This window comes from Galbibacter orientalis DSM 19592, assembly GCF_000260115.1.
GTDB lineage: Bacteria > Bacteroidota > Bacteroidia > Flavobacteriales > Flavobacteriaceae > Galbibacter > Galbibacter orientalis.
On sequence record NZ_JH651379.1, the window covers coordinates 3,314,495 to 3,429,837 of the forward strand.

The 115,343-nt window shown below is 33.6% G+C and carries 85 protein-coding genes, 1 tRNA gene and 2 pseudogenes (2 of these 88 running past the window's edge); 42 read left to right on the forward strand and 46 right to left on the reverse strand.

Annotated features, from left to right (window positions below):
• Both folE and JOOMADRAFT_RS14600 read left to right on the forward strand, forming a co-directional pair.
• Nucleotides 1-487, forward strand: the 3' portion of a protein-coding gene (folE, locus tag JOOMADRAFT_RS14595; RefSeq protein ID WP_008614680.1) for a GTP cyclohydrolase I FolE. Its footprint begins 110 nt before the window's first position; only the last 487 of its 597 coding nucleotides appear in the window; the start codon falls outside the window, past its left edge; its stop codon occupies nucleotides 485-487.
• Between the two features lie 96 nt (nucleotides 488-583).
• Nucleotides 584-883 carry a hypothetical protein gene (locus JOOMADRAFT_RS14600; RefSeq protein ID WP_008614683.1) on the forward strand — a complete coding sequence of 100 codons (300 nt, stop codon included), beginning with the start codon at nucleotides 584-586 and terminating at the stop codon, nucleotides 881-883.
• A gap of 185 nt (nucleotides 884-1,068) precedes the next feature.
• Here JOOMADRAFT_RS14600 and JOOMADRAFT_RS14605 read toward each other — a convergent pair whose 3' ends face one another.
• Together JOOMADRAFT_RS14605 and JOOMADRAFT_RS14610 are read right to left on the reverse strand one after the other, a co-directional pair.
• Nucleotides 1,069-3,369, reverse strand: coding sequence for a TonB-dependent receptor (locus tag JOOMADRAFT_RS14605; RefSeq protein ID WP_008614685.1), 2,301 nt, complete (start codon nucleotides 3,367-3,369; stop codon nucleotides 1,069-1,071).
• A gap of 607 nt (nucleotides 3,370-3,976) precedes the next feature.
• Nucleotides 3,977-4,270, reverse strand: a complete 294-nt coding sequence (locus tag JOOMADRAFT_RS14610) for a DUF6787 family protein (RefSeq protein WP_008614689.1) — start codon at nucleotides 4,268-4,270, stop codon at nucleotides 3,977-3,979.
• Between the two features lie 126 nt (nucleotides 4,271-4,396).
• Between JOOMADRAFT_RS14610 and JOOMADRAFT_RS14615 the strand changes: the two genes are divergently transcribed.
• Together JOOMADRAFT_RS14615 and JOOMADRAFT_RS14620 are read left to right on the forward strand one after the other, a co-directional pair.
• Complete coding sequence (locus tag JOOMADRAFT_RS14615; protein WP_008614691.1) at nucleotides 4,397-5,617, forward strand: sulfite oxidase; 1,221 nt, start codon at nucleotides 4,397-4,399, stop codon at nucleotides 5,615-5,617.
• Between the two features lies 1 nt (nucleotide 5,618).
• Nucleotides 5,619-6,104, forward strand: coding sequence for a monoheme cytochrome C (locus JOOMADRAFT_RS14620; protein WP_008614693.1), 486 nt, complete (start codon nucleotides 5,619-5,621; stop codon nucleotides 6,102-6,104).
• A 204-nt stretch (nucleotides 6,105-6,308) separates the two neighbouring features.
• Here JOOMADRAFT_RS14620 and JOOMADRAFT_RS14625 read toward each other — a convergent pair whose 3' ends face one another.
• On the reverse strand, nucleotides 6,309-8,690 hold the full coding sequence (locus JOOMADRAFT_RS14625; protein ID WP_008614695.1) for a S9 family peptidase: 2,382 nt from the start codon (nucleotides 8,688-8,690) through the stop codon (nucleotides 6,309-6,311).
• Nucleotides 8,691-8,808: 118 nt separating this feature from the next.
• On the opposite strand from JOOMADRAFT_RS14625, the pseudogene JOOMADRAFT_RS20800 reads away from it, so the two are divergent.
• Nucleotides 8,809-8,976, forward strand: a pseudogene (locus JOOMADRAFT_RS20800) (IS1182 family transposase); the annotation flags it as partial.
• Nucleotides 8,977-9,068: 92 nt separating this feature from the next.
• Here JOOMADRAFT_RS20800 and JOOMADRAFT_RS14630 read toward each other — a convergent pair.
• The 6 genes from JOOMADRAFT_RS14630 to JOOMADRAFT_RS14655 all read right to left on the reverse strand — a co-directional run bounded on the left by JOOMADRAFT_RS14630 (nucleotide 9,069) and on the right by JOOMADRAFT_RS14655 (nucleotide 13,123).
• Nucleotides 9,069-9,386 (reverse strand): type II toxin-antitoxin system RelE/ParE family toxin, encoded by a 318-nt coding sequence (locus JOOMADRAFT_RS14630; protein ID WP_008614696.1) that lies wholly within the window; start codon nucleotides 9,384-9,386, stop codon nucleotides 9,069-9,071.
• Nucleotides 9,386-9,619 (reverse strand): hypothetical protein, encoded by a 234-nt coding sequence (locus tag JOOMADRAFT_RS14635; protein ID WP_008614698.1) that lies wholly within the window; start codon nucleotides 9,617-9,619, stop codon nucleotides 9,386-9,388. Before JOOMADRAFT_RS14635 ends, JOOMADRAFT_RS14630 begins: the two co-directional genes overlap by 1 nt.
• Nucleotides 9,620-9,884: 265 nt before the next feature.
• Complete coding sequence (locus tag JOOMADRAFT_RS14640; protein WP_008614699.1) at nucleotides 9,885-11,366, reverse strand: serine hydrolase; 1,482 nt, start codon at nucleotides 11,364-11,366, stop codon at nucleotides 9,885-9,887.
• Nucleotides 11,367-11,475: 109 nt separating this feature from the next.
• A complete protein-coding gene (locus JOOMADRAFT_RS14645) occupies nucleotides 11,476-12,048 on the reverse strand; it encodes a helix-turn-helix domain-containing protein (RefSeq protein ID WP_040880123.1) in 573 nt (190 codons plus the stop codon).
• A 422-nt stretch (nucleotides 12,049-12,470) separates the two neighbouring features.
• Nucleotides 12,471-12,827, reverse strand: a complete 357-nt coding sequence (locus JOOMADRAFT_RS14650) for a helix-turn-helix domain-containing protein (RefSeq protein WP_008614701.1) — start codon at nucleotides 12,825-12,827, stop codon at nucleotides 12,471-12,473.
• A gap of 2 nt (nucleotides 12,828-12,829) precedes the next feature.
• Nucleotides 12,830-13,123, reverse strand: a complete 294-nt coding sequence (locus JOOMADRAFT_RS14655; RefSeq protein WP_008614702.1) for a type II toxin-antitoxin system HigB family toxin — start codon at nucleotides 13,121-13,123, stop codon at nucleotides 12,830-12,832.
• A gap of 283 nt (nucleotides 13,124-13,406) precedes the next feature.
• Between JOOMADRAFT_RS14655 and JOOMADRAFT_RS20805 the strand changes: the two are divergent.
• Nucleotides 13,407-13,529: pseudogene (locus JOOMADRAFT_RS20805) on the forward strand (transposase); the annotation flags it as partial.
• On the opposite strand, the gene JOOMADRAFT_RS14660 reads toward JOOMADRAFT_RS20805, so the two are convergent.
• The 7 genes from JOOMADRAFT_RS14660 to JOOMADRAFT_RS14690 all read right to left on the reverse strand — a co-directional run bounded on the left by JOOMADRAFT_RS14660 (nucleotide 13,522) and on the right by JOOMADRAFT_RS14690 (nucleotide 18,907).
• Nucleotides 13,522-14,427 (reverse strand): helix-turn-helix domain-containing protein, encoded by a 906-nt coding sequence (locus JOOMADRAFT_RS14660; protein WP_008614703.1) that lies wholly within the window; start codon nucleotides 14,425-14,427, stop codon nucleotides 13,522-13,524. The pseudogene JOOMADRAFT_RS20805 and the gene JOOMADRAFT_RS14660 sit on opposite strands and share 8 nt — an antisense overlap.
• Before the next feature lie 24 nt (nucleotides 14,428-14,451).
• A complete protein-coding gene (locus JOOMADRAFT_RS14665; protein WP_008614704.1) occupies nucleotides 14,452-14,694 on the reverse strand; it encodes an Atu4866 domain-containing protein in 243 nt (80 codons plus the stop codon).
• A 280-nt stretch (nucleotides 14,695-14,974) separates the two neighbouring features.
• The gene (locus tag JOOMADRAFT_RS14670; RefSeq protein ID WP_008614705.1) at nucleotides 14,975-15,814 is read right to left on the reverse strand and encodes an SDR family oxidoreductase; all 840 of its coding nucleotides are present in this window, start codon (nucleotides 15,812-15,814) and stop codon (nucleotides 14,975-14,977) included.
• A gap of 377 nt (nucleotides 15,815-16,191) precedes the next feature.
• The gene (locus JOOMADRAFT_RS14675) at nucleotides 16,192-16,731 is read right to left on the reverse strand and encodes a mechanosensitive ion channel domain-containing protein (RefSeq protein ID WP_008614707.1); all 540 of its coding nucleotides are present in this window, start codon (nucleotides 16,729-16,731) and stop codon (nucleotides 16,192-16,194) included.
• A gap of 183 nt (nucleotides 16,732-16,914) precedes the next feature.
• Entirely contained in the window at nucleotides 16,915-17,505 is a 591-nt protein-coding gene (locus JOOMADRAFT_RS14680) for a Maf-like protein (RefSeq protein WP_008614708.1), read from the reverse strand.
• 123 nt (nucleotides 17,506-17,628) lie between these two features.
• The gene (locus JOOMADRAFT_RS14685) at nucleotides 17,629-18,159 is read right to left on the reverse strand and encodes a KdsC family phosphatase (RefSeq protein ID WP_008614709.1); all 531 of its coding nucleotides are present in this window, start codon (nucleotides 18,157-18,159) and stop codon (nucleotides 17,629-17,631) included.
• The gene (locus JOOMADRAFT_RS14690) at nucleotides 18,140-18,907 is read right to left on the reverse strand and encodes a Rossmann-like and DUF2520 domain-containing protein (protein ID WP_008614710.1); all 768 of its coding nucleotides are present in this window, start codon (nucleotides 18,905-18,907) and stop codon (nucleotides 18,140-18,142) included. The genes JOOMADRAFT_RS14685 and JOOMADRAFT_RS14690 overlap by 20 nt, the downstream gene beginning before the upstream one ends.
• 292 nt (nucleotides 18,908-19,199) lie before the next feature.
• On the opposite strand from JOOMADRAFT_RS14690, the gene ccsA reads away from it, so the two are divergent.
• From ccsA to JOOMADRAFT_RS14730, 9 genes are all read left to right on the forward strand, one after another.
• Entirely contained in the window at nucleotides 19,200-22,397 is a 3,198-nt protein-coding gene (ccsA, locus tag JOOMADRAFT_RS14695; protein ID WP_008614711.1) for a cytochrome c biogenesis protein CcsA, read from the forward strand.
• Nucleotides 22,398-22,493: 96 nt separating this feature from the next.
• A complete protein-coding gene (locus JOOMADRAFT_RS14700; protein WP_008614713.1) occupies nucleotides 22,494-22,874 on the forward strand; it encodes a hypothetical protein in 381 nt (126 codons plus the stop codon).
• Between the two features lie 1,102 nt (nucleotides 22,875-23,976).
• A complete protein-coding gene (locus JOOMADRAFT_RS14705) occupies nucleotides 23,977-25,560 on the forward strand; it encodes a solute:sodium symporter family transporter (RefSeq protein ID WP_008614714.1) in 1,584 nt (527 codons plus the stop codon).
• 95 nt (nucleotides 25,561-25,655) lie between these two features.
• Nucleotides 25,656-27,191, forward strand: coding sequence for a YifB family Mg chelatase-like AAA ATPase (locus JOOMADRAFT_RS14710; RefSeq protein ID WP_008614715.1), 1,536 nt, complete (start codon nucleotides 25,656-25,658; stop codon nucleotides 27,189-27,191).
• 305 nt (nucleotides 27,192-27,496) lie between these two features.
• The gene (locus JOOMADRAFT_RS14715) at nucleotides 27,497-28,363 is read left to right on the forward strand and encodes a hypothetical protein (RefSeq protein ID WP_008614716.1); all 867 of its coding nucleotides are present in this window, start codon (nucleotides 27,497-27,499) and stop codon (nucleotides 28,361-28,363) included.
• 54 nt (nucleotides 28,364-28,417) lie between these two features.
• Nucleotides 28,418-28,525, forward strand: a complete 108-nt coding sequence (locus JOOMADRAFT_RS20200; RefSeq protein ID WP_157136692.1) for an ATP-binding protein — start codon at nucleotides 28,418-28,420, stop codon at nucleotides 28,523-28,525.
• 361 nt (nucleotides 28,526-28,886) lie between these two features.
• Nucleotides 28,887-29,615, forward strand: coding sequence for a 5-oxoprolinase subunit PxpA (gene pxpA / locus JOOMADRAFT_RS14720; RefSeq protein WP_008614717.1), 729 nt, complete (start codon nucleotides 28,887-28,889; stop codon nucleotides 29,613-29,615).
• The gene (gene pxpB / locus JOOMADRAFT_RS14725) at nucleotides 29,608-30,342 is read left to right on the forward strand and encodes a 5-oxoprolinase subunit PxpB (protein ID WP_008614719.1); all 735 of its coding nucleotides are present in this window, start codon (nucleotides 29,608-29,610) and stop codon (nucleotides 30,340-30,342) included. Before pxpA ends, pxpB begins: the two co-directional genes overlap by 8 nt.
• Nucleotides 30,326-31,168: a 5-oxoprolinase subunit C family protein gene (locus tag JOOMADRAFT_RS14730; RefSeq protein WP_008614721.1), complete on the forward strand. Its 843-nt coding sequence runs from the start codon at nucleotides 30,326-30,328 to the stop codon at nucleotides 31,166-31,168. The genes pxpB and JOOMADRAFT_RS14730 overlap by 17 nt, the downstream gene beginning before the upstream one ends.
• Here the strand turns inward: JOOMADRAFT_RS14730 and JOOMADRAFT_RS14735 are convergent.
• Nucleotides 31,157-31,744: a hypothetical protein gene (locus JOOMADRAFT_RS14735; protein ID WP_008614722.1), complete on the reverse strand. Its 588-nt coding sequence runs from the start codon at nucleotides 31,742-31,744 to the stop codon at nucleotides 31,157-31,159. The genes JOOMADRAFT_RS14730 and JOOMADRAFT_RS14735 overlap by 12 nt on opposite strands.
• Before the next feature lie 109 nt (nucleotides 31,745-31,853).
• A complete protein-coding gene (locus JOOMADRAFT_RS14740) occupies nucleotides 31,854-32,690 on the reverse strand; it encodes an N-acetylmuramidase domain-containing protein (RefSeq protein ID WP_008614723.1) in 837 nt (278 codons plus the stop codon).
• A gap of 218 nt (nucleotides 32,691-32,908) precedes the next feature.
• On the opposite strand from JOOMADRAFT_RS14740, the gene JOOMADRAFT_RS14745 reads away from it, so the two are divergent.
• The 3 genes from JOOMADRAFT_RS14745 (at nucleotide 32,909) to JOOMADRAFT_RS14760 (ending at nucleotide 35,630) form a co-directional block, all read left to right on the forward strand.
• On the forward strand, nucleotides 32,909-33,295 hold the full coding sequence (locus JOOMADRAFT_RS14745) for a hypothetical protein (RefSeq protein WP_008614724.1): 387 nt from the start codon (nucleotides 32,909-32,911) through the stop codon (nucleotides 33,293-33,295).
• 905 nt (nucleotides 33,296-34,200) lie between these two features.
• Nucleotides 34,201-34,986, forward strand: a complete 786-nt coding sequence (locus JOOMADRAFT_RS14755; protein ID WP_008614726.1) for a sensor histidine kinase — start codon at nucleotides 34,201-34,203, stop codon at nucleotides 34,984-34,986.
• Nucleotides 34,986-35,630, forward strand: coding sequence for a response regulator transcription factor (locus JOOMADRAFT_RS14760; RefSeq protein WP_008614727.1), 645 nt, complete (start codon nucleotides 34,986-34,988; stop codon nucleotides 35,628-35,630). The genes JOOMADRAFT_RS14755 and JOOMADRAFT_RS14760 overlap by 1 nt, the downstream gene beginning before the upstream one ends.
• 521 nt (nucleotides 35,631-36,151) lie before the next feature.
• On the opposite strand, the gene JOOMADRAFT_RS14765 is transcribed toward JOOMADRAFT_RS14760, so the two are convergent.
• Nucleotides 36,152-38,050 (reverse strand): beta-N-acetylhexosaminidase, encoded by a 1,899-nt coding sequence (locus JOOMADRAFT_RS14765; RefSeq protein WP_008614728.1) that lies wholly within the window; start codon nucleotides 38,048-38,050, stop codon nucleotides 36,152-36,154.
• Between the two features lie 385 nt (nucleotides 38,051-38,435).
• On the opposite strand from JOOMADRAFT_RS14765, the gene lon reads away from it, so the two are divergent.
• Nucleotides 38,436-40,886, forward strand: coding sequence for an endopeptidase La (gene lon, locus JOOMADRAFT_RS14770; RefSeq protein WP_008614729.1), 2,451 nt, complete (start codon nucleotides 38,436-38,438; stop codon nucleotides 40,884-40,886).
• Between the two features lie 156 nt (nucleotides 40,887-41,042).
• Complete coding sequence (gene cmk / locus JOOMADRAFT_RS14775; protein WP_008614732.1) at nucleotides 41,043-41,732, forward strand: (d)CMP kinase; 690 nt, start codon at nucleotides 41,043-41,045, stop codon at nucleotides 41,730-41,732.
• 100 nt (nucleotides 41,733-41,832) lie between these two features.
• Here cmk and JOOMADRAFT_RS14780 read toward each other — a convergent pair whose 3' ends face one another.
• From JOOMADRAFT_RS14780 to JOOMADRAFT_RS14790, 3 genes are all read right to left on the reverse strand, one after another.
• A complete protein-coding gene (locus JOOMADRAFT_RS14780; RefSeq protein WP_008614734.1) occupies nucleotides 41,833-42,705 on the reverse strand; it encodes an outer membrane beta-barrel protein in 873 nt (290 codons plus the stop codon).
• A 34-nt stretch (nucleotides 42,706-42,739) separates the two neighbouring features.
• Nucleotides 42,740-47,554 (reverse strand): beta strand repeat-containing protein, encoded by a 4,815-nt coding sequence (locus JOOMADRAFT_RS19740; protein WP_008614736.1) that lies wholly within the window; start codon nucleotides 47,552-47,554, stop codon nucleotides 42,740-42,742.
• A gap of 601 nt (nucleotides 47,555-48,155) precedes the next feature.
• Nucleotides 48,156-49,793 (reverse strand): tetratricopeptide repeat protein, encoded by a 1,638-nt coding sequence (locus JOOMADRAFT_RS14790; protein ID WP_169313492.1) that lies wholly within the window; start codon nucleotides 49,791-49,793, stop codon nucleotides 48,156-48,158.
• Between the two features lie 1,327 nt (nucleotides 49,794-51,120).
• Here JOOMADRAFT_RS14790 and rpsA point away from each other — a divergent pair.
• A complete protein-coding gene (rpsA, locus tag JOOMADRAFT_RS14795) occupies nucleotides 51,121-52,899 on the forward strand; it encodes a 30S ribosomal protein S1 (protein ID WP_008614755.1) in 1,779 nt (592 codons plus the stop codon).
• Nucleotides 52,900-53,974: 1,075 nt separating this feature from the next.
• Here rpsA and JOOMADRAFT_RS20685 read toward each other — a convergent pair.
• The 4 genes from JOOMADRAFT_RS20685 to JOOMADRAFT_RS14815 form a co-directional block, all read right to left on the reverse strand.
• Nucleotides 53,975-54,121 (reverse strand): GIY-YIG nuclease family protein, encoded by a 147-nt coding sequence (locus JOOMADRAFT_RS20685; protein WP_317133727.1) that lies wholly within the window; start codon nucleotides 54,119-54,121, stop codon nucleotides 53,975-53,977.
• Nucleotides 54,122-54,163: 42 nt separating this feature from the next.
• Nucleotides 54,164-55,042 carry an IS982 family transposase gene (locus tag JOOMADRAFT_RS14805; RefSeq protein ID WP_008610872.1) on the reverse strand — a complete coding sequence of 293 codons (879 nt, stop codon included), beginning with the start codon at nucleotides 55,040-55,042 and terminating at the stop codon, nucleotides 54,164-54,166.
• A 561-nt stretch (nucleotides 55,043-55,603) separates the two neighbouring features.
• Complete coding sequence (locus JOOMADRAFT_RS14810; RefSeq protein WP_008614757.1) at nucleotides 55,604-55,903, reverse strand: GIY-YIG nuclease family protein; 300 nt, start codon at nucleotides 55,901-55,903, stop codon at nucleotides 55,604-55,606.
• A gap of 977 nt (nucleotides 55,904-56,880) precedes the next feature.
• On the reverse strand, nucleotides 56,881-58,185 hold the full coding sequence (locus tag JOOMADRAFT_RS14815) for a cryptochrome/photolyase family protein (protein WP_008614758.1): 1,305 nt from the start codon (nucleotides 58,183-58,185) through the stop codon (nucleotides 56,881-56,883).
• Between the two features lie 253 nt (nucleotides 58,186-58,438).
• Here JOOMADRAFT_RS14815 and JOOMADRAFT_RS14820 point away from each other — a divergent pair, with 253 nt between their 5' ends.
• A complete protein-coding gene (locus JOOMADRAFT_RS14820) occupies nucleotides 58,439-59,284 on the forward strand; it encodes a DUF2911 domain-containing protein (protein ID WP_008614760.1) in 846 nt (281 codons plus the stop codon).
• A gap of 371 nt (nucleotides 59,285-59,655) precedes the next feature.
• Here the strand turns inward: JOOMADRAFT_RS14820 and JOOMADRAFT_RS14825 are convergent, their stop codons facing one another.
• From JOOMADRAFT_RS14825 to JOOMADRAFT_RS14840, 4 genes are all read right to left on the reverse strand, one after another.
• On the reverse strand, nucleotides 59,656-62,787 hold the full coding sequence (locus JOOMADRAFT_RS14825) for an efflux RND transporter permease subunit (RefSeq protein WP_008614762.1): 3,132 nt from the start codon (nucleotides 62,785-62,787) through the stop codon (nucleotides 59,656-59,658).
• Nucleotides 62,787-63,989: an efflux RND transporter periplasmic adaptor subunit gene (locus JOOMADRAFT_RS14830; RefSeq protein ID WP_008614764.1), complete on the reverse strand. Its 1,203-nt coding sequence runs from the start codon at nucleotides 63,987-63,989 to the stop codon at nucleotides 62,787-62,789. Before JOOMADRAFT_RS14830 ends, JOOMADRAFT_RS14825 begins: the two co-directional genes overlap by 1 nt.
• Before the next feature lie 9 nt (nucleotides 63,990-63,998).
• Nucleotides 63,999-65,369 (reverse strand): TolC family protein, encoded by a 1,371-nt coding sequence (locus JOOMADRAFT_RS14835; RefSeq protein ID WP_008614766.1) that lies wholly within the window; start codon nucleotides 65,367-65,369, stop codon nucleotides 63,999-64,001.
• A 169-nt stretch (nucleotides 65,370-65,538) separates the two neighbouring features.
• Entirely contained in the window at nucleotides 65,539-66,918 is a 1,380-nt protein-coding gene (locus JOOMADRAFT_RS14840; RefSeq protein WP_008614768.1) for an aldehyde dehydrogenase, read from the reverse strand.
• Nucleotides 66,919-67,539: 621 nt separating this feature from the next.
• Between JOOMADRAFT_RS14840 and ilvD the strand changes: the two genes are divergently transcribed.
• From ilvD to JOOMADRAFT_RS14870, 6 genes are all read left to right on the forward strand, one after another.
• Nucleotides 67,540-69,222: a dihydroxy-acid dehydratase gene (gene ilvD / locus JOOMADRAFT_RS14845; protein ID WP_008614770.1), complete on the forward strand. Its 1,683-nt coding sequence runs from the start codon at nucleotides 67,540-67,542 to the stop codon at nucleotides 69,220-69,222.
• 59 nt (nucleotides 69,223-69,281) lie between these two features.
• Complete coding sequence (ilvB, locus tag JOOMADRAFT_RS14850; RefSeq protein WP_008614783.1) at nucleotides 69,282-71,015, forward strand: biosynthetic-type acetolactate synthase large subunit; 1,734 nt, start codon at nucleotides 69,282-69,284, stop codon at nucleotides 71,013-71,015.
• A gap of 153 nt (nucleotides 71,016-71,168) precedes the next feature.
• Nucleotides 71,169-71,699 (forward strand): acetolactate synthase small subunit, encoded by a 531-nt coding sequence (gene ilvN, locus JOOMADRAFT_RS14855; protein ID WP_008614785.1) that lies wholly within the window; start codon nucleotides 71,169-71,171, stop codon nucleotides 71,697-71,699.
• Between the two features lie 136 nt (nucleotides 71,700-71,835).
• Nucleotides 71,836-73,305, forward strand: a complete 1,470-nt coding sequence (gene ilvC, locus JOOMADRAFT_RS14860; protein WP_008614787.1) for a ketol-acid reductoisomerase — start codon at nucleotides 71,836-71,838, stop codon at nucleotides 73,303-73,305.
• 123 nt (nucleotides 73,306-73,428) lie between these two features.
• Nucleotides 73,429-74,670: a threonine ammonia-lyase IlvA gene (gene ilvA, locus JOOMADRAFT_RS14865; protein WP_008614789.1), complete on the forward strand. Its 1,242-nt coding sequence runs from the start codon at nucleotides 73,429-73,431 to the stop codon at nucleotides 74,668-74,670.
• Between the two features lie 116 nt (nucleotides 74,671-74,786).
• Nucleotides 74,787-76,382 (forward strand): NADP-dependent glyceraldehyde-3-phosphate dehydrogenase, encoded by a 1,596-nt coding sequence (locus JOOMADRAFT_RS14870; protein WP_008614792.1) that lies wholly within the window; start codon nucleotides 74,787-74,789, stop codon nucleotides 76,380-76,382.
• Between the two features lie 231 nt (nucleotides 76,383-76,613).
• Here the strand turns inward: JOOMADRAFT_RS14870 and JOOMADRAFT_RS14875 are convergent, their stop codons facing one another.
• Nucleotides 76,614-76,847 (reverse strand): putative signal transducing protein, encoded by a 234-nt coding sequence (locus JOOMADRAFT_RS14875; RefSeq protein WP_008614794.1) that lies wholly within the window; start codon nucleotides 76,845-76,847, stop codon nucleotides 76,614-76,616.
• A gap of 9 nt (nucleotides 76,848-76,856) precedes the next feature.
• On the reverse strand, nucleotides 76,857-77,573 hold the full coding sequence (locus JOOMADRAFT_RS14880) for a hypothetical protein (protein WP_008614796.1): 717 nt from the start codon (nucleotides 77,571-77,573) through the stop codon (nucleotides 76,857-76,859).
• A 184-nt stretch (nucleotides 77,574-77,757) separates the two neighbouring features.
• Here JOOMADRAFT_RS14880 and JOOMADRAFT_RS14885 point away from each other — a divergent pair, with 184 nt between their 5' ends.
• Nucleotides 77,758-78,312 carry a fasciclin domain-containing protein gene (locus tag JOOMADRAFT_RS14885; RefSeq protein ID WP_008614798.1) on the forward strand — a complete coding sequence of 185 codons (555 nt, stop codon included), beginning with the start codon at nucleotides 77,758-77,760 and terminating at the stop codon, nucleotides 78,310-78,312.
• 194 nt (nucleotides 78,313-78,506) lie between these two features.
• Here the strand turns inward: JOOMADRAFT_RS14885 and JOOMADRAFT_RS14890 are convergent, their stop codons facing one another.
• The 5 genes from JOOMADRAFT_RS14890 to JOOMADRAFT_RS14910 all read right to left on the reverse strand — a co-directional run bounded on the left by JOOMADRAFT_RS14890 (nucleotide 78,507) and on the right by JOOMADRAFT_RS14910 (nucleotide 83,518).
• On the reverse strand, nucleotides 78,507-78,983 hold the full coding sequence (locus JOOMADRAFT_RS14890) for a DUF6146 family protein (protein ID WP_008614799.1): 477 nt from the start codon (nucleotides 78,981-78,983) through the stop codon (nucleotides 78,507-78,509).
• Between the two features lie 156 nt (nucleotides 78,984-79,139).
• Nucleotides 79,140-79,772, reverse strand: coding sequence for a DUF937 domain-containing protein (locus tag JOOMADRAFT_RS14895; protein ID WP_008614800.1), 633 nt, complete (start codon nucleotides 79,770-79,772; stop codon nucleotides 79,140-79,142).
• Nucleotides 79,773-79,944: 172 nt separating this feature from the next.
• A complete protein-coding gene (locus JOOMADRAFT_RS14900; RefSeq protein ID WP_008614801.1) occupies nucleotides 79,945-80,895 on the reverse strand; it encodes a D-2-hydroxyacid dehydrogenase in 951 nt (316 codons plus the stop codon).
• A 128-nt stretch (nucleotides 80,896-81,023) separates the two neighbouring features.
• The gene (serC, locus tag JOOMADRAFT_RS14905) at nucleotides 81,024-82,091 is read right to left on the reverse strand and encodes a 3-phosphoserine/phosphohydroxythreonine transaminase (RefSeq protein WP_008614802.1); all 1,068 of its coding nucleotides are present in this window, start codon (nucleotides 82,089-82,091) and stop codon (nucleotides 81,024-81,026) included.
• 368 nt (nucleotides 82,092-82,459) lie between these two features.
• Nucleotides 82,460-83,518, reverse strand: a complete 1,059-nt coding sequence (locus tag JOOMADRAFT_RS14910) for an acyl-CoA reductase (protein ID WP_008614803.1) — start codon at nucleotides 83,516-83,518, stop codon at nucleotides 82,460-82,462.
• Nucleotides 83,519-83,697: 179 nt separating this feature from the next.
• On the opposite strand from JOOMADRAFT_RS14910, the gene JOOMADRAFT_RS14915 reads away from it, so the two are divergent.
• The 3 genes from JOOMADRAFT_RS14915 (at nucleotide 83,698) to JOOMADRAFT_RS14925 (ending at nucleotide 85,261) form a co-directional block, all read left to right on the forward strand.
• The gene (locus JOOMADRAFT_RS14915; RefSeq protein WP_008614804.1) at nucleotides 83,698-84,048 is read left to right on the forward strand and encodes a 4Fe-4S dicluster domain-containing protein; all 351 of its coding nucleotides are present in this window, start codon (nucleotides 83,698-83,700) and stop codon (nucleotides 84,046-84,048) included.
• A gap of 358 nt (nucleotides 84,049-84,406) precedes the next feature.
• A complete protein-coding gene (gene bshB1 / locus JOOMADRAFT_RS14920; protein WP_008614805.1) occupies nucleotides 84,407-85,123 on the forward strand; it encodes a bacillithiol biosynthesis deacetylase BshB1 in 717 nt (238 codons plus the stop codon).
• Nucleotides 85,124-85,185: 62 nt separating this feature from the next.
• A tRNA-His gene (locus JOOMADRAFT_RS14925) sits at nucleotides 85,186-85,261 on the forward strand.
• A 328-nt stretch (nucleotides 85,262-85,589) separates the two neighbouring features.
• Here the strand turns inward: JOOMADRAFT_RS14925 and JOOMADRAFT_RS14930 are convergent.
• Nucleotides 85,590-86,468, reverse strand: coding sequence for an IS982 family transposase (locus JOOMADRAFT_RS14930; protein ID WP_008610872.1), 879 nt, complete (start codon nucleotides 86,466-86,468; stop codon nucleotides 85,590-85,592).
• Nucleotides 86,469-86,577: 109 nt separating this feature from the next.
• Here JOOMADRAFT_RS14930 and JOOMADRAFT_RS14935 point away from each other — a divergent pair, with 109 nt between their 5' ends.
• Nucleotides 86,578-86,856 (forward strand): transposase, encoded by a 279-nt coding sequence (locus JOOMADRAFT_RS14935; protein ID WP_008611014.1) that lies wholly within the window; start codon nucleotides 86,578-86,580, stop codon nucleotides 86,854-86,856.
• Nucleotides 86,853-87,701 carry an IS3 family transposase gene (locus JOOMADRAFT_RS14940; RefSeq protein ID WP_008611013.1) on the forward strand — a complete coding sequence of 283 codons (849 nt, stop codon included), beginning with the start codon at nucleotides 86,853-86,855 and terminating at the stop codon, nucleotides 87,699-87,701. Before JOOMADRAFT_RS14935 ends, JOOMADRAFT_RS14940 begins: the two co-directional genes overlap by 4 nt.
• Nucleotides 87,702-88,086: 385 nt before the next feature.
• Here the strand turns inward: JOOMADRAFT_RS14940 and JOOMADRAFT_RS14945 are convergent, their stop codons facing one another.
• Nucleotides 88,087-89,928: a CocE/NonD family hydrolase gene (locus JOOMADRAFT_RS14945; protein ID WP_008614807.1), complete on the reverse strand. Its 1,842-nt coding sequence runs from the start codon at nucleotides 89,926-89,928 to the stop codon at nucleotides 88,087-88,089.
• Nucleotides 89,929-90,535: 607 nt separating this feature from the next.
• On the opposite strand from JOOMADRAFT_RS14945, the gene panB reads away from it, so the two are divergent.
• The 4 genes from panB to JOOMADRAFT_RS14965 all read left to right on the forward strand — a co-directional run bounded on the left by panB (nucleotide 90,536) and on the right by JOOMADRAFT_RS14965 (nucleotide 94,058).
• Nucleotides 90,536-91,354: a 3-methyl-2-oxobutanoate hydroxymethyltransferase gene (panB, locus tag JOOMADRAFT_RS14950; protein ID WP_040880132.1), complete on the forward strand. Its 819-nt coding sequence runs from the start codon at nucleotides 90,536-90,538 to the stop codon at nucleotides 91,352-91,354.
• 167 nt (nucleotides 91,355-91,521) lie between these two features.
• Complete coding sequence (locus tag JOOMADRAFT_RS14955; protein WP_008614809.1) at nucleotides 91,522-92,214, forward strand: RluA family pseudouridine synthase; 693 nt, start codon at nucleotides 91,522-91,524, stop codon at nucleotides 92,212-92,214.
• A 31-nt stretch (nucleotides 92,215-92,245) separates the two neighbouring features.
• On the forward strand, nucleotides 92,246-92,737 hold the full coding sequence (locus JOOMADRAFT_RS14960) for a DUF4252 domain-containing protein (protein WP_008614810.1): 492 nt from the start codon (nucleotides 92,246-92,248) through the stop codon (nucleotides 92,735-92,737).
• Between the two features lie 265 nt (nucleotides 92,738-93,002).
• A complete protein-coding gene (locus tag JOOMADRAFT_RS14965) occupies nucleotides 93,003-94,058 on the forward strand; it encodes a vWA domain-containing protein (RefSeq protein ID WP_008614811.1) in 1,056 nt (351 codons plus the stop codon).
• A gap of 271 nt (nucleotides 94,059-94,329) precedes the next feature.
• Here the strand turns inward: JOOMADRAFT_RS14965 and JOOMADRAFT_RS14970 are convergent, their stop codons facing one another.
• Complete coding sequence (locus tag JOOMADRAFT_RS14970; RefSeq protein WP_008614812.1) at nucleotides 94,330-95,898, reverse strand: M28 family peptidase; 1,569 nt, start codon at nucleotides 95,896-95,898, stop codon at nucleotides 94,330-94,332.
• A 291-nt stretch (nucleotides 95,899-96,189) separates the two neighbouring features.
• Between JOOMADRAFT_RS14970 and JOOMADRAFT_RS14975 the strand changes: the two genes are divergently transcribed.
• The 4 genes from JOOMADRAFT_RS14975 to JOOMADRAFT_RS14990 are packed head-to-tail and all read left to right on the forward strand — an operon-like array spanning nucleotide 96,190 to nucleotide 109,983.
• The gene (locus JOOMADRAFT_RS14975; RefSeq protein WP_008614813.1) at nucleotides 96,190-97,557 is read left to right on the forward strand and encodes a PKD domain-containing protein; all 1,368 of its coding nucleotides are present in this window, start codon (nucleotides 96,190-96,192) and stop codon (nucleotides 97,555-97,557) included.
• A complete protein-coding gene (locus JOOMADRAFT_RS14980) occupies nucleotides 97,544-107,086 on the forward strand; it encodes a T9SS C-terminal target domain-containing protein (protein WP_008614814.1) in 9,543 nt (3,180 codons plus the stop codon). Before JOOMADRAFT_RS14975 ends, JOOMADRAFT_RS14980 begins: the two co-directional genes overlap by 14 nt.
• Before the next feature lie 42 nt (nucleotides 107,087-107,128).
• Complete coding sequence (locus JOOMADRAFT_RS14985; protein ID WP_040880134.1) at nucleotides 107,129-108,046, forward strand: PorP/SprF family type IX secretion system membrane protein; 918 nt, start codon at nucleotides 107,129-107,131, stop codon at nucleotides 108,044-108,046.
• 2 nt (nucleotides 108,047-108,048) lie between these two features.
• Nucleotides 108,049-109,983 carry an OmpA family protein gene (locus JOOMADRAFT_RS14990; protein ID WP_008614819.1) on the forward strand — a complete coding sequence of 645 codons (1,935 nt, stop codon included), beginning with the start codon at nucleotides 108,049-108,051 and terminating at the stop codon, nucleotides 109,981-109,983.
• A gap of 750 nt (nucleotides 109,984-110,733) precedes the next feature.
• Here JOOMADRAFT_RS14990 and JOOMADRAFT_RS14995 read toward each other — a convergent pair.
• From JOOMADRAFT_RS14995 to JOOMADRAFT_RS15020, 6 genes are all read right to left on the reverse strand, one after another.
• Nucleotides 110,734-111,483 carry an SDR family NAD(P)-dependent oxidoreductase gene (locus JOOMADRAFT_RS14995; RefSeq protein WP_008614821.1) on the reverse strand — a complete coding sequence of 250 codons (750 nt, stop codon included), beginning with the start codon at nucleotides 111,481-111,483 and terminating at the stop codon, nucleotides 110,734-110,736.
• 141 nt (nucleotides 111,484-111,624) lie between these two features.
• Nucleotides 111,625-112,311: a DUF2490 domain-containing protein gene (locus JOOMADRAFT_RS15000; RefSeq protein WP_245547682.1), complete on the reverse strand. Its 687-nt coding sequence runs from the start codon at nucleotides 112,309-112,311 to the stop codon at nucleotides 111,625-111,627.
• Nucleotides 112,312-112,402: 91 nt separating this feature from the next.
• Nucleotides 112,403-112,849, reverse strand: coding sequence for a PepSY-like domain-containing protein (locus JOOMADRAFT_RS15005; protein WP_008614824.1), 447 nt, complete (start codon nucleotides 112,847-112,849; stop codon nucleotides 112,403-112,405).
• A 237-nt stretch (nucleotides 112,850-113,086) separates the two neighbouring features.
• The gene (locus JOOMADRAFT_RS15010; RefSeq protein ID WP_008614825.1) at nucleotides 113,087-114,370 is read right to left on the reverse strand and encodes a sensor histidine kinase; all 1,284 of its coding nucleotides are present in this window, start codon (nucleotides 114,368-114,370) and stop codon (nucleotides 113,087-113,089) included.
• On the reverse strand, nucleotides 114,367-115,044 hold the full coding sequence (locus JOOMADRAFT_RS15015; RefSeq protein WP_008614826.1) for a response regulator transcription factor: 678 nt from the start codon (nucleotides 115,042-115,044) through the stop codon (nucleotides 114,367-114,369). The genes JOOMADRAFT_RS15010 and JOOMADRAFT_RS15015 overlap by 4 nt, the downstream gene beginning before the upstream one ends.
• 201 nt (nucleotides 115,045-115,245) lie before the next feature.
• Nucleotides 115,246-115,343 carry the 3' portion of a nuclear transport factor 2 family protein gene (locus JOOMADRAFT_RS15020; RefSeq protein WP_008614827.1) on the reverse strand. 280 nt of this gene lie beyond the right edge of the window, so the window shows 98 of its 378 coding nt (coding positions 281-378); its start codon lies beyond the right edge, outside the window; its stop codon occupies nucleotides 115,246-115,248.

A 115,343-nucleotide genomic window follows, 5' to 3' on the forward strand; every position in this document is an offset into this window, starting at 1 on the left:
TTTAAAAACTCCTGAAAGAGCTTCTAAAGCGATGCAGTTTTTAACGCAAGGCTACCAACAAAATGCTGCTGAAATACTAAAAGGAGCCATGTTTAAAGAGGATTATAATGAAATGGTGATTGTAAAAGACATCGAATTATATTCGCTCTGCGAACATCATTTATTGCCTTTTTTTGGAAAAGCTCATATTGCTTATATCCCTAATGGCTATATTGTTGGACTAAGTAAATTACCACGTATTGTAGATGTATATGCACGGAGGTTACAAGTTCAAGAAAGACTAACACATGATATTTTAGAATGTATTAATAGTACGCTAAAACCACAGGGGGTAGCAGTAGTTATAGAAGCATCGCATATGTGTATGATGATGCGTGGTGTACAAAAACAAAATTCTGTTACCACCACTTCTGGATTTAGAGGTCAGTTTGAAAAAATAGAAACGAGAAACGAATTTCTTAAGCTAATAAGTTCTGATTTAGGATAAAGAACATATCTTGACTTTTTCACTCAAACAAAAAAAGTCAAGATGAATTCAATATTTTGGCATTTTTATTGTTCTATAATTATAAAAAATTACCGTATGATTAGTTCTGACGATAATAAATACAAAAAACTTTTTATCGGATTGATATTTGATGCGCTTGGAATGGTTTCCTATGCAATTCCTGGTATTGGAGAGTTTTCTGATATTATTTGGGCACCAATTTCGGGTTGGTTAATGACGCGTATGTACAAAGGGCGGATTGGTCAAGGAGCAGGGGCAATTACTTTTATAGAAGAGTTAGTACCAGGATTAGATATTATTCCAACCTTTACTTTAACTTGGATTTATACCTATGTTATAAAAAAAGATAAAGCCACTCAAGTAGTAACTTCGTAATCTTTTTTGTCTAAAGGAGAGATAAAAAAGTGACGAGAGTAGAGGTGAGGAAAGGATTTCTATACTTTTTGCCTATCCATAAAAATCAAGAAAAGTTAAAAATAAAAACCCCCGAATTTTTAATATTAAATACTTCGGGGGCCGTCTATATAGACTTGAGGGAATTATTTCAAAATAATTTTACTTTAAAAAGGAACAGTTACTCCAATATTGATATTTCTTCCGATGTTGTAAATTCCATCAGGTTTTAATCTAGATAGATGAGAAACATATTCTTTATCAAATAGATTATTGGCAGATAGTTTAATATTAAAAGGCTGATTGTAAGCTTTGATAGTTGCTCCAAAACCTAGATTTACGAGGGAATATCCACCAGTTCTAGTTTCGAAATCCCCAACATTATTTTTATTAAATACATTCTGTAGGGTAACAAAAGCATATTTGTTAGAAACTTGCTTTCCGTCAAACTCAACTCTAAATGTATTTGAAAGTTTATTAGCTGGAATAAGCGGTAAATACACATTGGAGTCGGCTAACTTACCAGTAACCGTTTCAAAACTACTTTCTAAATGCAACCAATCTAAAGGATGTGGATGTAAATGAAAACCAATTTCCCCACCATATAAATTACTATCATCTTGTACATATTGATAAACGGGATCATCATCAATAAATTGTCCCGTTGGTTGTAAATAGATATAATCGCTTATTGCATTATAAAAACCATTTACAAAGAACTCAATATGTTCATTTCCGTATTCTAAAGAGAGGTCTGTTTGGAAATTCTGTTCATTTTTTAGAGCTTCATTTCCTATTTCATATCTATTAGCACCACTATGTCCGCCATTGGATGTTAGCTCTGCCAAATTAGGAGCTCTAAAGCCTGTTGCAAGATTAAGACGTGCTATAATTTTTTGAGCTATGGTAACTCTATATCCTGCAGAAGCATTAAAACTATTAAAGTTTCTATTGAGTGCTGGGATATAAGATTCACTACCTACATCTCCAGTTTCTTTGGCTTCAATATCTCTGGTATCATAGCGGAGACCTATTTGGATATCGCTATTTTTCATGTGGTAATGTGTGGTAGCCATAACACCAAAATCTACAGTTGTAGCATCTGGAATTAAAACTTCTTCTCCAGAGTTTTCATTAGTTTGATGCATTCCCTGTACTCCAAAAATGGTTTCAAACTTTCCAGTTTCTGGTAAGTGGTAAAGTACATTGTAACTCAAGGTATGAAGTTTCATATTTAAAGCAGCTTCATCTCCATGTGCATGTTCTTCATGTTCGTCTTCGTGCTCCTCGTGTTCTTCATCTCCATGCTCCTCATGTTCATCTCCATGCTCCTCGTGATGATGTTCGTCTTCAAATTCTTTACGGTTATTTGCAACATAACCTAAAGTAATATCTAAGCTACTTTTATCAAAAAATAGCGTGCTTTTAGAACTTATAACATGGTTGTCTATTTCTTGATAAGGAAGTAATGGATCTCGGTCTCTATTTTGCACTCCTATTTCTTCAGGAATTCCTAGATTTGAGCGGTTAAAATTATAACGTAATTCGGTTTTAAAATTAGTGTCTTGATACCCAAACCCAGACTTTAAATCATATTCATTAAATCTAGAATTGGTGGTATATGTTCCGTTTCCATCTTGATAATCTGCATGTGAGCCATAAGCACCACGAACTAAAAATTTTAATTTATCTCCAGATGTTTTAAAGCCACCATTTGCGGTAACTCCTTCGGTGTTTGTAAAGTAATTTACGTTTACATCTCCTTCGGTACTATTCTGGACTGCAAATTTTTCAGGATTTAGATAGAGTACACCTCCAAGTGCATCAGATCCATAGAGAAGGGTAGCAGGGCCTTTTATAACCTCTACACTTTCTATTCCTGCATCATTTACTCCAAGTCCGTGTTCTCCTCCAAATTGCTGATTCTCTAAGCGTACGCCTTGAGTGTACACCAAAACTCTATTGGAACTCAGTCCGCGAATAACAGGTTTTCCTATTCCAACTCCTGTACTTACGCTTTCTACTCCACTTATATCTGTAATTCCGTCAGACAAGGTCATGGCTCCTTTGGTTTTGAGCTCCTCCATGCTTTGTCGTTCTACTTTCATTACATTTTCACTTTGCAATTTATGGAAAGGAGTAGAGACTATAACTTCTTCCATTTCAATTGCAGATGGTGCTATTTGCACATCTAATTTAATAGCTCCGTTTACCGTAACGTCTTTGGAAAAAGTTTTAAATCCTATTGAAGATACTACAATTTTATAGGTGCCCTGGGGTAGACTTTCTAATATAAAAGTTCCATCTTCATTAGTACTAGTTCCTTTTTCTAATTGTGGTAGGTAAATAGTTGCATAGGGAATTTTGTTATTTGTGGTTGCATCTGTAACAGTTCCGCCAATACTATTTTGTGCATTTATAATAGATGTAATACTCAATAAGAGTATAAACATTAATGTATTTTTCATGTATTTGATTTATTCTTTTTCTGAATTCTATTATTAATTAAGCTATAATTAATATGGAAAAATTCTTTATAAATAGTTCTAATGTGGATTTTTACTCGTTTATCGAGATTTAGTTTTGTAACTCTCCTCTAAAATGAGTTAGTTTTTTTCTTGAACTACCGAATGTAACTCAGTAATCTTATCATTTTATAGAAATAAGTAGCAACAGTATCTTCTATGCTGACATTTCTTAAAACGAATATATTTATTTGTAAGTCGAAAAAAACTTAAGATACTTTATGCAGTTGGCGGACCACGGAGTGAAAAATGAAGAGTTTGATATTCACTTAAATGAAAGTAATGATTAAAATTTTGTTCAGAAGGAAGTGTAAGAATAGTAAACGTAATTTCCTCTGGGGTGAAATTTATTTGATGAGTATGATGAAACTTAAATAGCTTACATTCAAAATCCGATTGGTGAAAATGTGTTTTTACATGCTCATTACACTCAACATGGCTATGAGCTATAAAAAAGTGAGAAAATTTTAGGGCAGAAGGAATCAATATCGCTGAAATTAGCAATAAAGAGAAAAAACCTACGAGTATGTGTTTTATTTCCTTCAAATGATTAGATTTTTATTCCTAATCGGTTTAACATCTTTTTTTCAAAATTCCAGAAAAAAGCAAATTGTCCGAAAAGCCACCCAAAGAAAATCAATAATACTTGATAAATAGGGAAGATTAACAAGATTCTAACAATCCAATATAAAATTGGATGAAGCGCATCTGGATGCAAACCGATGTACTCGGTAATTGGACCAGCAACTTTAGCAGCAGTAGATCCTGTTATTGCAAATACAATAAAAATGATAGTTAGCTGAAAATTAGAGGTAATACCCCAGCGCTTTTTTAATTTTTCCATGGATTAATTTTCATTGCAAATATAAATGAATTTCTTAGCTTGAGAAAACATGTGTTAATTTCTCATGAAATTAAATATAACAGTATGAGAATTTCTATATTTATCCTTATTAATTAACCATTTTTCATGCAACGAAGAGATTTTATCAGTAAAACTATCTTAGCTTCAGCTACTTTAGCGGCAGGAACTACCATTGTTTACGGAAAGTATTTGCCGAAGGGATATAAACCATTAATACTTCAAGATCCAGATCCTTTTTCAATGTTTAAAAAAGATAAAGAAATGCTGGTATTGAATGACAAGCCATGGAACATAGAATCTAAAGCACATTTGTTGAATGATGACATTACGCCTAATAAAGCTATGTTTATTAGGAATAATGGGTTACTTCCTGAAAATATTGATGTTGAAAATTGGACGCTTACCATAGATGGAGAATCTGTTTCAAAAACAAAAACCTATACTTTAAACGATTTAAAAAGTAAGTTTAAACAATATACTTATCAACTCACGTTGGAGTGTGGCGGAAATGGGCGTAAAGAGTTTAATCCGCCTGCAAAAGGAAATCAGTGGGGACTAGGGGCAGTGCATTGCGCTGAATGGACTGGAGTTAGATTGCGCGATGTTTTGGAAGATGTAGAAATTAAAGAGGATGCTGTTTATATAGGATATCATGCAGCAGACATTCATTTAAGTAGAAGTCCAGATAAAGAACCAATTTCTCGTGGTTGCCCTATGAAAAAAGCTTTGGAGGACGAAACTTTAATAGCTTTTGAAATGAATGGTGAAGCCATTCCAATAGCACATGGTTATCCTTTGCGTTTGGTTGCTGGTGGTTGGCCAGCGTCGGTTTCTGGTAAGTGGATTAATAGAATAAGTATCCGAAATATAGTACACGATGGCACAAAAATGACAGGACAAGCATACCGTGTGCCTTGTAAACCTGTGGCGCCCGGAGAAAAGGTAGCAGATAAAGACATGTGTATTATAGAATCCATGCCTGTAAAATCGTTAATTACGTATCCTAAAACAGGAGCTATGCTAAAGCTTGGTCAGGAACTATCTTTTAATGGTCATGCTTGGGCAGGCGATTTAGAGGTTGCTAAAATGGAGTATTCAATTGATTTTGGTTCCACTTGGCATGAATGTGAAATTACCGCTCCCAAAAATAGACTTGCTTGGCAACACTTTTCTGCAAAAACCTCCTTTCCAGAGGTTGGTTATTATGAAATATGGGCACGAGCTACCGATAGTAATGGCAAGAGTCAGCCAATGGTACTTCCAGGTTGGAATCCAAAAGGGTATTTAAATAATGCGTGTCATAGAATAGCAGTAAAGGTAAGTTAGTATGGATAAGAAAGAACGTTTTTTACAAGAAGTAAAAGTTTTATCCAAAAGTTTATCGTTGTTTACAATTGCTTTTTTTGGAATCGGATTTTTTTTGATGTTTTTAGTTCTTTTTCCAGATACCAAATTATTCGATAAAAGTCCGAATATAACTACAGAAGAAGTAGTTACTGAATCTCTCGAAGAGAATTCAGAAATAGAAATTAAAGATGGAATTCATACAGAAACAGGTTTTATAGCAGCAAACGGACTAGAAGCGGTGATTAATAATTGTACGAATTGCCATTCTGCTAAACTTGTTACTCAAAACCGTATGACCCGAGAAGGGTGGCTTACTACTATTAGATGGATGCAAAAAACTCAGAACTTATGGGATTTAGGCGACCAAGAGTCGATAATTTTAGATTATTTGGCTAAAAACTACGCACCAGAAAATAAAGGTCGCCGTCAAAATTTAACGGTAGAAGAGTGGTATGAGTTGAAGTAAAAGTTTAGTTTTTTCACGTTCAAGTTAATGTAAACGTATTTTTGTAATATTATTTCTTTAAACTATTTATTTTATGATAGTTAATATTTAGTCTTTTTTCTTATAACGAAGAGGTCTCGCATTTATACTCAGATATTAACAATAGAGATTAAATACTTCCTAACTTTATAAATGTAAAAGTTAGGAAGTATTATTTTATTCTATTTAATTCGCGTTTATTCCAAGTAAACTTTTATTGAATAAGTTATAGATTCTCGTATATTCATCTGTCCAACTACTAGGCTCTACAAAACCATGTCTTTCTACTGGATATATTGCCATATCCCAATTGGTTTTTCCTAATTCAATTAATCTTTGCGACAAACGTACCATATCTTGAAAATGCACATTGTCGTCTACCATTCCATGAAGAATAAGTAAATCTCCTTTCAAACCCTCTGCAAAATAAATAGGAGAACTTCTTCTATAAGCCAAACTGTCTGTTGTTGGAGTATTTAAAATACGAGCTGTATATCCGTGGTTATACGCTGCCCAATCGCCAACAGAACGAATTGCAGCACCTGCAGTAAAGGTATCAGCTTCGTTAAACATTGCCATAAGCGTAATAAAACCACCATAAGAACCTCCGTAGATTCCTACTTTTTCCTTGTGAATTCCAAGCTCTTTTACCAAATACGCTGCACCATCTACTTGGTCGCTTAAGTCTTTTCCTCCCATATGACGGTAAATACCTGTGCGCCATTTACTGCCATATCCTGCACTTCCGCGGTAATCAATATCTAAAACAGTGTAACCATTGTCTACTAAAATATTATGAAACATATACTCACGGAAATAAGAACTCCACCATTTATGAGCATTCTGTAAATATCCAGCACCATGAACAAAAATAACCGCAGCTTTATTTTTAGTACTTTCTGCTGGTTTATAGAGTCTGGCATGCACTTCTGCACAATCATTTGCCTTAAAAGTAATTACTTCTGGGTCTTTCCAGTTATACTTTTTAAAAGCATCAGTAGTAGAATGTGTTAGTTGCTTAGCAGTTGTATTTTTGCTGTAAACAGGATTTTCTTTTATAAATAACTCTGTTGGTTTATTAGCATAAGAATAGAGAATAGCCATTTGTTTTTCATCAGGAGAAAGCGTTATATCATTTCTACCAACCATATCGGTTAGTTGCTCTAATTTTCCGCCATTTAAAGGCATTCTGTAAAATTGACGATCGCCAGGATGAGTTTTGTTTGCAGTAAAATACCAGTGCTTTTTATCGTTTGAAATTTTAGGATCGTAGATTTCAAACTCTCCTGAAGTTAGGGCTTTTGCTTTTTTAGTCTCCGTATTTAAAGTGTAAAGGTGAGAATAACCTGACTTTTCTGATTGAAACCAAATACTTTTCTCATCTGGCATCCAGCCAAGCTCTCCACCACGATATCCGCCAATGCCAGGTCCTGCAATCCATGCTGCATTATGTTGATGATCTAAATTAGTTACTGTTCCATCTTTTACATTTAATAGAACAATCCAGCGGTCTTTATAATCATTGGTGTTAATATCTAAAACAGCTTTACTACCGTCTTTGTTCCAAATAGGACCACTTATATAACCAATTCGGTTGTCGTTTTTATAAACTTTATCTGGGTAATCTTTAGTATATTCTGGAACGTAATCCAATCCTTCTAGGTTATCTAAAACAATAGGATAGGTTTTTCTGTTTTCGATATCGTAGATAAATAACTCGTATGTGTCTGGAGTATCACCAACTTTAGAACGTGTATTCTGATCTTCTGTGTAGCCAGATTCGGTAACATAATGCGGTGTAATAGTCCCTTTACTATCTTCTCGTTTTACTGTTAGGTAGCTTACATATTTTCCATCCGGACTATTTTGCTGATTGTAAATAGATTTTCCATCTGTGTATATAGCAAGTGGTTTTTTAAGATTTTCTTTTTTATAAAAAACTTCTTGCTGATCTTTTTTTTCTTTTCGTTCCCGTAAAACATCAAATAAAGCTAATTGATCTTGGTGTAACCATTCGTCTTTTTCACTTCTTTTGTCTTCTTTCTCTTCTTTTTTTGTACTGAAATCTGTTATTTGTTTAGTAACGCCAGTTTCTATATCCCAAGTATAAATGTTATTATCTCTAACATAGGCAATTTGCGTTTCATTTTTGGTAAAATGAACATTGCTTTCTCTATCTTGGGTATTTGTAATTTGTGTTATTTCTGAAGTAGGAATGTCAATTATAAAAACATCCCCATGTTTACTATATATTTTCTTTGACTTAGTACTGTTGAAAGTTCCGTAATTAGACGGTAATTTATAGGCTCTGTCAAAAGGAATTTTCTCAATTTTTTCTGAAGAAACTCGGTAAGCATACAGAGAATCACTGTAAGCATTTTCTGGATTCCAATCAAAATAAATTGCTTTGCCGTCCACCGACCAATTAGCATTTGATGGTAAATGCCCTACAAAATCATCACCTTGCATAATCTCTTTTATACTAAGGGTTGAATTGTTGTTTTCTTGGGCTTGAATAAAGCTAATACTAGCTAATAGGAATAGGTTTAGAAAGAAACTTTTTGTCATTGTAGTTGCTATGATTTATAGGAAAAACCAAATATAATGATTTGTAGTAACTGGTGAAAATAGAATTCATTCTAATGAGGTGTGCCTATTGCGCAAGGTAGCAAAAATTTGATATAGGCAGCTTTCTGCCATTGCCTACAACCTTAAAAAGTATCTGAAGTTCATCCAAAAACATGCTAAAAGTGGAGTGGGAAGCTTAAAAGGCTCATCTTCTTTTTTAAAAGCTCTTCAAAAACATATTTTATGCTGTTTTAAGTTCCCTAATTTTAACGTACAACTTAATTAGATCGTAAAATAAAAGCCCTTAAAAGGGCTTATATCTATCTTGTTTTTATAAAGTCTTGTGCAACCTGGTTACTGGTGTTGGCAATCAGGCTTTTATTTTGTTCGTTTCATTTTCGGCGGATTTTGCCGTGTATCAAAAATATCAGCAATTTTTATAAATCCGTTTTGTTCATCAACAGAATATATCATTTTGTGATTTTTGAAAACCAAATAGCGATATTGAATTACCCTATCTGTTAGTAATTCTTCTTCTTGTCCTATGAGGGATGCTTTTATTAATTTTTCAGATTCTTTAATTATTCCAGTTACAATTTTAGTAGCAACTTTTAAACTTGCTTTCTTTTCGTAATATTCATAAATTTCGTCAAGTTGAGTTTCAGAAAAGTCAGACCAAATAATTTTAAAGTTCATTATTCATATTTGGCTAAAAGCTCAGAACTTGTTTTAAATCGATTGTTTTTAAAATCCGATTCCGATTTGTCAATTCGTTTGTTTAACTTATCTATGGTCATAGGTCTAAAAAGTCTTTCGTCAGAAGTATCTTTTTCCTTTTTTAATATTTTCTCAAGCTTGGAAATTGTCTCCTCGCTTTGAAGTTTTAAGAATTCTTGAATAAATTCTATTTTTCGAGCTTCTATATTCATTTCGAATTTCTTTTTATCAAAGATACTAAATTATCAAATTCAATCAATATCTTTCTTGGTTTAACGAATCTTTCAGCTTGTTACCAACGGTCGCTCGTATATTTACAAAGCTTTACTAAAACACATTTTATGCTGTTTTAAGCTCTCTAATTTTAATGTACAACTTAATTAGATCGTAAAATAAAAGCCCTTAAAAGGGCTTAAAACTATCTTGTTTTTATAAAGTCTTGTGCAACCTGGTTACTGGTGTAGTTGACGGTAGTTTTTATTCTACTGTTTCAATTTCGAATATTTCTTTTCCTTGCTCGCCCAAGTAGTGAGCTAATATCTTTTCATAAACTTTATATCCATCATTTACATTCGTGAAGATTATCAATCCTTTTTTTGTTTTCGGAAATATGAAAACAATGGTTTGAACTCCTTTGTCTGCTCCACCGTGTGATAATGCGTAATCTCCATTTTTAAAATTATAAATTTCAAATCCGAGGCCGAAGTGTTTTCCGTTTTTGGTTGCAACTTGATGAGTAACCATATCCTCAAATACTTTTTCGGAAAGTCCGACACCGTTCATTACACTAACCAAAAACTTTCCATAATCTTCAACTGTTGTCAATAAATCGTCAGCACCATTTGCTGTTTTGTTTTTAACTGTTTCATAGGTATTTCCTTTGTTGTCATATCCAGCGGCTAATCGAGATTCGTCAATCTTATCATTCCAAATATATTGCGTGTCGGTCATTGTCAAGGGGTCAAAGATTAATTCCTTGGCTAATTGGTTTAAAGGTTTTCCAAATTTACTTTCCAAAGCCTTTCTCAAATATTCAAGCCCTTCTCCCGAATATTGATATTGTGTTCCTGGTTCAAAATGAAAATTCAATTTTTTTGATTTATTTGAATATCTCCAATTTGGAAATCCAGTTTGATGACTTAAAATATGCCTTGTAGTAAGTTTTTTATTTCTTGGGTCATCTGCAACGTCTGGATCAGTCCAATAGTTATAAATAGGCTCGTCCAAGTTCCATTTGCCCAAACTGACTAATTTCAAGGCAACTATTGCGGTTACGGGTTTCGTTAAAGAAGCTACATTGAAAATCGTATTATAAGGTGCAGTTTCTCCATCTATAAGGTTGCCATATACTTTTATTTGTTGAAGTTTACCTTCATTGATGACACCAATTCCTAAAGTTGGGATATTGTTTGATTTTAACCATTTTTTAATGTCTTTGTCGTTATCGAAAATAGAGTTATCTGTTTTTTGTACTTCATATGCCCGATGTCCATAACTTAAGGATGTGGTTAATTTCCAATCGCCGTTTTCCAACATCCAGATGTTTGAGAACTTTGCAGAACCTGGTTCACTTTCTTTACTTTCGTAAAATAAATGTTCTCCGTTTTGAATTGCTCCATACAAAATGCCATTTCTATAAAGCGGAAAAACCTCTGTACTTTCTTTTACTAAAAATCTTTTTACCTGACGTGTTTCGGGACTTTTACATAGCCCGTTTTTTAGGTCGTAAAGAAATTTTGTTTTGTCCGAAATTCCATCTTTGTCGTGATAAAATTTTAAGTTTTCGCTTAATAAATTTTCATACTGTTTAATATCGCAAGTGTTGAATCCAACATTAAACAGCAAACTGTCTTTTGATAGTATCGTTTTATAAAGTTCTGAATTTTTGTCCGCTTGTGCTTTACAAATTGGAGAAAGCAAGCAAGTAATAATAAGGCTTAAGATTATTTTTGTTGTCATATTGAGTTTTGTTTTTGCTGCAAATAATAATTTTGCACAAAGTTTAAAAACCCATTTTCTGTATGCTAAAAATCTACACGACAATAACTCGACAAAAACCCGACAATCTTTATATCATATTGAAATTCAGTTTGTAATAAAGTTTTTTACGCTTATCTATTTCAATTGCATTTCGAATGATAATGAAAACATTCGATAAAACAATTAGTATCATTAGGATTAAACTAAACTGGTTTCCCAGTTTCAAAAAAATCCCCAACATAAACACAATAGGTGCTAAAATGGTCCAAAGTATTTGTAATGAAATAAGCTGTTTGGTTAAACTGTTCTTTTGTTTCATAATGAACATCAGAACAAGAGGAATGATGATATTTAAGGGCGGAATCAAAATAAATGGAATTGAAGATAGGTTTATTATTTTTAGAAAAGAGTAGTTAATCAAAACCACTTCTTGGGGTTCTTTTTTAATTTTATTAGCTTCAATTTTTTCTTGTTTAATTTCTGTATAAATCAATTCATTTTCTGCTATTTCTAATGCTTTCGCTAAAGCCCGAAGCGTGAATCCCTTGGGCTCTTTTCCCGTTTCAATCCGCTGTATTGTCCTTGCTGAAATACCTGATTTTTCCGATAACTCTTCTTGAGTTAGATTTTGTTGTTCTCTTAAGGTTTTAAGTTTGGACATATTTTGTTTTAAATTACCGCCAACGTATTTGGCTATGATTTTGTTGCATGAAAATCCGTGAGGATTTTCCACCGTAAACCGAAGATAGCAAATTTGCGAAGAATTTCCGCGAGGAAAATCAGACGTAGTAAACTTGCAACGACCTTTGGTTAAGCCCAAAATTGAGCAATTATTTATGCTAACTTGTGCCTATTACATAAGTTAGCATAAATTTGACATAGGATTACTATTAACTTTTGAAATGCAAGAACTAGAAAAAGAAACAACGTTAAAAGATAATTACTTTTTTAAGCTTCCTAATTTTAACTTACAGCTTAATTAGATCGTAAAATAAAAGCCCTTAAAAGGGCTTAAAACTATCTTGTTTTTATAAAATTAATGGTTTGTGTAAGGGTTAGCATTGTTGGCAACTGACTTTTTTATCAATAATCTTGAACTAACACTTCAGTCGGAATGTGAAGTGTTGAATTCAGTTTTCTTATCATTCCTAAAGTCAGTTTTCGTTTTTTGCTTAAAATTTCACTAACTCTACTTTTAAATCCTACAACTTCGGCTAAATCTTTTTGTTTCATTCCCATTTGCTCCATTCGGAATTTGATTGCCTCAATAGGGTCAGGCATTCCAATTGGAAAGTTCTCATTTTCATATTTGTCAATTAAGATTGAAAGGATTTCCAATTCATCTCCTTGATCAGTTCCTTTTTTTGCATCAAAAATTTCTTCAAGTCTGTTCAGAGCGTTTTGATAGTCTTTTTCGTTCCTTATTGGTGTTATCTTCATGATCAGATATTATTTGCGTCTATTTTGTCATATTCTGCGTGAGTTCCGATGAATCTTATCCAGCATATTTGATATTCAAAGTTGAATTTTACAATCAATCGGTAGTTGTTGCCTTTAATATTGTAAACAATTCTATTGTCTTTTAAAATACTTGCACTTGGATAATCGTTTTTTAATTCATTAATATTTTTCCATTCGGATTTTTCAGTTTCTCTAAACCAAGACTTTAATTGTTCTTCACAGTCAACGTGTTTCTCCCAAAAGTCTCGTAAAGTTCGTTTCGCTATTACTCTCACATTATACTTGTTTGTAGCAAATATAATAAAAAAGTTACCAAATCGGTAATTCGTTTTGTTTTTCAGCTTGTTACCAACGGTCGACTCGTATATTTACAAAGCTCTTCAAAAACACATTTTATGCTGTTTTAAGCTGCCTAATTTTAACATGCAACTTAATTAGATCGTAAAATATAAGCCCTGAAAAGGGCCTATATTGATCTTGTTTTTATAAAATTAATGGCTTGTGCAATCTGGTTAACGGGTGTGCCTATTGCACAAGGTAGCAAAAATTTGATATAGGCAGCTTTCTGCCATTGCCTACAACCTTAAAAAATACCTTAAGTTCATCCAAAAACATGCTAAAAGTGGAATGGAAAGCCAAAAGGCTTATGTAACCCATAGTTTCGTAAAGTTATTTAATTGAAAGATTGTCTAAATGCAATAGGAGAAATGTTGGTTTTATTCTTGAATAGTTTACTAAATGAAGCAGGATATTCAAAACCTAATTCATAGGCAATTTCACTCACGCTTAATTCCGTAGTTGATAATTTCTCTTTAGCTTTTTCTATTACCTTATTCTGGATATGTTGCTTTGTACTTTGTCCACTTACTATTTTTAAAGTATTGCTCAGATAATTAGGAGAAAGATTTAAGTCATTTGCAATTTGAGTAACAGATGGAACTCCATTAATAAGGGATTCATTATTATTAAAGTAGCTGTTTAATACTTGTTCTAGTTTTATAAGAATTTGATTATTGCTAATTTTACGGGTAATAAATTGTCGTTCGTAATAACGTTCAGCATAATTGAGTAATAATTCTATTTGTGAAATGATAATATTTTGACTGAATTTGTCAATATTAGACTGATATTCTCTTTGTATGTTTTTAAAAATATCTACAATAATATTTTCTTCCTTGTTGGAAAGAAAAAGCGCTTCATTAACGGCATACCCAAAGAAATCATAATCTTTAATCGACCCAGCTAATGAGGTATTCCATAAAAAGTCTGGATGAATAAGAAGTAGCCACCCAGACGGATTTACTTTTATGTTTTGATTTATTGTAACTGTTAGTATTTGTTTTGGTGCTACAAATGAAAAAACACCTTCATTAAAATCATACTTTTGTTGTCCATAATTAAATTTTTCACTTACATTTCGTTTTAAACAAATAGAATAAAAGTCCTGCATCCATTTAATTTTATCAGAATCTGTAGAGTAATTTACTTGGCTATAGTCTATTAAGCTAATCAATGGATGTTCAGGCTTAGGTAAATTACTATAGGTATGAAATTCACTTATGGATTTAAATCGATACATTGTTTTCTTTTTTTAAATTTAAGATTAATTTTCTTTATATAATATCATTCCTGAGTGATAAAGGATTCCATTTCTATATTCTCCATCTACGGTAAATCCTGCATCATCTTTGTAGTCAATATGATTTCCCATGATACGATAGTCTCCTTGATAAACAGTTTTTTTATCCCCTCTAGCTTCGTCATAACAATTATTGGGGTAGTAGTTTGTGGCGAATATTTCGCCTTTTGTTGCCCACATTCCAATATATCCTTTGGTTTCTGCCATTGTTTCAATTTTGAGGTAAAAACAATATTTCAACTGCTTTTTAAATAAATTCATCTTTACCCTTGTTAATTCCAGAATAAGGAGCTTTTCCTATAACTTTCCATTCTACATTTGTGGCGAGCAAATCAAAAAAATTACGTTCAGAATTTCCCCATTGTTCAAATCTTGTCTTTATAATTACTTTATTTTTAGTAGTTGTGTTTTTTTTACAGCACGGGCGGAAATTATGTACACAAAGACAATAAGAAATAGAAGTGGGATGGTTCGTAGTTTTTCACAGCTAAAATCCTGTTGAAGTTCCTAGAGTTTTATGTTCTTTTAGGGCTTCTTTAATGGCATCTATTTTCAAATTAGCATAGTGGTAGGCGTCTTCTCCCATAAAAAAGTGTATAGGAGGATGCTCTTGTTTACTTAAAGCAATCAATACTTCGGCACCTTTTTCTGGGTCGTTGGGCTGATTTCCATTTATATCTTTCAAATGTGCCTGTTCCATTTCACGAGCAGATTCATATTCTTCAATTGGATTTTTAGGTGTTTTTACAGAACCTTCTGATAAAAAATTGGTTCTAAAATAACCAGGGTATACTATGGTTGTATATACTCCGAATAATTTCATTTCTTCGGCTAAAGCTTCTGTAAAGCCTGCAACAGCAAACTTTGTTGAACAATAAATACCAAAACCTGCAAAATTTCCTGTGTAACCACCTACAGAAGCTATATTGAAGATGTGTCCAGATTTTTGCTTGCGTAAATATTGTGAAGCATTTCTAATTACATTTAGAGATCCAAACACATTTACTTTAAAATTATTTTCTACTTCCTCTTCACTAAGTTCTTCTAAAGTGCCAATTTGGCTATAACCAGCATTATTAATTAAAACATCAATTCTACCAAAATGACTAATCGTAGTTTCAATGGCTTTCTTAACATTTTCATTTTTTGTTAAATCCATTTCAATAGGTAAGAATTTTTCATTCTCTTCACCAATTTCCTTAATTAAGGCTTGTTTGTTTCTTGAAGTAGAGGCAACATTATAGCCTTCTAAAAGAAGTTTTTTAGTTAAAATTAGCCCTAACCCTTTTGAAGCTCCCGTAATAAACCATACTTTTTTTGTGTTCATGTTTTTTGAATTTAAATTATTACACAAAATTGGTGCATTAAAGGGTTTCTCACTTTTCCATATCTAAGAAAGATGTAGTCAAATCTACTTATGAATTGACACAGCACGAATTAGTTACAAAGAAAGACCCTCGTTAAAAACAGTGTTGATGGCTAGCGCGGCTAAAACCCTTATCCGTAGAATAGTGACCGAAAGCTTTGAGATCAGGAGTGCAGCGAGGCAGCATTTCGGTTACCGTTTTTCGACCTCGTTGTCGAATAAATTCATTGGGTATGACGCCTTTTTCTTTGTTTCGTTTCTTTTGGGAGAAAAAGAAATGAGAAGCATGAAGTCAATAGTGTTTGGACTAGGTACTAGAGCTAACAAATCACTAAAAACTACAATGTACTTTTACCGTCGTCTTCTCGTTGCGGATTATCTATTACTACAATTCCTTTTTGGAGCATTAAACTATTTGGATATGTTATAAGTTCTCCGTCGTCGGTACGCAGGTGTAAATGAAAAGCTCGGATGTCTTCAATAATTGCTTCGGAAGGAAAATCTTTATCCTGAATCCGAATCCTGTCGCCAATTTTAAAAGGAAAGGAGAAAAATAGGATAATACCAGCCGTAATATTGCTCAAAATAGACCAAGAGGCAAAAAAAGCAACCCCAATAACAGCAAAGGCAGAGGAGAGGAATAAACCAAGATCCTTGAAATCTACTCCCCAAAGTAGACTTAATGTAATTACTCCGACTATCAGAATAAAAACATCTATATATTTTAAAATAAGGAGCGTTCTGTTTCTATCAATGTCTCCTATTTTTCCTACTTTTTTTATAGTTTTAAATAGTAGGATTCTGATAAGGAAAAGTACTACAATAGCAATGATAGTCCCTATGATTTCTTCTCTGTATACTGTGAAATATTCTGTCATAAATTGTAAACCTATTCAGGCACAAAGATACGTTAGAGATTTATTTTTTATCGCAACTAGAACTTAATTTGTTTAATAATATCCGAATAAAGATACGAGACCGCCTCACTACAAGAAAATAGTGTAAAGACTATGTTTAAACTATGGTAAAAATGAATTATTTATTGAAAATGAATTATAAAATTAGTCTATTAATGATTCTAAGGTTCTGTATACTTCATAAACAGGTAATCCAACTACATTAAAATAAGAACCTTCAATTTTTTTAATTCCAATGTGACCAATCCATTCCTGAATTCCATAAGCGCCTGCTTTATCATAAGGTTTAAAATTGGTAACATAATAGTCAATCTCTTCGTCGGTAAGTTCTTTAAAATAAACTTTAGTAATGTGGTTTATTGTTTTTTCTAGTTTAGCTGTGGTAAAACATACCGAGCTTATAACTTCATGCATTTTCCCTGACTGCGATTTTAGCATAGCAATAGCTTCTTCTTTATCTTTAGGCTTACCTAAAGCCTCTTCGTTATGCCAAACAATGGTATCTGAAGTGATTAAAATATCATTATCTTTTAAAGTTTCTTTATGAGGTAATGCTTTTAACTGTGCCAAATAATCGGAGATTTCGTATTTATACAATCGTTTGGGATATACTTCATCTACTTCTTTTAATCTTATTTCAAAGTCTAAGCCTAAATCTTTAAAAAATTGTTGCCTTCTAGGAGAGCCAGAAGCTAGAATTATGTTGTAGTTTTTAAGTTTTTCATTTAAAATCATAGGCGTGTTTTTTAGTTCGAAAGTTGAAAGTTGAAAGTTGAAAAGTTAAATGTAAAAGACTAACAACCATTAACCATTAACCATTAACCATTAACGAATAACTAACAACCAACTTTATAATTTCTAAGCATATTTAGCATCAAAGCTATCATTCCACTTTCCTTGGACCTTTAATACTTGTTCGATTACATCTCTAACACATCCTTTTCCTCCTTGTTTGTGAGAAATGTATTTAGAAATTTCTTTGATTTCAGCTACAGCATCATTTGGACAGCAAGGCATTCCTACCATCTTCATAACATGGTAATCGGGGATATCATCTCCCATATAAAGTGCATTTTCAGCTTTGATATTATAGACATCAAAATACTCATCTAGAGTATCTATTTTATTACTTACTCCGAGGTGGATATCTGTAATTCCAAGTCCGCGTAATCTTACACGTACGCCTTCGTTGTTTCCTCCAGAAATTATACAAATGTTGTAGCCTTTGTTTAGCGCTGTTTTCATTGCATACCCATCTTTTACATTCATAGTCCGAAGTAATTCCCCTTCAGAAGTAATAGAAATAATGCCGTCGGTTAAAACTCCATCAACATCAAAAATAAAGGTGGTAATATGTTCTAGGTATTCTTTATAACTTTTTTCTTCCATGAGTTTTAATTATTGCTGCTGTTAATAGTTTGTATATGTTTTTGTAATCTTCGTTTGTTAGTAATTCTAAATGCGAATTTATAGTTTCTGTATCATTTCTTTTTGCTGGTCCTGTTTGTGCTTCTTTAGGAGAGATTTCTTCAATTTTTTTTGAAGTTTCTTTAATTAAAGGTTGTAAAATTTCAAATGGAATGTCATGTTTTTTGCAAATATCGTGACCAATATAATATAACTGATTGACAAAATTATTGACAAAAACCGCCGATACATGAAGAATTTTACGTTGTTCAGAACTGATTTTAAAAACTTTGCTTGAAATAGTTTCCGCAAGGACTTTTAATATGTTTAAATCTGCTTCATTTTCAGCTTCAATACAAATTGGAATTTCATTAAAATCTACTTCTTTATTTTTTGAAAAAGATTGTAGCGGATAAAAAACTCCTCGTCTATTTTTTTCATTTAAATCCAACATCGAAACATTTCCAGAAGTATGAACTACCAAGCTGTTTGAAAAAGGGAGTTTATTGGAAAATTCGGGGATGGCATCATCATTTATTGCAAGAATATAAATAGCTGCTTCTAGTAATTCATTTATATTATTGGTAATTATTGTTGATTTTTCAAAACTCTTAATCTTGTCTAGATTCCTATTATAACATTGAATTAAGTCAATAGACTTATGGTTGCTAAACACTTTAAAAAAATGATGCGCAATATTACCTCCGCCAATAAGTACAATTTTTAACATGTTGCTAAATTACGGAATGCGGTTGATTTTGATTAATTATAACATAAAAAGTTACTATAAAATGGCTGTTTGTAGCGTTATCATTATTAATGGAATTTACAATCAAGTCCTAACCAACAAAAACAAGAAGTAAAAATCTCTTTTTTTACCGTGCTAATAAAATCCTAAATTAACGTAATAAATCATAAAAACGCCTTATTTTTGCGCACTGAAATTCAACTTAAAAAAATACCTTTAGGTAAGCCCATGAGGTATTTAAAATCTCACAATGTGAGTAAAACAAATAATACTGATGTTAGATTCCCTAAAGAAAATTCTATTCTCTACACGTTTAATGGCCATTCTTTTTGTAGTTTTTGCAACCGCTATGGCATTTGGAACTTTTATTGAAAATTGGTACAGTACCGAAACTTCCAAAATTTGGATTTACAATACTTGGTGGTTTGAGCTAATTATGCTCTTTTTTATGATAAATTTCTTCGGAAACATAAAACGCTACCGCTTATTTAGAAAAGAACAATGGCCTGTACTTTTATTACATTTATCTTTTGTTTTAATAATAGGTGGAGCTTTTGTAACCCGTTATATTGGTTATGAAGGAGCAATGCCTATTCGAGAGGGGCAAACTACCGACTATATTTTATCTCAAAAAAAGTATCTTTCTGCTTTTGTGGATGGAGAAATTGATGGAGAGCCTAAACGAAAAGCCCTACAGGATGAAATAATGGTTACCAAAGAAGCACTTAACTCTTCTTTGCCATGGAAATCCGATTTTAATGGAGCGCCTTTTACCATTTCTTATGCTGGTTTTATTGAAGGAGCAGAAGAAGGACTTGTAGAAACTGAAAATGGAGATACTTATTTAAAAATAGTAGAAGCTGGTGGCGGAAACAGACACGATCATTACTTAAAAAATGGCGAAGTTTCTAGCATTCATAATATATTATTCGCTTTAAATAAACCTACCGAAGGTGCCATTAATTTAACTATAAATGATAGTGTAAGTACCATACAATCTCCATTTGATGGAACTTTTATGCGAATGGCAGATCAGTTTCAAGGAACTGTTGTTAAGGATAGTTTACAACCTTTAATGTACCGCTCTTTATACAATGCAGCTGGAATGCAATTTGTTTTTCCAGATCAAGTTATAAAAGGAGAGTATGGAATAGTAGAAAAGGAAGTAAAAACTAAGAACGATCAAGATGCAATAATTCTAGATGTTACCGCCAATGGGGAAACTAAGCAAGTAAAAATTCTTGGAGGAGTAGGACATTTAAACGACCCAAAAACAGTAAAAGTAGGCGGGTTAGAGTTTCATTTATCTTACGGTTCTAGGAAAATTGATATCCCTTTTAGTATTACTTTAAACGATTTTGTAGCTGAAAAATATCCAGGAACTGAAAAAGGATATTCTTCTTTTATGAGTAAAGTTACCGTAAACGATGGGAGTCCGTTTGATTATGATATTTATATGAATCATGTTTTAGATCATGGAGGATATCGTTTCTTTCAATCTGGATTTGACCCAGATGAACAAGGAACTATTCTTTCTGTAAATCACGACCAATGGGGAACAAGAATTACATATCTGGGATACTTTTTATTATATGCTGGACTTATGGGAATTATGTTTTTCGGAAAAACACGTTTTATTAGTTTAGGAGAAATGTTAGAGAAAGTAAGGGCTAAAAAGGCAGCGTTATCTGTTGTGGTACTATTGTTTACTGTTTTTAATGGTTTTGCGCAAAATATTCCAATGCATGGAACCATAGATAATCCAGAAGAACCGCAGGTGGAAGAAGAGCATATGCATGTTACGGCACCAACAGACCGTCAAGTAGATTCAATTTTAAAAACCACCATTGTTTCTAAAGAGCATGCTGCTAAGTTTGGCGCTTTAGTGATGCAAGATAGTGAAGGGCGAATGAAACCTATAAATACATTTGCTTCTGAATTAATGAGAAAGTTACATTCTTCTGAAACATTTGAGGGGATGGATGCCAATCAGATATTGCTTTCTATGCTACAAAACCCAGGGCTCTGGTATAATGTAGATTTTATTAATATAACAAAGAAAAACGATAGTATCCGTACGGTTATTGGAGTTCCTTCTGATCAAAAATATGTAAAGGCAGTCGACTTTTTTGATGGGGTTAAATACAAGCTATCGTCTTATTTAGAAGAGGCATATGCAACCAAAATACCAAATCAATTTCAAAAAGATTTTAGAGCTTTTGACTTAAAATTAGGATTGATAAATCAAGCATTAGGAGGAGAGATCCTTCGTATTTATCCATTGCCAAATGACGATAATCATAAGTGGATTTCTGCAGCAGCATATCAAAAAGGAGCATACAAAGTAAAAGATTCATTGTACGCTAACTTCATCAATAAATCTTTGTCGTTTTATATGATGTCTTTACAACAGGCTAAAAGTACAGGCGATTATTCGCAAGCAGACAAGATTGTTGAAGCGTTTAAGCAGAATCAAAAAAATTATGGAGCGGAAGTAATGCCTTCGGATACTAGAGTCAAGGCTGAAATATTATACAATAAGATTAATATTTTTCAGGAGTTACTTGTTTGGTACATGTTATTAGGTTTCTTGATGTTTACTTTTATAATTGTTCAGCTTTTTAAAGATAACAAGCTGCTTAAAATTCTAATAAAAGTGTGTAGCATTGGGATTTTCATTCTATTTGTTTTCCATACATTAGGACTTGCTACGCGTTGGTATATTAGTGGCCATGCACCATGGAGTGATGCTTATGAAAGTGTGCTATATGTAGCTTGGAGTACCATGGGATTAGGATTGCTTTTTGCTAGAAAAAGTGGGCTTACAGTTGCATCTACAGCTTTTGTAACGGCTATTATTTTGTTTGGAGCGCATTTAAATTGGCTCGATCCAGCTATTGCTAACCTACAACCTGTACTAGATAGTTATTGGTTAATGATCCACGTTGCGGTTATTTCTGGTAGTTATGGACCATTTACTTTAGGGATGATTTTAGGAATTGTAACGCTTTTCTTGATGATTTTTACTACTAAAAAGAACAAAGCTAAGATGGATTTAAGCATTCAAGAGCTTACCATTATCAATGAACTGGCACTTACAGTAGGACTAGTAATGTTAACTATTGGAAACTTCCTTGGTGGACAATGGGCTAACGAGAGTTGGGGACGCTATTGGGGATGGGATCCAAAAGAAACATGGGCACTTATAAGTATTATGGTTTATGCTTTTGTAATTCATATGCGTTTGGTTCCTGGTTTACGTGGTAAATGGACATATAGTTTTGCCAGTATTGTTGCATATGCTAGTATTATGATGACTTATTTTGGAGTTAATTTCTACCTTTCTGGCTTACATTCTTACGCAAGTGGAGATAAAATTATAACCCCAACTTTTGTATATTATTCGGTTGCATTTGTGTTGGTATTAGGAGCTGTAAGTTACTGGAGGTATAGGAAAATAAATCAGAAATAGTAGTTTATTATTTCTTTTTTTGTGAGAATAATCTTTTAATGTTGTATATTTATTACTCGTTAATTATATATGTTTAACATTAAAAAACTAATTGTCATGAAGAATTTAGGATTTATTTTAGCTTTTGTTATGGGACTTGTAGTTATAAATACAAGCTCAGCGCAAGTAGATTTCCCCAAAGCCGATTTTTTAAATACAATGAATAGTTTTGATGATATCGGACTAGATCTATCTCCAGATAAATCTAGTGAGCTAAAGGATTTGAATAAAGGATTAGTGGATAATGTTTCAGACATATTAAATAGCGATAAAGATCAGGATAAAAAAATAGCCGACTTAAAATCGCTTCAAAAAGATACTAAAAAGAAGGGAATAGATATCCTTGGGGAAGATGACTTTAATAAGTACAAAAAGTCTATGAAAAAGAAGCTTAAGCCTTTTAATAGAAAGGTAAAACTTTTAAAATATGCATTGTAAACTAAATGCATTTGGTTTGATATAGTAGGAGTTATCGATAATTAATAATACAAAAGCTGAACAGTGGTCTCATTGTTCAGCTTTTGTATGTCTTACCTATTTAGCCACAAATACCCAGATTTATTTTATCACTTTTTATGGATAGTTTTTTTCTTTATAACTTCTGACTTAAAGAGGCAAAGAGGCAAAGAGGCAAAGTTTTAAATTTGTGAATGTACTAATTTGAAAATTTGAAGATGAAAAAGAAGACCGAAGTCAGGAGGCTTTATGCTCTAAGCTATATGTTGTCCGTCTCCCGATGTACTTCCCTGATATAAATTGACTTTAAGTGGTCAACCTATATCAGGGAAGTAGACTTTTACTTCGGGCTTCGGACTTCAGACTCCCGACTTTTTCAATCTTTCAATCTTTCAATTTTTCAATATAAGGTAAAGTGTTCAGTATGCAGTTTTTTTCATTGTAACATCGTAACTCCATAACAGCATAACTTTTACTTCGGGCTTCGGTCATCGGACTCCCGACTTTTTCAATCCTTCAATCTTTCAATCTTTCAATCTTTCAATTTTTAAATTTTTAAATATAAAATAAAGTGTTCAGTAGGCAGTCTTCAGTTTGCAGTAAGTTTATGGTTAACTACAAATTCGAAAAAGAGTTAGAATGCATCTATACTCTTTGCTCTTTATTCTTGTTTCCCCTTTTTCTCCCGACTTTTTCAATCCTTCAATCTTTCAATCTTTCAATCTTTAAATTTTTAAATATAAAGCATAGTGTTCAGTAGGCAGTCTTCAGTTTGCAGTAAGTTTATGGTTAACTACAAATTCGAAAAAGAGTTAGAATGCATCTATACTCTTTGCTCTTTATTCTTATCTCCTGTCTTCTGTCTTCCGTCTTCCGTCTTCTTTCTCTATTCTTATTTCATCTTAATACTTTGTACTAAGTACTTAATACTATTTAGCCATTCGTGTATTTGTGGCAGAACAACTTAACAATGAAACAAAAAGATGTTAATATGGTTAAAAATGAAGCTTTTTAATTATTAAAACCGCAAATAAGTTTCTTTAAATATTATATATTCGCAATCTAACTTAAACTATTATTTGGCATGGCAATACTTTCCTTTGTAGGATTTACGCTTCTTGTGGCAATAATCGCATATTTTGCTACAAAAAAAACAAACGAAAGCTCATCAGATGGATACTTTCTTGGAGGTCGAAGTTTAACAGCAGGAGTAGTAGCAGGCTCCTTATTATTAACAAATTTATCTACCGAACAGATAGTTGGTCTTAACGGACAGGCATATTCAGAAGGAATTCTAGTAATGGCTTGGGAAACTTTAGCAGCTATTGCAATGGTAATTACTGCTATTTACTTACTACCACGTTATTTAAAAGGCGGACTAACAACGGTTCCTCAATTTTTAGAAACACGTTACGACAAAGGGACTAAAACAATAGCTTCAGGACTCTTTTTGTTAGGGTATGTTGTTATTTTTTTACCAATTGTTTTATACTCTGGTTCTTTAGCAATTTCAACTATGTTCAACATCCCAGAAATGCTAGGCGTTTCGCTTAATACTTCTATTTGGATTTGTGTATGGGGAATTGGAATTATAGGCTCTATATACGCTATTTTTGGAGGTTTAAAAGCAGTAGCAGTTTCAGATACAGTAAATGCTGTGGGGCTTTTAATAGGAGGTTTAATGATTCCTGTTTTTGGATTAATGATGATTGGAGATGGTTCCATGACGGAAGGGATTACAACCCTAATGCGAGAGGCTCCAGAAAAATTCAAATCTATGGGAGATAGCTCAAGTTCTGTGCCTTTTAGTACTATTTTTACAGGTTTAATGCTTGTACAAATGTTCTATTGGGGAACAAATCAAGCTATTATTCAACGTGCACTTGCTGCAAAAAACCTGAAAGAAGGTCAAAAAGGACTGTTATTGGCTGCTTTTATTAAAATATTAGGGCCGCTTATTGTTGTGCTTCCTGGTATTATTGCTTTTTATATTTTTGGTCCAGATTTGGAAACTCCAGATCAGGCGTATCCTTTATTGGTTAATAAAGTTCTTCCTACAGCTTTAATTGGATTCTTTGCTGCAGTACTTTTTGGAGCTATATTAAGTTCGTTTAACAGTGCTTTAAATAGTTCTGTAACCTTATTTAGTATTGATTTTTACAAGGAGTATATCAATAAAGATGCTTCTGAAATTACCGTTATTAAAAATGGAAAGTATTTCGGGATTGTATTGGCAATTGCAGCAATGCTTATTGCTCCTTTTATTGCAAATGCTCCAAATGGATTGTTTGGATACCTACAAGAAGTTAATGGATGTTATAGTATTCCAATCTTAACAATTATTGCGGTTGGATACGCTACAAAACGTGTTCCAGCCCTCGCTGCCAAAGTGGGAATTGCTTCTGGAGTATTACTGTATATTGTATATCTATTACTGAAGTATTTTGTTGTAGGAGAAGACAATATGCCGCATTACCTTCATGTAATGGCAATATTATTTGTTATCAATATCCTTATCATGTTGATTATTGGTAAAGTTGCGCCAAGGGAAACAGATTTTGAATTAGAATACACTCAAAAAGTAAGTATTGAACCTTATAAATTCTTAGTGCCTGTAGGAATTACAATATGTGTTATTGTAATAGGAATTTATATGTACTTCGCATAGATTATAGATATATAAAACTTTATAAATTATTATAATAAGCTCCATTTTGGAGCTTATTTTTTTTACTATATTTATAAATGTAAATAAAGTATGACATGTTGAGAAAAGTTTTCGGTAGCTCAGTATTTGGAATTGAAGCCACAACAATAACTGTAGAAGTTAATATAGGGCAGGGGATAGGTTATCATTTGGTAGGGCTACCAGATAATGCAATTAAAGAGAGTAATTATAGAATAGCTTCTGCACTTCAATTTAATGGCTTTAAAATTCCGGGTAAAAAAATTACTATAAACATGGCGCCTGCAGATATGCGTAAGGAAGGTTCTGCATACGATTTAACCTTGGCTATAGGAATATTAACGGCTTCAGAGCAAATAAAAGCAACGGGTTTAGAAGAGTATATAATTATGGGAGAGCTGTCTTTAGATGGGACACTCCAACCCATAAAAGGGGCTTTACCAATTGCTATAAAAGCTAAGGAAGAAGGCTTTAAGGGGTTTATTTTACCAGATGAAAACGCTAAAGAAGCGGCAATAGTAGCAGGAATAAATGTATTTGGTGTAAAAGATATTAAAGAAGTAATTGCATTTTTTGATGAAGAAATTCCACTGGAGCAGACCATTGTAGATATTAAAGAAGAATTTTCAAAAGCATTAGATTTTCCTGAGTTTGATTTTGCAGATGTAAAAGGACAAGAAAGTATTAAGCGAAGTATGGAAATAGCGGCAGCAGGGGGACATAATATTATTTTAATTGGACCTCCAGGTTCTGGAAAGACGATGTTAGCAAAACGTCTGCCTTCTATTTTACCGCCTATGACGTTGCATGAAGCTTTAGAAACTACTAAAATTCATTCCGTAACTGGGCGGACTATTAATTCGGGGATTATGAATTACCGTCCTTTTAGGAGTCCACACCATACTATTTCTGATGTTGCCCTTGTTGGTGGTGGTGCTTATCCGCAGCCTGGAGAGATTTCAATGGCTCATAATGGTGTTTTATTTTTAGATGAATTACCCGAGTTTAAACGAAGTGTTTTAGAGGTAATGAGGCAGCCGTTGGAAGATAGAGAGGTAACCATTTCTAGAGCTAAATTTACAGTAACTTATCCGTCTAGTTTTATGCTAGTGGCTAGTATGAATCCAAGTCCTGGAGGGTATTTTAACGATCCAAATGCCCCAGTAACCTCCACTCCAGCAGAAATGCAACGGTATTTGAGCAAAATTTCTGGTCCGCTTTTAGATCGAATTGATATTCATATTGAAGTGACTCCTGTTCCTTTTGAAAAGCTTTCCGAAGAAAGAAAAGGAGAACGAAGTACTGTAATTAGAGAACGAGTTACAAAAGCTAGAGAATTACAAACGCAACGTTTTGAAGCCTTACCAAATATTCATTACAATGCGCAAATGAATACAAAACAAATACGAGAGTATTGTAAACTCGAAGTTTCTTCGTTGGAGTTATTAAAAAAAGCAATGGAACGCTTAAACCTTTCCGCTAGAGCTTACGACCGTATTTTAAAAGTAGCTAGAACAATAGCCGATTTGGAGAATGAAACTTCTATCAATGGAAACCATATAAGCGAAGCCATTCAATATAGAAGCTTAGATAGAGAGGGATGGTTGGGGTAATATTTAGGTTGGTTTTATATATATTTATAATATTCTATTGGAAATTAACTACCTTGAGGCAAGCCTAGGAGGTATTCAAAGGAAAATAATTTAATCAATTTCGACGTAGAATCCTTCAAGATACTTAGGGCAGACTCTAGAAAATGAAATCCTCAATGAAGGATTTAAAGGTTTTATCTATTATTTTTTTGCACTTTATTTTTCTTAGTTAATAGAATAATATTATACATTTTTAAGAATAATTATTTTGAATATCAGATATTTAACTTATTTTCAAGTTCAGTTTAATCTAAGATAAAAATATCATGAAAAAACCTTTACTTCTTCTCTCAATATCAATTTTAATAATTGGATGTATATCACAAAAACAATATGCAGCATTAGAAGCTAATCAGAAGGAATTAGAATCTGAGATTAATCAGAAAAATATGGAATTAAATACCATATATGAGCAATACTCAAATACTGAGTTATTTATGAAAACTCAGCGCTTGAAAAATTTTTCAGGAAATATAATCAACGATTCAATTAGTTTAAATAGTGCTAAATTGAGTACTGATTATTCTAATTCAGATTTGCCAAAATCATTTCTAGAGAGGAATTTCTTTATAGGATTAAGCGCAAACTCTTATGACATCAATAGAGTAGTAGGGAGATTTTATAAAAAAGTAGCAGATAATAAATACTCACCAGTAACCCTTGAAGGTGAGTTATTAAAAGAAGGAAAACTAATTGAGGTTGACATTATTGATGATGGAGCTTTATTTAAAAGCTATATTGAAGAAGGTTCTAGTTTGAATGGTTCAACAGTATTTGGTGGATTTGAAGCAGGTAAAAAAGAAGTGATTGAAATTGGAGTTGTTGATGTTGCTAAAGCGTCAATACCTACAAGTTCTATAAATAAAGAATTGTATAATAAGTATTTAAAAAAAATACAATCTTTTGAAGATAGTGATAAATATTATTATGTTGAAACGGTTACTTTGACAATTGCAACAGGTAATTTATTTAAAGAAGACAAATTTAAAGCAAGTATTGCTGCCTCTACTTATTTCACAGTTGGAGGGGAAACATATAAATCTTCTAATTTATTTAAACGAAACCGTATATTATCTGTTGATTTTAGTAATGTTTCAAATTTAATCGCTACAATAAATTTAGATGATGAGTAAGTCTTATTAACTACACCACCACATTAAAAAAACAACAGATGTAACTCTTGTTGATTGGGCGCTTACCCGAAGCCTGAAGAGATTTCCATAGCTTATAATTGCGTATTATTACTGAAGGAATTAACCGAATTGAAACGAAGTGTTTTAGAGATAATGGAGTGACCACTAGAAATCACATTAGCGAAGCCATTCAATATAGAAGCTTAGATAGAGAAGGGTGGTTAGGATAGTATCTAGTGTGGTTTTATAGATTCAAGACATGGATTAAATCCCTCATGTTGCTACTCTAAAATTTTAAATCCCGATATTAAACTTACTTTTTTTGCTGAACTTACTAATAGTGCTTTAAGCAAGGAAATCAAAGATTTATTTGTGAATTAGTTACAAACAGAGCGGTTTAGTGAGATAAGGTTATTTTATAAATAATTTTCTAATTAAATTTAGTCATTCACAAAACTTACAGTATATTTATTCATAACGATTAGTACTTTTTAAAATCTTGTAATTAAAGGATTTGTAGAAAATGGATGAAATTATCATTAATTGTGATTTAGGAGAAGGAATCGGGAATGAGGAACAGCTAATGCCTTACATCCAATCCTGTAATATTGCTTGTGGGGGACATGCTGGAAATAGAGAAACCATAGAAAAGGTTGTGGAATTGGCAGTACAAAATAACGTTGCTATTGGCGCGCATCCTTCCTATCCTGATAAAGAAAATTTCGGGCGAGTATCGCTTTCTATTTCAGAAGAACAGCTTATTAATTCCATACAGCAACAACTAAACTTGTTCCAAGAGGTGTTGACTAAGAAAGGAGCTTCGCTACATCATATAAAACCTCATGGTGCATTATATAATGATATTGCTAAGGATGAAGATTTAGCAATGACTTTTTTAAAAGCGATTGGAGATTATAAAAATGAAATGGGAATTTACGTACCTTATAAAAGTAAGATTGCTAGAAAAGCCTTACAGAATGGATTCCGAATTTTCTATGAAGCTTTTGCAGACCGTGCTTATAATGATGATTTGTCGTTAGTAAGTAGAACGCTTCCTAATGCAATATTAACAAATAAAGAGGAAGTCTTAAAACAAGTGCTTCATATAGCAAAAAATGACAGTGTTGTTACTATCAATAATAAAATTGTAGCAACAGATGCTTCTACGTTTTGTGTACATTCAGATACTGAAAATGCACAGGAGATTGTGGAATTTTTATATAATAACATACAAACAGCAACCATTGGATAAATTCAAATTAGAATATCGGCAATACGGAAATAAAGCGTTGTTAATTGAATGGCCTCGAATGGTTAATGAAGCTATTTTAAATGATATTTTGAAGTTTAAAAACGCCATCCTTCAGGAAATAGATACTTTTGAGCTTATTCCTGCATACAATTCTTTGACTTTAATTTCAACAACACCAATCGATTTTAAGTCGCTTACCTCACGCTTAAAGAAAGTGTACAAACAGAATTATACTTTTGAGAAAATTCAGAAAAAATTATGGCATATTCCAGTTTGTTATGATCTCGACTTCGGAATAGATTTAGAAGCTTTTTCCTTAGAAAAAAAGTTGAATATAGAAGAGATAATTAAATTCCATTCCGAACCTTTATACACTATTTATTGTATTGGTTTTTTACCTGGCTTTATGTATTTAGGCGGACTTAATAAAACTCTTCATCATCCGAGAAGAGGAGTGCCTCGTTTGCAAATCCCGCAAGGTTCTGTAGGAATTGGAGGTGAGCAAACAGGGATTTATCCTCAAGAATCCCCTGGTGGATGGAATATTATAGGGAATTCGCCTGTTAAAGTTTTTAATACAAATAATGAAAATCCTTGTGGCGTTAGTGTAGGAGATAAAATTAAATTTTATCCTATTAATAAAGACGAGCACGAACTAATTACCATTCAAGTAGCTGCTGGAATTTTTCATTTAAAAACATATGAGTTAGATGATACAAATACATAAACCCGGGTTTTATTCTTCTATTCAAGATTTAGGTCGGTTTGAATATCGAGATAAAGGGGTACCTATTTCTGGTGTTATGGATATGATTTCTGCAAAATTTGCAAATAAACTTATTGGAAATCCAGAAAAAGCGGCTGTTTTAGAAATAACGATGACGGGACCTGAATTAGAATTTAATGAAGAAACGCTTATAGCTATTAGTGGCGCTATTATCTCTCCAAAACTTAATGGAAATGATATCTATAATGACGAAGTTTATCATATAAAAAAAGGAGATATGATCTCTTTTGGGAAATTAAAAAATGGATTTCGTTGTTATTTAGCCGTTCAAGGCGGATTTAAAACCGAAACTGTTCTAGGAAGTAAATCGTGGTATGTTTCTTTAACCAACTATTCTCATTTGCAAAGGGGAAAAACATTGGAAATAGCTAAACGGAAAGAATATAAGGTAAAAGAACATTTACCAGGAATGAATCACGATTTTAATAATAAAGAATTGGAGGTTTACAAAGGTCCAGAATTTAATTTACTGTCTAAAGACCAAGTAAACCAAGTGTTAAGCGGAATATTTAATGTTGCAAAGGAAAATAGCCGAATGGCATATCAATTAAAGCAACAGCTTTTTCCACATAAATATTCTATTTTAACCTCGTCAACCCTGCCAGGAACAGTTCAATTTACCCCTGCTGGAAAACTTATTATTTTAATGAAAGACGCACAAACAACTGGGGGATATCCTAGAATTTTACAGCTTACAGAAGAAGCTATAGCGCTGTTGGCGCAAAAACGTACAGATGAAGAAATTATCTTTTCATTAAAAGAGTGATTTTTCTGAAGGAGAAATCTTTTCTTTTTGATGAATTTCTTCAGAAATTAAAATAATAATGTCGTTTTTACTCAAGGATTTAGAAACTAAAGTAGCTTTTTCCTTGAAACTATCATGGGTAAGAAAAAGTGTCAATAAACCGTTTGAAAAATCCGCAAAGTTTATTTTTTCTTGGTAATGAATCATATTACTGTCATAAGCCATACAAACCAATTCTTGAATAATTTTACGAGCCGTATTAATTTTGTTTTCTATAGGTTTTAAGGCGTTAGAAACAGTTTTTGTAATATTAGGAATTAAAGCGGATGCTTTGTCTAATTGAAACCTCTTTTGCGGAATACGTTGATCCAAAGCCCAACGTGAGGCTAATAATTGAATTCTATAGGTTGCTATAGCTGTAAATTCCGACAATTGGTTCCTTCGGAAGATATCTTCAATTTCATTTAAAAAACGGTATAATTCATCGGAAGCACTTAAATCGTCATTCTCAATTAAGTATTTAATTTTCCCTACAGAATGGGTGGTTTTGGAGTTTACACATTGGAAAACATCCAAATAAGAGGTAGTATGTGTCATCTTGCTTTTTGTTTTTAGCAAAATAAAGAAAATATCCGCCAGTTAAAAGGGGAAAATACCTAGTTACGTTTTCGACCAAATGGGAGCTAAAAACGTTTATAAAAGGCATTTAGCGCAAGTTAATATTTTTATATTTAAAGTATAGAAGCTTTAGTTGTTTGTCGTACTGATTACGTTTAAAAGAAGGGCCATTGTAGGCACGAGAAAAAGCTTCCCATTGGTGATTTTTTAAGTAACCTATTAAATTATTTACCTCAAGAAATTTTCCAAAAGCTTTTAAATGTTCTCTTTCATGGGTTTGCATAGCCTCTACAAAAGCTGTTATAGATGGATATCCCAAAGATTTGTAATGATATCCCATTATTTGAAATGTTCCCCAAGAGGTTGCTGCGTGGGCACTTTCATAAAAAGCTGCATTAGCTTCTAGTGTTGCAGCAATTCTTAATCTATTGTATTCTCCTTCGCCACCAACATAATATTTCTTTGTCCATTTCTTGTAAAGTACATGTTTAGTATTTTCATTAACATAAGGGGCTGGATCTATATTTCTTTTTACTAATTCTCTCCAAAAAACATGTCCTTCAAATAGTATTTTAGCTTTACCAGAAAGGAGAAAGCCTTTTCCGTTACTTTCAATCTCATTTATAGCTTTAACAGTAGCAAGTTCTATCTCAAACTTTTGTGCAAAATTAATTAAGTCTTTTTCAGAAAGTAGTTTGTCGGTATTATTAAAAAGCTCTCTTTCTATGCTTAATAATTTACTCCAAGTTTTTACTCCTACAATTCCATCTACAACTAAATCATTTTTTTGCTGAAAATCTTTTACCGCATTATCGGTATCTTTTCCAAAGTAATTAGAAATATATATGGAGTATCCTAATTTAAAGAGAATTTGTTCTAAGAGATAAACTGCGGGGTCGGAAGATTTGTATTTGAGGACTTTCATATATGTTGTTTTTAATGAACACTTTAAGTTACTTATTTTAACTAGTATAATCAAAATAGTTTCTATTTAAAAATGTCTTCAATAAGTAACGTTGTGCGAGGTTATAAGTATTTCATCAAAAAAATAAGGAAACCATCGGATATAAACGTTAAAATATATATTTTAGTGGACGAAAGAAAAATTTTTAACCTAAAACAAATAATTAAACCAACTACAAAATGGCGAAAAAACCAAAAAAGTGTATTACACACAAAAAAGCGATAAAACTACAAGACAAGTACGCTAAAACTATTGAAAAAGCGCTTAAAAAAGAATTCGGAAAAGAATTTGCTAGTCAGTTTTGGTGGTCTTTAGAAGAGTTAGAAGAGTACATTGCATATTTTAAACAAGAAGCAAAAGACAAAGGGTATAAAGACTTGGGGTTACGTTTTTCTTTAGGAAGATATAATGACGACGATAAAGAAGGAAATATCTCTGGGTTTATTATGCCTACAGGTGTTAAAGACGTTCCTACTGTTGCAAAAAGCGCCAAAGCAGCTGAACCTGAAATGATTGAAGGTGTGGATTCTTATAATGATTCATCAATGGGATGGCCTCCTAATTAAGTGGAGAAAATTAGTGAAGCTATATGTTATATTTACGAATTTTAATTTTTCTTTTTATTATAGCTGCTACTGTTATAGCAAGTATTACCTATAAAAAGTACCGAGATACCCCCAATCGGTACTTTTTGTATTTATTACTATTAACGTTAGGAACAGAATGTATAGGATATAGTTATATCTATTTTCATTTTTTTCCTCAAACAACTTTCACCGTTTTTTTTAAGGGAATACTTCCAGAAGTAATTTCAGAACAAAATTATTGGGCATTTAATATATTTCGAATAATTACCTTTTATCTTTATTTATACTATTTTTTAAGATTGTTAAAAAAGCTTAAGCATAGGCGGTATATCTATGTTATATTATTAATTTATACTGTTTTTGTGATATTAGATTTAACTTTAAGGAGTGAAGGTTTCTTTTCTAAAAGCTTAATGTGGGTTCGTATTTCAGGGACTTTATCGATCTTATTGGCTACCACCTTTTATTTTAATGAGATTTTTGATTCCGATAAAATTTTAAACATCTATAAAGAACTTTCTTTTTGGCTTATAATAGGCTCTCTTTTTTATTATTTAGTAACAGTACCTATAACTATTTTCACTAGGCTTTTTTACAATTTCCAAGGAATTTATGTTTCTATATTACTGCTTTCTAACATAGTGCTTTATGGCTGCTTTATTATTGGTTTTGTAGTGAATGCAAGAAAAAGTGTTTTAGAAAGGGGAAAAGCCCCCTATTAATGGAAGGTGTAAAATTTAAATTTGTCAGCAAATGTTTTATTTATAACAATTATTTAATGTTATTTATAAACAGAGAGAGAATCCTAAATTAAACTATAATCAACTACCTCGAGGTAGTTGATTTATCGAGGAATTAAATATTAGAAAAACTTATCCTAATTAATGGAACACGAAGAGGAAATTGTTGGTTTAATTTTATATGTCAGTTTTATTATAATAATCGTTGTAATATATGCCACTAAATACTTTTTATCATATCAACAGAAAAAAACACAATTTTTACTAGAAAGAGTTGAGGATAAGCAAAACTATGAAAAGGAGCTTACAAAAGCTCAAACAGAAATTCAAGAACAAACCCTTAAAAATATTAGTTGGGAATTGCATGATAATGTTGGCCAATTGCTTTCGGTAGCGAAGATGCAATTAAATATGCTACAGAATGATATCTCTCCAGAAAAGCAAAAATTTTACGAAGAAGCTGTTTATGTTCTAGGGCAGGGAGTAAGTGAAATAAGACAATTATCTCATACATTAAATACTGATTTTATTTCTAGAAGAGGCTTAGAAGAATCTTTAAAAATAGAAATTGACCGTTTTAAAAGGCTAAATTTTATTAGTATAAATTATACAATTGAAGGCGATTTTTATGCTATTGATAAAAAAGACGAAATTATTATTTTTAGAATCTTTCAAGAGTGTTTTTCTAATGTGGTAAAATATTCTAAAGCGGCTAACTTGGCAGTGCTATTAAAATATACCCCTTCTTATTTATATGTAAAAGTTGTGGACGATGGTGTTGGTTTTGACGTTGAAGCTGCACAAAATGGAACGGGGATTATGAATATGCAGATGCGAGCTAAATTAATTGAAGCAGATTTTTCTATTGAAAGTAAAAAGAATGAAGGAGTTTCTGTAACTTTGGTGTATCCAACTAAGCCAAAAGAGTAATGAAAAAATATGATATTGCAATTGTAGATGACCATTTGCTATTTGCTAAATCCCTAACTTCCCTAATAGATTCTTTTGATAAATACCAAGTTTCTTTCCATGCTGTTAACGGTCAAAGTTTAATAAACACAATACAGCATAAACCCATGCCAGATGTAATTTTGATGGATATAAATATGCCAGTTTTGAATGGAGTGGAGACAATGAAGTGGTTGTATAAAAATCATCCAGAACAAAAAGTTATTGCGCTTTCTATGGACGATAGCGAGGAGATTATAATTAAAATGTTGTGTAATGGCGCCAAAGGGTATTTGTTAAAAGATATTCACCCAGACACATTGGAAAAAGCTATAGACGATGTTATCCATAAAGGCTTTTATTACTCAGATAGAATTACTAATGAGTTGTTGGACGCTGTTTTAAAAGAAGAAAATAAAGTGAATGGAGTGGAGCTTAAAGACCGTGAAATACAGTTTTTAAAATTGGCTTGTACTGAAATGACTTATAAAGAGATTGCTGCTGAAATGTTTTTATCTCCTAAAACAATAGATGGCTATCGAGAAAGTCTTTTTGATAAACTCCAAGTTAGGAGTCGTATTGGATTAGTACTCTACGGAATTAAAAACAAGTATATTAAATTGTAAATAAAAGGAAGCTTTTTAAAAAGCACCATCTATCATCCTTGTTGTGTTTATTGCGTTATCCTAGGTTTGGTATGCTGTAGCCTTAAGTTATATTAGGATTGCAAGTTGTTTATCCTGAATCTGTTGTACGTTATTCTGAGCTTGTCGTAATAAGTTATCTTAAGATTGCGGTTTGTCATCCTAAGCTTTCAGTAAGTTATATTAGGGCTGCAAGTTGTTATCCTGAGCCTGTTGTACGTTATCCTGAGCTTGCCGTAATAAGTTATCTTAAGATTGCGGTTTGTCATCCTAAGCTTGCCGTAAGTTATATTAGGGCTGCAAGTTGTTTATCCTGAATCTGTTGTACATTATCCTGAGCTTGCCGTAATAAGTTATCTTAAGATTGCGGTTTGTCATCCTGAGCTTTTCGTAAGCTATATCAGGATTGCAGTTTGTCCGCTTGTCGAATGTCCTCCTGAGCTTGTCGAAGGATCTTGCATTATTTAAAAAAACTTCAAGAAACTCAGTTTAACAGCTGTAAATTAATTTTTATAATACTCTAATAATTCTTTCAATTTATCGGTAGAATCTTCAAGTCCCCCTTCACGATTTCTAAGCAACCAAGTTTTCTTTTGATTTTCTATAATTGGCGCGAGTTCTTCCGCTAGTTTTTCTTTTTCTACTTCCGGAATGTTTTCCGTGGCATATCCTTTTGCTTTTAATCGAGCTTCTCCTAAATGAGCTCCATGTAATGCAAGTTTGGCAGCCTGTTTTGTTTCTGCAATTACAATGGCAGCATCCTCAGAAGTTGGTTTCCCTTTATCAAGAATAGCTAAAGCGTTATTAATCTCATTTTCTGCGGCTTCCAATCCTTTTATGGTTAGGTGTTTTGTTTGGTAGTGCCCTTTCATAGTCCATTTAAACCTTCGGAGCATTAAGTGGAAAGCATTGGCATTTCCTGCAGGAATATCTGCTTTTAGATAAGCATCACCTAACATTAAAATAGCTTTTCCTGTATTGGCTGTTTCGTCTTTAAACACATAATGATTTAAATGAAAAGCTAAGTTATCAACAGATTTTTCTGAATAATTCCAAGAATAAGAAGCGCCAAGAAGCAGTGGAGCATAGGTAACAGATAATGGTTGAAAATGACCAAAATCTCCCCAATTTGTGTTTAAAAAACCTTTTGCATTATTTTTTTGCCCTTCAATTGCAGCATTCTTAAGGTTTTCAAAGGCATTGGTGTTTCTTCCTATTTCAGAACGCCATGTGGAGGTTCCTGGGCACACATAAAATTCTAAACCTGCATTTTTAAACTTTGGTAAGTTTTCATCAAAAGGGTAGGTGGCATCATATCCCCAAACTACCGCAGTCATATTTTTAGGAATTTCACTTATTAATTCTGGATGATTTAAAATAATATCTCCCCAAAACTGAGCTAATTTCCCTTGCTTATTAACTTCTTCATTGAGTTTAGTGAGGTAGTTTAAATATACGTGTCCTTTTCCAAGCTTTTCACATTCTTCTTTAGACTTTCCTAAACAAAGCTCTACCGTTTCATCTCCGCCAATATTAAAATACTTACTCGAAAAATTTGGAAGTAATTCTTCATACAAACTCTTCATTAATTCAAAAGAAGCAGGGTCAGTCGGATTTAAACTAGTGCGTTTTCGTTTTCCCCAAACAGTTTCACAATCTTCAGGACATTCAGCTAAATCTAAATATTCATCATGCTTTAACCAGTTTTCCATATGCCCAAACGAATTTTGATTCGGCACTAAATCAATATGTCTTTCTCGACAATAAGCATCGAGGAGTTTAATTTCTTCAGCAGTAAACGGACTCGCATTTTTCCATACTTCCTCATGGTTTTTGTAGGCAAAGGTATGCTCAATATAAAGTTGTAATTCGTTTTGTTTCCATTCGGCTAACTTATCAATAAGTTGATAAAGCGTTTCCATGGTTGGTACTTTGTCTCTACTAACATCCAACATAACGCCTCTTCTTTCAAAATTTGGCCAATCGGTAATTTCTACACAAGGAAGCGATTTCCCTTCGGATATGGCATACGAAAGGAGTTGAGAAAGTGTTTGTTTAGCATAAAATAGTCCGGCTAAATCTTGCCCTTTAACTTGCAGCGTGTCTGTAGTTATTTTTAAACGATATCCTTGAGGCTTTAACTGTAAAGAATCAATACTAAAATTGAGATGTAATTTTGAAAAACCAATCTTTTCTGCAATATCCATAGACCCAATAAAATCCATGTTTGTAGTAATAGTAAGGAGTTTTTCAAGCTGACTAGCATTTGTACTTGTTAAAGAAACGCAAGAATCTAAAACTGTAATTTCTTGTGGCGGATTGATAAAGTATTTAGAGAAATCCTGAGAAAACCCATTAAAAACGGTAAAGGAAAGGAGAAGACTTAAAAAAATGCTTTTCATCTATATTAAATTTTTACAAAAACGAATTGATTGTTAGTAATTTAAATTATTTATGTTGGTGTTGATTATTCTCTATTAAATGCCCATTGTGGGCTTTCATGTGTTGAAAATGAATTAAGGGAGAAAGATACTAAATCTTCGGATAAGTTTTGGAAGTGAAAAAGTGAAACTTATAGATAAAAATGAAATGAAAATCTACAATAGCTAGAGGTTAAACGTAAAAATACAATTTGTTAATTATGGCACGGGTATTGCCTATACAGAATGATTAAAATGTTGGCAAGCTTAATTTGTATACAAACTATCAGTAAATTAAGGCGCTAACGGACTACTGAAAAAGAAGAATTAAACCCATTCTGAATGACAGAATGACTTATAAAGAACTATGAGTAATAACAAATTTTTAAATATGGACAGTTTGTCACTGCAAAATATTGATGATGATGCTGAATTAATTCCGTTAATGACTCCGGAAGATGAAGAGGAAATCAACAATGAGGTTTTGCCCGAGACACTCCCAATTTTACCTCTTAGAAACACGGTACTTTTCCCAGGTGTTGTAATTCCGATTACCGCAGGAAGAGATAAATCGATTAAATTAATAAAAGATGCTTCTAACGGAAGTAAAGTAATTGGGGTAGTATCTCAAAAAGATGAAACCGTTGAAGATCCAGAAATAGCCGATTTAAATACTACAGGAACTGTAGCAAGAATTCTTCGTGTTTTAAAAATGCCCGATGGAAATACAACCGTAATTATACAAGGGAAAAAGCGTTTTGAAATAGAGGAAATTACAACTACAGAGCCCTATTTTAATGCGAAAATTAAAGATTTACCAGAAGAAAAACCTGCTAATGAAGACGAAGAGTTTACAACTATTATAGACTCTATAAAAGACTTGGCTTTACAGATTATAAAAGAGAGTCCAAATATTCCTTCGGAGGCTTCTTTTGCTATTAAAAATATAGAAAGTAACTCGTTTTTAATAAACTTTATTTCTTCTAATATGAATTTGGAAGTAAAGGATAAACAAAAGTTACTAGAAACAAAAAATCTTCAGGAGCGTGCTTTAGCTACTTTGAAGTTTATGAATGTTGAATTTCAGAAGTTAAATTTGAGAAACGATATTCAGTCTAAAGTGCAATCCGACCTTAATCAGCAACAGCGGGAATATTTCCTTCATCAGCAAATGAAAACCATCCAAGAAGAATTGGGAGGAGTTTCGTCTGAAGAAGAGATTGAGCAAATGCGTATAAAAGGAAATAAGAAAAAATGGGATGCCAAGATAAAAGAACATTTTGAAAAAGAATTGGCTAAGCTACAGCGCATGAATCCGCAAGTAGCAGAATATTCCATTCAGCGTAATTATTTAGATTTGTTTTTGGACTTGCCATGGAATAAGTTTTCTAAAGATAAATTTGATTTAAAGCGTGCTCAGAAAATATTGGATAGAGACCATTACGGACTTGAAGATGTTAAAAAGCGTATTATAGAATATTTGGCAGTATTGAAGTTGAGAAACGACATGAAATCGCCAATTTTATGTTTATACGGACCTCCAGGAGTTGGTAAAACATCTTTGGGGAAATCTGTTGCAGAGGCGCTAGGAAGAGAATATGTGCGTATTTCTTTAGGAGGATTACGAGACGAAGCAGAAATCCGTGGACATAGAAAAACCTATATAGGAGCAATGCCAGGAAGGATTATACAGTCGCTTAAAAAAGCAGGAACTTCTAATCCTGTTTTTATTTTAGATGAAATAGATAAACTCTCTTCTAGTCATAATGGAGACCCTTCTTCGGCTATGTTAGAAGTTTTAGATCCTGAGCAAAATAAAGAATTTTACGACAATTTCTTGGAAATGGGCTACGACCTTTCTAAGGTTATGTTTATTGCAACAGCAAATAATTTAGGTCCAATCCAGCCAGCATTAAGAGACCGTATGGAAATTATTAATGTTACGGGGTATACAATTGAAGAAAAAGTAGAGATAGGAAAACGCCATTTACTTCCAAAGCAATTAAAAGAGCACGGATTAAAACCAGCAGATTTAAAAGTAGGAAAAAAAGAACTTGAGAAAATTGTAGAAGGATATACAAGAGAATCTGGGGTACGTGGTTTGGATAAGCAAATTGCTAAAATGGTTAGATATGCTGCCAAATCTATAGCAATGGAAGAGGAGTATGATGTAAAAGTAACTACGCAAGATGTTGAAAAAGTATTGGGAGTAGCACGTTTAGAACGCGATAAATACGAAAACAACGAAGTTGCGGGAGTAGTAACTGGTTTAGCTTGGACAAGTGTTGGTGGAGATATTTTATTTATTGAATCTATACTTTCAAAAGGTAAGGGAACGCTTTCTATTACTGGGAATTTAGGAAAAGTAATGAAAGAGTCGGCTACCATTGCGATGGAATATATTAAATCTAATGCCGAAAGTTTAGGAATTAATCCGGAGGTGTTTGAAAAATATAATGTGCATATTCACGTTCCAGAGGGAGCAACACCAAAAGATGGTCCGAGTGCAGGAATTACTATGTTGACCTCTTTAGTTTCTCTATTTACTCAAAGAAAAGTTAAGAAAAGTATAGCTATGACTGGGGAGATAACCCTTAGAGGTAAAGTATTGCCTGTAGGTGGGATTAAAGAAAAAATACTGGCTGCAAAAAGAGCTCGTATTAAAGAATTGATTTTGTGTAATGAAAACAAGCGTGATATTCTTGAAATTAAAGAAGAATATTTAAAAGGACTTACTTTCCATTATGTAAATGAAATGAGCGAAGTAATAGGCCTTGCAATTACAGATGAAGCTGTTAAAAATGCAAAAGAGCTGTAGTTAGTAGGCAGTATTCAGTTGTCAATATTTTTACCCAGAGCATGTTGAGGAGCATGAAATTAAATTAAAAGGAATATTACCCGAAGTAAATGAGGAATTGATTTTCCGATTTTGACAAAGTAAAAGCTCTGTTTGAATGAATTTTAAAAGTTTTTAATGAAAAAGATAACCATTGCCATAGACGGATTTTCATCCACAGGAAAAAGTACGATTGCTAAACAATTAGCAAAAAAGCTAAATTATGTATATGTAGATACTGGAGCCATGTATCGTGCGGTGGCTTTATTTGTGCTTAACAATGGTTTGATAAATGAAGCTGGAGAAGTTAAAAACTTAGTGGAGAAATTGCCAGAAATAACTTTGAATTTTAAGCTTAATGAAGAAACTGGGAATGCAGATACGTACTTAAATGGCGAGAATGTAGAAAAAGAAATTCGAACCTTAAGAGTGTCAAATGTAGTGAGTATGGTAGCTGCCATTTCTGAAGTTAGAAAGAAGTTGGTAGAGCAACAAAAAAAGATGGGGGCAGAGAAGGGAGTTGTTATGGACGGAAGAGATATTGGAACGGTAGTTTTTCCAGATGCTGAATTAAAATTATTTATGACTGCCTCTGCTAAAACAAGAGCTCACAGACGTTATAAAGAATTAGTGGATAGAGGCGAAGAAGTAACTTTTGATGCGGTTTTAAAAAACGTACAAGAAAGAGACCATTTAGACTCAAATCGTGAAGATTCTCCTTTAATTCAAGCAGAAACAGCTATTGAGTTTGATAATAGCGATATGGGCTTAAAAGAACAATTTGAACGGATTTATAATTTTGCACTTAGAATTATTGAGAAACAATAATTATTATAGTTTTAATTATATAGTTTAGGAAAAATAGATTCAAAAAAAAAGCTCAACTTGTATTTAATTACTGTTGAGCTTTTTTGAATATTGTGTTGATTTACATTTTTGATGCATACCTGAGTTTTATTCCATAACTAATGAGTCTCATGTTTTTTGCAATTCCCGAATCAAAAACACTGTTATATTTAAAATTAACAGGATCTTCCGCATCGTATTCTACCAATTGTCTTGTTTGGTCTTGAGAGTCTATAATAGAATTAATTCCATAATCAAAATAAACCCCCACATAAATCGAACTGTGTTCAGCTATTTTCTGCTTGATTCCAGTTTCTATGATGGCAGAATATGATAATTTTATATCCAATTCTTCTTTATTGGTTTCTTGAGTGCCATAGGTCCCAAAACCAGCAAAAGCAGGGTCGAAGAGTTCGGCGTCGTATTGCGAATAATATCCACTAGTGGTTATGGCATTTGCACTTGTTTGATATTTTCCTTTTAGCGGAAATCCTAATTTAGTACCTGCGGAAATATAAAACCTTGTGTTTTCTCCTAAGGTTTCATACTGAGCGGTGATTGGAAGATTTAGATATTTTAGCCATTGCTCTTCTTTATAATTTTCTGCGGTATAGCGAAACTCAAAGTCTTCGTTTTCAAAATCTGTTGTTGTGTACGCAGCTTTTACGTTCCCTAAAGAAGCAGACGCATTATAACTTTGGTAATCTACTCCAAGTCCAAGACTCCATTGATTGTTTAGGTAATAAGCATAGCGGAAACCAAAACTTGCACCTAATCGTTTATTTACTTTTCCTTGATCTAAATCATAGCTCATTGTTGAAAATCCCCCTCCCAAAGCGATTACAGAGATTTCATGTTGGGTATTTTGCCCGTGACTATTATTTGTAAAAAAGCCCAATAAAAAGAAAAAACTCAAGTGTTTTAAAAATAGGATATGTTGATTTAAAGTTTTCATATTTTGAATATTTTTATGTAGCTGCTCAAAAAGCCTATTTTACAATTATTTTAAAGTGTTTTACCATTCCTGTTGTTGTTTTACAGTAAAAAACATAAACTCCGGTTTGCGTACCTGTAGGAATTATAAAGTTTGTTAGCTGTTGTTGGGTCTCCATCTTTTTGATATACTGCCCCGATAAGCTGTGGAGGCTTAGTTGCATCCCTTTTAAATCATTTGGAGGTAAATCAGCATAGACCTCAACATAACTCCCTGCCGTTACTGGGTTGGGGGTTACGCTTATATTATAGGATTGGGTATGCTCAATGCTGCCTGTACATGTGCTTAAAACATCTCCATCTTCTGTTGTCATTTCTACTGAATAGCTTGCATTAGGGTCTAGGGAATCTTCTCGGTTTGGTCCTATAGAATAATACTGTCCTGTTCCAATAGCAACTTCATTTTTATACCATTGATAGTTTACAAACTTATATCCTCCATTGCTTTCTGGATTATTGTTAACTAACAATGTGTTATTGAATTTTTGGATTACAATTCCGTCAAAATCAAACTGTTTATTTATTACTATTTCATAGGTTTTGGAACTATTTCCATTTTGTGGGGTCACCGTTATTGTTTGTCTATAGATACCTGGCTTAGGGGTTTCTATAGTAAATAAATTTCTAGGAATAACCGTAGTATTGGCTTTTGCTAAGACCTCAATCTCTATAGAAGTTGCTCCATTATTACAATCCATTAGGTAGTTAATAGTGTTTGGCGGATTGTCAAAAGAGACACTACCTATTTTAATTGCTGCTATATCAGGAATGGTTGATGGTGCCTCATTCACAGTAACTATAGCAGTACATATATCTGTATTTCCAGCAGCATCCTCTACAGTTAAGGTTACCATATTATCTCCTAGATTTGTATTATTAAACGTATTTTGAGAAATGCTCATTGAAGCGATTCCGCAATTATCGCTACTTCCATTATCGATATCATCTGCAGTTATACTTACATTTCCATTGGTATCGAGTTGAACCGTAATGTCTTGACACACTACTGTTGGTTTTGTACTGTCTTCAACAACAATAGCTACCGATGCAGTTGCGGTACATCCATTAGCGTCAGTTACCGTTACAGAATAAGTCCCTGCGGTTAAGCCTACCATATCTTCAGTGGTAGCATCGTTGCTCCATTCAAAGTTATAAGGCGCTACCCCGCCAGTAACGGTTAAATCTATTGTTCCGTTATTGCCGCCGTTACAGCTAACAGGAGTTGTGACAATACTGGCTGATAATGCTGTTGGTTCACTTACCTCTGCTGAAGTGGTTGCGGTACATCCATTAGCATCGGTTATAGTTACAGAATACGTTCCAGCAGTTAAGCCAGTCAAATCTTCAGTGGTTGCGTCGTTAGTCCATTCAAAGTTATAAGGTGCTATTCCGCCAGTAACGGTTAAATCTACTGTTCCGTTATTGCCGCCGTTACAGCTAACAGGAGTTGTGACAATACTGGCTGATAATACTGTTGGTTCGTTTACCTCTGCTGAAGTGGTTGTGGTACATCCATTGGCATCGGTTATGGTTACCGAATAAGTTCCTGCGGTTAAGCCAGTCAAATCTTCAGTGGTTGCGGTGTTACTCCATTCAAAACTATAAGGCGCTATTCCTCCAGTAACGGTTAAATCAATTGTTCCGTTGTTTCCGCCGTTACAGCTTACAGGAGTTGTGACGATACTGGCTGATAATACTGTTGGTTCGTTTACCTCTGCTGAAGTGGTTGCGGTACATCCATTGGAATCGGTTATAGTTACAGAATATGTTCCTGCGGTTAAGCCAATCATATCTTCAGTGGTAGCGTCGTTACTCCATTCAAAACTATAAGGCGCTATTCCGCCAGTAACGGTTAAATCTGCTGTTCCGTTATTGCCGCCGTTACAGCTAACAGGAGTTGCGGTGATACTAGCTGATAATACTGTTGGTTCGCTTACCTCTGCTGAAGTGGTTGCGGTACATCCATTGGCATCGGTTATGGTTACAGAATACGTTCCAGCAGTTAGGCCAGTCAAATCTTCAGTAGTAGCGGTGTTGCTCCATTCAAAACTATAAGGCGCTATTCCGCCAGTAACGGTTAAATCTGCTGTTCCATTGTTTCCGCCGTTACAACTTACAGGGGTTGCAGTTGCACTTGCTGAGAGCACCGGTGACCCTTCTTGCAACTCATAGGCTCCCATATCTATTTTATCGACTGTAGGGCAACCATCAAATAAACGAGCATTTCCTGCTAAATCTACATCATCGACTAAAGTTAAATTTCCATTTACATTGGTGTATAGCGTATTGTCTCCTTTATTTACAACCACAAAGCTTCCTTCTTTTAAACTATAATCGCCATTAGTAGGGGCGTTAAAAATGTCTGAAACTGAAATATCTGTGGCATCTATATTTCCATTTGTATCATCATCATTCCCTTCAATAATAGAATTTTGTGCTTGATAACTTCCCGTTATTCCACCCCAGACAATACAGTTATGTATATTTGGATTAGAAGTGTCTGCATTGTGCATTCCGTTACTTCCATTAGTATCGCTATTATTAGCTACTGTACTATTGACAAAAGTAGGAGAGGAGTTGGTTACATTGTAAATTGCTCCGCCAATGTTAGTTGCTGTGTTACCTATAAGGGCTACATTTATTAATATAGGATTAGAATTGTCTTGGCTAGCTATAGCACCGCCGTCTTTTGCTTTGTTATTTTTAAATATAATATTACGAAGTGTTGGCGATGACTGATAGCTAAACATCCCTCCACCAGATTCTGTATTATAATTTCCAATCACTAAAAGATTTTCATAACTAGGCGATGAAATAGAATTATAAATACCCGCTCCTGAACATTGGTAAATAGGATTCCCATTTACCGTAATATCGTCATTGTATTCTCCATTAGCTCCACTTATTGTAAACCCATTTAATAATGCTTTGCCTGCATCACTACTACTCACTATTACTCTAGTTAGATTTTCTGAATTATTAGTAAAATCGTCTCCATCGTCATTGTTTACATCTGCACTTAAAATGGTGCCATTAGTACCTGTACTAGGAAGAATACGCTCATCATTTAGGGTATTGATATTATTGCTAGGATCGAAGCCCCCATACACTTGTACGTTTTTGACCATTAAAAAGCTATTGTCGCGCTCCTGATCTGTTCCAAAATTACTGTCTTTTGGGCTGTACAAGGGCTTATAGGTACCTATGGATACATATATTTTTAAAGGTGTATTCTCCCAGTTAGCATCTTCATTTATTTTAGCCCATACTAAAGCATCGGCAAGTTCTGTGATGGCGTTTTCCCAAGAATTTCCGCTACCTATTCCTGTAGCATCTTTATCTACATACAAAATGTTGTTAGCATCTGGGATGAAGGGTGCAGGCTCCGTTACTTCCGCAGATGTGGTTATAGTACATCCGTTGACATCGGTTACCTTTACGTTGTAGGTTCCAGCGGTTAATCCAGTCAAATCTTCAGTAGTAGCGGTGTGGCTCCAATCAAAACCATAAGGTGTTGTTCCGCCAGTTACGGTTAAATCAATTGTTCCGTCGTTTCCGCCGTTATAACTAACAGGGGTTGCGGTGATACTGGTTGATAATGCTGTGGGTTGGGTAATAGTTGCACTAGCCGTAGCCGTACATCCGTTGTTATCGGTTACCGTTACTTCATAGTTTCCAGCACTAAGTCCAGAAGCAGTAGCTGTTGTTTGGGCAGAACCGTCATTCCACAAATAAGTATAAGGAGATGCTCCGTTTGCTGGGGTCACTGTTAATGACCCTGTTGAGTTTCCATAACAGGCTACATTGGTTTGTGATGTAATAGAGGCCGTCATGGTACATGCAGGAGTAGTAAAACTCTCTTCACTTCCATAACTTGTGCTTTCACTATTGATTGCATAGGCACGAACATAATACTCAGTATTTGCGGTAAGTCCTGTAATTTCACCAGAAAAACTCCCGTCGCCAGAACCTATTTGTACTTTGGTATTAGCCGTTGTTGGTGTGCCTGTGGTGTTGTAAACAATACCGCGTTCGGTTACCGTAGCTCCACCGTTGTCGGTTATATTACCACCAAGGGTTGCAGTGGTAGCAGTAATGCCAGAGGCTGCTGTGGTGGTTACGGTTGGGGTGGTGTTGGAAGAAGGAGCGACAGTATTTCGAAAATCAATAGATGTGATCGTAAAATTATCAGGCGAACTATTATGAACTTCAATAATAATTTCTGCAACGCCTATAACTGGTAAAGAATTATTGGTTGTAAAAAAGCTTCCAATAGAGATTTCTGTCTGTCCTAAAGACGTAACACCAGTCATAGTTTTTATGATGTTACCATCTTTATCTTTCAAAGTTAAGGAAGTCCCTGAATAATCAGATTGAGCTCCAAAACTATATATAGTCATATCATATAGGTCGAAAGATGCTGCATCTACTTCGTCGGCCTTAAATATAAGTGTTTCGACATTGTTATAATCACTATTAGAACCATAAAGTTCTCCTCCTTCAATGGTCAAATTGTTACTTACTACTAGTTCCGGGAAATTGGTGGTTTTAAAACCAGGACCTCCGGAGTCTGCTGCTCCCAGAGATGTAAACGTTGCAGGAGGCATAGCATTTTCTTCCAAAGAATTTCGAAAAACAGCTTCTTTAATGTTGTTAATATTTTCTTCTTCAACAAAACATGTATTTTTGTTTTCTAAACTACTTTTAATGGTAGTTGTAGTAAAAGAAGAAGTGCTGACTACCGTAATTAATAAAATAAGAAGACTTAATTTTTTACGTAGGTTTACAAACGCTTGAGATTTATTTTTCATCTGGGATTTTTTAGTTGGGATTTTTTTATTTTATAAAGCATGTATGCTTGTTACGTATATCAAATTTTTAAAAATTTGATATACTGAAGTTCAGAAGTAACTATACCTGAAATTAAAGTAATTCTATTACAAACTTCTTTTTCAGAATATTTATAGTTAGATTTTTCAATAGACTTGAACGTAATTTTTTTCATAATTAAGTAAATTAATAGAGGGACAAGAGCCTTGAGATTATTTATTTTAATTGTTATGTTTACTATTTTTATACGGTTTAGAGTAACTATGTTGTGAGGATAGAACAGTTTTTATAGCTTATACTATATTATTCATATTCTTCGTGTTTTTATTTAGCTTTTCTAATGTATGTTTTATACTATGAGTTAAATTTTGTATAAAACCACATCAAAAAACATAAAGAGTAAGATCAATTATTAAGAAAAATAAAATTTAACCATTCGTTTTAATATGTTTTTAATATTTATACGAATTTCTAGAGAGTTCTTTAAATTATGTTAAAAAAAGCCTTACAAAAACCTTACAGTTTTATGTTATTGAAAATGTAGATTCCTCTAAAGGCTTGTAAGAATTTTTCAAGATATGTTTAGCTTAATTCCCGCACCAAGAGCCGTATATCTTGCTGACTTTTTAAGCCTAACTTTTTACGGATACGGTGTTTGGTTACCATTACAGAATTAGTGGAAACCCCTAAAACTAACCCCATTTCTTTATTGGTTAGCTCTAATTTTTCTAAACAAAGACACCGCAGTTCTGATGGAGTGAGGTTGGAATACATAGAGCGCAATGTATGAAGGTAGGCAGGATATATTTCGTCAAATAATAATTGATACTTCTTCCAATCTTCATCGGTAAGGATGATTTTGGATTTTAATTGGCAGATTAATTTTTTATTGTCTTTACTTTGTAATTGTTGTTGTAGGCTTTCAATAATCTCCTGCTCATCATGAATTTTCAACTTTAAGCTTTGTAGTTGATTTTTTGCGTTACTTAAAGCTTTTTCAGCATTTTCTATTCTTAATTCTTTAATTTCCTGTTTTCTTAGATGGTATTTGTTTCTAAACCAATAGGCACAAAGACTTCCAATTAATAATAAAGCAATGATTAAGATGATATTATTGCGTTGAGAGATTTTTAAACGACTTTCTGTGTGAAGTTTTTCTATCTCCAACTGCCAATCTCTTACTTGCACTTTTTGATTGGCTCTTATTAGTTTTATAGAGTTGTATTTTTGATAGTATGTATTTATGGCGTTTATAGTAGAGTCTAGGTAAACCGAACTGCTATCTATTTGTTTATTGGCGGCATACCATTTGCTCATTACAGGATATAGTTCTTTAAACCGATCGGTTTGACCAGATTTTTGAATGTATGTTTTGGCTTCCTCTATTTTTTGTTTTGCTTTATCCAATTTCTTTTGTTGCAAATAAATGTCGGCTAAAGGAATAGCCGAACCTGCTGCAAAACCAATATCCCCAATTTTTATAGCATTTTGGATATCTTTTTCAAGCAAGGGAATCGCATTTTTATAGTTTTTTTCTAAAAAAAAGTTATAACCAAGATTTCCAGAGGCAATTCTCTTCCAAACATCATTTTGGTATGCGGAGGAATCGTTTATTATCATTAAAAAAAAACGTTCGGCAAGCTTTAAGTCCTTTAATTTTTGATAGCACAATCCCAAGGTATTTTGAGCGTCAAGAACAGCATTGGCGTTAAACTTTGTCTTTTCTAATTTACTGGATTTATTATAGTAGATAAGTGCATTAGAAAAATCTTTAAAATAATAATAGCAGTACCCAATAAAGTTGAGGTGTTCTGCCATGTTAGGGAAACTTTCTGGTTTCATAGTTTCTAAAACCTTGGCCGAGCGTAATAACCATTCAAACGATTTTTCGTATTCTTTTTTTCGCCAATAATAAGTGGCAACTGTATGTGCTGCTCGTTCTTCTATGTGAGCCACTTTTTTATTTTTCCCTTTTTGTGCAACGTCAATAAGGTTATAAATCAAATCATGATTTTTATGACCATAGATATACCAATAGGAGTAAGCATATAATAAATTGGCTTCTAAGGCGAGCTCTTCATCTTGATTTTCTATGGCAAACTTTTCTATTTGCTTAGCATATTTTTTTATGTATAAGGAATCTTCTATTCCTTTATTAATGGTGTTCCTGTATAAACTATCAATCCCTTCTACCTTATCTTTATAGGGTTTATGGAGCATTTGTTTGTACTGGGAGATTCCTTGTGTACAATAACATAAAAGTAAAAAAACAACTAAGCTTAATTTCATAAAATTATAAATGTAATATCATAACTTTTTCTACTATCTATATAGTAACCGCTGTTCTCCATGAGGAAAGTTTAATTATACTTTTTTAAACAATTTTTTAAATATTTTATGTATTATAGGCTATATGTATTATAGAATTAATTTTACAACTTAATTATTTGTAAAAAGGATTGTAATAATTAAAAGAAATTTAAAAAGTTTCATTTTTTTATTATAATGATTTGTTTGTAAAGAAAATACATAATAAACAAAAGTATATATTCATGTTAAGTTTATCGATAAAATTTTAAATATTCTCTTTAATCTCTAATATATGTAAGAAATATCCTTTGGTTGTTATAGGAAAATTTCTCATAACATTAGGGATAGCACTGTTTTGTGCTAAATTTTACAATTGATTTTTATAGTGTTGTCCGATAAAAGTTAACGGAATTTATTAAACTCCACTTATATCAAGGTTTAAATGGAGTTTTTAAAATAGACCCCTTGCTATTAGTAAAAATGAGTAAAAAAGAGAATTTCTGAAATGTTGTCTTTTTAAGCTACTTATTTTGTGGTGGTTAAGGTTTGTTCTTTTTTCTTATAGCGAAGCGGTCTTGTGTTTTTACTCGGACATTAATGATTTCTATGTCCTATTTCTTTGTTATCTATAGGGTCTTGCGTTTTATCAAGATTAATAAGAGTCATTTATAACTTGAAGGTACTTTTCATTATTAATTAATAGAATTTACTTATGGCAAGTCTAAAGGTTACGTCAAATAGAGGTTTTATCAATTTAGTGGTTGTTATAGCGTATACTACAATAAAGTCTCATCAGCTTGTTCTGAGAAACTTAATTATTGTTGTCCAATAAAGGTTAATGAAATTTATTGGACGCTACTTATATTAAGGTTTAAATCAGGTTTTCAAAATAGCCCCTTGCTATTAATAAAAATTAATAAAAAGAAGATTTTAGGAATGTTATTTCTTTAAGCTACTTATTTTATGATAGTTAATATTTAGTCTTTGTTCTTCGTTCTTCGTTCTTTGCTCATCTAGCGAAGCTGTTTTATGTTTCACTTGTACATTAATCATAATCTTTAAACATTTATCTTTGTAATTATTTGAAAATCAAAAATTAAGTTGTAAATTTGCACTCCTTTTTAGCAACCCCAAGAGGGAAAAGGGATTGAAAATCAATTATTTATATAAACACCTTCTGTTATTGAATGTTGTTAACCTCTTGATTTAAAGCAGAATACAAATTATTATCAGCAACATGGCTGAAGCAAAAGAAAACACAGCACAAAAAGAAACTATTTCTCAGGAAGAGTTTTTACAAAATTTTAACTGGCACAACTACCAAGAAGGTATTGACCAAGTTGAAGATGCTAAATTAAAAGAATTCGAAAACTTAGTTGAAGAGAACTTCGTAGATACAGCAGATGAAGAGGTTGTAGAAGGAACTGTAGTTCACTTAACAGACAGAGAAGCGATTATTGATATCAACGCGAAGTCTGAAGGGGTAATCTCTTTAAATGAGTTTCGTTACAATCCAAACTTAAAAGTTGGAGACAAAGTAGAAGTTTTAATCGACGTTCGCGAAGATAAAACTGGTCAGTTAGTATTATCTCACCGTAAAGCCAGAACTATCAAGGCTTGGGATAGAGTTAATGCTGCACATGACAAAGCAGAGATTGTTAACGGTTTTGTTAAATGCAGAACTAAAGGTGGTATGATTGTAGACGTATTCGGTATCGAAGCGTTCTTACCAGGATCTCAAATAGATGTAAAGCCTATTCGTGATTACGATGCTTACGTTGGAAAAACAATGGAATTCAAAGTGGTTAAAATTAACCATGAGTTCAAAAACGTTGTTGTATCTCACAAAGCACTTATCGAGGCAGATATCGAAGAACAGAAAAAAGAAATCATCGGGCAGCTTGAAAAAGGTCAAGTTCTTGAAGGAACCGTTAAGAACATTACTTCTTACGGGGTATTCATCGACCTTGGTGGCGTAGATGGTCTTATCCATATTACAGATCTTTCTTGGTCTCGTATCAATCACCCTAATGAGGTTGTTGAATTAGATCAGAAATTAAATGTTGTAATTTTAGACTTTGATGATAACAAATCTAGAATTCAATTAGGTCTTAAACAATTACAGAAACACCCATGGGAAGCTTTAGGTGATGAAGTAAAAGTTGGTGATAAAGTTAAAGGTAAAGTAGTTGTTATTGCAGATTACGGTGCATTTATTGAAGTAGCTGATGGTGTTGAAGGACTTATCCACGTTTCTGAAATGTCTTGGTCTACACACTTACGTTCGGCTCAAGATTTCGTTAATGTTGGAGATGAAGTAGAAGCAGTGGTTCTTACTCTAGATCGTGAAGATCGTAAAATGTCTCTTGGAATTAAGCAATTAACTCCAGATCCATGGACTGATATTACTACTAAATATCCTGTAGGTTCTAAGCACACAGGAATTGTACGTAACTTTACAAACTTTGGTGTATTTGTTGAATTAGAAGAAGGAATTGACGGGTTAATTTATATCTCTGACCTTTCTTGGACTAAGAAAATTAAACACCCATCTGAATTTGTAAACGTTGGAGACAAATTAGAAGTTGAAGTTCTTGAATTAGATGTTGAAGGACGTAAATTAAGCCTTGGTCACAAACAAACTACAGATAACCCTTGGGATAAATACGAAGCAGAATTTGCTGAAGGAACTATCCACAATGCAGAAATTTCTGAGATTGTAGACAAAGGTGCTACTATCGAATTCAACGAAGATATCGTTGCATTTGTACCTTCTCGTCATTTAGAGAAAGAAGATGGTAAGAAGTTGAAAAAAGGAGATACTGCCGATTTCAAAATCATTGAGTTCAATAAAGAATTCAAAAGAGTAGTAGCTTCTCATACAGCTATCTTCAAAGCCGAAGAAGAGAAAAACGTTAAGGCTGCTGCAAAACGTAGCAACCAAGCGGAAAAAACAACCCTTGGTGATGCTAATGCTGAGCTTCAAGCGTTGAAAGATAAAATGGAAGGGAAATAATAATTTTCAATTCATTTAAAAGTAAAACCCTCCAACTCGGAGGGTTTTTTTATGCTTTAAAACTCTTCTTTTTTTACCCACAGTCATGTCGACCAGCGGGAGACATCTCATTATCAAAAACACTTTGGACTAAATACCCTAAACAATTAATAAGAAAAGTTTTCTTTATAAGATTTCACTGTAATAATAGGACAAGCTCCAGAACAATCAAATCTCTGTTATTCTGTAGGTGTGATTTCTCCTTTCAGTCGAAATGACTAAAGCTTCACAGTCATGTCGACCATCGGGAGACATCCCATTATCAAAAACACCTTGGACTAAATACCCTAAACAATTAATAAGAAAGGTTTTCTTTATAAGATTTCTCTGTAATAATAGGACAAGCTCCAGAACAATCAAACCTCTGTTATTCTGTAGGTGTGATTTCTCCTTTCAGTCGAAATGACTAAAGCTCCACAGTCATGTCGACCAGCGGGAGACATCTCATCACCCGAATATTTTTGAGCTAAATAGCAGAGATGCGATTTCTCCTTTCAGTCGAAATGACTAAAGCTCCACAGTCATGTCGACCAACGGGAGACATCCCATTATCAAAAACACCTTGGACTAAATGCCCTAAACAATTAATAAGAAAAGTTTTCTTTGTAAGATTTCTCTGTAATAATAGGACAAGCTCCAGAACAATCAAATCTCTGTTATTCTGTAGGTGTGATTTCTCCTTTCAGTCGAAATGACTAAAACACCGCAGTCATGTCGACCAACGTGAGACATCTCATTATCAAAAACACCTTGGACTAAATACCCTAAACAATTAATAAGAAAAGTTTTCTTTATAAGATTTCACTATAATAATAGGACAAGCTCCAGAACAATCAAATCTCTGTTATTCTGTAGGTGTGATTTCTCCTTTCAGTCGAAATGACTAGATTATATCATTATTCAATGTTTCCCACTTAGGGTTGAAATTTTGAATCAAAATGTTCTTTTTTTCACGACGCCACTTTTTTAATTCTTTTTCTCTTTGAATAGCTTCGCTCGGTGTTTCATATCCCTCATAATAAACCAAATAGATACATTAATACTTTCCTGCAAATGATTTTTTAGCATTTTGGCTATCAAAATAATGTTGGGATAATCTCCTTTGAATATTGTTTGTCATTCCAATATATAAAGTAGTTCGATACTGATTGGTAGTTATATAAACAAAGTATTTGTAAAACATGTATTAAAATAGCGAATTAGAATAAAATAACCCGTTGTGCATTTAGGCAATATTGATTTTTAGGTTATTGATATTTCTGTTGAATTCAAATATGTTTATATATTGAATGACCGTCATAGCCGTAATCTTAGATAATATTCTGTTTTTGAATCCCTCAAAAGATTTAGCATAATTCCTTCGAATCATAAATTGGTCGCAAAGTTGAGAAAACAATGTTTCAATACGCTTTCTGGATTTCTTAAAAACGTACGGCTGCTCCCTATAGTTATGCTGGTTTGTTCTCATAGGGGTTTCAAGTCTAATATTATGATATTCAAATAAATTCAATTGATATTCAGCCGACAAATACCCTTTATCACCAAGTAATATGCAATCACTTAATTGATGCTTTATATCCTTTAAATAATTAATATCGTGCACAGAGGCTGGACTAATATCCATACTTTCGATAACACCCTGAGCAGAACAGACAGCATGTAATTTATATCCATAATAATGGCTTGATTGACTTGCACAATATCCTTTTTCGGGCAGACTGTAGTTTTGTTCTTTACATATCTTACTTCTAGCGCTTCTTGATAATTTACAGACCTCTAACGGCATACTGTCAACAATATAACAATGCTCAGATTTATTCAACTTTCTCACTAATGCCTTGCGAAGTGATTCTCTAAAAGAAAACAACTTACGCTTTCTTCTATTGTAGACACTGCGCTCTATTTTGCTGGATAGACCAGCAGGTAACATTCGAAAAAGCTGGCATTCACTATCAACACTCATATATTCTGATGTTAAATCAATAGCTATAAGCTCTTTATCTCTTAATTTAGGTTTACGGATTTGATGTAAATAATCCATTTTACAATCCAATTCTTTTAAAACCTTGAGGATTTTGTCGTAATTTGCTTGAAAGTTGTGCATATAAATTATAGTGTGGTTACTACAATTTACTGCATTTTAGCAGTTTGCACAACTTTTTCTAAATGCACAACGGGTTAAAATAATTGATTAATAAATAAATTTATTTCTATTCCACAGTCATATCGACCAACGGGAGACATCTCACCACCCGAGTATTTTTAAGTTAAATAACATGGATGTGATTTCTCCTTTCACCTCACAGTCATGTCGACCAGCGGGAGACATCTCATTATCAAAAACACTTTGGACTAAATACCCTAAACAATTAATAAGAAAAGTTTTCTTTATAAGATTTCTCTGTAATAATAGGACAAGCTCCAGAACAATCAAATCTCTGTTATTCTGTAGATGCGATTTCTCCTTTCAGTCGAAATGACTAAAGCTCCACAGTCATGTCGACCAGCGGGAGGCATCTCATTATCAAAAACAGCTTGGATTGAGCGCTCTAAACATTAACAAGAAAGTTTTCTTTATAGAACTTTTTATAAGAATACGACAGAATCTAGAACAATCAAATCTCTGTTATTCTGTAGATGTGATTTCTCCTTTCAGTCGAAATGACTAGATTATATCATTATTCAATGTTTCCCACTTAGGGTTGAAATTTTGAATCAAAATGTTCTTTTTTTCACGACGCCACTTTTTTAATTCTTTTTCTCTTTGAATAGCTTCGCTCGGTGTTTCATATCCCTCATAATAAACCAAATAGATACATTTATACTTTCCTGCAAATGATTTTTTAGCATTTTGGCTATCAAAATAATGTTGGGATAATCTCCTTTGAATATTGTTTGTCATTCCAATATATAAAGTAGTTCGATACTGATTGGTAGTTATATAAACAAAGTATTTGTAAAGCATGTATTAAAATAGCGAATTAGAATAAAATAATTGATTAATAAATTTATTTATTTCTATTCCACAGTCATGTCGACCAACGGGAGACATCTCATCGCCGAAAATATTAATGAGTTAGCAGAATGCGATTTCTCCTTTCAGTCGAAATGACTAAAGCTTCACAGTCATGTCGACCAACGGGAGACATCTCATCACCCGAATATTTTTGAGTTAAATAACAGGATGTGATTTCTCCTTTCACCTCACAGTCATGTCGACCAGCGGGAGACATCTCATCACCCGAATATTTTTGAGCTAAATAATATGGATGTGATTTCTCCTTTCACTCCACAGTCATGTCGACCATCGGGAGACATCACATTATTAAAAACACCTTGGACTAAATACCCTAAACAATTAATAAGAAAAGTTTTCTTTATAAGATTTCTCTGTAATAATAGGACAAGCTCCAGAACAATCAAATCTCTGTTATTCTGTAGGTGTGATTTCTCCTTTCAGTCGAAATGACTAAAGCTCCACAGTCATGTCGACCAACGGGAGACATCTCATTATCGAAAGCAATTTGAATTGAACACCCTAGACATTGACAAAGAAGCCTTTTTTATAGATTTCTCTGTAATAATAGGACAAGCTCCAGAACAATCAAATCTCTGTTATTCTGTAGATGTGATTTCTCCTTTCAGTCGAAATGACTAAAGCTCCACAGTCATGTCGACCAACGGGAGACATCTCATTATCAAAAACATCTTGGACTAAATACCCTAAACAATTAATAAGAAAAGTTTTCTTTATAAGATTTCTCTGTAATAATAGGACAAGCTCCAGAACAATTAAATCTCTGTTATTCTGTAGATGTGATTTCTCCTTTCAGTCGAAATGACTAAAGCTTCACAGTCATGTCGACCATCGGGAGACATCTCATCACCTTAAATATTAATGAGTTAGCAGAATGTGATTTCTCCTTTTATACTCGAAATGACTTAACTAAGTGCTTCTTTATAAGTTTTTAAACACCGTTCTCTAGCTTCTTTATGGTCTACAATTGGGTCTGGATAGGTAAGTTCATTTAAATCTTCTACCCATGTATTTATATATTTTAAATCTTTATCAAATTTTTTAATCTGTGTAGTAGGGTTAAAAATTCTAAAATAAGGAGCGGCGTCAACGCCACTGCCTGCTGCCCATTGCCAATTTCCAACATTGCTAGAGAGTTCATAATCTAATAGTCTTTCAGCAAAATAAGCTTCGCCCCAACGCCAATCTATAAGAAGGTGCTTGCATAAAAAGCTGGCAACAACCATTCGCACTCGATTGTGCATATACCCCGTTTTATTTAATTGTCGCATTCCAGCATCTACCAATGGATAACCAGTTTCTCCTTTGCACCATTTTTGAAACTCAGTTTCGTTATTTCTCCAGTTTATTTTATCGTATTTCTTACGAAAAGCATTATGTGTTGTTTCGGGAAAATGCCAAAGTATTTGCATAAAAAACTCCCTCCAAATAAGTTCATTCCAAAAAGTATGCTCTTTAGCCTCCAATGCTTTTTGCATGGCTTGCCGAATGCTAATTGTTCCGAATCTTAGATGTACACTTATATTGGAAGTCCCTTTTTGTGCCGGAAAATCTCTTAAATTTTTATAATTATCTAAAATAGAAGGTGTAATATCATAGTTCTTTACTTCAATACTAGATTTATTAAAACCAATATCAGATAAGCTTAATTGTGGAAGTCTTGTGTTCTTTACTAGCTTATCAAAATATTCACTTAAAGATACAGATGTAGCATTTTTTTTGCTAAAATTCTCTTTCCATTTTTTCATATAAGGAGTGTATACAACATAAGGATCTCCATCGTCTTTTACTACCTCATCTTTTTCAAAAACAACTTGGTCTTTAAATGTTTTGAATTCTATTTTTTTAGACGATACATATGTAGAAATTTCCTGATCTCTCTCTTTAGCATAGGGCTCGTAATCCCGATTGGTGTAGATTGCTTGTATTTCGTATTCCTTTACTAATGACTTAAAAACATTAATGGGAGTGTCAAAATATAGGGCAATAGAGCTATCATACCTTTCTTGAAACTCCATGCGCATTTCCTGAAGCCTTCCATGTATAAATGTTACTCTAGCATCATTTTTAGGAAGTTCTTGTAAAATATTTGAATCAAAAATAAAGATAGGCATTACTGGATTTCCACTTTTTAATGCTTCTAAAAATCCTATATTATCATTTAGTCTTAAATCTCTTCTAAACCAGAAGATGGAAATACATTTCTTCATTTTAAAAAATTAAAAGTAAACTATATTAGATTTAGCTCACAAAGTATAGGTTAAAGCTTGAAAAATAAAGTTTAAGTGTCGGGAGTATTTATATTTTTAATACTGAGTAAAAGTATTAATTTTGTTTATCAAAAAATAAATAAACTTAAACAAAAATGACATTTAAACTTTTCTTTTAAGATATTGTTAACATATGAGATTTGTTAAATATGTAAATTCGTAGGAGTTCTAACTAATTAAAAAATAATTTAAAATGAAAAAAATAATACTTGTAATATGTGCTTTTATAGGGTCATATGCATTGGAAGCTCAGGTAACAGCTCCGCAGCCGAGTCCAACTTCTAAATTGGAACAAAAGGTAGGTTTAACAGATGTTACTGTAGCGTATTCACGTCCATCTATGCGTGGAAGAACTATTTTTGGAGATCTTGTTCCTTATGGAGAATTATGGAGAACAGGCGCCAATCAAAATACAATTGTTACGTTTAGTGATGATGTTAAGATAGGAGGGAAGGAAGTAAAAAAAGGAAGTTATGCTTTGTATTCTAAGCCGAATAAAGATTCTTGGGAAGTTTATTTTTATAGTGATACCAATAATTGGGGGAATCCAGAAAAATGGGATGCTAGTAAGGTAGTAGCTTCTGTTACTGCAAAAACTTACGAATTGCCTTTTAAAGTGGAAACATTTACTATTGATGTAGATAATTTATCAAACAATGGCGCTTCTTTCGGGATTGTTTGGGAAAGTACTTATGTAGAAGTGCCATTTGAAGTTCCAACGGTAGACAAAGCTATGGCTAGCATAGAAAAGGTAATGGCTGGACCTCAGGCAGGCGATTATTATGCGGCCGCTGTTTATTATTTACAAGAAGGGAAGGATTTAGATCAGGCGCAAGAGTGGATTGATAAATCAATTTCTATGCAAAATGAACCTCCTTTTTGGATGCTGCGACAAAAATCTCTTATCCAAGCAAAAAATGGAGATACAAACGGGGCTATAGAAACTGCAAAACAGTCGTTGGCTGCTGCTGAAAAAGCAGGAAATAAAGACTATGTTAAATTAAACCAAGACTCATTAGCAGAATGGGGAGCTAAGTAATTACACTTGTTTGAGTGGTATCACTCTTTATACTGATAGAATAGTAGAGGCTGAATTTTCTTGTTTTTTAACTTAGAATTCAGCCTCTTTTTTTTTGATTTTTTTCTATTATTGTCCGATAAAAGTTTATGGAATTTGTAGAACTCCTCTTATATCAAGGTTTAAATGGGGTTTTCAAAATAGACCCCTTGCTATTAATAAAAATGAATAAAAAGAGGAGCTTAGTAATGTTGTTTCTTTAAGCTACTCATGTTGTAATAGTTAAGATTTAGTCTTTGTTCTTTTCTCTTGCAGCGAAGTGGTCTTGTATTTTTACTCGGACATTAATGAATTTTTTCTAAAAATATATTTAAAAGCATTTTTATAGTTTATCATTCTAAAACGGATTCATCACGTTGAACTGTTTTTCTTTTTAGAAACATCAATCTACCATCTTCAAGAATAAGATATAAACAAGGAACAATAACTAGAATAATGGAAGTTGCAAAAATAATTCCGAAGCCTAAAGAAATAGCCATAGGAATTAAGTAAAAAGCCTGACTGGAACTTTCTAGGATGATAGGCGTTAGACCTCCAAAAGTAGTTAAGGTGGTTAACATGATGGGTCTAAACCTACGAAGTCCAGCTTCGTGAATCGATTCATAGATAGAATTTCCATTTTTACGTTGATTGTTGGCATAATCAATCATAATGAGAGAATCGTTTACTACCACTCCAGAAAGTGCAATAACTCCCATTAAACTGACTAAAGAAAGGTCGTATCCTAACAAAATATGTCCAATAACGGCTCCAACAGTCCCAAAAGGAATGGCCATCATTACTACTAAAGGTTGGATATAACTACTAAAAGCTACTGCCAAAAGTGCATAAATTAGCATCATGGCAATTAGAAACCCGCTCCATAAGGTCTCTGTAGATTCTCGCATGTCGGCTTGACTCCCTTCAAAGGACCATGTTAACCCAGGGTAGTCGGCACGTAATTGCGGTAATACTTCTTGGTTAATTCGTTCCATAACCCTACCTACTGTATTTGCTGGTTCTGTATCCATACCAACCGTAACCACACGTTTCCCATCTCTTCTATTAATACTAGTAAAGGCTTCTTTTTGTGTAACCTCGACTATATCCAATAATGGAACTTCAATGCTATCTTGGGTTCTTATAAGGAGATTTTCTAGGTGTTGAATATCTTTACGTTCATGGAGTGGTAATTTAACCCGTATTTCTACTTCATTAATAGTCCGTAATTGTCGCATTGACAAAGCCCCGAAGAAAGCATTTCGAACTTGTCGTCCTACTTCAGAAGAGGTTAAGCCTAAGTTTCTACCTGCTGGCAAAAGTTTAAAATCATATTGTAATTTACCTTTGTTGTAATTGTCGTTCACATCGCGGGTATTTTCAAAGGCTCTCATTTTTTCTACAAAATCTTGACTTGCTCGTTCTAAAACCTCTATTTCTACGTGACTTAAATCAACGCTAATTGATTGCTGCGCCCCTCCAGGGCCGCGCTCTGCTTCAAAAGTTATTTGGTCTACGCCAGTAATATCTCCAATATTATCTCTCCACAATTCAATTACCTCGCCAGCTGTCATATCACGTTGATCCGGAGGAAGCATTACAATTTCAACATCTATAAAGTTCTGTCCCCGAACATTGGTTTTTATACCTTCGGCAACTTCATATAAATTATGTTCGTCAAACATATGTTGTGTAGCTGATGTAATTTCTTTGGCAACAGCTTCAGCTTGATCGGGAGTAGTACCCACAGGTAATCTTACCCCAGCTTCGATTTCATCAGCAGCAACTTCTGGCATCATAATCATTCCCATATGGTCACTATACCCATAACCTCCAACTATAATAAGAATTGCAATTGCGATACTTAAAGTAACGTATCTAAATTTTAAACATTTGTCTAGAAACGGGCGGTAATAGGTGTCTATTATTTTATTAAAGCCATGGGCAAATTTTCCTTGCCAATTTTCTAGTTTTAAAATCCATCCTTTTTTCTTTTTCTTTTTAAGGTGTGCTAAATGGGAGGGGAGTATAAATAAAGCTTCTAGCAATGAAACTGCTAGAATTACAATAACCACAGCTGGTAGTGGCTTCCAAAACTTCCCTGTTTCTCCAGGCATAAATAGTAAAGGAACAAAGGCTATGATGGTTGTTATAATACTAAAAACTACTGGTCTAGAAACATCTTTAGTACCTTCAATTGCTGCTTTAATAGGGCTAAGACCTTGTTGCCTATATTCGTATACATTTTCACCAACTACAATGGCATCATCTACAACAATGCCCATTACCACTAAAAATCCAAACATGGAAATCATATTGATACTAACACCAATGAGGGGTAAAAAAATCATTCCTCCAATAAAAGAAACCGTCATTCCTATCATCACCCAAAAGGCGAGTCGGTATTCCAAAAAGAGACCAAGGATAATCAAAACAATAAAAATAGCCATGATTCCATTTTCTGTAAGTAATGAAAGTCGCTCTCTATAGTCTTCTGCCCGATTAGAATCGATACGATATTTCACCCCTGGAGGTAATTGAAAATCGTTGAGGATTTGCAGTACTGTTTTTTCTATATCCAAAGGCGATTGATCGCCCACACGAAAAATTTCAAGGTCGATAGATGCAGTTTGATTAAACTGACCATGAAACCCAGTTTCCTCAAAACCGTCTGTAATGGTGGCAATATCAGCCAATTTGAGTTGTGCTCCAGATTGAGATGATATAATTGTAATTTCTCCAAATTCCCTAGCCCATTGCTTACGTTCTTGCATTCGCAGAAGAATTTCTCCCGCTTGTGTTTCTACAGCTCCAGCAGGAACATCCTCACTGCTATTTGCAATAATATTTGCTACCTGCCCTAAAGTTAATTGATATTGCTGGAGATTATGTCGTGATATTTCAATACGAGTTTCATATTCAGGTAGATAGCCTAATTCTACCTGAGTGATGTTTGGATTGCTGAGAAACCGATTTCGGAGTCGCTCTGCCAGTTTTCTTAAATTCCAAAAATCAATTTCTCCATATAAGGCTATTTGCATCACATCTCGTTGTTGATCTTGGAGTGCCACTTCGGGTTCTTCAATATCATCTGGAAATGTACGAATACGATTTACTGCTTGGTCTATATCTTGAAAGGCCTTCATTCTATTACTACCGGCAACCAGTTCTATTAAAACATTTCCAGCACCTTCTTCTGCAGTAGAAGTTATTTCTTTAATTCCCTGAATCCCGCGAATGGCTTCTTCTACTGGGAGTAATATTCCTTGTTCTACTTCTTCGGGAGCAGCACCAGGGTATGCCACATTAACTTCCACAAAATCCAATTGAAACTGTGGAAATACTTCCTTTTGGATGTTATACATAGTCCAAATACCAGCACCAATAAGCACAATCATTAAAAGATTGGTGGCAATAGAATTACGAGCCATATAAGCTATAGCTCCTTCTTTTCGAACCTTGGGATGTTCTTGTTTTTCTGCCATTATTCTACTTCTTGCTGGTTATTATTGGTTTTAGAAGAATCTGCTTCGGTTCGTAGTGGAATTCCAGATGCTACAGTACTTAAATTTGTAGTAACTATTTTAGCGTTGTTTTCTATTCCACTTTCAACATAGGCATAGTGGGCATCTGTTAAAACAATGGAAACTTCTTTTACGGTTAATTTCTGATTTTCCATCGTCCAAACGGTATTGTTATTTCTGATGTAATTTCGATCAATCCGAATAACATTTTCAACGGTTTCTCCTTCGATCTGAACTTCTACAAAAGAACCGATAATCAATTTATGATTACCTTCTGAAGTTTTTTTATGCGATAAAGGATCAGGAATACGTACTAGTACTCTTGCCAAACGAGTTTGATTGTCTAAAGCCCCAATTTGTTTATCTAAGTACCCAATTCTATATTCGTTTTCAGCCCAAGCAGTAACGTTTCTAATTTTAACTTTAGCGCCATTTTTTTCTTCTGAATTAGGAAAAGAGAGCCATTTTAATTTTCCTAAAGGGACAGTCACTTCCACCCAATAATAATCTGTACCTACTAAACGACCAAGATTATCTCCAGGTGCAACCTGAGAGCCTACAGTAACATTCTGGTTAATGATATGCGAATCAAAAGGAGCACGTAACTTGGTACGTTCTAAGTCTAATTGTGCTTGATCTACCGCAGCTTGTGCAGAAATAACAGTTGCTTTTACTGCATTTAATTGAGGTTTTCTTAAAACTAAGTCTTGTTGTTTTTTTGAGAGTGTATCTCCTTCAATAAGTTGCAAATCTTGCTCGGCAATTACTTGGCGACCCATTTCAATTTCTAAATTGGTTTGTGCCTGTAGAAGTTCACTTTTTCGGAGTTCTAAAATGTTTTTATAATCGGAAGGATCAATTTGCAATAAAATAGCTCCTTTTTTTAGGAAACCTCCAGGAGAGAAATCGGCTGCCCTTTGTGTTACTTGTCCGCTTACAAGAGGACTAATAACAACATCTTCTACTGGGCGAACAGTGCCTGTTGCTACGATGGTAGGTTTAAAATTGCCTTTTTTAGCGGTAACCACATTTACTAACATCGCTGATTCTTTTACAGCAGCTTCACTTTTTGCTGTGGGTTCGGTAAAGAAAATGATGGAAGTGATTACAATAGCTGTAAGTAAAATCCCCAAACATATAAAAATGACCTTTTTGTTGCTCATAGTTTCTAGTTATTCTTCTAATTCATTTTCCCGTTCTGTTTCAAATGCTCCGGCTAGTGCACGATAAAGAGAAATCCGGATGTTTATTACTTCTTGCTTTGCAGAAAGTACATCTCTACGCAATTGTTGTTCTTGGTCTAAGGCTAACAAAACATCTAAATATTCACTCAGGCCATTTACAAATTCAATTCGTAATTGTCGGTTTGTTTTTTGTGCCAAGTTTAATCGTTTCTCCAATATTGCTATTTGTTCTCTTTGCATTTGCTCTTGTATCAATGCATCTTCAACCTCTCGAAAGGCTATTAAAACTGTTTGCCCATATTGATATAGCATTTGGTTTTTTACAGCTTCTGTTCTATCTACTTCTGCTTTAAGTCTTCCACCATAAATTAAAGGAGCAACAATATTTGCTCCCAGTGTATACGCCCATTCTTCAAATAAATTATTAAAATCGTTGGAGCGTAATTGTGTTCCTGCGGTTAGTGTTAATCTAGGGTATTTACTTGCAATAGCAGAAGCCATATCTCTGTCGGCCGCCAACACCAAATTGTAAGCCTGTTGAACATCGGGTCTTCTTCTAACAAGATCCAAGGGCAGACCAGTTTCTGGAATCTGTGGGAGTTCAGGGAGACCTTTTGGTTGTATTTCGAGATTATTTTGTGGAGGTTTTCCTAATAATACAGAAAGCTGATTCTCTAGTAATTCAACATTAGTTTTATAAACAATTTTTTGATTTTGCGTAGCTTCTAAAAGCTGTTGTTGTCGTAAAATATCTGCACCACGGATAGTTCCTCCACTAAAACGCACACGTATTAGCTTCATAATATCCTCATTAGTTTCTATTTGTTTGTTGGCTAGTTTTAGCTGTTCTAAGGCAGTTAAATATTGAAACCAAGTGGTAGCAATTTCAGCTGAAAGTGTCATTGCGGTAGTTTGGTAATCAAAAAATGAAGCTTCTAAGCGAAAATTCGCAGCTTGTTTACTTGATTTTAGCCTCCCCCATAAATCTAACTCATAGGAAGCAGAAAGTCCTAATTGAGTATTTTCACCACCAGCAAAATCTGGCTGTGGTCTGCTAATACCTGTTTGTAGATTAGCTTCAACTTGAGGCCAAAGGAAAGAAGCTTCACTTCTTCTAATTGCTTGTGCTTCCATAACCTGTTCCCATGTTGCGGCAAGATTTAAGTTTTGATTAAGTGCAGAATCAATAAGGATATTTAATTTTTCATCTTCAAAAACAGTCCACCATTTTTCAGGAATCACTTGGGTTCCTGTTTGTGTAAATGCTTCGGGATTATCTATAGGAGCCTCAACAGGATCTAGTTTGGGAGAACAATTTGTAAATAATAAAAAGGCACAAAAAATTAAGGGTATCCACATTATTTGTGGATACCGGTAGTGGAATGCTTCAAACCTGATATAATTTACCAAAGTTTAATAGTTCTGATTATCAACAACCTACAATTTACTATTTATAAGATGCTTTTCAAAATAAAAAGCATAATTGTGATATTCATGAAGCATATTTACAATAAAAGTGGTTGAGAAATTACCTTAACTTTTCTAAGATTTTTATCCATTTCATTTTTTTGGAATAAGGAGCGTATCTTAAGGGAATATCAAGCCATGTGCCTCTTCTTACAACCGACTTATGATGTGAGAAAACATCAAAAGTTAAATCGCCATGATATGCACCAATGCCACTATGTCCAACACCTCCAAAAGGAAGACGCTTATTTAAAAAATGGACTATAGTGTCGTTTATTACGCCTCCACCATAGGAGAATTGTTTCATTATTTTATTAGAAAATTGCCTTCTATTGGAGAAAACATATAAAGAAAGGGGTTTTTCATATGAGGTGATGATACTTTGGATTTCTTCTTCTGAATTATAACTAATAATAGGAAGTAAAGGGCCAAAAATTTCCTCTTTCATAAGATCGCTTTCTAAGCTTGGTTCATTTATTAAGGTTGGAGAAATATAGCAATCGGTTTTATCAATAACTCCTCCAAAAGCAATGTCTTCATTATTAATTAATTTAGAAAGTCTGTCGAAATTATTTTTATTTACAATTCTAGGATAATCAGAAGAATTTTTTGGATTTTCAGAATAAGCAGCTATTATTTCATTTTTTAAATGCTGAATTAATTTGTCTTTAATATTAGAGGCAACTAAAATATAATCTGGTGCAATACATGTTTGTCCGCCATTAAGAAACTTACCCCAAACAATTCTTTTTGCTGCTTGCTTTAATTTTGCAGTTTCATCAATAATACATGGGTTTTTACCTCCTAATTCCAAGCTTACAGGAGTTAGGTGCTTTGCCGCCGCTTGATATACTATTTTTCCTACTTGCGGACTCCCAGTAAAAAATATGTAATCCCAACGTTCTTGTAGGAGAGCTGTAGAAATATCTTTATCTCCTTGAACTACACTTACATAATTTTCTGGAAATACAGCTTTTATGATTTCTGAAATAATAGTAGCTGTATTTGGAGTTAATTCAGAAGGTTTAATAATAGCAGTATTCCCTGCGGCAATAGCTCCAATTAAGGGAGAAATGGCTAATTGAAAAGGGTAATTCCATGGTGCAATAATTAATACAGTTCCATAAGGTTCTTTTATAATTTTAGCAGAAGAAGGAAAGTTAATGAGTGATGCGCTTATTGTTTTTTCTCGTGTCCAAGAATGAATTTTTTTTATGGCATCGTTTAACTCCCCTAAAATATATTGAGTTTCGCTTAATAAGGTTTCAAATTCCGATTTTTTAAAATCAGCATACAAGGCATCACAAATGTCTTTTTCTCGGTTTTTAATCTCCGATTTTAGTCTTTTGAGAATATTTTTCCGAGTAGGCACATCCTTTGTAAAACCTTTATTATAAAACGATTTCTGAGCATCTATAAGCTTCTTAATGTCACTTTTCATTTATAGTATTGTAAAAAAAGTTTTTTCAAGTTAGAAATTATATCTAATATTGTAGTAATGAACAAGCAAATAATTAATATCATTTCTATTCAAGTCGCAGTGATTATTCCACTGGGATAGGGAAGGAGTGTATATTATTAAATATAGCAAGCCTTCCTTTTTGGAAGGCTTTTTTTATACCACTAAGTGGTTTTATGTTCAAGATTTTGGGGAGAAATAAATTAAATATTTTTCATTTAAAAAATCTAAGCATATAGATGTAAAAAGAAACAGTATGAAACAAAACATAATTATAGTCATTAGTATTATTATGAACTCCATTTGAGTTGATACAATTGCTATGATTAAAAAAAGCCTGTATCAATGCTAGATACAGGCTTTTTTTATTTCTGATAATGATATAATAAACTTTTAAAAATTTAGGACAAAACAAGTATAAATTCATAAAATAAAGGCGTTGAATGTCCTAAAAAAATGTATTTAAATAATTGATTATCAGCACAATAGTTATTTATAAAGAAGATTGGATTTAAAGTTAAAAAGGAAATAAGGGAAAAATTAGAAAAACAATAGTATAATTTTGAATAATATTAAATAATACTCGAAAATTTAACATATAAAGTGAATTTAAAAAAATTTAGTCACCAAGTAACACAAGACCCAACGCTACCAGCTGCACAAGCAATGTTACATGCTTTGGGCTTAACTGATGAAGATTTACAAAAACCCTTTGTAGGTATTGCTAGTACAGGTTATGAGGGGAATCCTTGTAACATGCATCTAAACGATTTAGCAACCCATGTTAAGAAAGGAACAGAAAATGCCAATTTAGTCGGACTCATTTTTAACACCATAGGAGTTAGTGATGGAATTTCTAATGGAACACCAGGAATGCGTTTTTCATTACCATCAAGAGATATTATTGCAGATTCTATGGAAACTGTAGTAGAGGCAATGAGTTATGACGGATTAGTAACTGTAGTTGGGTGTGATAAAAATATGCCTGGAGCCTTAATGGCGATGTTGCGTTTAAACAGACCCTCTGTGTTGGTTTATGGAGGTACAATAGCTTCAGGATGTCATAACGGTAAAAAGTTAGATATTATTTCTGCTTTTGAAGCTTATGGACAGAAAGTAGCTGGAACTATAGATGAATCTGAATTTAAAGAAGTAGTACATAAAGCATGCCCTGGAGCAGGTGCTTGTGGAGGAATGTATACCGCAAACACAATGGCTTCTGCTATTGAAGCTTTGGGGATGTCGTTGCCATTTAATTCTTCCAATCCAGCAGTTAGTAACGGAAATATAAAAGAAGAAGAATGTGTTAAGGCAGGGGAAGCGCTACGTTATCTTTTAGAAAATGATATAAAACCTTCGGACATTGTTACAAAACAGTCTTTAGAAAATGCTTTTAGACTTGTTACAGTTTTAGGAGGTTCTACCAATGCAGTACTTCACTTTTTGGCAATAGCTAAATCAGCTAAAATAGATTTTACTTTAGAAGATTTTAAAAGAATAAGTGATAATACTCCTTTACTTGCCGATTTAAAACCAAGCGGTAAATACTCAATGGAAGATTTACATGCAATAGGAGGGATTCCTGGAGTGTTAAAATACATGCTTGAGAATGATATGTTGCATGGTGATTGTTTAACTGTTACTGGTAAAACTTTAGCTGAAAATTTAAAAGATGTTCCTAATTTAATTGAAGGACAAGATATTATAAGAACCCTAGATAAGCCAATTAAAGATACTGGTCATATTCGTATACTTTTTGGAAACCTAGCAACAGAAGGCGCAGTAGCAAAGATTACTGGAAAAGAAGGGTTGTCATTCACAGGACCTGCAAATGTTTTTGACAGTGAAATTGCCGTAAATGAGGGGATTAAAACTGGAAAGGTAAAAAAAGGCGATGTAGTGATTATTCGTTACGAAGGTCCTAAAGGAGCACCAGGAATGCCAGAAATGCTTAAACCAACTTCTTCTATTATGGGTGCTGGATTAGGAAAAGAGGTAGCTTTAATTACTGACGGACGTTTCTCTGGAGGTTCTCACGGTTTTGTAGTTGGACATGTAGCTCCAGAAGCTCAAGTAGGAGGAAATATTGCCTTGGTTGAAAATGGAGATATTATTGCAATAGATGCAGTAAACAATACCATTAACATAGAAATTTCTGACGATGAATTAGCAGAAAGAAAATCAAAATGGAAAGCCCCAGCATTAAAAGCTACAAACGGAGCATTATATAAATACGCTAAAACGGTTTCTTCTGCCTCAAAAGGGTGCGTTACCGATGAATTTTAGAAAAGACTAACATCAATTTGATAATTGCAGCGTGAGTTGGCAACTAATAGATTGTACTTATGGAAGTAAAGACATTGAAAAAAGAAGAAAGTAAGACCGGAACTAAGATTAGAATTTCGGGTGCTGAAGCAGTAATACACTGTTTGTTAGCCGAAGGCATTGAAACTATTTATGGATATCCTGGAGGAGCCATAATGCCAATTTACGATGAACTTTATAAATTTAGAGATAAGCTTCATCATGTATTAACAAGGCATGAGCAGGGTGCTACGCACGCTGCACAGGGTTATGCTAGAGTTTCTGGTAAAGTAGGGGTGGCAATGGCTACTTCTGGACCAGGAGCTACTAACTTAATTACTGGAATTGCAGATGCTCAAATAGATTCCACTCCAATGGTCTGTATTACAGGTCAAGTTGCTCGTCATTTATTGGGTTCTGATGCTTTTCAGGAAACCGATATCGTTGGAATATCAACACCAGTAACTAAATGGAACTATCAAATTACAGAGGCTTCTGAGATACCAGAAATTATGGCAAAAGCATTTTATATTGCTAAATCTGGTCGCCCAGGTCCTGTTTTGGTAGATATTACCAAAAATGCACAATTTGAGGAGTTTGATTTTGATTATCAAAAATGTACTGCTATTCGTAGTTATACTGCAAATCCAACCTTAAACCCTTCTAAAATTGAAGAAGCAGCAGCATTAATTAATAGTGCTAAAAAACCTATGATTGTTTGGGGACAAGGAATTATTTTAGGAAAAGCAGAGGAAGAATTAAAATCTTTTGTTGAGAAATCTGGAATTCCCGCAGCTTGGACTATTCTTGGGGCTTCTGCCTTGTCATCTTCACATCCATTAAATGTAGGAATGGTAGGGATGCACGGAAATTATGCGCCAAATGTATTGACAAACGAATGTGATTTGCTAATTGCTTTAGGAATGCGATTTGATGACCGGGTAACGGGCGACTTATCTACTTATGCAAAGCAAGCTAAAGTGATACATTTTGAGATTGATCCTGCCGAAATTAATAAAAATGTGCATGCAGATGTACCTGTTTTAGGAAATGTAAAAGAAACTTTAAGTGCCTTATTGCCTTTGGTGAAAGAAAATAAACACGAAGCATGGCATAATGAGTTTAAAGACCGCTATAAAATAGAGTTTGATAAGGTTATTAAAAACGATATTCACCCAGAGAAAGAAGGTTTAACAATGGGAGAAGTTATCGAACAAATAAATATAGCCTCCAATCATGAAGCTGTAATTGTATCAGATGTGGGTCAGCATCAAATGATTGCGTGTAGATATGCAAAATTTAATACTTCTAAAAGTAATATTACTTCTGGGGGATTAGGAACAATGGGATTTGCACTTCCTGCTGCAATTGGAGCAAAAATGGGAGCTCCAGAAAGACAAGTTGTAGCTATTATTGGAGATGGTGGGTACCAAATGACTATTCAGGAGTTGGGAACTATTTTTCAAACTAAAGTTCCAGTAAAAATAGTGGTATTAAATAACGAATTTTTAGGAATGGTTCGCCAATGGCAACAGTTGTTTTTTGATAAGCGTTATGCTTCTACAGAAATGACTAATCCAAATTTTGTAGCCATTGCTGAAGGATACCATATTCAAGCTAAAAAAGTTACCAAAAGAGAAGATTTAGAAGCAGCAGTTAAAGAAATGATGGCATCTCCAGATGCTTATTTCTTAGAAGTTGGTGTAGAAAAAGAAGATAATGTGTTTCCGATGATTCCTACAGGAGCTTCGGTTTCAGATATTCGTTTAAGTTAAGAGATGAGTTTGTAAAGGGAGAGGTTGAAAGAGTTTTAAAGTTTGTAAAGTTGAAGGTTAAAAAAGTTCTAAAAATAGAATGATAACGAGCAACTGTTATATACTGAAAATTATAATTCAACACTTTCCCGACTACTTAATACTAAAATAATAATGGAAGAAAATAAAACATATACGATATCGGTTTATTCTGAAAATAACGTAGGATTATTAAATAGAATATCAGGAATATTCTTAAAGAGACACATTAATATAGAGAGTCTAAATGTTTCTAAATCAGAGATTGAGGATGTTTCTAAATTTACAATTGTTATTTATTCTACGGAAGATTGGGTACGTAAAATTGTAGGTCAGATTGAAAAACAAATTGAAGTTATTAAAGCGTATTATCATACAAATGAAGAAACTATTTTTCAGGAGTCAGCTTTGTTTAAAATAGCTTCTAATTTGTTGTTTGATGAACGTCAGATTCAGAATATTATAAAAGATAATCATTCAGAAATTGTAACTGTTTCTCCAGAGTTTTTTGTGATTTCTAAATCGGGAAGACGCGAAGAAATTGAAGAGATGTACGAACAGTTAAAGCCATATGGGATTATGCAATTTGTACGTTCTGGGAGAATTTCAGTCTCTAAATCAGAAATGCAAATTTCTAATATTTTAAAAGAATTTCAATATCAATAAAATAAAACTACCTCGTGGCAATCCTAAGGGGTATTTAAAAGAAACAACCTTAATTCATTTCGATGTAGAATATCGGAGAATTAAATCTCATTTAGTGAGACAATAAATAAAAACAACTAAAATTAATAAACACAAAATGGCAAATTATTTTAATACACTTTCACTTAGACAACAATTAGAGCAATTGGGAGTATGTGAATTTATGGATATTTCAGAATTTAGTGATGGTGTAGAAAAGTTAAAAGGTAAAAAAGTAGTAATTGTAGGGTGTGGTGCTCAAGGGCTTAATCAAGGGCTTAATATGAGAGATTCTGGATTGGATGTTTCCTATGCATTACGTGAAGGGGCAATCAAAGAAAAAAGACAATCTTTTGTAAATGCATCAGAAAATGGATTTACAGTAGGGACTTATAAAGAGTTAATTCCTACAGCCGACTTAGTTTGTAATCTTACGCCAGACAAGCAACATACAGATGTGGTAAGTATTATTATGCCTTTAATGAAAAAAGGAGCTACTTTATCTTATTCTCACGGATTTAATATTGTTGAAGAAGGAATGAAAATTCGTGAAGATATTACCGTAATTATGGTGGCACCAAAATGTCCTGGTTCAGAAGTTAGAGAAGAATATAAAAGAGGTTTTGGAGTTCCTACTTTAATAGCGGTACACCCAGAGAATGATCCAGAAGGAAAAGGATTAGAGCAAGCTAAAGCTTATGCTGCTGCAACTGGTGGACATAAAGCAGGCGTATTGCGTTCTTCTTTTGTTGCAGAAGTAAAATCTGATTTAATGGGAGAACAAACCATTCTTTGTGGTCTTTTACAAACTGGTTCTATTCTATCTTTTGATAAAATGGTAGAAAAAGGAATCGACCCTGGATATGCTTCAAAATTAATTCAATACGGATGGGAAACTATCACAGAGGCTCTTAAATATGGTGGGATTACCAATATGATGGATCGTTTGTCAAATCCTGCTAAAATTGAAGCTTTTAAAATTTCAGAAGAATTAAAAGAAATTATGCGTCCGCTTTTCCAAAAACATATGGACGACATTATGAGTGGCCATTTTTCTAAAACAATGATGGAAGATTGGGCTAACGACGATAAAAACTTACATACTTGGAGAGCTGCAACTGGAGAAACTGCTTTTGAAAAAACACCAGCAGCAGATGTTGCTATCTCTGAGCAAGAGTACTTTGACAATGCGGTGTTGATGGTAGCTTTTGTAAAATCAGGAGTTGAATTAGCTTTCGAAACGATGACTGAAGCCGGAATTATTGAAGAATCAGCATATTACGAATCGTTACACGAAACACCGCTTATTGCAAATACCATTGCGAGAAAGAAATTATTTGAAATGAATCGAGTAATTTCTGATACAGCAGAGTATGGATGTTATTTATTCGATCATGCATGTAAACCATTATTAACCGATTTTATGAAAAAGGTTGATACTAATATTATTGGCAAGCCTTTTTCAAATACAAATGGAGTTGATAATAAGGAGTTGATAGAAATTAACGATCAAATTCGTAATCACCCTGTAGAAGAAGTAGGAGCTTGGTTGCGTACTTCTATGACAGCTATGAAAAAGATTGTTTAATTAACCATAAGGAGCCTTCAAGAAAGAAAAGGCAACGTATGGAAAATCTAAAAATCATCTAAAATTTTAATCCTTAGGAGAGTTTTAGATACGCTAATAATTATGGAAACAAAAACAGTTTACATGCCAACATTAGAAAATGTAAGAAAAGCTGCTGCTACCCTCAATGGGGTTGCAGCAGTTACGCCTTTAACACATAGCCTAAGATATTCTAAAGAGTTTGATGCTAATATCATGCTCAAAAGAGAAGATTTGCAAGTAGTACGTTCTTATAAAATTAGAGGGGCATATAATAAAATTAGTTCGCTAACTAAAGAAGAAAGAGAAAAGGGAATTGTATGCGCTTCCGCAGGAAATCATTCTCAAGGAGTAGCTTTTTCTTGTAAAGAACTTAAAATTAAAGGTACTATTTACATGCCAGCTCCCACGCCTCAACAAAAAATTGAGCAAGTACAAATGTTTGGAGAAGACTATATAGACATTGTTTTAGAAGGAGATACCTTTGATGATGCTTATAAGGCGGCAATGACAGAATGTAAACGCGTTGGAAAAACATTTGTACATCCTTTTGATGATGAAAAAGTTATTGAGGGACAAGCAACAGTTGGTCTTGAAATTTTAGAACAGACAAAAAAGAGGATTGATTATGTTTTTGTAGCCATTGGTGGGGGTGGATTGGCTTCTGGATTGGCAAGTGTTTTTGATGTTCTTTCTCCGCAAACTAAAATTATTGGGGTAGAACCTATGGGGGCTCCTTCTATGAAAACTTCGCTTCAGAATAAAAAAAATACAGAGCTACAAGAGATTGATAAATTTGTGGATGGCGCTGCAGTTCAACGTGTGGGAGACCGTACCTTTGCTATTTGTCAGCAATTATTAGATGAAATGATTACGGTTCCAGAGGGAAAGGTTTGTCAGGAAATTTTAGATTTATACAATAAAGATGCAATTGTTGTAGAGCCAGCAGGCGCTTTAACTCTTTCTGCTTTAGAACAATTTAAAGATAAGCTGAAAGGTAAAAATGTTGTTTGTGTAGTAAGTGGGAGTAATAACGATATTACGAGAACTGCGGAAATAAAAGAGCGAGCTTTATTATACGCAAATTTAAAACATTATTTTATTATTCGTTTTCCTCAGAGAGCAGGAGCTTTAAAGGAGTTTGTTGCTGAAATTTTAGGGCCAACGGATGACATCACTCACTTTCAGTATACCAAAAAAAATGCGAAAGAAAACGCTCCAGCAGTGGTGGGGATTGAGTTGAAAAATCCATCCGATTTAGATCCGCTAATTGAACGAATGAAATCTAAAAATTTCTTTGGAGAGTATTTAAATAATAAACCAGACCTTTTTCAATATTTGGTATAATGCAATCTTAATATAAAGTTATTACTGCTTAAATATATTGATATTTAATGCTAGAATTCCGAACTTTAGCGGTACTATTTGTAATGACAGTATACTGTCTTTAAAAAAAATAATCTATGGAAACCAAAACTTTTAATGAAATACCAGAAAAATACCAAATAACGGAACTCGTACATCAAAATAAATTTTTGGTGGGAGGGCAACTAAAACCATGGACAGGAAAAACTACTGAAGTATATTCTACAATTTCTTCTACAGAAGATTATAAGCCTACACTTTTAGGAAGTATTCCTTATATGAGCGAGCCTGAAGCTGACGAAGCATTAGAGGCTGCTGCAAAAGCTTTTGATAAAGGAAAAGGTTTATGGCCAACCATGAAGGTTGCAGATCGTGTTGCTTGTATGGAGAAGTTTGTAAAGCAAATGGAAACCAAAAGAGAGGAAGTTGTAAAGCTTTTAATGTGGGAGATTGGTAAAAATTTACCAGACTCGGAGAAGGAGTTTGATAGAACGGTAGAATATATTTATGATACTATTGAAGACTATAAGCAATTAGATAGAGATTCTGCTAATTTTAAAAAGCGAGATGGTATTTATGCACATATCCGTCGTGGACCATTAGGAATTGTACTTTGTTTAGGACCTTACAATTATCCGTTAAATGAAACTTTTGCCTTATTAATCCCAGCATTGATTATGGGGAATACTGCAATTTTTAAACCAGCAAAGCATGGGGTGTTATTAATAACGCCGCTTTTAGAGGCTTTTAGAAATAGTTTTCCTAAAGGAGTGGTTAATATAGTTTACGGTAGAGGGAGAGAGGTAGCAGCACCAATTATGAAATCTGGAAGAGTAGATGTACTTGCGCTTATTGGAAACAGTAAATCGGCAGTTGCTTTGCAAGATCAGCATCCTCATAAAAATAGATTGCGTTTAGTTTTAGGTTTGGAAGCTAAAAACCCTGCAATTGTTTTAAGAGATGCCGATTTAGACTTAGCTATTAACGAGTGTATTGCTGGAACACTCTCTTTTAATGGGCAGCGTTGTACTGCTTTAAAATTAGTGTATGTTCATGAAGATATTATCGAAGAATTTAATAAACGCTTTTCTAAGCGTGTAGACGAATTAAAGTTTGGAAACCCGTGGGAAGATGGCGCTAAATTAACACCACTTCCAGAGCCTGAAAAACCAAACTACATTCAAGAGTTAATAGAAGATGCTAAAGCACACGGAGCTACGGTTGTAAATGGAAAAGGAGGAAAAATTACCGATAACTATATTTTTCCTGCCGTTTTATACCCTGTAAATAAAGAAATGCGGGTTTTTAACGAAGAGCAATTTGGCCCTGTTATTCCTATTGTTCCTTTTAAAAATATAGATGAGCCTTTGGACGATATTGCTAATTCTAATTATGGGCAACAGGTAAGTTTATTTGGAGCGGATATCCGTACATTGGCGCCACTAATAGATACTTTAGTAAACTTAGTTTGTAGAGTAAACTTAAATAGTTCTTGTCAACGTGGACCAGATGTTTATCCATTTACTGGAAGAAAAGACTCTGCTGTAGGAACTTTAAGTGTGCATGATGCATTACGTTCTTTTTCAATTAGAACCTTTGTAGCTTCTAAAGATAACGATTACAATAATCGTATTTTAAATGATCTCTTAGGAAGTAAAGCTTCTAACTTTGTTAGTACAGATTATATTTTGTAATTCAACAAAAGTTTCAAAACTAAAACACTAGGCTGTGTAAAAAGTAATTTATAATTGTCAAACTGAGTTTGTCAAACTGAGCTTGTCGAACTGAGCTTGTCGAAGTTTTCAAGTAGCTAGCACTCAAAAGAATCCTTCGACAAGCTCAGGATTATATCTCAAGATCAGGATGGTATTTAGAGTTTAATTACTTTTATACAGCCTAGTGTTTTTTATATTTTAAAAAGACGATTAATTAACTCCACCATCAACAGTGGCCAATATTTCTAATGCAGCAGTATGCTCATCTTTATGAACAAATATCTGTACTTGATTTACTACGGAAGGACCAAAACCAGCTAATCTAGCAGATTCGGTTTCATTTTTTATAATTGGACTAATTCCAACTTCTTCTAGTTTACTTTTTATAAAAGTACCTTGAATATCACTCCCAGTAAATATTCTTATGTAATCTTTGTTTTCCATAACTTAAAGCTAAGCATTAAAATATTTATTTTTCCATATCACATTGTTAAAATTTTTCCCCAACGCAACTCCATAAAACAATGTAATACTAGCTATCATTTTAAATATAAAAAAATAGAGCACTAAAAAATAGACGCTACTTTTTTCTCTTGTAAATAATTCCATTGGGATCAACTTTGCAACAACAAAGCTTAGTCCAAGTATTAAAATGATAAGATTAAAAAGATTTTTAAACGGCATTACAGCTAATTTTCTTAGCGGATGCAGATCGTTCCCCCATTTATATATTAAATAATAATAATCGTTTCCTATGGGAGCAAAGAGTAGGGGATCATCTGCATTTTCAAGTTTAAAAAGTTTAGAAGGAGCAATTATTTGATGTCCGTTTATAGTAGTTTGATGTAATTTCTCTAATTCCTTTATAGCTGAAATTGCTTCTTGTGGAATTTGTCCTTTAAAATATTTAGAACTTAAAAATCGTAATCTATAATCAATGCATATTTTTTTAATTTGACTTATGTGATAAACTTTGTTAGCATCTAATAAATCAATTTTGAAGGCATTATTCTTTTTGGTAGTAGCTGCAAGGTTACTTTTTATTTGAGCTATATGGGTAGCATCTTTTTGTAAAATAGAATGTACTTGCAAAAGGATATTCTCTTCATTGCTTGTTTTGTTTCTGTAGGATTGAAGCTTCTCTTCTATATTGGTTGTTTTCAGCATCATTCTTCAATTTCAATTGTTCAACTATTTTCAAATTTAATAAATATGTTTTTTAATAGAGTGCTTATAGCTAGCTATTTAAGTGGTGTTACTGTTAAATAATTAGAAAATCATGTATTGCCATAAAACCTTAATCTATAAACTTACGTAAGTGAGATTGAAAGAAAATACAAACAAAAAAATCACTATGAAAATTAAAAACTTAAAAAAAGGAATGTTGTTAGGAGTATTTGTTCTAGCATCTACAGTTGTTTTAGCACAAGAAACTAAAATGGTAGGTGGTGCAGAAATGTACCCTACAAAAAACATTGTAGAGAATGCGGTAAACTCTAAAGATCATACAACTTTAGTTGCAGCAGTAAAAGCTGCGGACTTAGTAGAAACTTTGCAGTCTGACGGACCATTTACTGTTTTTGCTCCAACAAATAAAGCTTTTGAAGCTTTACCTGAAGGAACTGTAGAAATGCTTCTAAAGCCTGAAAATAAAGAAAAACTACAGGCAGTTTTGACTTACCATGTTATTGCTGGAAAAATGGATGCAAAAGCGTTGATGGATGCTGTAAAAAATGGAATGGGAAAAGCGATGCTTAAAACAGTAAACGGAGAAGAGTTAACAGTAATGCAAAAAGGAAAAAAGTTATGGATTATGGATGCTAAAGGAAATAAAGCTAAAGTAACCATTGCAGATGTATACCAGTCTAACGGGGTTATACATATTATCAATACGGTTTTATTACCGTAAGTTGGGAATTAATTGCTTAAGAAAAAAGGAAAAGACTACTTGAAAAAGTAGTCTTTTTTATGTTTTATATGTCTTATTTAGCCACATATTCATGGATAAAACTTCTTAATACTTTTACAGCCACAGATAAAAACTTTTTAATACTCAATACTCTGTACTACATACTAATAATTTAGTCTAAAACGAATGCCCTCTTAATTTATTCTTGGATAAAAAGGACCCAATCGCTGATTGTATTTACGTTGAAAATATAAAAAGTAATTATATAATTTATAGTTTACCTCATATCCATAATCAATATTTGGACTGTAATCTATTTGCATTTCATATAAATTAGGATTGTAGCGTTGTGGATTTAATACGCGTTGATTCCAATTAATTACATAAATATTATTTCTACTTTCTAAGAATTCTTGAGAATAATAGCCTTCGGGCTGTGCAATACTATAAAGCCAACTGTTAAAACCAGGGTCTATTATTATGATTTCATATGCTGTTTCTTCATCGGCAATACGAACTGTATCTTGGGCTCCTTTGGCATTAAAAGCTTGTTTTTCTTCATCAGAAATATTTAATTCCATATTTTCTTCGGAAGTTGTTGTTGCTTTTTTAGTTGAAGAACATGACCAAAGTAGGAAGAATAAAACAAAAAAGGTGAAAATATATCTCATCAGAAATAAAGTTTTAATCCCTTTTAAAAGGTTTAATTCCCCGACGCTCTGTCGAAATGAATTAAGTTGATTTTTGAGAGGGGTTTTATTTTAAAGATACAAAAAAAGTCAGATTTATTGAAACCTGACTTTCTAAGTCTTTATTGAATTGTGGGTTTAGCTATTAAAAAAATTTCCTAGCATTCCGCCAATTCCGCCTTTTTTCTTATTAGATCCAATAACCATATCTGCCACATCATCTAAAACACTTCCGTCGCCATCACTGTCAATAAGAGAGGTTATTAGACTTTGGTTTTCTTGAGATTGTCCGCCAAGCATACTGCCTAAAAGACTACTCATATCATTAGCACCACTAACATTACTTTGCTTTGTTTGTTTCCCTAAATAACCTAAAATTAAGGGAGCAGCCATTTTTAGAATCTGACTTACTGTACCAGCATCAATCCCTGTTTTGCTACTTAAAGCATTTTCAACATTGGGTTGATTTCCACCAAGTACATGACTTAAAATTCCAGCACCATCACTAATAGCAGATTGATCTACTCCTCCTCCAAAGAAGCCTCCTAAATTATCCAGAATACTACCATCATGTTTGTTATTAATAGCATTCATAAGTCCTTCTGCTCCTTGAGGAGTTGTTGCGTTCTTTTTCATAGCCCCAGTTAATAGAGGTAGTGCCATGCCTAAAAGGTTAGAAGTTTTATCTTCTGAAGTTCCTGTTTCGCTACTTATGCCTCCAATAATTTGGCGACCTATATCGCTATCTAATAAAGATGCTAATCCTGACATTTGAAATATTTTTAAAGGTTATAATCTCCAACAAGTTACAAAAAAAGTCCTTCGCTATGGAAGGACTTTTTTTAAAATATAGAAAATTTAACGCTTTGTCAAAATAGCTTATTGTTTATTTTCCTATTTAATAAGCTGATTTTTATCAATTTTAAATTTATTTTGTAATAGATTATTTCAGCAATGCTTCAATTTGATCTGCAAGTTCAACTCCAATTCTATCCTGAGCTTCCGCAGTTGCAGCTCCAATATGCGGAGTTAAAGAAATGCTTGGATGCATCAATACTTTAATAGCTGGTGTTGGTTCATTTTCAAATACATCAATTCCTGCAAAAGCAACTTTTTTATTATCTAATGCATCAACAAGAGCAACTTCATCTATAACACCTCCACGAGCGGCGTTAACTATTCCTACACCATCTTTTAAAAGAGCAAATTCCTTTTTACCTAATACATATTCTTTTTGTGCAGGAACATGTAAGGTTATAAAATCGGCTTGTTTTAAAACGTCTTCTTTAGAAATAGTTTTAATATTGAATTCCACTTTTTGTCCGTCGAAGAATTCAACAGGAATAGTTACATTTTCAATGAATGGATCAAAAGCAACAACTTTCATTCCAACTCCTAATGCAATTTTAGCGGTTTCTTGCCCAATTCTACCAATACCAATAACTCCTAATGTTTTACCTCTAAGTTCAACGCCACCAGCATATGCTTTTTTAAGTTGCCCAAATTTACTTTCACCTTCTAAAGGCATATTTCTATTGGCATCATATAAAAAACGAACACCTCCATATAAATGTGCAAAAACTAATTCGGCTACAGACGCAGAAGAAGCGGCAGGAGTATTAATTACATGCAGTCCTTTTTCTTTTGCATAGGCTACATCAATATTATCCATACCAACACCACCACGACCAATAAGTTTTAAAGACGGACAAGCATCTATTAATTCTTTACGTACTTTAGTAGCACTACGCACTAAAAGCGCATCTATATTATTTTCGTTTATATAACTTTCAAGTTGTTCTTGCGCTACTTTTGTAGTAATAATCTCAAAACCTTTACTTTTTAAAGCATCGATCCCACTTTGAGAAATACCATCGTTTGCTAATACTTTCATTTTTTTATTTTTTATTGAATTTACTTAATAATCAAGATTTAATTGCTAACAATAGACTTTAAACACTTTTAATGTCTCACTAGCTTTTTTTCCTTAATCAAAATAAATTTTTGTATTGTGATTAATTTTTAAGCTTGTTTTTCAAGTGCTTGCATTACATCAACCAATGCTTGAACACTTTCTATCGGTAAAGCATTATACATTGATGCTCTATATCCACCAACACTACGGTGACCGTTAATTCCACTTAATCCAGCTTCTTTAGCTAAAGCGTCAAAAGTTGCTTTATGAGCTTCTTCATCTACTAAGTTAAAAGTAGCATTCATTGTAGAACGATCTTCTTTTGCAGCAAATCCTTTAAATAATGGATTTCTGTCAATTTCATTATATATAAGTGCTGCTTTAGCATTATTTCTTTTTTCAATTTCTGAAACTCCACCAAGGTCTTTTAACCATTGAAGGGTAAGCATAGAAACATACACTGCAAAAACAGGAGGCGTATTAAACATACTGTCTTTTTCTGCATGTACTCTATAATCTAACATAGAAGGAATAGCTCTTTCTATTTTTCCTAAAATAGCTTCTTTAACAACTACAAGTGTTGTTCCCGCAGGGCCCATATTTTTCTGAGCTCCAGCGTAGATAATATCAAATTTTGAAAAATCTAAAACTCTAGAAAAAATATCAGAACTCATATCACAAACAAGCGGAGCGGAAACCTCAGGAAATTCTTTTAGCTGTGTTCCAAAAATAGTATTGTTTGAGGTACAGTGAAAGTAGTCAATATCTGAAGGAATGCTGTAACCTTTTGGGATGTAATTAAAGTTGGCATCTTTAGAAGAAGCTACTTCTACAACTTCTCCAAATAATTTTGCTTCTTTAATAGCTTTAGACGACCAAGTTCCTGTATTTAAATAAGCTGCTTTTTTATTAAGTAAATTATAAGCAACATTTAAAAATTGAGAACTTGCTCCCCCTTGTAAAAATAACGCTTTAAAGCCTTTATTTTGAAGCCCTAAATGTTCTAAAGCTAATTCCTGAGCCTTATCCATTACAGCAATAAAATCTTTGCTACGGTGTGATATTTCTATAAGTGATAAATCTAAACCATTAAAATTGATAACGGCTTCTGAAGCTTTTTTTAATACCTCTTGCGGTAAAATGCAGGGTCCTGCACTAAAATTATGCTTTTTCATACAATAGTTAGTTGTGTTTACTGTTTACAAAGTTGCTAATTTCTGAAAGAAAAACTGTTATCAAAAGTATAATAATTTTGTTTGATTGCTAACAAAAATAAAGGAGTTGTTAGATACTTAATGTTCGATATGTTAAAACTTTAGAGTGTTGCTATAGCCTCCTTAATTTGTATAAAGAAATGTAGGGAAGGCTAATTTTTAGATAATTAAGCAATTAGCCTATCTTTTTAGTAGGTTTTATGAAAATTGCACCCATTAAATTTACACTTTATTGATTTTAATTATGACCCAGATTCCTAGCTATCTTATTTCTTCTTAGGAGAGATTAATCAATAAGGTTAAATAAATATAAATTCGGAATAAAAAACTTATAATTTCAATAAAAATTTAATAGTGTCAACTCCATCTGCATAATCCCACAAATTAGGATGTTGTGTTTGTCCGAAAACAACTTCATTGTCAAAAAGATTATCAGCCACTATACATTGTATTTTATCTTCATCTGTAGTGAGTCTTTCTTTTAAGGAATCCATATCATCATATTTTTCGTAAAATACGGTTGCAATTGGAGAGGCATAACTTTTGTCTTCTTTCAGCATTAAAAAACCATTTTCCAATAATTTAAAGAGACTCATTAAATAAACAGCCTTGTTATAATCATAATTATTAGCATATTTATTTTGATGAATAATATCCCCATAAGGAAATATTCCTTTAAAAAAGTCGTCAAAATTATAACCATTAGGTACAAATAACTTAGAAACACTTCGGCATCCAAGTCCGTAATAAGTAAAGATATCTTTTCCTAAAGCCTCTAATTGTTCTTTAGTTTCCTTTCCGGTAAGAACAGCAACAGAATTTCTATTTTTTCTGATGATATTAGGTTTGCTTCCAAAATAATATTCAAAATAACGAGAAGTATTATCGCTTCCAGTAGCAATAACAGCTTCAAAACCTTCCATTCGTTCTTCGGTAAAAGTTATTTTTCCTTTAAAGCTAGGCTCAATAGATTCTAAATATTTTGCTAGATAGGGGAGTAAATGTTTATCGTTTGACGATTGTTTTACAAGAACTTCATGCCCTATAATTAATACCGATAAAAAATCGTGAAAGCCTACTAATGGAATGTTACCAGCCATTATGATGGCCACTTTTTTAGGCGTTACCTCGTCAATTAAATATGCCGACAACCATTTTTTTAAATTGGATTCGGTTAAAGCATCTGCCCAATTTTGTAAGGCAAATTGTATGTTATTGTTTGTAAACCAAGTATTATGCTCTTGTGCTAATTTTAATTGATGTTTAAAACCATCATAAAAATCAGCTTCTTTATCATTATTAAATTCAGGCTTCTTATTGCTAGTAAATTGGGCTATAAAAGCACCAAGTTTAACAAAAGCATCAATTCTGTTGTGAATGTCACTCATTATATTTGGTTAAGATTTTGTTTGTCTTTATTTTTGACATGGCAAATTTACACAATAGAACCGAGGCGTACTTTTATTCTTATTAAATTATTTTGAAAGGAGAGAAGTTTAAATCCGACGATAGAAGAATAAATACTTGTTTTTGTCGCAAGTACAATAAAAAATGAAAAAGTAGAATTATGGCTATTATTATAACAGATGAATGTATAAATTGTGGAGCATGCGAACCAGAATGCCCAAATACAGCAATATATGAAGGGGCAGACGATTGGAGATATAGTGATGGAACATCATTAAATGGAGACGTAGTACTTCCTGATGGAAAGTCAGTAAATGCTGACGATGCACAAGATCCAGTAAGTGACGAAATTTATTACATTGTTCCAGATAAATGTACAGAATGTAAAGGTTTCCATGAAGAACCTCAATGTGCTGCAGTATGTCCAGTGGATTGCTGTGTGCCAGATGATGACCATGTAGAAAGTGAAGAAGAGTTATTAGGGAAGCAACAATTTATGCATCCTGAATAATTTTATTCTAAACTATTCTAATAAATAACAATTATTTGTAAAAAGCTGAACAATAAAAACTATTTTGTTCAGCTTTTTTAGTTGATTAGCTTGAAGCCCATGAATGTAAAGCTAGTTGTGCCATCCCACGAGTTGTTCAGAATAAAATATTTTTTTCATTTTGACGTAAAACCTTAGGCAAATTCAGGACAGATTTAGGGGAATTAAATCCACTATGAGGGATTTAAAAAGGATTGATGTATTTTTGACTAAATAATTAAGATACGTTATAAAATGAAACATCCATGTCTGAATTTAGGCACAAAGAAATGATTATTTGGGTGTTCCATGTAACCGTTAAAAATAATAAAATAGATACATGAAATTAGATATACTTGCATTTGGGGCGCATCCAGATGATGTAGAGTTAGGATGTGGTGCAACCATAGCAAAAGAAATAAGATTAGGAAAAACAGTAGGGATAGTAGATTTAACTAGAGGAGAGTTAGGGACTAGAGGAACTGCTGAAATTAGGGATGAAGAAGCTGCTGCTGCTGCAAAAATATTAGGAGTAGAGGTAAGAGAGAATTTATGCTTTGCAGATGGTTTTTTTGTAAACGATAAGGAGCATCAATTAGAAGTAATTAAAATGATCCGTAAATACAAGCCTGAAATTGTAATTTGTAATTCTATTGACGATAGACATATAGATCATGGTAAAGGAAGTAAATTAGTGAGCGATGCTTGTTTTTTAAGTGGATTAAAAAAGATTGAAACTTCTTTGGATGGTAAAAATCAAGATGCTTGGCGACCTAAATATGTGTATCATTATATTCAATGGAAAAATATAGAACCAGATTTTGTAGTGAATGTAACAGGTTATATTGATGTTAAAATTGAAGCTATTAAAGCGTATAGCTCTCAGTTTTTTGATCCAAATAGTAAAGAACCAGAGACTCCAATTACAAGTAAAAACTTTTTTGATAGTCTAGATTATCGAGCGAAAGACTTAGGGAGATTAATAGGCGTGGAGCACGCTGAAGGTTTTACTGTAGAAAGATTGCTGGGAGTGAATGAGTTAGGAAATTTAGTGTAAAAAAGTTTATTTTTTCTTTGCAGAAGTGATAAAATGAATTACATTTGCATCCGCAATTAAATGGTGGTTGTAGCTCAGCTGGTTAGAGCGCTAGATTGTGGTTCTAGAGGTCGCCGGTTCGAAACCGGTCTTCCACCCTAAAAGTAAAAGGCTTCCTGAAAAGGAAGCCTTTTTTAGTTTTACCCCTGTAATTTGATTGATTCTTCTTTTTTAGCCACAGATTTACGAATAAAAAAAATCTTACTACTTACTACTTTGTACTAAATAAATACTAATTAATGCATTAGTGAATTCGTGGCAGCAATTTTTAGTTTCTATGAATTTAGCCACAGATGCACGGATAATACTTGAATGAGTTTCTAAATACTGTATACTGAATACTTAGTACTATTTTCACTCATAGATTTATGGATAAAAAAATCTTACTACTTATTACTAAATAAATACTAATTAACCCGTTGTGCATTTAGGCAATATTGATTTTTAGGTTATTGATATTTCTGTTGAATTCAAATATGTTTATATATTGAATGACCGTCATAGCCGTAATCTTAGATAATATTCTGTTTTTGAATCCCTCAAAAGATTTAGCATAATTCCTTCGAATCATAAATTGGTCGCAAAGTTGAGAAAACAATGTTTCAATACGCTTTCTGGATTTCTTAAAAACGTACGGCTGCTCCCTATAGTTATGCTGGTTTGTTCTCATAGGGGTTTCAAGTCTAATATTATGATATTCAAATAAATTCAATTGATATTCAGCCGACAAATACCCTTTATCACCAAGTAATATGCAATCACTTAATTGATGCTTTATATCCTTTAAATAATTAATATCGTGCACAGAGGCTGGACTAATATCCATACTTTCGATAACACCCTGAGCAGAACAGACAGCATGTAATTTATATCCATAATAATGGCTTGATTGACTTGCACAATATCCTTTTTCGGGCAGACTGTAGTTTTGTTCTTTACATATCTTACTTCTAGCGCTTCTTGATAATTTACAGACCTCTAACGGCATACTGTCAACAATATAACAATGCTCAGATTTATTCAACTTTCTCACTAATGCCTTGCGAAGTGATTCTCTAAAAGAAAACAACTTACGCTTTCTTCTATTGTAGACACTGCGCTCTATTTTGCTGGATAGACCAGCAGGTAACATTCGAAAAAGCTGGCATTCACTATCAACACTCATATATTCTGATGTTAAATCAATAGCTATAAGCTCTTTATCTCTTAATTTAGGTTTACGGATTTGATGTAAATAATCCATTTTACAATCCAATTCTTTTAAAACCTTGAGGATTTTGTCGTAATTTGCTTGAAAGTTGTGCATATAAATTATAGTGTGGTTACTACAATTTACTGCATTTTAGCAGTTTGCACAATATAATACTCCCCAAATTTAGGACAGGAAATTAAGTTGTAATTTTAACCCTGTCAATATGAAAACATCAAGAAGAAAATTCAGCGCATCCTTTAAGGCCAAAGTAGCCATTGAAGCGATAAAAGAGCAGACAAGTATACCTGAACTTGCTGCCAAATTTGAATTGCATCCAGCCCAAATATCCAATTGGAAGCGAGAGTTTTTAAAAAACGCAGAACTTGCTTTCGAGTCCAAATCAGAAAAAGATACTCCAGCTGTGGATACCGCACCGCTTTATAGTAAGATCGGTCAATTACAAGTTGAGAATGATTTTTTAAAGAAAGTCTTGGGCAAATGAGTACTACTGAAAGAAGACAAAAGGTAGTAAAATCTCATCCAAGGCTGAGTCTTGCACAACAATGTAAAATCCTTAACATTCATCGCTCTGGTCTGTATTATAAGCCTAAAAGTGAGAGTCCATTGAATTTAGAACTGATGAAGGCAATAGATGCGCAGTTCCTGGAACACCCCTATTATGGAGTCGAACGGATGACTGATTATCTCATCCTTGATCTTGGCTACCACGTAAATGTGAAAAGAATAAGACGGCTGTATAAAATTATGGGATTACAGACCATATATAGAAAACCTAAAACCACCATCAGGGATCCTAAAAACTATAAGTACCCTTATCTCTTGAAGGGCTTAGTAATAGACCGCCCTAACCAAGTATGGCAGACTGACATCACCTATATTCCTATGTTCCGTGGCTTTATGTATATGAATGCTATCATTGATGTATATAGTAGAAAAATACTTAATTGGAGTATTTCAAACTCAATGGACAAACAGTGGTGTATCGAGCTTCTTAGAGACACTATCGCTCAATATGGCAATACGGAGATCCATAACTCCGATCAAGGGTCACAATATACCAGCTCCGAATATATTGAAGTGCTTAAAGAACATGATATTCAAATATCTATGGACAGCAAAGGAAGAGCTTTGGATAACATTTTTATTGAGCGCTTCTGGAAGTCTCTTAAATATGAAAAGATCTATCTAAACCCACCAAACGGAGGTCTAGATCTCTATCAAATGGTCACGGAATATATTGAATTCTATAACACCAAAAGAAGGCATACTGAAATAGGAAAAGTACCACCTGATCAAATTTATAATACAAAAAGAATAGCATCATAAATAATTAGATATATATTTAAACTGTCTTACAGATGGGGAGTAGTGTACAACTTTTTCTAAATGCACAACGGGTTAATTAATGCATTAGTGAATTCGTGGCAGCAATTTTTAGTTTCTATGAATTTAGCCACAGATGCACGGATAATACTTGAATGAGTTTCTAAATGCTGTATACAGAATACTTAGTACTATTTTCACTCACAGATTTATGGATAAAAAAAATCTTAATACTTAGTACTTTGTACTAAATACTAATTAATGCATTAGTGAATTCGTGGCAAACAAATTTTCAGTTTTAAAACTTAATTACATTATAGTTACAAACAAACAGCCCACTTTAAACTAATTTTAAAGTGGGCTGTTTATTTTTTGAAACTTTATAAGTTTATTTATTTAAAACTTTAAATTCGATTTTAGAGGAATTGTAAACTCTATGTGTTTGCTTTTTGAAATCTTCTTTCTTAGCCATAAAAATATTATCTACATATGTTTGCGGATTAATATCGATTAAAGGAAACCAAGTACTTTGAATTTGCACTTGCATTTTATGTCCTTTTTTAAATGTATGATATATATCTTGGAGCTTAATGTTTACAGCAGTTTCTTCATTTGGAACAAAAGGCTCAGGATTTTCAAAACTATTTCTAAAACGACCACGCATTACTTCGCTACGCACCATCATGTGGTAATTATCCATTTTTAAATAATCTTGTGTTTCTTCATAATCTTCAGCATCTGGAGGGAAAACATCTATTATTTTAACTACCCAATCTGCAGCTGTTCCAGAAGTAGACACTTTCAGCTTTGCCATAATATCTCCAATAACTGTCATATCGTCTTCTAAAACGGGAGTTTCAAAAACTAACACATCTGGACGTCGAGCAGCAAAACGCTGATCGTCGGTCATATATTTTCTAGGAGTAAAGACCATTTTAATATCTTCACTATACGGTACAGGTTTGCTCGGATCGCTTACAAACTCTTCGTAAGAGTATTGCATTGTCATTATCTCTCCCATAGATTGGTGTTGTCCTAAGCTGTATGTTTTTTCTTCAATATTTTTTGGTGGCCATACATCATAGGTTTCCCATTCATTTCTTCCTGTATCATAAACGTAAGCTTCTGGAAGTCCAGAAGAGCCTTTTCCATCTTCTTTTAAAAAGTGATTAAAGAATTTTGTTTCTATTTCTTCTTGAAAAAACTTAGAGATATTATCTCCAAAATAAACATTTCCAATTGTCTGGCGTTCTTTTGTTCGCGCCCAATCTCCATGACTCCATGGCCCCATAACAATAGTGTTATAGTTATTGCTAGTTTTTTCAATGGTTTTATAAGTAGTAAGCGGTCCATATAAATCTTCTGCATCAAACCAACCTCCAACAACCATAGTTGCTGGTTTAATATCTTCTAGATGTTGAATAATGCCTCTCGACTTCCAAAACTCATCATAATTTGGATGATCTTTCAATTGCTGCCAAAAAACATTATCTTCTTTATAATATTCATCTAAATTAGATAGTGGACCAGCATCTAAAAAAAACTGATATTGATCTTCTGTATTTAATTCTGGAAATTTATACCAAGACTCGGTTGTTGGTTTGTCTTTTTCATATCCAAAGAGGGCAGTAGCTCTCCAATAACTTAATAAATAAGCCCCATTATGGTGAAAATCGTCAAAAAAGAAATCAGCTATACAGGCTTGTGGTGAAACGGCTTTTAGGTTTGGATGCTCACTCAATAAAGAATATGTTGAATAAAATCCTGGGTAAGAAATTCCCCATACACCCACATTTTTATTTGTGTTTTTTACATTCTTTACCAACCAATCTATAGTATCGTAGGTATCGGATGCTTCATCAACTTCTTTTTTCTTTTTATTCGGAATAAAGGCACGCATATTATCATAAATCCCTTCGCTGTTCCAACGTCCACGAACATCCTGATAAACAATAATATTTCCTTCTTTCATCATGGTTTCATTAGGACCTATTTTAGAACGAAATTGGTCTTCTCCGTATGGCTGACAACTATATGGAGTGCGCTGCATTAAAATAGGATACTTTTTAGAAGTGTCTTTAGGACTGTAAATAGTTGTATGGAGTTTAATGCCGTCTCGCATAGTAATCATAACTTCTTGTTTGTTATAATTATCGGCAACACTATATTCCGATTGTGCTTTTAAGCAACTGTAGGAAACTAATAAAAATAGTAATAAGAGTTTTTTCATTTGAATAGATTATAATTAGCTGTTTTAAATAAGAAACTCAAATTTATTGTAATTGTACTTAAAAGCGAAGTTTTATAGCGTTAAAAAAAATTATGTGAAGATTTTTTAAGATTAAGTCACAGATACAAGAAGTCAGGAGGCTTTATGCTTTAAGCTATATGCAGTAAGCAGTTTTTTAACTCAAAGATGCAAAGATGCAAAGATGCAAAGGTTCAGAGAGGCAGAGTTGTGATTGTGTAAATTGTCGAATTTTTTATGGTAAACTAAAGATTCTCAAAAGAATAAGGATGCGAAATCTATATTCTCTTCTCTTTATTCTTGTTTGCTTCCGTCTTCGGACTCCCGACTTCTTCAATTTTTCAATCCTTCAATCTTTAAATTTTTAAATTTCAACTCAAAGATGCAAAGGTTCAGAGAGACAGAGTTGTGATTGTGTAAATTATCGAATTCTTAATCTTCTGCCTTCTGTATGCTGTCTTCTTTCTTCTGCCTTCCGTCTTCCGCCTTCCGTCTTCTTCAATTTTTCAATCCTTCAATCTTTAAATTTTTAAATATAAATGGGTAATCTGTTATGAAAACTGTAATTTTATCGCTTAAATTAGAACAAATGTCAGTAGCTAAAAAAGAATATAAAAGAATTACGGTAAAATCGCTTATCGACATGAAGGAGCATAATGAGAAAATCTCAATGCTTACAGCCTACGATTATTCCATGGCAAAAATTGTTGATGGTGCTGGAATTGATGTTATTTTAGTAGGCGATTCTGCAAGTAATGTAATGGCAGGACACGAGACTACGCTTCCAATTACTTTAGACCAGATGATTTATCATGCTTCTTCGGTAATTAGAGCTGTAAATAGGGCTTTGGTAGTGGTAGATTTACCTTTTGGAAGTTACCAATCCGATCCAAAAGAGGCTTTGCGTTCTGCAATTAGGATTATGAAAGAAAGCGGCGCACATGCTGTAAAATTAGAAGGAGGGAAGGAAATAAAAGAATCTATTAAAAGAATTCTCCATGCTGGAATTCCAGTAATGGGACATTTAGGTCTTACTCCTCAATCTATTTATAAATTTGGAACTTATACCGTTAGAGCTAAAGAAGAAGAAGAAGCTCTTAAATTAATAGAAGATGCTAAACTGTTGGAAAGAGCAGGTTGTTTTGCTATTGTGCTTGAAAAAATTCCAGCAAAATTAGCAAAAGAAGTTGCCGAGTCGGTTTCTATTCCAATTATTGGAATAGGTGCTGGAAACGGCGTTGATGGTCAGGTTTTAGTATTACACGATTTGTTGGGAATGACACATGAGTTTCATCCACGTTTTTTAAGACGTTATTTAAATTTATATGATGAGATGACGGGTGCTATTTCTCAATATGTAGACGATGTAAAAAGTAAGGATTTTCCAAATGATGATGAGCAATATTAGGTTATAAGAATTGCAATCAATTACCTTTTTTGAAACCTGTCAGAGCAAAGTTAGGGAAAGGTATTTAAACGAAGTAAAATCAACTCATTTCAACGCAGAGCCTTTTAATAAATTCAAAAGGCTTTGAAGAATTAAACCCTCTATGAGGGATTAAATTAACGCAACACATGGCATTGCATTCTAATAAAAATAACTTACAAGTTTTATTTGAAGATAACCACATTATTGTGGTAAATAAGCGTGCAGGAGATATTGTTCAAGGCGATAAAACTGGCGACACCCCACTGTCTGAAGTTGTAAAAGAATATATAAAAGATAAGTACAATAAACCTGGAAATGTATATTTGGGAGTTGTACATCGGTTAGACAGACCTACAACTGGGATTGTGCTTTTTGCAAAAACATCTAAGGCTTTACCCAGACTCAATAAGCTTTTTAAAGATAAAGATGCTAAAAAAACCTATTGGGCAATTGTAAAGAATAAACCAGAAAAAACAACCGATAAGTTGGTGCATTGGATGAAGCGTAATCCAAAACAAAACAAGTCGTATGCGCATAAAAATGAAGTGCCAGATAGTAAAAAGGCAATTTTAGAGTATCAGGTATTACAAAGTTTAAATAACTATCATCTATTAGAAATTGATTTAGAAACGGGACGGCATCATCAAATTCGTTCACAACTTTCTTCGATTGGAAGTCCGATAAAAGGCGACCTAAAATATGGGTTTGATAGAAGCAATAAAGACGGTAGTATTCATTTACATGCAAGAAAATTAGAATTTGAACATCCTGTAAAAAAAGAAAAAATAAGCATTATAGCTCCATTGCCAAAGGATTCTCTTTGGGACGCATGTGTTTAATTTTTTATTATCTTTAGAAAAAAGATACATCATGCTGAAAAAAATTCTATTTACTGGATTCATTTTGTTATTTATTTCTTGTGGAAGTAGTGTAGAAAGTTTTTACGATGCTCATAAGAATGACACAAATGTAACAGCTGTTCAAGTTCCGAAATTTATGTATTCCTTATTAGGAAACCTATCTCCAGAAATGAATGAATTGATTGGAAATGTATCAGACATTAGATACATGAATCTTCCTAGCAGTTCTTCCCTTAGAAATCAGCAAATAAATACAGAAATAGATAAGATTACAAAAAGTGGCTATTCCGATGTTTTTAGAAAAAATAACGATAACACCCGTAGTCTTCTTTCAGTAAAAGAACAAGGAAATACAATTAAACAAATTATACTTCATAACAGTAACGGTTCTAATAATTCTTTACTTTATTTAAAAGGAAATTTTGATGCTGATAAAATTAGAAAAATGGCAGAAACAGATGATTTTTCTAAGTTTAGCAATGCTTTAGATCAAAAGTACTAGATTTCTGTTTATAAAAACCTAATTAGTAAGGTTTTAAAAATAATTTCTTCATTTGTAAATAGAGCTACTTTATCTATGGGTAATATTCATTTCCCAACAGTATTATTTAGGTAGTAAACATTTAGTCTGCTTATATAATTTTAATTTCTTTTTTACGTTTAATGCCTAGTGATAAAACACTTTTAAAACGTCTATTTGCAATTTATAATCGTATAAATAGGGGAATAGAAATTCAAATAAAATTTTTAAAATTAAAACGAAACAAATGAAATTATTTAAAACAATAGTGAGTTTTTTATGCGTGACCAGTTTGCTTGTAGCTTGTGGTTCTTCTGATGATGATTATAATGATTCTGCGGAAATTCCAAACTGTTTAGGTTTTGAAGAAGCTACTTTAAAACTTACCATTCAAGATACCTATGAAACTCTTCCAGGGAAAGTGTCTGTATTTTTTAAGGTAAATGATACAGAAGGAAATGCAGTTCCAAATCTTCAAGCTAGTAACTTTAATATATTTGAGCAAGGAACAAACGACGATTGTCCAAGAGCAATTTCTCCATCAGAATCTAATGGAATAATTTCTCCAAATACCCAAATATTTAATACCAACACACTTTTAGTTTTAGACTTAAGTAATAGTGTTTTGAGTGCTAGTTTAGAGGAATTAAAAGCTGCTTCTGTTAGTTTTATAGATGAAGTAATGCCAGAAGTTGCAGATGAGCAGTATAAAATGGCTATTTATTGGTTTGATGGGGAAGAGCAATTACATGAGTTAAATCCGTTAACTACCAATAGAGAAGAATTAAAAATGGCTGTAGATGGCATCACAACAGACATAAGTAACGATCTTTCCACCAACCTTTATGGAGCAGTAGTAAACTCTACAAAAATTGCTACTGATATTTTAAATGAAAATGAAGGAAATGATGTTTTAGCTGCTTCTTCTATTGTTATTTTTACCGATGGAACAGATCAAGCCGCTAGAGTAGATGAAGGTACAGCTTTAAGTACTGTTGAAAATGCGAATGACAATATTTCTTTTTTCACTATAGGTTTAGGAGATGAAATAGATGAAGATGTATTACAGAGAATTGGGAAGACTGCATCTGCTTTTGCAAGCAACAAAGATGAGTTGGAAGATACTTTTGAAGAAATCTCTGATAATGTGGCTGGACAAGCTAAAAGTTATTACTTATTTGAATATTGTAGCCCAAAAAGAAGTGGAGTTAACGATTTAATTATTCAAGCTGTTCAGGGGCAAAATCAAGGAGCAATTAGAACAAAATTTGATGCTACTGGATTTACTGGAGGATGTAAATAAAAATTATTATATATTTCGAGGGATTGCTCTTTGATAATTTCAGAGCAGGCTTTAAAAAATAATCTTTTGAAGAATAAAAAAACCTGAGCAAGAATTGCTCAGGTTTTTTTTATAGATTTTGCAAAGTATTAAAAACTTGTGCTTAGTTATATCAACTACCTCAAGACTAGCCTACAAGGTATTCAAAAGGGAATAATTTAGTCCATTTCGACGTAGAACCCTTCAAGATACTCAGGACAGGCTCTGGGGAATAAAACCCTCAATGAGGGGTTTATTTAGTTGGAACTGCTTTATCAACTACAATTCTTTCTGGTCTATTTGCTACTTCCCAAGCTGTTTGGAACACCAATTTAGCTCTGTTAGCTAATAAATCGTAATTTATTTTATCTGGAGTATCAGATATTTTATGATAATCTGCATGCGTACCGTTGAAATAAAAGATAATAGGCACATTGTGTTTAGCAAAATTATAATGATCACTTCTGTAGTAAAAACGATTTGGATCGTTCTCGTCGTTATAGGTGTAATCTAATTCTATATTAGCATATTTTTTATTTACTTCTTCAGAAATCTCATGTAGCTCAGTACTTAATTTATCAGAACCAATTAAATAAATGTAATTTCTATCGCCTTCTCTTTTAGGATCAATTCTACCAATCATATCAATATTTAAATCGGCAACTGTATTTTCTAAAGGAAATATTGGGTGTTCAGAGTAATATTCAGAACCTAATAATCCTTTTTCTTCTCCAGTAACATGTAAAAATAAAATAGAGCGTTCAGGGCCATTTCCTTCATTTGCAGCTTTTTTAAAGGCTTCAGCAATTTCAAGAATGGCAACAGTTCCACTTCCATCATCATCGGCACCATTAAATACATTTCCATCGGCATCCACTCCCACATGGTCTAAATGTGCAGAGATAACTAGGTATTCATTTGGTTTACTTTTACCTTTAATTAGTGCGGCAACATTTTCAGAAGAAATTTCTTTTGTAGCGTTTTCAACATTTAATTTAATAGTTTCGTCTAAAGATTTAGCTTTAACTTCTGTATCAACGTTATTATAGATTTTTGTAGCTACCTCTTTATTAACAAATAGGGCAGCTATTTTTTTAGCATCGCTTTTTAGGCTCATTTGTCCGCCACCATTTGATTCAAGAGAATGTTGGTATCTTCTAATAGCACGATCGTAAAAAGCATCATCATAATAAATAACTCCTTCCGCACCTTTTTCAGTAGCAATTTCAATTCTTTTAGAAAGCGTTTCTCTCCAATTAGACCAAACTCCTGGTTCTTTTGTTCCCGTTAAAATATAGTTGCCATCGTCTGTTTTTGGCTCTCCTATTTTAATTAGGATATATTTACCTTTTACATCAATATTTTTATAATCTGAATATTTTTCGGTATCAATTCCATATCCAGCATATACAATATCATAATCTTTGCTAGCCACCGAGGAAAAAGTTATAACTCCTTCTCCTAAATTAAAATTGTTATTTCCAATAGTTACAGCTCCAGTAGGAACACCACTAACTTCAAGAGGTACATTTTGGAAGTAGTTGCCATTACCTTGAGCAGCAGGAATTCCTAGTGTTTCATATTCCTTTTTTAAATATTCAACAGCTTTTTTCTGTCCTTCATCTCCTGTATTTCTACCTTCAAATTCATCTGAAGCATAGGTGTACAAATGCTCTTTTAATTCGCCTTCAGTAATAGTGTTTGCATAAGTAACTCGGTCAGATTTTTCCGTAGTATTACTGTTTGAGTTAGTGCTAACATTTTGTTGTGCACTATTACATGCAAAAGCGAAGAAAAGCCCTGCGTATAGAATTTTTTTCATTGTAAGTAATTGTTAAACGTTGATTTTTTTCAAATATAGGCAGGACAAAGAAATAAAAAGTTGATTTTTATTATAATTAGATGTTAAAATTATTTAAATTTATGATGAATAAGATTTTCCCTTCCCCTGAACATATTTTTGATTATTAAAATAATTAATTAATAATTGATAGTTTTCTATATTTTGTAGTTTAATATCACATTGTTTGCAAGAAAATATTTTTTTTATTTATTTTTACTGCTTATCAAGTTAACTATCAGTACTTATAACTAACAGGTCAATATAATCTACATGGTTAAATATTACTCTTCTTTTTTGTCTTTAATTTCAGTATCCTATAAAACGTATAGTAAACATTTTAAACTTCAAGGGAAACTATGTGTTTTATTAGTTTTATTTTTATGTGTATTTACTGCAAATGCTCAAGATTGTAGTGTTAATGCAGGAATTGATGAGACTATTTGTGGGGATATAACTTCTTTTGAACTTTCTGGTTCTACTGCAGGAAATTTAAATAGTAATGCTGTTTGGAGTCAGGTAAGCGGATCTGCAGTTACTATTGAAGATCCAAATAATTTAGAAACGGCCATTACAGGGATGATAGGTGGGAACACTTATACTTTTAGGTTGAGTGCTATGTGTAGGGATGGTGTTTCCGTTTTTCAAGATGTTACTATAACTGTAGAACCTATTACTATAGCTAATGCTGGTACAGATATTACTTCTTGTCCTGATAGTTCTGGAGGGGTGCTTATTACAGGAAATACGCCTTCAAATGCAGGAGAAACAGGGGTGTGGAGTATTATAGGTAATAATGGTGCTGGGGTTACTATTAATAATGCTACTGCTCCTAGTACAACGTTAGATTTGTCTCAAGGTTCTGCTGGAACTACCACGTTGCGGTGGACTATTAGTGGTCCAGAATATGCTCCTGGTCTTAGATGTGAGACTTATGATGAAATTACCATTACAAATTATGGAGGTGTAGAACCAGTTGATGCTGGTCCGGATCAAATTTTAAATAGTTGTTATACTGTATCTCAATCTACTAATTTAAACGGAAGTTTTGCAGGAAATGGAACAGGAGGACAGCAGGGTACATGGACATTTGTAACTGGTACTCGTGAGCCTACTATTGTAAATCCGAACGATAATAATACACAAGTTACTGGATTGTTTGAAGGGACTTATGTATTTCGTTGGACTGTTTCTGGGCCATGTGTAAATGGTTCCGATACGGTAACAATAACTGTTGATGGAGCTTCTCAAGATGTTACACAAGCTACTGTTCAAAATGGGAATCAAGTATTTTGTAATTCTAGTGTAACACAAACTACCTTGGTAGGGAACGAACCTGATTATGCAGGAGAAACAGTATTATGGACACAAACAAGCGGTCCACCAGCCACTATTTCTAATCCAAATAGTTCTACTACGGCAGTAACTGGTCTGTCTTATAATAATACCTATCAATTCAATTATACTATTATAAATGAAGAAACAGGGTGTTCTACATCTAGTAATGTAAGGGTTAGTTATAGCGATAATAACTTAGCTATAGAAGTGAATAACGGAATGGATATTATTGGAGAATGTGGTATGGAAACTATAAGTATTCCATTTGCCACAACAGGTAATGGTGTAAATGAATATTGTTAGTGGTCCGCCATCAGCTTTCTCATATCCAACCGCATATCAAAGTTTTCCGAATTCATCACCTTTAGAAATAACTTTTGAACAATCAGGATCGTATGTGTTGTCTTTTAGAAGAAGAGTTACGGGAGATATTCTTTCAGAATGTGATGTAGCTACTGATGAAATAAATGTTACGATCTCTAAGGCACCAACACCTGCCAATGGAGGGACAAATCAAACTTTAGCATGCGGTATAACTGAAACTGAACTTACGGGAAATAATGTAGATTCAGGAGAATCTGTTTGGACACAACTTACAGGGCCTAGTACGGCAAATTTTGTGAATCCCTTTGATAGGGTAACTTCTGTAACGGGTTTAGTTCCTGGTATTTATGTGTTTAGATATACGGTGAATACAGCTGGCGGGGCTTGTAATCCAGATAAAACGTTACAATCTGATGTGAGGGTAACTGTATCGGATGAAATTGTAGATGGAGATGTTGATGCAGGGGCAGATCAATTAGATTTATGTACAGGAATAGAAGTGCAAATGGCAGGGAGTACTCCTGTGGATGGACAAACAGGAACGTGGTCTCAAGTAGCCGATGGAGCCCCTCAAACAGTTGTTTTTGAAGATGCAAATGACCCAAATACCATAGCTACAGGTTTTGATGATGAAAACGTTATTTATACATTACAATGGACAGTAGAAAATACGACATCCGATTGTTCTTCAATAGGAAGTGATGAAGTGGTTATAAGTACTTCTGATTCCGCAGGACCAACAGAAGCAGAAGCAGGAGACGACCGTTGTTATGCTTCTGGTACCACAGAAATTTCTTTAGAAGGAAATACTCCAGCATTAATAGAAACAGGTTTGTGGACAGTTTCTCCAGCTGGCCCTGTTATAGCAGATGTAAACGATCCAAATACGTCTGTTACAATTCCAGCAGATGGCGAATATACTTTTACATGGACTATAAGTAGAATTAATGGTTGTACACCTACTGAAGATTCTGTTTCTATTGTAATTGATGGAGAGGCAACTGCCAATGCAGGTCCCGACCAAACGGCTTGTGCTAGTACTTTTACAATGACTGCTACTTCTTCAAATGGGGTAGGAGAATGGACACAAATAATTGGGCCAGGAGGCTATACTATTACAGATCCAACAAATCCAACAACAGATATTAATTTTACATATTCTGGAACTTATATTTTTGAATGGACGGTGAGTGCTGGTCAATGTTCTACAGCTAGCGATCAAGTAACGCTAAATGTGGGAATTCCTTCAACTATAGCTAATGCAGGACCGGATCAATCTATTTGTGATGGAGGAAACACCATAACTTTAGCGGCAAATAGTTACGATACAAATACAGAAACAGGAACTTGGACTGTAGGGCCAGGGGGGCGTAATACTCCTGTTATTACAGACCCAACCAATCCAAATACCACAGTAACAAATTTATTAACAGGAACCTATACATTTATATGGTCTATTAAAGGCGACCCTAATTGTGAGGCCAGTACAGATGAAGTTCAAGTTACCATAGGGACTCCCGCCAATGCAGGGCCAGATCAAAACTTATGTAATGCCACCAATGTATTCCTTCAAGCAGAAGAAGGCTCTACTGGAACATGGTCTCAGGTGTCTTCTACAGGAACAAATGCTGTTATAAATCAGAGTCCTACAAATAGTAATATTGCCAATGCACAAATAGAACCGGGAGCCGATTATGTATTTCGTTTTACTACAGATAGTCCAGGGTGTATTACTTCGGATGATGTAACTATAATAAATACAGGGTCACCAGAGTTTCCTCCAGTAGCAGGACCAGATCAAGAATTATGTCGAGCAGACCTTCAACCTGTCAATACATATACATTAAATGGAAATGTCCCTCCAGCAGGAATAACCGCAGAATGGAGAATAGCTTATCAACCAGATGGTGGTGTTGCTACTATTACAGACCCATCATCACCAACTACAACTATTACAGGATTGGATGTTGCAGGGTTTTATATTCTTGAGTGGAATTTTAGTGCAGGAAATTGTACAACCGAATCAGATGTAGTACGTTTAGTAGTATATCCAGAACCATCTCAAGCAGATGCGGGGCCAGACCAAACAAACGCATGTATATTAACCGCTCAAATGAGTGCTGTAACTCCAACAGCAGGGGTAGGGAGCTGGAGTTTTGAAACAGACCCTTCTGGAGGCGATGCTATTATTGATAGTCCAAATTCTCCAACTACCACGCTTTCAAATATTACAGCATTAGGAACGTATACATTAAAATGGACCGTTTCTACGGGACCTTATCAAGCGCCATCTGCTTGCGCACCAACAGAAGATACAGTAGCTGTAACCTTTACAGATGATCCGCCTATCGTTGCAGATGCAGGTGCAGATCAAGAAATTTGTTTAGTAGCTCCAGCAACAAGCACAACCACTACTTTGGATGCAGGAGATATTCCTAGTGGTGATGCAACCGTAGGAACATGGTCGGTGGTAAGTGGTCCAAATACGCCAACTTTTGGAAATGTTAATAACCCTAATTCTACCTTGTTAGATTTAGTGGCTGGAGATTATGAATTGATGTGGACTACAGAGAAAGGAGGTTGTAGTGATATGGATAGCATGCTAATTAAAGTATTTGCAAGTCCAACAACTGCAGAAGCTGGACCTAACCAAACAATTGCAGAGTTTACTCCGTTAATTATGGCAGGAAATACACCTACAGTTGGGCAAGGAACATGGGCAATGGTTTCTGGACCTACGGCGGCTGTTTTTACAAATCCAGCAAATCCTTCAACATCGGTGGCGAATGTTTCTAAAGGGACTTATTATTTTTCTTGGACAATTTCTAACGGGGTTTGTACACAATCTACAGATGTTGTTAGAGTAGATATTATTGGAAGTGCCGATTTAGAGATTACCAAAACTGCAAATCCTACAACAGCTTCACCTGGAGATGTGGTTACCTTTACTATTGATGTATTTAATAATGATGCCACAGGAACTTCAGATGCTACAGGAATATCTGTTGCAGATTTAATTCCTAACGGATATACATTTGTGCCAAATTCAGCAACAAATGGAGGGATATATTACTCTGGGAATTTAGCAATACTTTGGGAAGATCTTGAAGTTGCGTTAGGACAAACAGTAACCTTAGAGTTTCAGGCTACTGTAAACAAAACAGGAAACTATGAAAATAGAGCCCTAATTACTGCGTCAGATCAAATAGATCCCGATAGTGACCCTGTTACTGGCTTTAATACAGACGATTTAAATGATGGTATAGCCGACGATGATGAGGATTCAGTTTTAGTAACGGTAGAATCAGCCGACCTAGAATTAACAAAATCTGCCAATGTTACCGAAGCTAATATTGGAGAAGAAGTAACTTTTCGTCTAAACCTTGTAAATAATGGACCTGGAGATGCTTCAAATATTAGCGTTAAAGATACTATTCCAGATGGCTATACTTTTGTTACGGGTTCAGCAACAAATAATGGACAATACAATACAGGAGATAATTCTATTACTTGGAATAATATTAGTTTGAATAGTGGATTTACTAGTTCCTTAATTTATAGAGCTATGCCTAATGCTACTGGAACTAATTATACCAATGTTGCAGAAATAACAAATTCTAGTAATAATGATCCTGATAGCGATCCAAGCTCAAGTACCGATGAAGACGATTTAAATGATGGGATAGCAGATGATGATGAAGTTGAATTAACAGTTCCTATTTCACAAACAGATTTATCGTTATCTAAAACGGTAAGTAATGCCAACCCAAATGTAGGCGATGTAGTAACTTTTAACTTATCTGTTACTAATGAGAGTACAACAGCGGCAACCAATGTTGCTGTACAAGATTATGTGCCAGCAGGATTTACCATTGTTTCGGTAGATGCCAATGCTTCCTACATAGGAAGTATAGTTACTTGGACAGGGTTTAATGTCCCAGCTGGAGGAACGGTTTCAGGTTCGTTTACTGCTGAAGTTTTAGCTCCAAGAGGAACTGTAAACGAATATGTAAATACAGCGCAAATAACAGCAATGGATCAGGTGGATATAGACTCTACACCTAATAACGATGATGGAGATCAAAGTGAAGATGATGAAGATAGTATAGAAATTACCCCAGCATCTGCAGATTTAAGTATTGCTAAAACTGTAGATAACTCAACCCCAAATATAGGGCAGATAGTAACTTTTACTATTGAGGTGAGTAACAATGGCCCTAATGATGCTACAGGAGTAGAGATAAGAGATTTAGTACCTTCGGGTTATACAGCACTAACCGCAAATCAAGGAGGAGTAATTAGTGGTAGTACAATTATATGGAATGGTTTAACTGTACTTTCAGGAGATGTAGTTGAGTTAGAATATACAGCTACTGTAGAAGCAGGGAATGGTTCCTTAGCAGCACACGTAAACGTAGTACAGGTTACTGCAAGCGATCAATACGATCCAGATTCTACTCCTGGGAATAATAATCCAACTGAAGATGATTTTGCACTAGCAAGTACAACACCTCAAAATATTGTTGATATTGAAGTAACTAAAATATCAGATGTACAAACAGTAACAGATGGAGACACTGTAACATTTACTATTTCTGTTACTAATAATGGTCCTGGAGATGCTACGAGTGTAGTTATTGAGGATCGTATGGGCGATAATTTTACATATCAATCGGATGTAGCTTCAACAGGACTTTATACGGATGGAAGTCCTGGAACATGGGTAGTAGGGAATTTAGCAGCAGGGGCAACCGAAACATTATCAATAGAAACATTAATTGTAACTACAGGATCAGGAGATTTTACAAATGTAGCTGAGCTAGTAGATTTAGATGAAACAGATGCAGATTCTACACCAAATAATAATGTAGCTACAGAAGATGATCAAGACGGAGTAGATTTAGATGCTATTTTAATCTCCGATTTAAGTTTAACTAAAACAGTTAATGTAACTGAACAAGAGGTTGGAGAGAATGTAATTTTCTCGATTACGGTAACTAATGACGGACCTAACACTACTTCTGGAGTTATTATTAATGATTTATTACCTAGCGGATATACCTATGTTGGATCTACTGTTACGGAAGGTGCGTATGACCCAATATCTGGAAATTGGACGATGTCAAGTCCTCTTGGAGTTGGAGAAGTTGATAATTTACAAATTGTTGCTACTGTTAATCCATCAGGAGATTATCTAAATCAAGCAGAAATTACCGCCTCGGCAAATGATGATCCAGATTCAGATGTTTCTGTAAGTTTTGATACAGACGATTTAGGAGATGGTATTGCAGATGATGATGAAGCTGAAGCCGAAGTAACTCCAATTCCGCAAATCGATTTATCGCTAACCAAAGCAGTAGACAACACTACTCCAAATATTGGAGAGGAAGTTATGTTTACTATCAATGTAACCAATGATGGACCTAGTGAGGCTACCAATGTAGAGGTTAAAGATTTATTGCCTGCTGGTTTGGAATATGTATCAGATAATAGTGGAGGAACTTATGATGAAACAACAGGGATTTGGACGGTTGGAAATATCTCGGTAAGTGGAACTTCAACTCTTGAGATTACTGCTAAAGTATTACTGTATGACGATACTCAACCAATTCCGCTTGATAATTATTTAAATGTAGCCGAGGTTTTTAGTGCCGATGAAGAAGATACGGATTCCACTCCAAACAATGCGGAAGATTCAGAAGACGATCAAGCAGAGGTACAGATAACTCCGAATCCAACACAAATTGACCTTTCAGTAACTAAAACAGTAGATGAAGAGTTTCCAATTGTTGGAGACAATGTTGTCTTTACAATAACTGTTACAAATAGTGGTCCGCAGGACGCAACTGGAGTGATTGTTTCAGATAAATTAAACCAACCAGGATTCGCGTATCTAACTTATACAGCAACTACGGGAACTAATACATATATACCTAATTCAGGCGCATGGAATGTAGGGGATTTAGCAGTTGGAGTTACAGCAACCTTAACTATTACAGCTACGGTTGAAGCCACAGGTTCTTATGTAAACACAGCACAAGTAACTGGTCAAGATCAATTGGATCCAAATTCTGAGCCTTCTAATAATGATCCTACTGAAGACGATTATGCCACCGTTGTTGTAACTCCTCAATTTCCAGCAGATTTGGTATTGACAAAATCTGTAAGTCCTTCCACTCAAGATGTAGGTGGACTGGTTAGTTTTACAATTAAAGTTACTAATAACGGACCCGCAATAGCTAGTGGGGTACAAGTAACCGATTTATTACCTAGTGGTTATACGCTTGTAGGTGTTAATGGCGATGGTAATTATGATACCACTACAGGAGTTTGGACAATAGGACGAGATATTCCTGTGGGAGCAGAAGTAAATGGATTAGTAGTAGCTAGAGTAAATGCAACGGGAGATTATTTAAATGTTGCTGAAATTACAGCTGCAGATCAAACAGATCCAGATACTACAAATAATACAGATGATGCAGAGGTTACGCCTAATACGTTAATCGATCTTTCTTTAGATAAATTAGTGAGTAAATTATTGCCAGATGTAGGTGAGACTATCAATTTTACTTTGGCATTAAGTAATGATGGACCAAATGAAGCCACAAATATAGAAGTTACCGACGCCTTACCAAGTGGGTATACTTTTGTTTCTTCTTCTGGAGACGGAACTTATAATAATGGTACGGGAGTTTGGAGCTTACCAAATCTTGGTGCAGGGGAAACAGTTTTTCTTCAGCTTAATGTTACAGTAAATTCTACAGGAACTTATTTAAATACTGCTGAGGTTACAGCTGTGGATCAAGAAGATGTTGACTCGCAGCCTGCAGATGGCACGGGAGACGATTTTGGTCAAATGGCTGTTGTTCCTCGTAGACCTACAGATATAGAAGTAGTAAAAACAGTTGATGATGATACTCCTGGAATTGGGGATGTAATTAATTATACCATCTCTGTTTTAAATAATTCTAATAGTGGTGCTAATATTAGTGACGCTACAGGAATTGTAGTAAGAGATATTCTTCCTTCAGGATTAAGTTTTGAAAGTGCAAGTGCTTCTGTAGGAACTTATGATGAGTCGGTAGGAACATGGAATATTGGCGATTTAGCCAATGGAGCTACGGTAACATTAACTATATCAGCAAGAGTAAGGGCACTTGGAAATTATACCAACACGGCCGAATTAATTGCTGCCGATGCCCCAGATCCAGATTCAACACCTGGAAATGGAGTGGAAACTGAAGACGATCAATCTACTGTAACGGTAATTCCTGTGGCTAATGCCGATTTAATGTTAACTAAAACAGTAGGAAATGCAACTCCAAATGTGGGAGATCCTATTCAGTTTATTCTTACTGTAGATAATCAAGGGCCTGGTATTGCAACAGGAGTTCAAGTAACCGATATGTTACCAAGTGGATTTACCTATATTGGAAGTACTTCTACTAATGGAAATTATGATGCGGCAACTGGAGTATGGAACATAAATACACCTATACTTTCAGGTGGTAGTCAGACACTCACCCTTATAGCACGTGTAAATGCTTCAACTGGAGCTACAGATGAATATTTAAATACTTCAGAAATAACAGCTTCAGATAATACAGATCCAGATTCTACTCCGAATAATGGAGATGTTTCTGAGGATGATTATTCAGAAGTACTGGTAACTCCAGCATCAATAATAGATCTTTCTCTTGAAAAAGAAGTGAATGTGTTACGTCCAGATACTGGAGATGAGATTGTATTTACGTTAACTTTAGAAAATGCAGGACCAAGTACAGCAACAGGGGTTCAAATAACCGATATGCTCCCAGATGGATATACGTATGTTTCCGATAATAGTGCAGGTTTATATGATCCTACTACTGGAATCTGGAATGTAGGAACTTTAACAAGTGGTGCTTCAATAATTATGAATATTACAGTGAGTGTTAATTCTACCGGAAACTATTTAAATAGTGCTGAGGTAACTGCTGCTAATGAAACTGATGCCGACTCAACACCTGCTAATGGTGATGATAATGAGGACGATCAAGATGAAGCACAGACTTTACCACGTGTAACGGTAGATATTGAAGTAGAAAAAACAGTTAACATTCAAGAGCCACAAACTGGGGATGAGATTGTTTTTACTATTATAACACTTAATAACGGTCCGAGTGATGCTACTGGAGTGGTAGTTAACGATTTACTACCTTCTGGATATCAATTTGTAAGCGCTACAACTACTGCAGGAACTTATAATGAGGTAACCGGAGGATGGAATATTGGTAGTTTACCAAGTAATGATATTGTTACACTGGAGGTTACCGCAACTGTACAGGAAAGTGGTTTGTATGCTAATACTGCTGAATTGGTAGGTTTAGATCAAACGGATTCAGATTCTACTCCTAATAATAATGCAGAAGAGGATGACCAATCAACTGTAAGTCCGTTCCCTACGGGTCTTGCCGATTTATCTCTAACAAAAGAAGTTGATAATGCGAGTCCGAATGTAGGAGAAGTTATTCGCTTTACACTTCACCTTCAAAATAGTGGAGATAATGATGCAACTGGGGTGGAAGTAACAGACTTACTCCCAGCTGGATTTACTTTTGAATCTTATTTTGCTACAGCAGGGGTTTATAATGAAACTACTGGAATCTGGAGTTTAAACAATATTATTTCAGACGGAGAAACAGAAACACTAACTATTAGAGCTATTGTAGAAGCCCCAACTGGAAATGTAGAAGACTTTACTAATAGAGCGGAGATTACAGCTAGTGATGTTGACGATCCTGATAGCGACCCGAATACAAGTTTTGATACAGATGATTTAAATGATGGTATTCCAGATGACGATGAGGCTAGTGTGGTAGTAAATGCAATGAGTGTAGATATTGGACTAGAAAAATCTGTTGATAAAATGAAGCCAAGTATAGGAGCTAACGTTACTTTTACTATAACAGCTACTAATTTAAGTTCTACTGAAGCCACTAATATTGGTATTGAAGATAATTTACCAAGCGGATATGAGTTTGTTAGTGCTACAACAACTTCTGGAAGTTATAATGAAACTACTGGAATTTGGAGCATTAGTTCACTTGCTGGAAACACAAATACAACTCTTGAGATAATTTCTAAAGTATTGGATGTTAACGATTATGTAAACATTGTATCCTTGGCTTATTTAGATCAATTAGATATCAATCCAGAAAACGATAGCGCACAAGCAACTATAGATCCTAATTGTTTAACTATTTACAATGAGTTTTCTCCAAATGGGGATGGTGTAAACGATTTCTTCTATATAGATTGTATTAATAATTACCCAGGAAACCGTTTAGAAGTTTATAACCGTTGGGGAAGTTTAGTACATGCAGAAGATGGTTATAACAACGATTGGGATGGAACTACCGATGGAAAATCTACCGATAAAGTATTACCATTAGGGACATACTATTATATTTTAGATTTAAAAGATGGTTCGGAACCCTTAACAGGATGGTTATATATTAACAAGTAGATAAAGAATAATTAGATGCCTAATAATACAAGAAGCATTAGAATGAAAGAAAATTTGAAATATATATTAATTGCGTTGGCTTTTATCTGTAGCGGAATGTCATTTGCTCAGCAATACCCACAATACACTCAGTATATGTACAATACTATGAGTATAAATCCTGGTTATACGGGATCTCGCGGACATATGTCGCTTATAGGTCTGTATCGTACACAATGGGTAGGACTAGAAGGAGCTCCAGAAACGCAAACCTTTGGTTTTGATACGCCTGTTGGGAAAAATGTAGGGTTAGGACTTAACATTGTAAATGATGCTTTGGGACCAACTAATGAACTCTATATCGATGCTAATTTTTCTTATACTGTCCATTTGAATAATGATGATGAACTTTTATCCTTTGGATTAAAAGCAGGAGGTCGTTTTTTTGATGCCGATTTTAGTAAAGGAATTTATCAAAACCCAGATGTTGCTTTTCAAGGAGATATAAATAAATTTTATCCAACTATAGGAGCTGGAGTTTATTACCATACTTCAAAATCTTATCTAGGGCTTTCTGTTCCTAATTTTTTTGCTGAAGATCATTACGATGATGTAGAGGAAGAAATAGGAGTAGAGCGCGTTCATTTTTATTTCATAGGAGGAAGAATTTTCGATTTAAGTTACAATGTAAAATTCAAACCTGCATTTATGGTAAAATATGTGCCTGCAGCACCAGTAATAGCAGATTTCTCAGCCAATTTTCTGTTCTACGATCGTTTGAGTTTAGGAGCAGCCTATAGATGGGGCGATTCTTTTAGCGGATTGTTAGGAATTCAAATAACCGAAGGAATAGGACTTGGATATGCGTATGATATGACCACCACAAATCTGAAAAACTATAGTTCTGGAACGCATGAAATATTCATTCGTTTCGAATTTAAATCAGATAAAGAAAAATTAAAATCACCACGATTCTTTTAAATATGAAGTACATCAATAATATATTTTTAGTGTGTTTAACTTTGGCTAGTGTCTATTCTTTTGCTCAGACTAAAGACAGAACTTCTGATAAAAACTTTGATCGCTATTGGTATAAAAAAGCAGCACAACAATACGAAAGTGCAGTTAAAAAAGGCGATACTTCTAAGGAAACATTAATGCGTTTAGGAGATTCGTATTTTTTTAATTCTGATATGGAAAATGCCGCCAAATGGTATGGCGAACTTTTTTCAAAATATGAAAACGACCTTGAGCCTATCTATGCATTTCGGTACATCCAATCCTTAGAAGGTACTGGAAATTATGTTCTAGCTAAAGGGATTATGAAAATTTATACTGAAAAATTAAACGATACTACTTTTAATGTAGACCAGTTAAAAGACAACGATAAGTTAATAGATGCGCTTCGGAATCTACAACCCTCGTTTTATGTTACTCACTTATCTTCTAACTCCAAATTTTCAGATTTTGGAGCTGCTTATTACGGAAATCATGTAGTTTTTGCTTCCACACGAGATTCTAGTGTTTTTACAACTCGGAAATATCGATGGAATAATCAGCCTTATTTAAATTTATTTATTGCAGATACTACTTCTGGAGGTACCGATTTAACCAATGTAAAATCATTTTCAAAATCTATTAACAGTAAATATCATGAGGCAAGTGCTGTTTTTACCAAAGGATTTGATACCATTTATTTCACTAGAAATAATTATTTAAAAGATGGATTAAAAAGAGATGCTCAAGGGAGTAATAATTTGAAAATATATAGAGCAGTAGCTCATAACAACAATTGGAAAAATCTTGAAGAACTTCCTTTTTGTAGTGATGATTATTCTGTTGGTCACCCCAGCTTAAGCCCCGATGGGAAAAAGCTATATTTTACTTCCGATATGCCAGGAACTTTAGGGGGGTCGGATATTTATCTAGTAGATATTTATGCTGATGGTACCTTTTCCAGTCCAAAAAACTTAGGCGATAAGATTAATACAGCCGGAAGAGAAATGTTTCCTTATGTAACTAAAAATAAAATTTACTTTGCTTCAGATGGACATTTAGGGTATGGAGGGCTTGATGTTTTTGAAACCACTATTTCTGATGGTACATTTTCAAAACCTTCTAACTTAGGAAGACCCTTAAATAGTAAGGCAGACGACTTTGCTTTTATTATAAATGAAACAACACAACAAGGGTATGTGTCGTCAAATAGAGCAGGAGGAGCGGGAGATGATGATATTTATTCGTTTCAAAGAGACAAAAAATGTGTACAATCTATTCAAGGAACGGTAACAAATATTGTCAATGGTACTCCTGAAGCTAATGCAACTGTTAAATTATATATGGGAGACAAGGTACTAGATAGTGTTAGCTCTGCGGAAGACGGGAGTTATGCTTTCCAAACTCCTATCTCTTGTGAAACTTCCTATAGAGTAGAAGCATCAAAAGAAGGTTATGAAGGACAAGAAAACGTATTTGTGAGTCCTAATGAAAATGAATTTGTACATGAAATTCCTCTTCAAATTAAACATAATTTAATTGTTCAAGAGGATGGCATGTTAAAAATTAAAATCGGACTTATTTATTTTGATTTCGATAAATGGGATATTACAAGTAAAGCTACTGTAGAGCTTGACAAAGTAGTAACTATTATGAAAGAATATCCAGCCATGATAATCAAAATTGAATCGCATACCGATTCTAGGGGTCGCGATGAATATAATATGGAATTATCCGACAAACGTGCAAAAGCGACTAGAGATTATATTGTTTCTCAGGGAATTGAATCTCAACGCATTGAAAGTGCTATTGGTTATGGAGAATCTAGATTGCTTAACGAATGTAGCAATGGTGTTAAATGTACTGAGGAACAACATGATATAAACCGACGCTCAGAGTTTATTATTTTAAAGATGAAGTAAAAATTTTGGAGGTGTTAAATAAGGACCTCCTTTGTAATGAGGCTTTATGCTTTAAGCAGTTTTTTTCTTTGTAACTTTTAACTTAAAGTGGCAAAGGTTCAAAGGTTCAAAGGTTCAAAGGGGCAAAGATGTAAATGTGTCAATTTGAAGATTTGGAAATGTGGATGTAAAAAAGTTGGGAGACCGAAGTCAGGATGCTTTATGCTTTAAGCTATATCAGGGAAGTACATTATGCAGTGTTCAATGTTCAATAAGCAGTTTTTTCTTTGTAACATCGTAACTACATAACAGCGTAACTTTTGACTCAAAGATGCAAAGGTTCAAAGTTTTAAATTTGTGAATGTTCTAATTTGAAGATTTGGAAATGTGAAAAAAGTCGGAAGTCGGAAGACAGAATGCTGTTATAAACTTCAGTCTTCGGACTTCTCTATATTCTCATCTCTTTATTCTTGTTTCTCCTTTTTCTCCCGACTTCCGACTTCTTTAATTTTTCAATCCTTCAATCTTTAAATTTTTCAATACAAAGAAAAGTGTTCACTAGGTAGCTTTTTGTTATAAACTTCAGTCTTCAGTCTCTATCCTTATTTCATCTTAATACTTTGTACTACATACTATATACTACCTACAGAAATAAACTGCCTCCAGGCAAGCCTACGAGGTATTCAAAGGAAAAATAATTAAATCAATTTTGACGTAGAGCTCTTCGGTAAACTCAGGACAGGCTCTGGGGAATAAAACCCTCATGTGGGATTAAACAGCAGTGTAACCACCGTCAATTAAGTAATATCCTCCCGTCATAAAAGAAGCTTTTTCAGAACTTAAAAACAAAACCAATTCAGCTACTTCTTCTGGTCTTCCAAGTCTATTCATTGGGTGCTTAGTAATTAATTGTTTTTTCATATCTCCATCTAAAGCATTTAGTAGTGGAGTTTCAATATAGGCAGGACCTACTGCATTACAACGAATGTTTTTCTGTCCATATTCAGCACCTATATTTTTTGTTAATCCAACAACCGCATGTTTAGTAGCAGTATAAGCAGAAGACATAGGAGCGGCAACTGTTCCATGAATAGAAGCCATATTAACAATTACGCCACCACCATTTTTTTCCATTTCTTCAAGCTGATATTTACATCCAAAAAACACGCCATTTAAGTTAATATCTACTACTTTCTTCCAACTATCTATAGAATATGCTCCAGTTATATTCTGTTCTCCACCGATTCCTGCATTATTACATGCTATATCCAATTTTCCATACTTTTCAACGGTTTGCTTAATTAGATTTTTAGCCTGTTTCTCATCGGCTGCATCTGCTTCAATAAAAATAGCTTCACCGCCTTCAGATTTTATTAGAGTAACCACAGCTTTACCATTTTCTACATTAATATCGTTTACAACAACTTTTGCTCCTTCTTGAGCATATAATTTTGCTATAGCCTCACCAATTCCAGATCCCGCTCCGGTTACTAATGCTACTTTATCTTTTAAAAGTTTCATATGTATTAATTCAAGATTTATGTATTCTAATTAACTAGAATGTTATTTTTTTATTTCCCTTAAAATTAATCCCTTTTAAAGCTAAATACAAGTTACCACTGTTAAGGATATTCTAAATCTTTTTATGCTAGCGATTAGTAATTAAAACGGATTTTTTAAGATAATATCAAATGCAAGGTAGTGTGCATCGGTAATTGTTTTTTTTCCGACAAGTTGATTCATATAACCAAAATTCAATCTAATTTTCTCACTAGGAAAAATTAAAGAATAGTATAAACAAAAACGGCTTTCTTGATATTCAAATTTGCTCCAGTTTATTGTTTTGGTTGTGGAAAATAAAAATTCTGATGAAATTATAATCCTACGTGTTTTTAAAGCATTTAAGTTAAACGAACCTTTTGCTCGAATACGAGAACGAAACTGAGTGTTCTTTGTGGCTGATTTAAAATCGGGATTATAGAAAAACCGTATTTCTGGACGATAACTAAAGGAATAATCTAATATTTTATAAGAGTTTAAATAGTAAAAACGGCCATATAACCTTAATTCTTGTCGTGCCTTTGGTGTGTCTAATTCATAGGGATGAGTAGTTTTAAATTTGTTTTGCCATCTATAACTTATCGCAAGAGCATATTTCCAATTTTTTTTAAACCTGTGAGATATTTCTTCATTTAAAACATATATAGATTGTTTGTTGAAGAAATTATAATTATCAGGATTACTAATTCTACCAGAGCCAAAATAAGTAGCAGAGGTAATAGTTTCTTTTTTATTTAAACTTTGTTTAATCCCAGTTGCAAACCAAGAAGCAGTATTTACTTTGCCCAATCCTGGTGGAGAGAATTGGGCAAAGCAATTAGAACTGCTAATGAATCCTAAAAGGAAAATTATAAGAGTTCTTAGCATAATTTCGGGAATTTTAGTCAGCTATTTTACTTATTACATCGCCATTGTTATCTATTACTATATCCCAATCTTGTTTTGTAAAGGCATTAAGTTCCATTTTATAAACTATTTGTCCGTTATCAGTAATACGTTTCAAATCGTCTATTGAATAGCCATTAAATTTCCTTTTGATGGTGTTGTTTACTACTTTAGGTAATTCACTAACAGAAATATCTTCTTTGTGTTTTACTATTTTCCCTTCAGAGTTATACCATATTTCATGATCTTGATTCCAGTTAATTTCAAATTCAACATTGTATAAATAACCAGCCATTTCCCATTCTACGTCTGTAGCTTTAGGGAATTGTTTATTGAATTCGTTATTAATAATTGATGGAACCTGACTTTGAGGAATGTCTTGTGCATTTGTAATAGAACTCATAACTATTGCTGCACCGAAAATTAAAATTTGTTTTTTCATTTTGTATATTTTTTAATTATACAACAAATGAAATACCCAAATTTGGAAAGACTTGGGAAAAGAATTTATTTAATCTTATCTTTTATAAAAGAGTTGATTCTTCAAAACCTATTCTATAAGTCAAAGGAATTTTGGGAGGAAATATGTTTAATTGGCATCTTTTAAGCACCTAATGAATTTGCTCATAGGGATAAAAGTAAACTACGTATTGAGAGGGATGTAAATATTTAAATTAGATTATTCCGTAAAAGAAATTTGAAATAAATGCATAGAGTTGTTGTAGGAATAAGAAATTTTAAAGCTGTACAAATCAGAAATAGCTTTAATAATAGCTAATCCGAGCCCTGTACCCATAGATTTGTTTCCAGGTTTATAAAAACGAATAAAAATGAGTTTCTCATCAAGTTTTAGATTGCTACTTGTATTACTAATTTTGATGTTTTTTTCTGTAATTTCTACAACAACACTTCCATTAGTATTATTATGAAATACTGCATTTCTCAATAAATTTGAAATAATTACATTGGCAAGAGAAGCATCCATTTTTACTGACAATTGTGCTTCTTCCTTTAAATGAATTTTTACATCTTTGAAGGATGAAATGTCCTCCAAATCGTTAATATTTTTTTGAACAACTTCGTTTATAGATACCGTATGGTTATCTAGAAATTGCTTGTTTTCTATTTTGGTTAATAGCAATAAGGATTTGTTTATACGAACTAATCGCTCTATTATACTCATTACTTCTGCAATATCTTCTGCTTGATTGTTTTGTAGATTTCCTTTTTCAATTAACAACTCCAATTTATTAGTAGCAATAGCTAGAGGTGTTTGCAGTTCGTGCGAAGCATTTCCTATAAATTGTTTTTGTTGTTCGTAGGTTTCTGTAGTATGCTTTAATAAGGCATTAACTGCATTCTGTAAATCTGTAAATTCTTTTGTTTTGGTCTTTACTTTAGGGAGACTTTGAGTGATTCCCAATCGGTACTTTTTTAATTGAGATAAAAAATCATAAAAAGGTTTCCAAAGTTTTTTTAATACAAAATTGTTGATAAAAACTATTCCAACTATTAAACTAATATACAGCCAAATGGTATCGTTAAGAAGCTCTTTTATTAAATCATCTTCTTCTACCATTGAGTTAGCAACTTTGAGTTCGTAAAATTTACCATTTAACTCAAAAGCAGTAATGAGCATTCTCACGGGTTCTGCCTCTGGTTTATCATCATCCGCATCTTGCATATAAAGCACAGTGTCTAGGTATCTGTCTTTTACAGACAGCGCTTTTTCTTTCTCAATTCTTTGAATAGTAAAAAAGCTTTCGTCAAAATAATTTTTGCTTAAAAGCGTAGTGTCTTGTTGAGAATTTTGAATGATTATACGTTTGTAGTTTTCAAGTCCTTCGTCAATACTACTTTTTATTTCGTTGAGCATATTGAAATAAAAAATTCCCGCCCAAATTGTAACAATAGCTAAAATAGAAAATGACACATATTTTATGGATTGGTTTAGTAATTTCATATTTCAATCAATTTATATCCAATTCCATAAATAGATTCAATTTCTATTTCAGCATTACATGAGTGTAGTTTTTTCCTCAAATTTTTTATTTGGTAATACACAAAATCAAAATTATCAGCATTATCTGCATTATCCCCCCAAACATGTTCTGCTAAAGCAGCCTTGGTAACCAATCTATTTTTGTTGAGTAAGAAATAATTTATAATATCAAATTCTTTTCTGTTTAAAACAATATCCTTACTATTAACAGTAAAGGTTCGCTCTTTTATATCTATAATTATATTGGCAATTTCAAGTGTATTTTTACCCCCTAATTTTTGTCTTCGTAAAACAGCATTCACTCTGGCATTAAGTTCGGCTAAATGAAAAGGTTTTGTAAGATAATCGTCAGCTCCAAGCGCTAGCCCTTTGAGTTTGTCGTCTAACGAATCTTTGGCGGAGATAATTATTATATTTTCATTTTCACCCTTTTTTTTAAGTTCAGATAAAAGGGTTAATCCGTTCCCATTTGGTAACATAATATCTAAAAGAATACAGTCGTATTCATAAATAAAGATTTTGTCAATAGCACTGTAATAATCAGAAGCGGTTTCAACAAGAAATTTTTCCTTTTCAAGCGACTCTTTTATGTTATTGAGTAACTGCGGCTCATCTTCGATTACTAAAATTTTCATGTCGCAAATTTACTCCTTGATATTGGAAAGAAATGGGAATTATTTCCTTTTTTATAAGAATAGTCTAAAATAAAGCCCTTTTTATCTTTAGGAAGTTTAAGTTATAGTCTCAGGTATACGGATAATGGAGAGGTTTTCTTAGTACTGTGTAGTAATTCATTTGTGAATTAGTGGCAAATATAAACTAGCAATTTAGTATACTTATACTTCTATTACATAAGATGTTAATGATTGTATTTGTGCACCTTTTGCACTTTTAAAGAGGTAAAAATCTGAAAAAGCATATTTTTTGCCGCTTT

What these genes read in the sequence shown, in the direction of transcription:
- JOOMADRAFT_RS14960 (WP_008614810.1), top strand. Translation starts at nt 92,246, where the DNA reads ATGCTGAAAAAAATTCTATTTACTGGATTCATTTTGTTATTTATTTCT.
- JOOMADRAFT_RS14990 (WP_008614819.1), top strand. Translation starts at nt 108,049, where the DNA reads ATGAAGTACATCAATAATATATTTTTAGTGTGTTTAACTTTGGCTAGT.
- JOOMADRAFT_RS14870 (WP_008614792.1), top strand. Translation starts at nt 74,787, where the DNA reads ATGGAAACCAAAACTTTTAATGAAATACCAGAAAAATACCAAATAACG.
- JOOMADRAFT_RS15005 (WP_008614824.1), bottom strand. Translation starts at nt 112,849, where the DNA reads ATGAAAAAACAAATTTTAATTTTCGGTGCAGCAATAGTTATGAGTTCT.
- lon (WP_008614729.1), top strand. Translation starts at nt 38,436, where the DNA reads ATGAGTAATAACAAATTTTTAAATATGGACAGTTTGTCACTGCAAAAT.
- JOOMADRAFT_RS14625 (WP_008614695.1), bottom strand. Translation starts at nt 8,690, where the DNA reads ATGACAAAAAGTTTCTTTCTAAACCTATTCCTATTAGCTAGTATTAGC.
- JOOMADRAFT_RS14715 (WP_008614716.1), top strand. Translation starts at nt 27,497, where the DNA reads ATGAAAAAACCTTTACTTCTTCTCTCAATATCAATTTTAATAATTGGA.
- JOOMADRAFT_RS14740 (WP_008614723.1), bottom strand. Translation starts at nt 32,690, where the DNA reads ATGAAAGTCCTCAAATACAAATCTTCCGACCCCGCAGTTTATCTCTTA.
- rpsA (WP_008614755.1), top strand. Translation starts at nt 51,121, where the DNA reads ATGGCTGAAGCAAAAGAAAACACAGCACAAAAAGAAACTATTTCTCAG.
- JOOMADRAFT_RS14985 (WP_040880134.1), top strand. Translation starts at nt 107,129, where the DNA reads ATGAAAGAAAATTTGAAATATATATTAATTGCGTTGGCTTTTATCTGT.
- JOOMADRAFT_RS14600 (WP_008614683.1), top strand. Translation starts at nt 584, where the DNA reads ATGATTAGTTCTGACGATAATAAATACAAAAAACTTTTTATCGGATTG.
- JOOMADRAFT_RS14665 (WP_008614704.1), bottom strand. Translation starts at nt 14,694, where the DNA reads ATGGCAGAAACCAAAGGATATATTGGAATGTGGGCAACAAAAGGCGAA.
- JOOMADRAFT_RS14700 (WP_008614713.1), top strand. Translation starts at nt 22,494, where the DNA reads ATGAAGAATTTAGGATTTATTTTAGCTTTTGTTATGGGACTTGTAGTT.
- JOOMADRAFT_RS14705 (WP_008614714.1), top strand. Translation starts at nt 23,977, where the DNA reads ATGGCAATACTTTCCTTTGTAGGATTTACGCTTCTTGTGGCAATAATC.
- ilvA (WP_008614789.1), top strand. Translation starts at nt 73,429, where the DNA reads ATGCCAACATTAGAAAATGTAAGAAAAGCTGCTGCTACCCTCAATGGG.
- JOOMADRAFT_RS14975 (WP_008614813.1), top strand. Translation starts at nt 96,190, where the DNA reads ATGGTTAAATATTACTCTTCTTTTTTGTCTTTAATTTCAGTATCCTAT.
- JOOMADRAFT_RS14880 (WP_008614796.1), bottom strand. Translation starts at nt 77,573, where the DNA reads ATGATGCTGAAAACAACCAATATAGAAGAGAAGCTTCAATCCTACAGA.
- JOOMADRAFT_RS14885 (WP_008614798.1), top strand. Translation starts at nt 77,758, where the DNA reads ATGAAAATTAAAAACTTAAAAAAAGGAATGTTGTTAGGAGTATTTGTT.
- JOOMADRAFT_RS15010 (WP_008614825.1), bottom strand. Translation starts at nt 114,370, where the DNA reads ATGAAATTACTAAACCAATCCATAAAATATGTGTCATTTTCTATTTTA.
- JOOMADRAFT_RS14765 (WP_008614728.1), bottom strand. Translation starts at nt 38,050, where the DNA reads ATGAAAAGCATTTTTTTAAGTCTTCTCCTTTCCTTTACCGTTTTTAAT.
- JOOMADRAFT_RS14760 (WP_008614727.1), top strand. Translation starts at nt 34,986, where the DNA reads ATGAAAAAATATGATATTGCAATTGTAGATGACCATTTGCTATTTGCT.
- JOOMADRAFT_RS15015 (WP_008614826.1), bottom strand. Translation starts at nt 115,044, where the DNA reads ATGAAAATTTTAGTAATCGAAGATGAGCCGCAGTTACTCAATAACATA.
- JOOMADRAFT_RS14745 (WP_008614724.1), top strand. Translation starts at nt 32,909, where the DNA reads ATGGCGAAAAAACCAAAAAAGTGTATTACACACAAAAAAGCGATAAAA.
- JOOMADRAFT_RS14995 (WP_008614821.1), bottom strand. Translation starts at nt 111,483, where the DNA reads ATGAAACTTTTAAAAGATAAAGTAGCATTAGTAACCGGAGCGGGATCT.
- panB (WP_040880132.1), top strand. Translation starts at nt 90,536, where the DNA reads ATGTCAGTAGCTAAAAAAGAATATAAAAGAATTACGGTAAAATCGCTT.
- JOOMADRAFT_RS14755 (WP_008614726.1), top strand. Translation starts at nt 34,201, where the DNA reads ATGGAACACGAAGAGGAAATTGTTGGTTTAATTTTATATGTCAGTTTT.
- JOOMADRAFT_RS14630 (WP_008614696.1), bottom strand. Translation starts at nt 9,386, where the DNA reads ATGAACTTTAAAATTATTTGGTCTGACTTTTCTGAAACTCAACTTGAC.
- JOOMADRAFT_RS14690 (WP_008614710.1), bottom strand. Translation starts at nt 18,907, where the DNA reads ATGTTAAAAATTGTACTTATTGGCGGAGGTAATATTGCGCATCATTTT.
- JOOMADRAFT_RS14645 (WP_040880123.1), bottom strand. Translation starts at nt 12,048, where the DNA reads ATGTCCAAACTTAAAACCTTAAGAGAACAACAAAATCTAACTCAAGAA.
- JOOMADRAFT_RS14945 (WP_008614807.1), bottom strand. Translation starts at nt 89,928, where the DNA reads ATGAAAAAACTCTTATTACTATTTTTATTAGTTTCCTACAGTTGCTTA.
- JOOMADRAFT_RS14605 (WP_008614685.1), bottom strand. Translation starts at nt 3,369, where the DNA reads ATGAAAAATACATTAATGTTTATACTCTTATTGAGTATTACATCTATT.
- JOOMADRAFT_RS14835 (WP_008614766.1), bottom strand. Translation starts at nt 65,369, where the DNA reads ATGTGGATACCCTTAATTTTTTGTGCCTTTTTATTATTTACAAATTGT.
- JOOMADRAFT_RS14610 (WP_008614689.1), bottom strand. Translation starts at nt 4,270, where the DNA reads ATGGAAAAATTAAAAAAGCGCTGGGGTATTACCTCTAATTTTCAGCTA.
- JOOMADRAFT_RS14830 (WP_008614764.1), bottom strand. Translation starts at nt 63,989, where the DNA reads ATGAGCAACAAAAAGGTCATTTTTATATGTTTGGGGATTTTACTTACA.
- JOOMADRAFT_RS14810 (WP_008614757.1), bottom strand. Translation starts at nt 55,903, where the DNA reads ATGCTTTACAAATACTTTGTTTATATAACTACCAATCAGTATCGAACT.
- JOOMADRAFT_RS14820 (WP_008614760.1), top strand. Translation starts at nt 58,439, where the DNA reads ATGAAAAAAATAATACTTGTAATATGTGCTTTTATAGGGTCATATGCA.
- JOOMADRAFT_RS14805 (WP_008610872.1), bottom strand. Translation starts at nt 55,042, where the DNA reads ATGCACAACTTTCAAGCAAATTACGACAAAATCCTCAAGGTTTTAAAA.
- ilvC (WP_008614787.1), top strand. Translation starts at nt 71,836, where the DNA reads ATGGCAAATTATTTTAATACACTTTCACTTAGACAACAATTAGAGCAA.
- JOOMADRAFT_RS14685 (WP_008614709.1), bottom strand. Translation starts at nt 18,159, where the DNA reads ATGGAAGAAAAAAGTTATAAAGAATACCTAGAACATATTACCACCTTT.
- ilvN (WP_008614785.1), top strand. Translation starts at nt 71,169, where the DNA reads ATGGAAGAAAATAAAACATATACGATATCGGTTTATTCTGAAAATAAC.
- JOOMADRAFT_RS14895 (WP_008614800.1), bottom strand. Translation starts at nt 79,772, where the DNA reads ATGTCAGGATTAGCATCTTTATTAGATAGCGATATAGGTCGCCAAATT.
- JOOMADRAFT_RS14955 (WP_008614809.1), top strand. Translation starts at nt 91,522, where the DNA reads ATGGCATTGCATTCTAATAAAAATAACTTACAAGTTTTATTTGAAGAT.
- JOOMADRAFT_RS14970 (WP_008614812.1), bottom strand. Translation starts at nt 95,898, where the DNA reads ATGAAAAAAATTCTATACGCAGGGCTTTTCTTCGCTTTTGCATGTAAT.
- JOOMADRAFT_RS14675 (WP_008614707.1), bottom strand. Translation starts at nt 16,731, where the DNA reads ATGACAGAATATTTCACAGTATACAGAGAAGAAATCATAGGGACTATC.
- JOOMADRAFT_RS14815 (WP_008614758.1), bottom strand. Translation starts at nt 58,185, where the DNA reads ATGAAGAAATGTATTTCCATCTTCTGGTTTAGAAGAGATTTAAGACTA.
- JOOMADRAFT_RS14640 (WP_008614699.1), bottom strand. Translation starts at nt 11,366, where the DNA reads ATGACAACAAAAATAATCTTAAGCCTTATTATTACTTGCTTGCTTTCT.
- serC (WP_008614802.1), bottom strand. Translation starts at nt 82,091, where the DNA reads ATGAAAAAGCATAATTTTAGTGCAGGACCCTGCATTTTACCGCAAGAG.
- JOOMADRAFT_RS14840 (WP_008614768.1), bottom strand. Translation starts at nt 66,918, where the DNA reads ATGAAAAGTGACATTAAGAAGCTTATAGATGCTCAGAAATCGTTTTAT.
- JOOMADRAFT_RS14710 (WP_008614715.1), top strand. Translation starts at nt 25,656, where the DNA reads ATGTTGAGAAAAGTTTTCGGTAGCTCAGTATTTGGAATTGAAGCCACA.
- JOOMADRAFT_RS14735 (WP_008614722.1), bottom strand. Translation starts at nt 31,744, where the DNA reads ATGACACATACTACCTCTTATTTGGATGTTTTCCAATGTGTAAACTCC.
- JOOMADRAFT_RS14680 (WP_008614708.1), bottom strand. Translation starts at nt 17,505, where the DNA reads ATGATTTTAAATGAAAAACTTAAAAACTACAACATAATTCTAGCTTCT.
- JOOMADRAFT_RS14670 (WP_008614705.1), bottom strand. Translation starts at nt 15,814, where the DNA reads ATGAACACAAAAAAAGTATGGTTTATTACGGGAGCTTCAAAAGGGTTA.
- JOOMADRAFT_RS14910 (WP_008614803.1), bottom strand. Translation starts at nt 83,518, where the DNA reads ATGAGTGACATTCACAACAGAATTGATGCTTTTGTTAAACTTGGTGCT.
- JOOMADRAFT_RS14615 (WP_008614691.1), top strand. Translation starts at nt 4,397, where the DNA reads ATGCAACGAAGAGATTTTATCAGTAAAACTATCTTAGCTTCAGCTACT.
- JOOMADRAFT_RS14650 (WP_008614701.1), bottom strand. Translation starts at nt 12,827, where the DNA reads ATGAAGATAACACCAATAAGGAACGAAAAAGACTATCAAAACGCTCTG.
- JOOMADRAFT_RS14915 (WP_008614804.1), top strand. Translation starts at nt 83,698, where the DNA reads ATGGCTATTATTATAACAGATGAATGTATAAATTGTGGAGCATGCGAA.
- JOOMADRAFT_RS20685 (WP_317133727.1), bottom strand. Translation starts at nt 54,121, where the DNA reads ATGTTTTACAAATACTTTGTTTATATAACTACCAATCAGTATCGAACT.
- ccsA (WP_008614711.1), top strand. Translation starts at nt 19,200, where the DNA reads ATGTTAGATTCCCTAAAGAAAATTCTATTCTCTACACGTTTAATGGCC.
- JOOMADRAFT_RS14965 (WP_008614811.1), top strand. Translation starts at nt 93,003, where the DNA reads ATGAAATTATTTAAAACAATAGTGAGTTTTTTATGCGTGACCAGTTTG.
- JOOMADRAFT_RS14875 (WP_008614794.1), bottom strand. Translation starts at nt 76,847, where the DNA reads ATGGAAAACAAAGATTACATAAGAATATTTACTGGGAGTGATATTCAA.
- cmk (WP_008614732.1), top strand. Translation starts at nt 41,043, where the DNA reads ATGAAAAAGATAACCATTGCCATAGACGGATTTTCATCCACAGGAAAA.
- JOOMADRAFT_RS14660 (WP_008614703.1), bottom strand. Translation starts at nt 14,427, where the DNA reads ATGTATCGATTTAAATCCATAAGTGAATTTCATACCTATAGTAATTTA.
- JOOMADRAFT_RS19740 (WP_008614736.1), bottom strand. Translation starts at nt 47,554, where the DNA reads ATGAAAAATAAATCTCAAGCGTTTGTAAACCTACGTAAAAAATTAAGT.
- JOOMADRAFT_RS14620 (WP_008614693.1), top strand. Translation starts at nt 5,619, where the DNA reads ATGGATAAGAAAGAACGTTTTTTACAAGAAGTAAAAGTTTTATCCAAA.
- JOOMADRAFT_RS14935 (WP_008611014.1), top strand. Translation starts at nt 86,578, where the DNA reads ATGAAAACATCAAGAAGAAAATTCAGCGCATCCTTTAAGGCCAAAGTA.
- bshB1 (WP_008614805.1), top strand. Translation starts at nt 84,407, where the DNA reads ATGAAATTAGATATACTTGCATTTGGGGCGCATCCAGATGATGTAGAG.
- JOOMADRAFT_RS14930 (WP_008610872.1), bottom strand. Translation starts at nt 86,468, where the DNA reads ATGCACAACTTTCAAGCAAATTACGACAAAATCCTCAAGGTTTTAAAA.
- JOOMADRAFT_RS14790 (WP_169313492.1), bottom strand. Translation starts at nt 49,793, where the DNA reads ATGCTCCATAAACCCTATAAAGATAAGGTAGAAGGGATTGATAGTTTA.
- JOOMADRAFT_RS14980 (WP_008614814.1), top strand. Translation starts at nt 97,544, where the DNA reads ATGAATATTGTTAGTGGTCCGCCATCAGCTTTCTCATATCCAACCGCA.
- JOOMADRAFT_RS14825 (WP_008614762.1), bottom strand. Translation starts at nt 62,787, where the DNA reads ATGGCAGAAAAACAAGAACATCCCAAGGTTCGAAAAGAAGGAGCTATA.
- JOOMADRAFT_RS14635 (WP_008614698.1), bottom strand. Translation starts at nt 9,619, where the DNA reads ATGAATATAGAAGCTCGAAAAATAGAATTTATTCAAGAATTCTTAAAA.
- pxpA (WP_008614717.1), top strand. Translation starts at nt 28,887, where the DNA reads ATGGATGAAATTATCATTAATTGTGATTTAGGAGAAGGAATCGGGAAT.
- JOOMADRAFT_RS14890 (WP_008614799.1), bottom strand. Translation starts at nt 78,983, where the DNA reads ATGAGATATATTTTCACCTTTTTTGTTTTATTCTTCCTACTTTGGTCA.
- JOOMADRAFT_RS14900 (WP_008614801.1), bottom strand. Translation starts at nt 80,895, where the DNA reads ATGAAAGTATTAGCAAACGATGGTATTTCTCAAAGTGGGATCGATGCT.
- JOOMADRAFT_RS14940 (WP_008611013.1), top strand. Translation starts at nt 86,853, where the DNA reads ATGAGTACTACTGAAAGAAGACAAAAGGTAGTAAAATCTCATCCAAGG.
- JOOMADRAFT_RS14730 (WP_008614721.1), top strand. Translation starts at nt 30,326, where the DNA reads ATGATACAAATACATAAACCCGGGTTTTATTCTTCTATTCAAGATTTA.
- JOOMADRAFT_RS14780 (WP_008614734.1), bottom strand. Translation starts at nt 42,705, where the DNA reads ATGAAAACTTTAAATCAACATATCCTATTTTTAAAACACTTGAGTTTT.
- ilvB (WP_008614783.1), top strand. Translation starts at nt 69,282, where the DNA reads ATGGAAGTAAAGACATTGAAAAAAGAAGAAAGTAAGACCGGAACTAAG.